The 115,343-nt window shown below is 46.0% G+C and carries 102 protein-coding genes and 4 tRNA genes (2 of these 106 cut by a window edge); 72 read left to right on the top strand and 34 right to left on the bottom strand.

Going from position 1 to position 115,343, the window contains the following annotated elements; translation table 11 throughout:
* Positions 1–1,064: the 3' portion of a hypothetical protein gene (locus tag WCY20_RS11610; RefSeq protein WP_345975308.1), read on the top strand. It extends 55 nt beyond the left edge of the window; only the last 1,064 of its 1,119 coding nucleotides appear in the window; its start codon lies off the left edge, out of view; it ends in the stop codon at positions 1,062–1,064.
* Complete coding sequence (locus tag WCY20_RS11605) at positions 1,061–5,962, top strand: hypothetical protein (protein WP_345975307.1); 4,902 nt, start codon at positions 1,061–1,063, stop codon at positions 5,960–5,962. The genes WCY20_RS11610 and WCY20_RS11605 overlap by 4 nt, the downstream gene beginning before the upstream one ends.
* 187 nt (positions 5,963–6,149) lie before the next feature.
* Here WCY20_RS11605 and WCY20_RS11600 read toward each other — a convergent pair whose 3' ends face one another.
* From WCY20_RS11600 to WCY20_RS11590, 3 genes are read right to left on the bottom strand one after another with little or no spacing between them, the layout of a single operon-like run.
* Positions 6,150–6,917, bottom strand: coding sequence for a 4-(cytidine 5'-diphospho)-2-C-methyl-D-erythritol kinase (locus WCY20_RS11600; RefSeq protein ID WP_345975305.1), 768 nt, complete (start codon positions 6,915–6,917; stop codon positions 6,150–6,152).
* Positions 6,904–7,761 (bottom strand): tRNA pseudouridine(55) synthase TruB, encoded by an 858-nt coding sequence (truB, locus tag WCY20_RS11595; RefSeq protein ID WP_345975304.1) that lies wholly within the window; start codon positions 7,759–7,761, stop codon positions 6,904–6,906. Before truB ends, WCY20_RS11600 begins: the two co-directional genes overlap by 14 nt.
* A gap of 3 nt (positions 7,762–7,764) precedes the next feature.
* A complete protein-coding gene (locus WCY20_RS11590; protein ID WP_345975302.1) occupies positions 7,765–9,813 on the bottom strand; it encodes a UvrD-helicase domain-containing protein in 2,049 nt (682 codons plus the stop codon).
* Between the two features lie 290 nt (positions 9,814–10,103).
* Between WCY20_RS11590 and WCY20_RS11585 the strand changes: the two genes are divergently transcribed.
* From WCY20_RS11585 to WCY20_RS11575, 3 genes are all read left to right on the top strand, one after another.
* Positions 10,104–11,003, top strand: coding sequence for a LysR family transcriptional regulator (locus WCY20_RS11585; RefSeq protein WP_345975300.1), 900 nt, complete (start codon positions 10,104–10,106; stop codon positions 11,001–11,003).
* Positions 11,004–11,123: 120 nt separating this feature from the next.
* The gene (locus tag WCY20_RS11580) at positions 11,124–11,888 is read left to right on the top strand and encodes a pyrroline-5-carboxylate reductase (RefSeq protein WP_345975298.1); all 765 of its coding nucleotides are present in this window, start codon (positions 11,124–11,126) and stop codon (positions 11,886–11,888) included.
* A 221-nt stretch (positions 11,889–12,109) separates the two neighbouring features.
* Positions 12,110–12,868, top strand: coding sequence for a hypothetical protein (locus tag WCY20_RS11575; protein ID WP_345975296.1), 759 nt, complete (start codon positions 12,110–12,112; stop codon positions 12,866–12,868).
* A 317-nt stretch (positions 12,869–13,185) separates the two neighbouring features.
* Here WCY20_RS11575 and WCY20_RS11570 read toward each other — a convergent pair.
* The 4 genes from WCY20_RS11570 to mraY form a co-directional block, all read right to left on the bottom strand.
* Positions 13,186–13,261 (bottom strand) — tRNA-Phe (locus WCY20_RS11570).
* 20 nt (positions 13,262–13,281) lie between these two features.
* A tRNA-Phe gene (locus tag WCY20_RS11565) sits at positions 13,282–13,357 on the bottom strand.
* A gap of 53 nt (positions 13,358–13,410) precedes the next feature.
* Positions 13,411–14,661: a UDP-N-acetylmuramoyl-L-alanine--D-glutamate ligase gene (murD, locus tag WCY20_RS11560; protein WP_345975294.1), complete on the bottom strand. Its 1,251-nt coding sequence runs from the start codon at positions 14,659–14,661 to the stop codon at positions 13,411–13,413.
* 13 nt (positions 14,662–14,674) lie between these two features.
* On the bottom strand, positions 14,675–15,736 hold the full coding sequence (mraY, locus tag WCY20_RS11555) for a phospho-N-acetylmuramoyl-pentapeptide-transferase (RefSeq protein WP_345975293.1): 1,062 nt from the start codon (positions 15,734–15,736) through the stop codon (positions 14,675–14,677).
* 135 nt (positions 15,737–15,871) lie between these two features.
* Here mraY and gpmI point away from each other — a divergent pair, with 135 nt between their 5' ends.
* The 5 genes from gpmI to accA all read left to right on the top strand — a co-directional run bounded on the left by gpmI (position 15,872) and on the right by accA (position 20,841).
* Entirely contained in the window at positions 15,872–17,347 is a 1,476-nt protein-coding gene (gene gpmI / locus WCY20_RS11550) for a 2,3-bisphosphoglycerate-independent phosphoglycerate mutase (RefSeq protein WP_345975291.1), read from the top strand.
* Positions 17,348–17,408: 61 nt separating this feature from the next.
* On the top strand, positions 17,409–18,155 hold the full coding sequence (gene fabG, locus WCY20_RS11545; RefSeq protein WP_345975289.1) for a 3-oxoacyl-ACP reductase FabG: 747 nt from the start codon (positions 17,409–17,411) through the stop codon (positions 18,153–18,155).
* A 189-nt stretch (positions 18,156–18,344) separates the two neighbouring features.
* The gene (gene acpP, locus WCY20_RS11540) at positions 18,345–18,575 is read left to right on the top strand and encodes an acyl carrier protein (protein ID WP_345975288.1); all 231 of its coding nucleotides are present in this window, start codon (positions 18,345–18,347) and stop codon (positions 18,573–18,575) included.
* 97 nt (positions 18,576–18,672) lie between these two features.
* Positions 18,673–19,890 (top strand): beta-ketoacyl-ACP synthase II, encoded by a 1,218-nt coding sequence (locus tag WCY20_RS11535; protein ID WP_345975287.1) that lies wholly within the window; start codon positions 18,673–18,675, stop codon positions 19,888–19,890.
* A 15-nt stretch (positions 19,891–19,905) separates the two neighbouring features.
* Positions 19,906–20,841, top strand: a complete 936-nt coding sequence (accA, locus tag WCY20_RS11530) for an acetyl-CoA carboxylase carboxyl transferase subunit alpha (RefSeq protein WP_345975285.1) — start codon at positions 19,906–19,908, stop codon at positions 20,839–20,841.
* Positions 20,842–20,874: 33 nt separating this feature from the next.
* On the opposite strand, the gene WCY20_RS11525 is transcribed toward accA, so the two are convergent.
* The 3 genes from WCY20_RS11525 to rpe form a co-directional block, all read right to left on the bottom strand.
* On the bottom strand, positions 20,875–21,669 hold the full coding sequence (locus WCY20_RS11525) for a 3'-5' exonuclease (RefSeq protein WP_345975284.1): 795 nt from the start codon (positions 21,667–21,669) through the stop codon (positions 20,875–20,877).
* A complete protein-coding gene (locus WCY20_RS11520) occupies positions 21,669–22,268 on the bottom strand; it encodes a phosphoribosylanthranilate isomerase (RefSeq protein ID WP_345975282.1) in 600 nt (199 codons plus the stop codon). Before WCY20_RS11520 ends, WCY20_RS11525 begins: the two co-directional genes overlap by 1 nt.
* Positions 22,269–22,357: 89 nt before the next feature.
* Complete coding sequence (rpe, locus tag WCY20_RS11515) at positions 22,358–22,999, bottom strand: ribulose-phosphate 3-epimerase (RefSeq protein WP_345975280.1); 642 nt, start codon at positions 22,997–22,999, stop codon at positions 22,358–22,360.
* A gap of 326 nt (positions 23,000–23,325) precedes the next feature.
* On the opposite strand from rpe, the gene rpmB reads away from it, so the two are divergent.
* The 3 genes from rpmB to argJ are packed head-to-tail and all read left to right on the top strand — an operon-like array spanning position 23,326 to position 25,835.
* Positions 23,326–23,514 carry a 50S ribosomal protein L28 gene (rpmB, locus tag WCY20_RS11510; RefSeq protein ID WP_345975278.1) on the top strand — a complete coding sequence of 63 codons (189 nt, stop codon included), beginning with the start codon at positions 23,326–23,328 and terminating at the stop codon, positions 23,512–23,514.
* A gap of 16 nt (positions 23,515–23,530) precedes the next feature.
* Positions 23,531–24,661 (top strand): NAD-binding protein, encoded by a 1,131-nt coding sequence (locus tag WCY20_RS11505; protein WP_345975276.1) that lies wholly within the window; start codon positions 23,531–23,533, stop codon positions 24,659–24,661.
* The gene (gene argJ, locus WCY20_RS11500; protein ID WP_345975275.1) at positions 24,654–25,835 is read left to right on the top strand and encodes a bifunctional glutamate N-acetyltransferase/amino-acid acetyltransferase ArgJ; all 1,182 of its coding nucleotides are present in this window, start codon (positions 24,654–24,656) and stop codon (positions 25,833–25,835) included. Before WCY20_RS11505 ends, argJ begins: the two co-directional genes overlap by 8 nt.
* 206 nt (positions 25,836–26,041) lie before the next feature.
* Here the strand turns inward: argJ and WCY20_RS11495 are convergent, their stop codons facing one another.
* The 5 genes from WCY20_RS11495 to WCY20_RS11475 form a co-directional block, all read right to left on the bottom strand.
* Positions 26,042–26,656: a trimeric intracellular cation channel family protein gene (locus WCY20_RS11495; RefSeq protein ID WP_345975274.1), complete on the bottom strand. Its 615-nt coding sequence runs from the start codon at positions 26,654–26,656 to the stop codon at positions 26,042–26,044.
* Positions 26,657–26,659: 3 nt separating this feature from the next.
* A complete protein-coding gene (locus tag WCY20_RS11490; RefSeq protein ID WP_345975273.1) occupies positions 26,660–27,190 on the bottom strand; it encodes a gamma carbonic anhydrase family protein in 531 nt (176 codons plus the stop codon).
* Positions 27,191–27,216: 26 nt separating this feature from the next.
* On the bottom strand, positions 27,217–29,313 hold the full coding sequence (locus WCY20_RS11485) for an RNA degradosome polyphosphate kinase (RefSeq protein WP_345975271.1): 2,097 nt from the start codon (positions 29,311–29,313) through the stop codon (positions 27,217–27,219).
* Between the two features lie 155 nt (positions 29,314–29,468).
* The gene (locus WCY20_RS11480; RefSeq protein ID WP_345975270.1) at positions 29,469–29,885 is read right to left on the bottom strand and encodes a hypothetical protein; all 417 of its coding nucleotides are present in this window, start codon (positions 29,883–29,885) and stop codon (positions 29,469–29,471) included.
* Positions 29,886–29,896: 11 nt separating this feature from the next.
* Positions 29,897–30,466 (bottom strand): DUF2202 domain-containing protein, encoded by a 570-nt coding sequence (locus WCY20_RS11475; protein ID WP_345975268.1) that lies wholly within the window; start codon positions 30,464–30,466, stop codon positions 29,897–29,899.
* 133 nt (positions 30,467–30,599) lie between these two features.
* On the opposite strand from WCY20_RS11475, the gene WCY20_RS11470 reads away from it, so the two are divergent.
* The 18 genes from WCY20_RS11470 to WCY20_RS11385 all read left to right on the top strand — a co-directional run bounded on the left by WCY20_RS11470 (position 30,600) and on the right by WCY20_RS11385 (position 47,418).
* The gene (locus tag WCY20_RS11470) at positions 30,600–31,169 is read left to right on the top strand and encodes a tetratricopeptide repeat protein (RefSeq protein WP_345975266.1); all 570 of its coding nucleotides are present in this window, start codon (positions 30,600–30,602) and stop codon (positions 31,167–31,169) included.
* The gene (locus WCY20_RS11465) at positions 31,159–31,908 is read left to right on the top strand and encodes an NYN domain-containing protein (RefSeq protein WP_345975265.1); all 750 of its coding nucleotides are present in this window, start codon (positions 31,159–31,161) and stop codon (positions 31,906–31,908) included. Before WCY20_RS11470 ends, WCY20_RS11465 begins: the two co-directional genes overlap by 11 nt.
* Positions 31,905–32,630, top strand: coding sequence for a Nif3-like dinuclear metal center hexameric protein (locus tag WCY20_RS11460; RefSeq protein WP_345975264.1), 726 nt, complete (start codon positions 31,905–31,907; stop codon positions 32,628–32,630). The genes WCY20_RS11465 and WCY20_RS11460 overlap by 4 nt, the downstream gene beginning before the upstream one ends.
* A gap of 86 nt (positions 32,631–32,716) precedes the next feature.
* A complete protein-coding gene (locus tag WCY20_RS11455) occupies positions 32,717–33,442 on the top strand; it encodes a C4-type zinc ribbon domain-containing protein (protein WP_345975262.1) in 726 nt (241 codons plus the stop codon).
* A gap of 32 nt (positions 33,443–33,474) precedes the next feature.
* Positions 33,475–34,635 carry a lipid IV(A) 3-deoxy-D-manno-octulosonic acid transferase gene (gene waaA / locus WCY20_RS11450; protein ID WP_345975260.1) on the top strand — a complete coding sequence of 387 codons (1,161 nt, stop codon included), beginning with the start codon at positions 33,475–33,477 and terminating at the stop codon, positions 34,633–34,635.
* 35 nt (positions 34,636–34,670) lie between these two features.
* Complete coding sequence (locus tag WCY20_RS11445; protein WP_345975258.1) at positions 34,671–35,609, top strand: RNA pseudouridine synthase; 939 nt, start codon at positions 34,671–34,673, stop codon at positions 35,607–35,609.
* 84 nt (positions 35,610–35,693) lie between these two features.
* Complete coding sequence (locus WCY20_RS11440) at positions 35,694–36,968, top strand: hypothetical protein (protein ID WP_345975256.1); 1,275 nt, start codon at positions 35,694–35,696, stop codon at positions 36,966–36,968.
* 359 nt (positions 36,969–37,327) lie between these two features.
* Positions 37,328–38,671: a signal recognition particle protein gene (gene ffh, locus WCY20_RS11435; protein WP_345975254.1), complete on the top strand. Its 1,344-nt coding sequence runs from the start codon at positions 37,328–37,330 to the stop codon at positions 38,669–38,671.
* Positions 38,672–38,827: 156 nt separating this feature from the next.
* A complete protein-coding gene (gene rpsP / locus WCY20_RS11430; protein WP_345975253.1) occupies positions 38,828–39,058 on the top strand; it encodes a 30S ribosomal protein S16 in 231 nt (76 codons plus the stop codon).
* A 2-nt stretch (positions 39,059–39,060) separates the two neighbouring features.
* On the top strand, positions 39,061–39,300 hold the full coding sequence (locus WCY20_RS11425; protein WP_345975251.1) for a KH domain-containing protein: 240 nt from the start codon (positions 39,061–39,063) through the stop codon (positions 39,298–39,300).
* A complete protein-coding gene (gene rimM, locus WCY20_RS11420; RefSeq protein ID WP_345975249.1) occupies positions 39,281–39,823 on the top strand; it encodes a ribosome maturation factor RimM in 543 nt (180 codons plus the stop codon). Before WCY20_RS11425 ends, rimM begins: the two co-directional genes overlap by 20 nt.
* Positions 39,824–39,832: 9 nt before the next feature.
* Complete coding sequence (gene trmD, locus WCY20_RS11415) at positions 39,833–40,534, top strand: tRNA (guanosine(37)-N1)-methyltransferase TrmD (RefSeq protein WP_345975248.1); 702 nt, start codon at positions 39,833–39,835, stop codon at positions 40,532–40,534.
* Positions 40,524–40,880 carry a 50S ribosomal protein L19 gene (gene rplS / locus WCY20_RS11410; RefSeq protein WP_345975247.1) on the top strand — a complete coding sequence of 119 codons (357 nt, stop codon included), beginning with the start codon at positions 40,524–40,526 and terminating at the stop codon, positions 40,878–40,880. The genes trmD and rplS overlap by 11 nt, the downstream gene beginning before the upstream one ends.
* A gap of 163 nt (positions 40,881–41,043) precedes the next feature.
* Positions 41,044–42,150 (top strand): M20 family metallopeptidase, encoded by a 1,107-nt coding sequence (locus WCY20_RS11405; RefSeq protein ID WP_345975246.1) that lies wholly within the window; start codon positions 41,044–41,046, stop codon positions 42,148–42,150.
* Between the two features lie 2 nt (positions 42,151–42,152).
* On the top strand, positions 42,153–43,076 hold the full coding sequence (locus WCY20_RS11400; protein WP_345975244.1) for an ATP-grasp domain-containing protein: 924 nt from the start codon (positions 42,153–42,155) through the stop codon (positions 43,074–43,076).
* A 9-nt stretch (positions 43,077–43,085) separates the two neighbouring features.
* The gene (locus tag WCY20_RS11395; protein WP_345975243.1) at positions 43,086–44,423 is read left to right on the top strand and encodes a hypothetical protein; all 1,338 of its coding nucleotides are present in this window, start codon (positions 43,086–43,088) and stop codon (positions 44,421–44,423) included.
* A 74-nt stretch (positions 44,424–44,497) separates the two neighbouring features.
* Entirely contained in the window at positions 44,498–47,089 is a 2,592-nt protein-coding gene (locus tag WCY20_RS11390) for a M14 family metallopeptidase (RefSeq protein WP_345975242.1), read from the top strand.
* Positions 47,089–47,418 (top strand): hypothetical protein, encoded by a 330-nt coding sequence (locus WCY20_RS11385; protein WP_345975240.1) that lies wholly within the window; start codon positions 47,089–47,091, stop codon positions 47,416–47,418. The genes WCY20_RS11390 and WCY20_RS11385 overlap by 1 nt, the downstream gene beginning before the upstream one ends.
* A 72-nt stretch (positions 47,419–47,490) precedes the next feature.
* On the opposite strand, the gene smpB is transcribed toward WCY20_RS11385, so the two are convergent.
* On the bottom strand, positions 47,491–47,943 hold the full coding sequence (smpB, locus tag WCY20_RS11380) for an SsrA-binding protein SmpB (RefSeq protein WP_345975238.1): 453 nt from the start codon (positions 47,941–47,943) through the stop codon (positions 47,491–47,493).
* A gap of 104 nt (positions 47,944–48,047) precedes the next feature.
* Positions 48,048–48,938, bottom strand: a complete 891-nt coding sequence (gene miaA, locus WCY20_RS11375) for a tRNA (adenosine(37)-N6)-dimethylallyltransferase MiaA (RefSeq protein ID WP_345975236.1) — start codon at positions 48,936–48,938, stop codon at positions 48,048–48,050.
* Between the two features lie 118 nt (positions 48,939–49,056).
* Between miaA and mqnP the strand changes: the two genes are divergently transcribed.
* The 7 genes from mqnP to WCY20_RS11340 all read left to right on the top strand — a co-directional run bounded on the left by mqnP (position 49,057) and on the right by WCY20_RS11340 (position 55,447).
* Positions 49,057–49,917, top strand: coding sequence for a menaquinone biosynthesis prenyltransferase MqnP (gene mqnP, locus WCY20_RS11370; RefSeq protein WP_345975235.1), 861 nt, complete (start codon positions 49,057–49,059; stop codon positions 49,915–49,917).
* 83 nt (positions 49,918–50,000) lie between these two features.
* Positions 50,001–50,077: transfer RNA gene (locus WCY20_RS11365), tRNA-Arg, on the top strand.
* 294 nt (positions 50,078–50,371) lie between these two features.
* On the top strand, positions 50,372–50,797 hold the full coding sequence (locus tag WCY20_RS11360) for a PGPGW domain-containing protein (RefSeq protein ID WP_345975233.1): 426 nt from the start codon (positions 50,372–50,374) through the stop codon (positions 50,795–50,797).
* Between the two features lie 275 nt (positions 50,798–51,072).
* A complete protein-coding gene (locus tag WCY20_RS11355; protein ID WP_345975231.1) occupies positions 51,073–51,657 on the top strand; it encodes a hypothetical protein in 585 nt (194 codons plus the stop codon).
* Between the two features lie 368 nt (positions 51,658–52,025).
* A complete protein-coding gene (locus WCY20_RS11350; RefSeq protein ID WP_345975229.1) occupies positions 52,026–54,314 on the top strand; it encodes a diguanylate cyclase in 2,289 nt (762 codons plus the stop codon).
* A 75-nt stretch (positions 54,315–54,389) separates the two neighbouring features.
* Positions 54,390–54,698: a DUF6172 family protein gene (locus WCY20_RS11345; RefSeq protein WP_345975227.1), complete on the top strand. Its 309-nt coding sequence runs from the start codon at positions 54,390–54,392 to the stop codon at positions 54,696–54,698.
* A gap of 107 nt (positions 54,699–54,805) precedes the next feature.
* Complete coding sequence (locus WCY20_RS11340) at positions 54,806–55,447, top strand: hemolysin III family protein (RefSeq protein ID WP_345975225.1); 642 nt, start codon at positions 54,806–54,808, stop codon at positions 55,445–55,447.
* Positions 55,448–55,478: 31 nt separating this feature from the next.
* On the opposite strand, the gene WCY20_RS11335 is transcribed toward WCY20_RS11340, so the two are convergent.
* Positions 55,479–55,928, bottom strand: a complete 450-nt coding sequence (locus tag WCY20_RS11335; RefSeq protein ID WP_345975223.1) for a rhodanese-like domain-containing protein — start codon at positions 55,926–55,928, stop codon at positions 55,479–55,481.
* 126 nt (positions 55,929–56,054) lie between these two features.
* Between WCY20_RS11335 and WCY20_RS11330 the strand changes: the two genes are divergently transcribed.
* Together WCY20_RS11330 and WCY20_RS11325 are read left to right on the top strand one after the other, a co-directional pair.
* Entirely contained in the window at positions 56,055–56,933 is an 879-nt protein-coding gene (locus WCY20_RS11330; protein ID WP_345975221.1) for a hypothetical protein, read from the top strand.
* 48 nt (positions 56,934–56,981) lie between these two features.
* Positions 56,982–57,944, top strand: coding sequence for an ABC transporter permease (locus tag WCY20_RS11325; protein ID WP_345975219.1), 963 nt, complete (start codon positions 56,982–56,984; stop codon positions 57,942–57,944).
* A 71-nt stretch (positions 57,945–58,015) separates the two neighbouring features.
* Here the strand turns inward: WCY20_RS11325 and nusA are convergent, their stop codons facing one another.
* The gene (nusA, locus tag WCY20_RS11320; protein WP_345975217.1) at positions 58,016–59,173 is read right to left on the bottom strand and encodes a transcription termination factor NusA; all 1,158 of its coding nucleotides are present in this window, start codon (positions 59,171–59,173) and stop codon (positions 58,016–58,018) included.
* 326 nt (positions 59,174–59,499) lie between these two features.
* On the opposite strand from nusA, the gene WCY20_RS11315 reads away from it, so the two are divergent.
* From WCY20_RS11315 to WCY20_RS11285, 7 genes are read left to right on the top strand one after another with little or no spacing between them, the layout of a single operon-like run.
* Complete coding sequence (locus tag WCY20_RS11315; RefSeq protein WP_345975215.1) at positions 59,500–59,742, top strand: HP0268 family nuclease; 243 nt, start codon at positions 59,500–59,502, stop codon at positions 59,740–59,742.
* A 15-nt stretch (positions 59,743–59,757) separates the two neighbouring features.
* A complete protein-coding gene (gene miaB / locus WCY20_RS11310) occupies positions 59,758–61,059 on the top strand; it encodes a tRNA (N6-isopentenyl adenosine(37)-C2)-methylthiotransferase MiaB (RefSeq protein WP_345975214.1) in 1,302 nt (433 codons plus the stop codon).
* The gene (locus WCY20_RS11305; protein ID WP_345975213.1) at positions 61,052–61,675 is read left to right on the top strand and encodes a lysophospholipid acyltransferase family protein; all 624 of its coding nucleotides are present in this window, start codon (positions 61,052–61,054) and stop codon (positions 61,673–61,675) included. The genes miaB and WCY20_RS11305 overlap by 8 nt, the downstream gene beginning before the upstream one ends.
* Positions 61,676–61,678: 3 nt before the next feature.
* Positions 61,679–62,524: a tyrosine-type recombinase/integrase gene (locus WCY20_RS11300; RefSeq protein ID WP_345975212.1), complete on the top strand. Its 846-nt coding sequence runs from the start codon at positions 61,679–61,681 to the stop codon at positions 62,522–62,524.
* Positions 62,511–63,284 carry a hypothetical protein gene (locus tag WCY20_RS11295; RefSeq protein WP_345975211.1) on the top strand — a complete coding sequence of 258 codons (774 nt, stop codon included), beginning with the start codon at positions 62,511–62,513 and terminating at the stop codon, positions 63,282–63,284. The genes WCY20_RS11300 and WCY20_RS11295 overlap by 14 nt, the downstream gene beginning before the upstream one ends.
* Positions 63,281–63,787, top strand: coding sequence for a hypothetical protein (locus WCY20_RS11290; RefSeq protein ID WP_345975209.1), 507 nt, complete (start codon positions 63,281–63,283; stop codon positions 63,785–63,787). The genes WCY20_RS11295 and WCY20_RS11290 overlap by 4 nt, the downstream gene beginning before the upstream one ends.
* Entirely contained in the window at positions 63,787–64,296 is a 510-nt protein-coding gene (locus tag WCY20_RS11285; protein WP_345975207.1) for a hypothetical protein, read from the top strand. Before WCY20_RS11290 ends, WCY20_RS11285 begins: the two co-directional genes overlap by 1 nt.
* Before the next feature lie 8 nt (positions 64,297–64,304).
* On the opposite strand, the gene tilS is transcribed toward WCY20_RS11285, so the two are convergent.
* Positions 64,305–65,315 carry a tRNA lysidine(34) synthetase TilS gene (gene tilS / locus WCY20_RS11280; protein WP_345975205.1) on the bottom strand — a complete coding sequence of 337 codons (1,011 nt, stop codon included), beginning with the start codon at positions 65,313–65,315 and terminating at the stop codon, positions 64,305–64,307.
* Positions 65,305–66,624 (bottom strand): 30S ribosomal protein S12 methylthiotransferase RimO, encoded by a 1,320-nt coding sequence (rimO, locus tag WCY20_RS11275; protein WP_345975204.1) that lies wholly within the window; start codon positions 66,622–66,624, stop codon positions 65,305–65,307. The genes tilS and rimO overlap by 11 nt, the downstream gene beginning before the upstream one ends.
* 167 nt (positions 66,625–66,791) lie before the next feature.
* On the opposite strand from rimO, the gene WCY20_RS11270 reads away from it, so the two are divergent.
* The 7 genes from WCY20_RS11270 (at position 66,792) to WCY20_RS11240 (ending at position 77,856) form a co-directional block, all read left to right on the top strand.
* The gene (locus WCY20_RS11270) at positions 66,792–67,958 is read left to right on the top strand and encodes an aminoacetone oxidase family FAD-binding enzyme (protein ID WP_345975202.1); all 1,167 of its coding nucleotides are present in this window, start codon (positions 66,792–66,794) and stop codon (positions 67,956–67,958) included.
* A 236-nt stretch (positions 67,959–68,194) separates the two neighbouring features.
* Positions 68,195–70,402 (top strand): hypothetical protein, encoded by a 2,208-nt coding sequence (locus WCY20_RS11265; RefSeq protein WP_345975201.1) that lies wholly within the window; start codon positions 68,195–68,197, stop codon positions 70,400–70,402.
* A 44-nt stretch (positions 70,403–70,446) separates the two neighbouring features.
* Positions 70,447–71,034: a hypothetical protein gene (locus WCY20_RS11260; protein ID WP_345975199.1), complete on the top strand. Its 588-nt coding sequence runs from the start codon at positions 70,447–70,449 to the stop codon at positions 71,032–71,034.
* Positions 71,035–71,742: 708 nt separating this feature from the next.
* Positions 71,743–75,882, top strand: coding sequence for a hypothetical protein (locus WCY20_RS11255; protein WP_345975197.1), 4,140 nt, complete (start codon positions 71,743–71,745; stop codon positions 75,880–75,882).
* Positions 75,883–75,935: 53 nt separating this feature from the next.
* Complete coding sequence (locus tag WCY20_RS11250) at positions 75,936–76,568, top strand: hypothetical protein (protein ID WP_345975195.1); 633 nt, start codon at positions 75,936–75,938, stop codon at positions 76,566–76,568.
* Positions 76,568–77,398 carry a prepilin-type N-terminal cleavage/methylation domain-containing protein gene (locus tag WCY20_RS11245; RefSeq protein ID WP_345975194.1) on the top strand — a complete coding sequence of 277 codons (831 nt, stop codon included), beginning with the start codon at positions 76,568–76,570 and terminating at the stop codon, positions 77,396–77,398. Before WCY20_RS11250 ends, WCY20_RS11245 begins: the two co-directional genes overlap by 1 nt.
* Positions 77,374–77,856, top strand: coding sequence for a type II secretion system protein (locus WCY20_RS11240; RefSeq protein WP_345975192.1), 483 nt, complete (start codon positions 77,374–77,376; stop codon positions 77,854–77,856). Before WCY20_RS11245 ends, WCY20_RS11240 begins: the two co-directional genes overlap by 25 nt.
* Before the next feature lie 175 nt (positions 77,857–78,031).
* Here WCY20_RS11240 and raiA read toward each other — a convergent pair whose 3' ends face one another.
* Both raiA and recG read right to left on the bottom strand, forming a co-directional pair.
* The gene (gene raiA, locus WCY20_RS11235) at positions 78,032–78,565 is read right to left on the bottom strand and encodes a ribosome-associated translation inhibitor RaiA (RefSeq protein WP_345975190.1); all 534 of its coding nucleotides are present in this window, start codon (positions 78,563–78,565) and stop codon (positions 78,032–78,034) included.
* 107 nt (positions 78,566–78,672) lie between these two features.
* Positions 78,673–80,469, bottom strand: coding sequence for an ATP-dependent DNA helicase RecG (gene recG, locus WCY20_RS11230; RefSeq protein WP_345975189.1), 1,797 nt, complete (start codon positions 80,467–80,469; stop codon positions 78,673–78,675).
* Between the two features lie 202 nt (positions 80,470–80,671).
* Between recG and bamD the strand changes: the two genes are divergently transcribed.
* Positions 80,672–81,418, top strand: a complete 747-nt coding sequence (gene bamD / locus WCY20_RS11225) for an outer membrane protein assembly factor BamD (protein ID WP_345975188.1) — start codon at positions 80,672–80,674, stop codon at positions 81,416–81,418.
* Between the two features lie 142 nt (positions 81,419–81,560).
* Positions 81,561–83,981: an endopeptidase La gene (lon, locus tag WCY20_RS11220; RefSeq protein ID WP_345978262.1), complete on the top strand. Its 2,421-nt coding sequence runs from the start codon at positions 81,561–81,563 to the stop codon at positions 83,979–83,981.
* 325 nt (positions 83,982–84,306) lie between these two features.
* Here lon and WCY20_RS11215 read toward each other — a convergent pair whose 3' ends face one another.
* From WCY20_RS11215 to WCY20_RS11190, 6 genes are all read right to left on the bottom strand, one after another.
* Complete coding sequence (locus tag WCY20_RS11215; protein ID WP_345975187.1) at positions 84,307–84,681, bottom strand: response regulator; 375 nt, start codon at positions 84,679–84,681, stop codon at positions 84,307–84,309.
* A gap of 13 nt (positions 84,682–84,694) precedes the next feature.
* Positions 84,695–87,925: a nitrate- and nitrite sensing domain-containing protein gene (locus WCY20_RS11210; protein ID WP_345975186.1), complete on the bottom strand. Its 3,231-nt coding sequence runs from the start codon at positions 87,923–87,925 to the stop codon at positions 84,695–84,697.
* A 15-nt stretch (positions 87,926–87,940) separates the two neighbouring features.
* Positions 87,941–89,626 (bottom strand): Hpt domain-containing protein, encoded by a 1,686-nt coding sequence (locus tag WCY20_RS11205; protein ID WP_345975184.1) that lies wholly within the window; start codon positions 89,624–89,626, stop codon positions 87,941–87,943.
* A gap of 9 nt (positions 89,627–89,635) precedes the next feature.
* Positions 89,636–90,049, bottom strand: a complete 414-nt coding sequence (locus tag WCY20_RS11200; protein WP_345975182.1) for a PAS domain-containing protein — start codon at positions 90,047–90,049, stop codon at positions 89,636–89,638.
* A gap of 84 nt (positions 90,050–90,133) precedes the next feature.
* A complete protein-coding gene (gene uvrC, locus WCY20_RS11195; protein ID WP_345975180.1) occupies positions 90,134–91,930 on the bottom strand; it encodes an excinuclease ABC subunit UvrC in 1,797 nt (598 codons plus the stop codon).
* Positions 91,914–92,357 (bottom strand): hypothetical protein, encoded by a 444-nt coding sequence (locus tag WCY20_RS11190; RefSeq protein ID WP_345975178.1) that lies wholly within the window; start codon positions 92,355–92,357, stop codon positions 91,914–91,916. Before WCY20_RS11190 ends, uvrC begins: the two co-directional genes overlap by 17 nt.
* Positions 92,358–92,467: 110 nt before the next feature.
* Between WCY20_RS11190 and nadB the strand changes: the two genes are divergently transcribed.
* The 11 genes from nadB (at position 92,468) to WCY20_RS11135 (ending at position 105,523) form a co-directional block, all read left to right on the top strand.
* Positions 92,468–93,907 carry an L-aspartate oxidase gene (nadB, locus tag WCY20_RS11185; RefSeq protein ID WP_345978260.1) on the top strand — a complete coding sequence of 480 codons (1,440 nt, stop codon included), beginning with the start codon at positions 92,468–92,470 and terminating at the stop codon, positions 93,905–93,907.
* A 42-nt stretch (positions 93,908–93,949) separates the two neighbouring features.
* A complete protein-coding gene (gene nhaD / locus WCY20_RS11180; RefSeq protein ID WP_345975176.1) occupies positions 93,950–95,257 on the top strand; it encodes a sodium:proton antiporter NhaD in 1,308 nt (435 codons plus the stop codon).
* 123 nt (positions 95,258–95,380) lie between these two features.
* A complete protein-coding gene (gene guaA, locus WCY20_RS11175; RefSeq protein WP_345975174.1) occupies positions 95,381–96,919 on the top strand; it encodes a glutamine-hydrolyzing GMP synthase in 1,539 nt (512 codons plus the stop codon).
* Positions 96,920–97,133: 214 nt separating this feature from the next.
* Complete coding sequence (locus WCY20_RS11170) at positions 97,134–97,790, top strand: uroporphyrinogen-III synthase (protein WP_345975172.1); 657 nt, start codon at positions 97,134–97,136, stop codon at positions 97,788–97,790.
* Between the two features lie 338 nt (positions 97,791–98,128).
* On the top strand, positions 98,129–99,394 hold the full coding sequence (gene purD / locus WCY20_RS11165; protein ID WP_345975170.1) for a phosphoribosylamine--glycine ligase: 1,266 nt from the start codon (positions 98,129–98,131) through the stop codon (positions 99,392–99,394).
* A gap of 9 nt (positions 99,395–99,403) precedes the next feature.
* On the top strand, positions 99,404–99,856 hold the full coding sequence (locus WCY20_RS11160; RefSeq protein WP_345975169.1) for an RDD family protein: 453 nt from the start codon (positions 99,404–99,406) through the stop codon (positions 99,854–99,856).
* Entirely contained in the window at positions 99,816–102,023 is a 2,208-nt protein-coding gene (gene lptD / locus WCY20_RS11155) for an LPS assembly protein LptD (RefSeq protein ID WP_345975168.1), read from the top strand. The genes WCY20_RS11160 and lptD overlap by 41 nt, the downstream gene beginning before the upstream one ends.
* Before the next feature lie 9 nt (positions 102,024–102,032).
* On the top strand, positions 102,033–102,683 hold the full coding sequence (locus WCY20_RS11150) for a phosphoribosyltransferase (RefSeq protein WP_345975166.1): 651 nt from the start codon (positions 102,033–102,035) through the stop codon (positions 102,681–102,683).
* A gap of 1 nt (position 102,684) precedes the next feature.
* Complete coding sequence (locus WCY20_RS11145) at positions 102,685–104,859, top strand: polyribonucleotide nucleotidyltransferase (RefSeq protein WP_345975165.1); 2,175 nt, start codon at positions 102,685–102,687, stop codon at positions 104,857–104,859.
* A gap of 212 nt (positions 104,860–105,071) precedes the next feature.
* Complete coding sequence (locus WCY20_RS11140; RefSeq protein ID WP_345975163.1) at positions 105,072–105,386, top strand: F0F1 ATP synthase subunit C; 315 nt, start codon at positions 105,072–105,074, stop codon at positions 105,384–105,386.
* A 52-nt stretch (positions 105,387–105,438) separates the two neighbouring features.
* Positions 105,439–105,523: transfer RNA gene (locus WCY20_RS11135), tRNA-Leu, on the top strand.
* A 288-nt stretch (positions 105,524–105,811) separates the two neighbouring features.
* Here WCY20_RS11135 and WCY20_RS11130 read toward each other — a convergent pair.
* The 3 genes from WCY20_RS11130 to WCY20_RS11120 form a co-directional block, all read right to left on the bottom strand.
* The gene (locus WCY20_RS11130; protein ID WP_345975161.1) at positions 105,812–106,717 is read right to left on the bottom strand and encodes a uroporphyrinogen-III synthase; all 906 of its coding nucleotides are present in this window, start codon (positions 106,715–106,717) and stop codon (positions 105,812–105,814) included.
* Between the two features lie 108 nt (positions 106,718–106,825).
* Positions 106,826–107,101, bottom strand: a complete 276-nt coding sequence (locus WCY20_RS11125) for a hypothetical protein (protein WP_345975160.1) — start codon at positions 107,099–107,101, stop codon at positions 106,826–106,828.
* Positions 107,101–108,885, bottom strand: a complete 1,785-nt coding sequence (locus WCY20_RS11120; protein WP_345975159.1) for a DNA polymerase III subunit gamma/tau — start codon at positions 108,883–108,885, stop codon at positions 107,101–107,103. The genes WCY20_RS11125 and WCY20_RS11120 overlap by 1 nt, the downstream gene beginning before the upstream one ends.
* Before the next feature lie 560 nt (positions 108,886–109,445).
* On the opposite strand from WCY20_RS11120, the gene WCY20_RS11115 reads away from it, so the two are divergent.
* Positions 109,446–110,219 (top strand): hypothetical protein, encoded by a 774-nt coding sequence (locus WCY20_RS11115; RefSeq protein ID WP_345975157.1) that lies wholly within the window; start codon positions 109,446–109,448, stop codon positions 110,217–110,219.
* 16 nt (positions 110,220–110,235) lie between these two features.
* Here the strand turns inward: WCY20_RS11115 and murI are convergent, their stop codons facing one another.
* Entirely contained in the window at positions 110,236–110,991 is a 756-nt protein-coding gene (gene murI / locus WCY20_RS11110) for a glutamate racemase (RefSeq protein WP_345975156.1), read from the bottom strand.
* Between the two features lie 101 nt (positions 110,992–111,092).
* Positions 111,093–112,412 (bottom strand): transcription termination factor Rho, encoded by a 1,320-nt coding sequence (rho, locus tag WCY20_RS11105; protein ID WP_345975154.1) that lies wholly within the window; start codon positions 112,410–112,412, stop codon positions 111,093–111,095.
* A gap of 211 nt (positions 112,413–112,623) precedes the next feature.
* Here rho and WCY20_RS11100 point away from each other — a divergent pair, with 211 nt between their 5' ends.
* The 4 genes from WCY20_RS11100 to WCY20_RS11085 form a co-directional block, all read left to right on the top strand.
* Positions 112,624–113,829 (top strand): glucose-6-phosphate isomerase, encoded by a 1,206-nt coding sequence (locus WCY20_RS11100; RefSeq protein WP_345975153.1) that lies wholly within the window; start codon positions 112,624–112,626, stop codon positions 113,827–113,829.
* Complete coding sequence (gene gmhA, locus WCY20_RS11095; RefSeq protein WP_345975151.1) at positions 113,830–114,414, top strand: D-sedoheptulose 7-phosphate isomerase; 585 nt, start codon at positions 113,830–113,832, stop codon at positions 114,412–114,414. It begins immediately after the preceding gene.
* Positions 114,415–114,504: 90 nt separating this feature from the next.
* Positions 114,505–115,014 carry a D-glycero-beta-D-manno-heptose 1,7-bisphosphate 7-phosphatase gene (gene gmhB, locus WCY20_RS11090; protein ID WP_345975150.1) on the top strand — a complete coding sequence of 170 codons (510 nt, stop codon included), beginning with the start codon at positions 114,505–114,507 and terminating at the stop codon, positions 115,012–115,014.
* On the top strand, positions 115,011–115,343 hold the 5' portion of the coding sequence (locus WCY20_RS11085; protein ID WP_345975149.1) for an asparaginase domain-containing protein. Its footprint extends 150 nt past the window's final position; the window shows 333 of its 483 coding nt (coding positions 1–333); the start codon lies at positions 115,011–115,013; the stop codon falls past the right edge of the window. The genes gmhB and WCY20_RS11085 overlap by 4 nt, the downstream gene beginning before the upstream one ends.

The following is a 115,343-nucleotide window of genomic DNA, read 5'->3' as shown; positions in this document are numbered from 1 at the left end:
GTAGCTCTGACAAAGAAATACTTCAAGTTGATACTAATCTTACAGCATACTCAGATGATACGGTAGAGTTACATGCCAGTGGGTCAAAGGCTTATAGTTGGAGCCAGTTAAGCGGGACTTCCGTCATCCTTGTGAATGCAAATACAAGCACGGCTAGTTTTATAGCTCCGGGTGTTACGACACAAGAGAGTTTAGTCTTTGAGCTTGAAGCGGTTACGGCACAGTTGGAGACGACGAATATTACAGTTAAAAAGCAGGTTCATGTTACGGTGCTTCCTAAGGTTGTAGAAGTGAATGAGGCTGATACGACCTCGCCAGAGGTGGAACAAGGGGCTACTCCTAGCCTGAAATCTCTCAAACTCACGGTAGAAAAAAACTCACTCAACGTAGATGAAAACACAACACTCAAAGTCATAGCTACCTACCAAGACAACACCACAAAAGATGTAACAGAAGAAGTTGAGTGGAACCTCTCCGACACAAACGCAGCACAAATCACTCAAAGATCTTTACATGCCATGAAAGATACAAACATAATCCTCCAAGCAAAACTAAACACAGTAACTTCAAACTCTCTTGCTTTAGAGATTTACAAAGAGATAAACGGACACAAGCTTCCGCCTGAACCGGATGAAACCATAAACAACTCTACACTTCTTGGAATAGACTCAAACAACAACGGGGTGAGAGATGATGTAGAGCGATGGATATTTGCAGAGTACGATCACCCGATAGTACAAGCGGTTGCTATGCAGAATGCCAGAGCCTTTCAGATAATACTTGTGGATCCTTCTAAGGCGAGGGAGACTGATAAATTGATGGAAAATCAAACGGATTGTCAATCTTACTATATGCATCAAGATTCAAAAAAACTTATTCCAAGAGGAAAAAGTCTTTATAAAGAGTCAAGACCACTCATTTTAAATACAAGAGAGCGCAATCGTGCCTATTATGAATATAATCAAGCATTAAGCGGAGGAGTATATCCAGGTAGAGATAGAAATACTCATAAAACTAGATGTGATTTTAACGAAACGAAGATTCTTCAGGGGGAATGGGAATGAAAAAGCATCTCCTTGTTTTTATTTTTTGTTTTTTTGGCATAAGCTCTCTTCATGCCAAAGCAGATATCTATCTTGCTACGGGAGTTTTAACAGATAAAAAAGATACAGATGAAGCTCGCGATTTACTAGAAGAAGACCTAAAAGCCTCCAATCCCGAAATCTACAGTAGCGAGCCTTTTAAATCGGCCTACAACACTAGCCGCGGTTTCTGGGATTTTATCGAAGGCGCGTCACAGCTTTTCGAGCAGAACGGTTGGAGTAAGTATTGGCTCTCGTTTCTTTCCGATGCCGATAAGGCTTTAGCCGATTATTATATCGATTATTTTACAGGACTTAGCAGTACTCACTCTAACGACCTGACAGAGCAGATCAGTAACTATAAAAAAAGTATCAATGCCGGAAACCAAGTCATCGTCATTGCCCACTCGCAGGGTAATTTCTTTACAAACGAAGCGTATGATACACTGAGCGAGTGTCAAAAAAAGTCATTTTACATGCTAGGAACCGCGAACCCTGCCGATCATGTGAGCGGTATGAGTGATGGGAGAGGAGCTTTGGCAACATTAGATAATGATCCAATAACATTCGTACCATCGAGCATGAGCCAAAATATAATAAATAGTGATAAATTTATTATTGAGGGCTATAGTTTTAAACTTCCAACATATCACTATTTTGATTATTACCGCTATAGCAATGTGGTTACACAAGACAAAATAGCATCCTTTCCAGAGTATGCGATGAATTATTTTAATACTGTTTATCCGCCAGTAGAACGCAAAGAGTACCCAATAGACATTCAACTTTCATGGCAAAGCAGTGATATACAGTTGCAACTCTCATCAGAGCTGGGCCAAAAAGAGAGAAGAGTAGGATGTGCTGCTGACAGTCGTTATTATGTAGAGTCTATTGATGATGTCGCAGAAGGCACTTACGGTATTTATGTCAACCATAGTGGAAAGGTAGATGAAGAAAACCTTCCCCAATCTGTTCGTTTGGCAGTAAAAACACCGAATGATGCATTGACTATCGATGTCGACATATCGACAAGCGATTTGTTAGATCTGGGCCATATAGCCGATATAGAAGTCAAAGCAAACAGCATGATAAGTGTTTTAGCAAATGAAGACGTTAATAGAAGCGGATTACAATTAATAACTAGTCATTTTAAAAACATTATTCCTATAGGAAGCGATTCGACGGACGAAGTTGTTTCCAGTAGTGGAGGTGGTCAACATCAAACTGTAGGAGTGGGAGGCTGTTGGGTTTCTGATCAATTAAGTTATGAAGAAGGTTTAGAAATATGTTACCCGGAAGCTTCGACAGGTGACGGTGGAGTGGTGACGAATCAAACTGAAAATAATTCAGATGATCATGATAGTCTGGTTTTTGACGTGAAATCGAAGCTAAATACCGCGAATATGGGCCCCATCGGCGGAGCCAATGTCTCCATAATTGATGTGACAAATGGTGCCATACTTCATGAAACCAGTACTACCCTTGGAAGCTCGCTTGGCTCAACAGGTGTCATCTTGCTTTCACAAGAGATATTGAATACGCTTGAGGATGACAGATATTATCTTGTAAATGTTATGGGTGGTGTAGATGTGGACACGGATGATGACGGTGTTATAGACATAAGACCGACTGTGAAAACAGGTGATTTGCATGGTCTGTATAAAGGAAGTTTTTTAAAAACCAGTCACTTTAAGATCAACATACTGACCGAAATTGCGTACCAGGTTACAAAGGAACTCTTTGCAAATGACAATGATAGCTCAATCATAAGTTCCCGACTTGATGAGGTCGCAAAAAAACTGCTGATCTCTAGTTCTGATGAAATTGGGTATACCGACCTTATCAATTGGATGCCCCGATATGATAAGAGAATGCTAAGAAAGAGTTATTCTGAGTATTATGAACCTGTTGCGCAAAAAATCTATCATGGTCAAGATATCTATGCAGATGCGTATAAAATCGTATACGAATCTATTTTGCTGCAATATGTCGTTTCTGTAGGCGAAGATAGCATCTTGCGTGATTTTGGCTTGAAACTTGATGTTGGTTTGCCTGAGGGAGAAGCTCGCTTCAGTTTAAGCGGAGATGGCAGTGAGTTGTTTGAGATAAACTCAACGGGTTTTGTGGGATTTAAAGATGGAGCAGCAATAGATTTTGAACGACAAAAGGTATACGACTTAACACTTTGTGTAAATTCACAAGAGTATACATCAGAATCAAAATTTATGGTTGTTGTTGAAAATGTACTCGACGCACCTGAAGCCGAAAGTGTTGAAGTCGTTGTCGACGATAATATAAGTGCCGGTTCTCTCGTCGCATTCTTAAAGATGGGCACACCTGGAGACGCCCCAATCAGCAAAGTCGTTCTGGATGATAACACAACGTTTAGGATTGATTTAGATGGCATGGTATATCTTAGGGATGGTGTGGAGTTAAATTACTTCTCAAAAAATTTATACCAGTTAAGTGCTATAGCAACCAATGCTCATGGCAGTAGCTTGCCAATCAATATTGCAGTAAAACTTAAAAGGACGCCGACCGTCGATTCCTTGGACCTAACCTTGCTCGACGGTTTGGTCGGGGGTACAAAGATAGGCCGGTTGAAAATTAAAGAAAACGGCACTCAAATTGCCACTATTGCGCTTAGCGGCCTCGGAAGCGAAGACTTCAATATCACCAAAGAAGGTGCGCTGTTCGTAGCAAATGATACCCTGCTAAATGCGAGTGAACAAGCGTTTTACGATCTTAGCATTGTAGTCAACGGAGAGAGTTTGGCATTGTTGGAGATAGAAGTGCAAGATCGCATCGTCGCGACACTTGATACTGTAGACAATGCGGTAGAGTTGGCAATCGACAAAAACAGCAGTGTCGCCTATGTGGCTGATAACAACTATTATGGTGCCGCTATTGTCGACTTTTCACAAAAAGACAAACTCTCTTTTGTCGGCAGAACATCTGGTAACTATGGGCGAGTTTCCGGTATTGCCATCAATGAAGCCGGCTCAAATCTTGTAGTAGGAAGCTATAAGAAAATGGAACTTTTTGATACGGAGCCCTCCGTATCACCTCTTTATCTGGATACTTACAGCATAGAGAATTATTTTAATTTTATAGAAATACTACCGTTGAAAAACATGGTGTTTGTCGGTACCTATGACTATATCGATATCCTAAAAATTGAAGACAATGGGACATTGGGTTCATTGTATGAGGTTTATACACAGAACAGGCGGGGTGTCGTTGTTTCATCGGATGAAAAGTATATGTTCGTTTCTGGTAATTACGAAAATATTGATATTTATGACATCGGTGATCTTTCCATTATAAATATAACCAGTACGATACTAGCACCTTATGATGCGAAAATGACACTATCGAAGGACAATCGCTATTTATTCGTAACGGGTCACACGCCAGAAGGACAATCGCTTTTGAAGTTGTACAATCTTCAAGATATAATGCGACCTGAACTGATTTCGAGTCTTATACTTCCTGAGCCGATAACAACTCTTTCTTATGGTAATAACTACCTCTATCTTGGCGGATCACAACTGCATGTTGTCGATGTTGCCGATGTCACGGCCTTGCAACTGCTAGGTTCGATAGCGGTTCCTGGCGGCATCAAAGATGTAGCATTGTTGGGGAATACTGATCAAGCTATAGTAGCATCCGGAAACTCCGGAATTCACCTTGTCAATGTTGGTGGGTTTGAGCATCAGGAAAAAGTACCTGGCATATTGCCGTTCAAAGCAACTGTAGAAGCAGATGCGTCCATTAATACCGTCGTCGGGCAGGTCGAAGTCGTATATAGCGGCAGCGGAATCACCGGCTTTTCATTGGCAGGCGAGGGCGCAGAGAAGTTTAGTATAGACAGTGCGGGTACTGTTCGTACCGTGTCATCGCTGTTCTCCGGCCCGGCTTTGTACCAACTGCAGATAAATGTTTCTAACACTATTGGCACGCGGGAGGTAAACGCTACCATTAGTGTTCACAGTGTGCCGGTAATCGCAGACTTTAAAGGTTCGATTAACAGCATGAGCAGTGCTGGCACGGTAGTAGGTAGTTTAGACCTTGGCGTTGATGATGCTAACAGTATAGAGGCTATCTCTCTGAATGGTGATGGTGCTGAATATTTTCAGGTGAACAAAAGTGGAGAGATCACTTTCTCCGGAGGGATTGAACTGCATCACTTTAGTACACCAACATTTTCACTTAGCGTCGATGCCTCAAATCGATACGGACAATCAGAGACGGCTACAGTTATAGTAAACGTGAGTGTTCTTGTCTCTGAGATAGAGTTGTTTGAAGATCCTCAAAGAGAGATCACGAGTATTAAGTTTTCAGAGGATGGGGCTTATGCAGACATTGAGATGCATAAACGATATGAATCTTTACCTCAATATGTTACACGCGTCAACATTCAAGACTTCTTCGCACTTTCAACAATGAGTCAAGAAAGTATTGAAGATGCGACACAAGTCGTTGAGTTTCCAGCTAATATAAAAGAATTGATATTTGATGAAGACAATAAGAGTATGTACTATGGTGGTGGTGACTCGGCGGGACTCATAATTAATGATGTTAATCGAAACGAGCTTGCTTCGTATAATGATTCCAATTATGAAGATGGAGAGAGTTACTTCAGTATCAATCATATGCAACTGCTATCAGATAACAGCTCTTTATTGTTTGGCGGAGACTATTTGCTTGGTCTGTTGAGTATTTCTGCAGATAGAAGAGAGATTATATTAGGAGAGAAGATATTGAGGAGTCCTGTGACAACATTTGCACAGATTCCTAACAGCTCTTTCATGTTGGTAGGGAGTAAAAACATATTGCAAGTAGTGGACTTTACCGGTTTGACAGCAATGCAACAGTAAAAATAGTCAAAGACGGGAGGAGTGTTCAGTTACCAATATTAATCCAGATCCTTTTGTCTTGAACTTTCAAATATACAGACTGTTCGCTTTATAGACTAAGTATATAAGTTACGGAACTTATTTTCTTTGCTTCCCTATTTTAATGTGAGAGTATAGATAGAGATATAGAGCAAAAATAGTGTAGTTTCTACTCCACCGCAAAAAAGCTGCTGCCACTGCCGGAGAAGTACCATCCCTCTTTACGGTGCTGTTCAAGTTTGGGGTAGAGAAGGAGTGCCGGTTCGAAGAGGTCGTTTGCCTCGGTCGGCGTCATCTGTTTCAATACTTCGAGCGAAGGCATTTCGGCAAATCTGTACTGCTTGTCAATGCTCAGTTCTTTGTAGAAGTGTTCACGAAAGGCCTGATAGACCTTTGGTGTCGATATCTCGATCTTCGGCGTAACGGTCTTAATATGCAACGGCGGTTCATCGAAGGGTTTGACGATCTCGCCGATGCCGGAGACGTTGGCACTTTGGTAGCCGTAGACAAAGAAAGGAACATCGGCGCCGACTTTGGACCCTATAGCAGCCAGTTCGTCGCGGCTGAGTCCCAGGTGAAGCACTTCGTTGCACATCAGCAGGTAGGTGGCAGCATCGGAGCTGCCGCCGCCGAGTCCGGCGAAGGAGGGTATCTTCTTCTCGACCTTTATGGCATGGCTCTGCATAAGACGTTTCAGACTCTCCGACCTGGTGGCTTCCAAAAGGGCTTTAAAGGCTTTATATATGGTGTTTTGTGAGGTCTCACAGTTAAAGTCGCCATCGATGACGAAGTCCTCGTTATCTTTCGGTGCAAAGGTGAGGGTGTCGTAGAGGTCGTTTACCAGAACAAAACGCGAGAGGATCTCGTGGTAGTCACCGCGTTTTCCGGTGACCTTTAAAAAGATGTTGACTTTGGCATAGGCTTTATAACTCTTCATGCAGACTCACTCTGTTTAAAAGGTAGTGGACACCCTCATCGTCGAACTCAAAGATAGAGATACTGTCGCCATTGTCGACCCAGTATGTCCCGTTTTCAGTCACTTCAAAATCTTCTCGGTGAAGCTTCTGTCCCAAGAGTATAGTACTATTCTCTTTGGTGTAGACGTTTTGTGGCATATTGAGACATTTTTTGATGTCGAGCGCCTTTTCGTGCTCATAGTGGAACTGTCCCTCATGTAGGCGCTCCAAGGCGGAGAGAATGCCGCCGGGTACCTCAAGCCGCTCAGCAATCAGGCGTCCAAGAGAGCGTATATAGGTCCCTTCCGAGACGGTCGCTTCAAACGTGACGAAGGGGTGGCAGTAGTGCAGCAGCTTCGTCTTATATATCGTGGAGTGGATGGTGTTGAGTTTGACCTCCTTGCCCTCACGGGCGAGGTCATAGGCACGTCTGCCGTCGATCTTCTTGGCGCTGAAGATCGGCGGGTGGTACTCCAGCCCGCCTTCTAGCGATTTGACGGCCTCGTTGACCTTCTGCTCATCCAGCGGTTCGATCATGTCGATCTTTGAGACGGCCTCGATATCCAGCGTGTCGGAGTGTGCCCCCAGCCAGAGGGTCGCACGGTAGCTTTTGGGTGTTTTGTCCAGAAAACGGAAGAGGGAGGTGTATTTGCCGAAGGCGACGATCAGGATCCCTTTGGCAAAGGGGTCCAGTGTCCCTGAAAAACCGGCTTTGGCCGCATTGTATTTCCATTTGAGCTGGGAAAGGAATTTGTTCGAACCGACGCCTGAGGGCTTGTACGCCACAAAGAGGCGGTCGATATTGTCGCGTTTGAGTTTGGCCATTTTTTAGAGGCGCTCCACAAACGAGGCGAGAATATCGCGCTGGGTTCCGCCGAAGTTGATCTTGAGTTTGAACTCGCGCCCCGCCTTGGAGACACCGAGCACGCGTCCCGGACCGAAGATCTTGTGGCGGACGAGGTCGCCCTTTTTGAAAGCGGTGTTCTGTTCGACTTTGAGCGAACCTTCACACAGACCTGCTTCGGTCAGAAAACGGCTTTTGTTCAGGTCCGTACGGCGCCCTTTGTAGAAGCGGCTGTTGACATGTGAGAGGGTCAGCGTGTCTTTGGCACGGGTAAAGGCGACATAGCCAAGGCGGCGCTCCTCTTCGGTGTCGCTGCCGTCGCCGATCAGCGGCAGGAACCCCTCTTCGAGACCGATGATGAAGAGGTGCTCGAACTCGAGTCCTTTGGAGGCATGGATACTCATGATGTAGATGCTCTCGCCCTCGACTTCGTCCTGATCGCTCTGAAGTGTAAGCTCGTTCAGGAACTCGTCGAGCGTCGCCTCGGGAGACTGCTTGATGAAGTCGCGGAAGAGGCCGTAAAACTCATCCATATTGGCGACACGTTCAGTCTCGTCCGGCATGTTCTTATAGATATCCTTGAGTCTGAAACGATCTTCGAGGGCATCGATGAAATCGTAGGTCGAATGTTCGGCGATCATGACGACTTCGTCTATATCTTCGGCGAATTTTTTGAGCGTCTGGGTATTCTTCTTTTTGACCAATGCTTCGAGCTCTGCGATAGAACTGTTCTTGATAAAGTCGTACATCGAAACCTGTTGGGCTATTGCTGCCAACTCCACCTTCTCGACGCTGGCCTTGCCGAGGCCGCGTTTAGGCTTGTTGATAATGCGCTTCATCGAAAAGTTGTCATGCGGGTTGGTGACGAGACGAAGATAGGAGATCAGGTCCTTGACCTCGGCGCGATCGTAAAACCGCAGGCCACCTACCAGTTTATAAGGGATCCCGGCACGGTTAAGCCCCTCTTCGAGTGAACGTGAAAGGGCATTGACACGATAGAGTACGGCGATCTCTCGGGGTGCGACCCCTTTGTTGATAAGTGCTGCGATCTTGGCTGCGATCTTGCGCGCTTCCTCGTTCTCATCATTGGAGCTCAATGTAACAACAGCGTCGCCGCCTTCCCGGGTCGGGATCAGCTTCTTGCCAAGACGGGAGCGGTTATGCTGGATCAGCTCGTTAGCAACCTCCAAGATGGCAGCACGTGAACGGTAGTTGTGCTCAAGTTTGACAACGGTGGTGTTTTCAAAATCCTCGTGAAACTCCAGGATATTGCGAACATGTGCCCCGCGCCAGCCATAGATACTCTGGTCGTCATCGCCGACGACACAGAGGTTGTCATGTGTCATACAAAGCTTCTGAAGCAGGCGGAACTGCAGTTCGTTGGTGTCCTGATACTCATCGATCATGATGTACTGGTACTGTTCGCTGGTACGTTGTGCAAGCTCTTCATTTTCATCTAGAAGCCGGTAGGTGAGTGCGAGCAGATCATCAAAATCGACAAGGTTGTTCTCTAAAAGATAAGCCTCATACTCTTCATAGATCTTGGCGATCTGTTTGTAGTTCTTGAGTTCAGCCTGTGCATAGGCCTGCTCAGGTGTGATCAGAGAGTTTTTGTACCGGGAAATCTCGCTGGCAATAAGCGGTAAAGGCAATTCGGCGTTGATCTTTTTCAAAATCCGTTTTTTGTCATCCGTATCGATCACGACAAAATTGTTCAGACGCCCCAAAAGATGGATATTGAATTTTAAAAAGAGAAGACCGAATTTGTGGAAGGTACACAGCAGCGGCGGATATGAAGTCGGATTGATCATGGCAAATGCACGTTCCTGCATCTCTTTAGCCGCTTTATTGGTAAATGTCAGCGTCAGTGTATTATTGGGAGCGATACCGACGATATCTAAAAGATAGGCTAGACGGGAGGTAATAGTTTTGGTTTTACCGCTTCCTGCCCCCGCCAGGATAAGCAGGGGGCCGTCAATCTGTTTGACAGCCGAACTTTGAGATTCGTTTAAATTGTTGAAAATTTTATCCATAGAGTCTGTAATCTTTTAGCGTAGATATTTAATTATATCCAAATAGATTTAAATAATGTATAGAGAGGGCATATTGCTTTATTGAACACCTTTTAAAACCAGATTCGTACAGGAAGTGGCACATCACAGTTATATGATGTTTTCTACGGATTATTTATATAAATCATATTATTGAATTATAGTAAAAATATCACATTAATAAGAAGAGGTTATTCTTTTTATGTCTATTTATTTATAATACTACGTTATAATGTTTAAAATTTAGATTATCTTATATAAAAGGAGAGCTTATGTTAAAAGATTTTGCCAAACTCCACACGTTTTTGACGGTTATCAAGGAGAAGAGTTTTTCAAAAGCTTCTGCTAAGCTTGGTATCTCTCAGCCTGCAGTTACGCAGCAGATCAAATTTATCGAAGAATATCTCGATACGAAGATCGTTGAGCGTAAAAAAAACGGTATCAAATTGACGAAAGAGGGTGAAGACCTTTACCGTATTGCAGTCCGCCTTGAAAAAGCGATCAACTCAAGTGAAAAAGAGTTATTGAAGATCATCAATAAGGAGTTTACTTTTGTCATAGGCTCATCATATGCGATCGGCAATTACATCATGCCTCGCTACCTTGGTGAGATCAAAGAGAAGATAAACAACGAAGTTTATATGAATGTTGGGATGTCCGAAGAGCTTATTGACGCGATCGAAGACAAAAAGATCGATATCGCTCTGATCGAATCACCGGTATTCAAAGATGGCATTATTTATCGCGAATGGATGGAAGATGAACTCGTCGTCTTCTCAAACCAGCCGATCCCTAAACAGCTTCGCCGTGAAGATATGTATAATTTTGACTGGATCTGCCGCGATGAGAAGTCGCATACCCGCCGTTTGACTTCAGAGACTTTTGAGGAGATCGGAGTGGAGTGCGCAAGCTTCAACGTTATCGGTGTTGTACAGAGCCCGACAGCGATCAAAGAGTCCGTTATGCGCTCGCCGAAAGATGCTGCGCGTCCTGTCGTCTCTGTCATCTCCCGCCATGTCATCCAGGATGAGGTGGCAAACGGGACACTGTTTGAAGCCCGCATCAAAGGACACAAGATCGAGCGCAAGCTCTATATCGCTTACGGCAAAGAGCGCAAACATGATGCCTTTGTCGACAACGTCGTCAATTACCTTCTTTCACTGAAAGTTTAATTTCAGTTCAGCTTCAACAGACAGGGGTGAACCTTCTGGTTCGCTTCACTCTCTTTTAGAATCACAGCTTACGACTTTTCAAACTCTGTGTTAAAATACGTAAAACATAAAAGATGACAGATGAAAACTACAATCACATTTATCGGTAACGGCAACATGGCACTCTCTATAGCCCAGGGCTTGAAAGATCAGTATACCATCGAGGTGGTTGGCCGTAATATGGCAAAATTGGAGGCCTTTGAAGAGGCGCTCGGCTGTTCGATAGAGAAATCGTTTCTTAACAACTTCGATATCGAGGGAAAGACGGTGCTCCTGTGCGTCAAGCCGTATAACCTGGTCGAAGTCGGCCAGCAGCTTAGAGGCAGGGCAAAGGTGCTCTACTCTGTGCTGGCCGGAACGACACTGGCCGCGCTCGCAAACCATATCAAGACGGAAGCGGTGGTGCGCGCCATGCCAAATCTTGCCGCAACAGTACAGCGTTCCATGACGACGCTGACCGGCGATGCAGACTACCAAGAGGATGCCGAGGTGCTTTTCGGCGCAATCGGTACGACGCGCTGGCTCTCAAGTGAAAAAGAGATCGATATCGCCACCGGGCTGGCCGGTTCAGGTCCCGCCTATCTGGCTCTCATCGCCGAAGCACTGACCGACGGGGCGGTTAAGCAGGGGCTCAAACGTGACGACGCGATGGCGATCATGCGTGGGTTATTCGGCGGTTTCGGTGAACTGATACAGGATGTTCATCCGGCTCTCTTGAAAGACGGTGTGATGAGTCCCGGCGGCACGACGGCAGCAGGGTACGGTGCGTTGGAAGACGGCAATGTCAGAGCGGCCTGTATGGATGCTATTGAAAGGGCATACAAAAAGGCGGTAGAACTGTCCTAACCAAAGAAGCTCTCTCTGTACTTTGAATCAGATGCCGAGCCTTTTCTCTGTGGCCATCTTCTATATATCCGGTATAGACCATCTCTCCCCGTTTTCATCATATATCCGGTCCTGGGATTCTTGCAAGAAACGCTCTTCTCACTTTTTAAAACCTTGCTCATCCTCTTTTACATGTTCCCCGACAGTGTGAAGATATATAAAAGTCCTTGGATGATGGTGTCATGGAAATGACCTTGAAAATCAACAGCAATACAGGCCATAAACTTCCTACCAGCTTTCCGTCACGCCGGGCATTTCTGCATGTTAAAGTGACAGATGGTTCAGGCAAGGTCGTTTTTGAATCCGGAAAGGTCAATGCAGACGGAAGTATTGTCGGTGCCGATTCCGATGCCGACCGTACAGTATTTGAACCGCATTACGATCTTATCACCTCGGAAGAGCAGGTACAGATTTATGAAATGGTCATGGGCAACAACCTTGGTGAAGTGACTTATACTCTTCTGCGCGGTATGACCTACAAGAAAGACAACCGTATCCTGCCGAAAGGCTTCGATAAAACCACCGCACCAAGTGACTTTCGTGTTGTCGGAAGTGCCTATGATGATGTTGATTTTATCGGTGGCAGCGATACCGTTACCTACCGCATCGGCGGTCTGGCCGGCGGTACCTATACGGCAGATACGCAACTGCTCTATCAGACGCTTGGCTACGCCTTTGCACAGGATCTTTTTGCTGACAGCTCCGCAGAGGCGGCATCATTCAAATCAATGTTCGATGCATCCCAGATCAAAACATCTCAGATCGCTTCGTCATCGCTCTCCATCACCGGCACAGGCGGAAGCACACCGCCGCCGGCAGCTGCTGCATGCAGTGACGGTATCGACAATGACGGTGACGGATTGGTAGATATGAGCGATCCGGGATGTAAAGATGTATCGGACAATGATGAGTTCAACAAGGGGAGAAAAAACAGATGTTAGCAGATGGTTGAGAACAGGTCTTTGCAACCTGTATCTCTCCAAACGGCTATTTTCGCACCGTCACGGGTGTTTCATTTTCGTTTCACTATGCGCGTTTAACTGCTCTGCTTTCGACTTCTTAAACTTTTTAATCAGCGCTCTACCGTTTTCTTTCTAGATGTAATCATGTACGATTTGTTGAAGGTGTCTTTGGGTGCAGTTGTCAATATTTTCCAAGCGGTGTACGTTGTGTATGGAGTTGACTTGTGTCACGGCAGCTAAAATCAGGTTGGTTCGTCTATTTTGAAATGTTTGTCAAGGTATAAGTGTTTGGGAAGTGGTGGCTTATCTCGGAATCGAACCAAGGACACAACGATTTTCAGTCGTTTGCTCTACCAACTGAGCTAATAAGCCAAAAAGAAGTTCTTAATACGTGGTGGCTCATCTCGGAATCGAACCAAGGACACAACGATTTTCAGTCGTTTGCTCTACCAACTGAGCTAATGAGCCATCTCTATCTTATCAAGAGGCCGAATTATATCGACGCTACCTTGAAGTTTAGCTTAGTTTTCACCTAAGTTGCGCACGGCTTCTTTAAATCGCTCGCCGCGAACAGCGTAAGATGGAAATTGGTCAAGACTTGCAGCCGCTGGAGAGAGGAGGGCGACACTCTTTGCATCATGGTATTTTGCAATATCTTCAACCGCTTGTTCAATAGTCGAACTGGATGTGAATCTTATCTCAAACTCTGTCGCGAGAAGGTTGAGGCGCTCTTCATTCGTTCCAAGCGTGTAGATCTCGACATCATAGTTTTTGAGCGCTTCGAAAAGCGGGTGGAGGTCAACCCCCTTGTCATCGCCGCCGAGGATCAGATGGATGTGCCGGTCTTTGTAGCGCTCCAGTGCGGCCAGTGTGGCATCGATGTTGGTGGCCTTGGTGTCGTTGACCCAGAGGCGCCCGTAAAAGTCGTGAAGCTCCTCTTGACGGTGAGGATCAAGCATAAAGGCATTGATCTTGTCGTAGTCCACCGTGTCATAAAGTACTTTTTCCACACCCATAGCGATGATGGCATCGAGCAGAAAGGCGCCTTTGAACTTCACCTTGGCAGGGTCTATACCAAAATAGGCTGCCAGCTCTTCGGCATTTTCATAGGTTATCAAAAAAGCGTCTGTCTCTACCGCTGAAAATTCTTTGGGAACGATGGCAACTTCACCTTCTCGCATACTGGAGAGCGGTTTGAGTTTCGCGTTGACATACTCTTCGTAGCTGCCGTGCCATGAGAGATGATCGGGAGCGACCGGCAGAAGCAGGTAGATGTCGGGCTTTGCTTCATTGGTGTAGTGGAGGGTAAAGGAACTTGTCTCCAGGATCCAGATGGGGGCATGACCATCAAGGTCAGCCAGTGGTGTACCGATATTACCGCCGGATTGTGAGCCTTTTTCCGCAAGCTGGTGTTGCAGCATCTGTGTTGTCGTCGTCTTGCCGTTGGTGCCGCTGATCCAGATGGTAAAGGGTTGCTGATTTAGCCTTAACGGCGAGGAGCTGCCTAAAAAAAGGTCATATTCGCTCAGAAGGTTTTTCGCCTGTCGGATAAGCGGGTGTTTTGGCGGCATTCCCGGCGAAGGGACCTCCAGGTAAGAGTAGTTCGGATTGAATGCATGGCTTGGGTGCAGCCTGTTGCCGTTTTCGTCTTTAAAGGGTTTGGTTACTTTGTCGTCATAAAAATCGGCAGGTCCGTAATGTTTGGCAATGGCCTTGGTTGTGATACCATAGCCAAAAAGGGTAAGGTTGATATGTTCTTGGCCTCGTTTCACTGTCGTGTTCATCCTAACGAAATTTCAATGTGATCAGTGCCAGCATGTTGGAGAGCATGGCTATGATCCAAAAACGGACAATGATCTTGTTCTCCGCCCACTGCTTCATCTCAAAGTGGTGGTGGATCGGTGCCATTAGAAAGACCCGTTTTTTTCGCAGCTTGTAGCTGCCAACCTGCAGGATGACTGAGATGGTCTCGACCACAAAGATGAAGCCGATCAAAAGGAGTAGGAACTCGCTTTTCGAGATAACCCCCATATAACCGATAAATGCGCCCAGTGTCAGTGAACCGCTGTCGCCCATAAAGACGGCGGCAGGGTGGCAGTTGAACCATAGAAAACCGACAAGGGCACCGATCAGGGCACTGGCGATGATAGCGACTTCGCCGACGGGGAAGTTCGGCAGAAGAAGGTAGTCGCTGATGACTGCATTCCCGGTAATATAGACCAGTACAGCCAGGGTCAAGAGTGCAAAGATCGAAGGAACAGTTGCCAGCCCATCCAACCCGTCGGTAAGGTTGACGGCATTGGAAGCACCCACCATGATCACAGCCCAGAAGAAGATAGAGTAGTACCCCATATCAAAAAGAGGAGCCTTGACAAAAGGGACATAGAGGTCGGTGTTCATATTGGAAAAGTTGCACAGAAAAAGAGCGACGATCCCCGCCGCAATGAATTGGAACAGGAGTTTCATTCTGGCACTGAGACCGGCAAGATTGGCGTTTTGTTTTATTTTTGAGTAATCATCCTGAAAACCGATCAAGGAGAAAAAAAGCAGCGTCAAAAGACCCCCGACAGCATAGGCGTCAAAAAGCTTTATGCTCATCAATGAGGCGATGATAGTTGCCATGACAAATACGATCCCGCCCATTGTCGGGGTCTTTGCCTTGGCTTGATGGGTGTCGGGCGCCCAGTCGTTAATGGGCTGAACACTGGAAGTCTTCTGCGCCCATCGAATGAAACGCGGCATAAAAAACATCGTCAAAACAAGTGCAATAAAAAAGGCAAATCCTGCACGAACAGTGATGTACTGAAAAAGATTGATATTGAAAAGTTCGTAAAACCAATAGAGCATCGATAGTCCATAATGTGAGCAGTTAAAAGTGTTTCCGGAAGAAGCTTGCTTTTGTAGAGTGCTCTAAAATAATAATCAAGGTAAAAGCGATATTCTAATATAATGAGTGCACATTTTACCTTTAAAGGAGCGAGTTTGGCTAAAAAAGCGATACTTGTTATTACAGATGGTATAGGCTACTCTGCAAAAACGGAGGCTAATGCCTTCTATAACGCACGCAAACCGACGTATGATAAGCTTTTTAAAGAAGCACCGCACTCCCTGATCGACACCTTTGGTCTGAGCGTCGGACTTCCTGAAGGGCAGATGGGTAATTCTGAGGTAGGTCACATGAGTATCGGTGCAGGCCGCGTACTCTATCAGGATCTTGTCAAAATATCATTGGCGATCCAGGAAGAGACCATAGCGGCAAATCCGGTCTTCAAAGAGCTGTTGGGAAAATCAGAGACTCTGCACCTGATAGGGCTGATGAGTGATGGCGGTGTTCATTCGCACATCGACCATCTGATCGGTTTAGCCGAGATCGCAGCAAAAGCCGATAAAACAGTATGGCTGCACCTTTTGAGCGATGGACGTGATGTCTCGCCTACATCTGCGCAGCTCTATCTGCATCAGCTTGAAGCGCATTTAAGTGATAAGATAAAGATCGCGACACTGGGCGGACGTTTTTACGGTATGGACAGGGATAACCGCTGGGAACGTGTCCAAAAAGCGTATGACGCTATTGTTAATGCCGTGCCGAAAACAGACAATACGCCAAGTGATTACATCGACAACTCGTATGGAAAGAAAGAACTTGACGAATTTATCGTTCCGACTGCTTTTGACGGGTACACGGGGATGAACGAAGGGGATGCCGTGTTGACCTTCAATTTTCGAAGTGACCGTATGCGTGAGTTGGTAACAGCACTTGGTGCGGATACGTTTGAGCATTTCAAGCGAAAAGAGATTAAAGTCAATCTCGCAACGATCACCGAATATGACAAAAGTTTTACCTATCCGGTCCTTTTCAAAAAAGAGGTGCCGGTCAACACCCTCTCCGAGGTAATCTCGAAAGCAGGCCTGCGCCAGCTTCATACGGCTGAAACAGAGAAATATGCCCATGTCACTTTCTTTTTCAACGGCGGGATCGATGAGCCGTACCTGAATGAGACGCGCGTGCTGATTCCCAGCCCGGATGTCAGGACCTATGATATGCAGCCGGAGATGAGTGCCCCGGAGGTTGGTGACGCAGTGTTGAATGCGATGGACGAAGACTATGATTTTATTGTCGTGAACTTTGCCAACGGCGATATGGTCGGTCACACCGGAGATTTCGATGCGGCAGTCAAAGCTGTCGAGACGGTTGACCATGAGCTTGGCCGCATCCTTGAGAAGGCACAGGCGAAAGAGTATGCATTTGTGCTGACATCAGATCATGGCAACTGTGAAGAGATGCGTGATGATGCAGGGAATGTCCTGACCAATCACACGGTCGGAAAAGTGTGGTGTTTTGTGGTGGCCGACGGTGTTGAGAAAGTCGAGTCGGGTGCACTTAACAATATCGCGCCGACGGTTCTGAAACTGATGGGTCTTGAAAAACCTGCCGAGATGGATCATGCACTAATCTAGTGTCAGTACTTTTTGCCTATAATGTCAGATTATAAAACTATGAAATAGATAAAGGAAGCAGATGAGATTTAGCGGGAAAAATGTTTTAGTTACCGGTTCAAGCCGTGGTATCGGTGCCGAGATTGCCAAGGTGCTTGGCAGCTACGGTCTTAAAGTGTGGGTACACTACCGCAGCGGTGCCGAGGCGGCCGAGGCGGTAAAAGCCGAGATCATTGCCAATGGCGGTGATGCTGAAGTGATCGGCTTTGATGTGAGCGATGAGACTGCATTTGTAGACGGGATCAAAACCATTGTCTCAACGGACGGCGAGTTCTCGTACCTCGTAAACAATGCGGGTATTACCAATGATAAGTTGGCGCTTCGTATGAAAACAGAAGATTTCATGTCTGTGATCAATGCTAACCTGACGTCCGCATTTGTCGGTTGCCGCGAGTCGATGAAAGTGATGCGTAAAAAGAAGTTCGGCTCCGTAGTCAACATCGCTTCGATTGTAGGTGAGACCGGAAATGCAGGCCAGACAAACTACGCTGCTTCCAAAGGCGGTGTGATTGCGATGACAAAATCATTTGCTATTGAAGCGGCAAGCAGCGGCATCCGTTACAACACGATCACTCCGGGTTTTATCGCAACGGATATGACAGATGAACTCAGCGACGAGATCAAAGACGGCTTTACGGCGAAGATCCCGATGGGACGTTTCGGTGACGCGAAAGAGGTGGCGGAAGCGGCGGCTTTCTTGCTTTCCGATCATGCTTCGTATATCACGGGTGAGACGCTCAAGGTCAATGGCGGGATGAACATGGCCTAAGCGGCCATCCCTGATTACGTTTTTTTATTTTCAGCCCTGCATTAAGGTTTTGGAAACAGCCCGAAGGCATCTTTTTATTCAATGCTTTTCTCTGAGGCGCGAAGAGTCCAAAATCCCCTCAAAATTCACTTATTACTTAAGTTTATTGTGCTATACTTCTTCGAATTTTTTTTATATGTAGGAGCTATAATGGCACTTTTAGATGACATCAAAGAAGTAGTTGTTGAACAACTAAGCGTTAACCCGGATGAGGTTAAAGAAGACTCAAAGTTCGTAGAAGATCTTGGTGCCGACAGCCTCGATGTTGTAGAACTGGTAATGGCTCTTGAAGAGAAGTTTGATATCGAGATCCCTGATGATGAAGCAGAGAAGATTCAGACGGTTCAAGACGTTCTAAACTACGTAGAAAGCAAAGCATAAGTAGAAGGCTTCGGCCTTTTACCAGAATCATAAATATGTCTTTAGATGATGGCTTGTAAAAGCTACTATTTAAGAACATTTGTCATAGGAGATCAATGTGAAAAGAGTTGTTGTAACAGGTATCGGTATGATCAATGCTGTTGGTCATGATAAAGAGAGCGCTTTTAAAGCTATTTGTGACGGTGTCTGTGGCATCGATACAATCACATTGTTTGATGCCTCTAATCAGTCTGCACAGATTGCAGCAGAAGTAAAAGATTTTGACCCAACAACTGTAATGGATCCAAAAGAGGTAAAAAAAGCGGACCGTTTTATCCAGCTTGGTCTGAAAGCGGCGCAGGAAGCGATGCAAGATGCTGCCTTTGGCGACGGTATCGATATGGACCGTTTCGGTATTGCAGCGGCTTCAGGTATCGGTGGCCTTCCGTCTATCGAGAAAAACTCGATTATCTACAATGAGCGCGGACCGCGCCGTATCTCTCCGTTCTTCATTCCGGGTGCACTGGTCAATATGCTGGGTGGATTCGTGACGATCGATCATAACCTGAGAGGGCCTAACCTTTCGGCTGTAACCGCATGTGCCGCAGGTACGCATGCCATCTCCGAAGCAGCAAAGACTATTCTGTGCAATGGGGCAGACCGAATGCTTGTTGTTGCAGCGGAATCAGCGATCACCGGTGTCGGAATCGGCGGTTTTGCTTCAATGAAAGCGCTTTCAACAAACAATGAAGAGCCTAAAACAGCTTCACGTCCATTTGATGCTAACCGTAATGGTTTCGTTATGGGTGAGGGCGCAGGCGCGCTTGTACTTGAAGAGTATGAAGCAGCCGTAGCCCGTGGTGCCACTATCTATGCCGAACTGGTCGGGTTTGGCGAGAGCGGTGACGCTAACCATATTACGACACCAAGCCTTGATGGCCCGCTTCGTGCCATGAAAGCTGCTTACAAAATGGCCGGTGAGCCAAAAGTTGATTATGTCAATGCTCACGGTACATCAACACCGGTCAATGACAAGAACGAAACAGCCGCAGTCAAAGAACTTTTCGGCGGCAAGGAGAACTGCCCTCCGATGTCCTCGACCAAAGGTCAGACAGGCCACTGCCTTGGTGCTGCGGGCGGTATTGAAGCGGTAGTTTCTATTATGGCGATGCGTGACGGTATTATTCCGCCAACGATCAACTATGAGACGCCGGATGAAAACTGTGATCTAGATATCGTTCCGAACGAGGCGCGTAAAGCAGAACTAAACTGTGTAATGAGTAACTCATTTGGATTTGGCGGCACTAACGGTGTTGTTATTTTCAAAAAGATATAAGCAAGGACTTTAGTTTTGGCTACATACCTCGACTTTGAACAGAAGATCAAGCAGATCCAGGAAGATATCATCTCAGCAGAAGTACGTCATGACAAACACGCTGCCGAGATCCTTCAAAATGATCTTGACAAAGAGGTAGCCAAGACCTACAAAAACCTCTCGCCTTATCAAGAACTTCAACTGGCGCGTCATGCTGATCGTCCTTATGCACTTGACTATATCAATCTTTTGATGCACGACAAAGTTGAGCTTCATGGTGATCGTCACTTTGCAGATGATGCAGCTATTGTTTGTTATATGGGCTATATCGGTGATCAGCGTACGATTGTAATCGGTGAACAAAAAGGTCGCGGTACAAAGAACAAGCTCAAACGCAACTTTGGTATGCCAAATCCTGAAGGTTACCGCAAAGCACTTCGTGTTGCCAAACTGGCTGAAAAATTCAATATTCCGTTGTTGATGCTGATTGATACCCCGGGTGCTTATCCGGGCTTGGGTGCTGAAGAGCGTAACCAGTCAGAAGCGATTGCCCGCAATCTTCTCGAACTGGCACAGTTAAACACGATTACCGTCTCGGTCGTTATCGGCGAAGGCGGTTCTGGCGGTGCCCTAGCTATCGGTGTGGCAGACAAGCTGGCGATGATGCGCTACTCTGTCTTCTCTGTCATCTCCCCGGAAGGGTGTTCGGCGATTTTATGGAATGACCCGAGCAAGGTAGAAGCGGCGACTAAAGCGCTTAAAATTACCAGTTCAGATCTAAAAGAGCTGGATCTTATCGATGATATTATCGATGAACCGCTTATCGGTGCCCACCGAAACAAAGAGGGTGCAGCTGATGCCATCGGTGACTACTTCCTCAAATGCGTTAACGAACTCAGTGCTTTAAGCTCTGAAGAGCGTATGGAGAAACGTTACAGCCGTCTAACAGGCATGGGTGCTTACGCTGAGTAAGCACTTCCGAGACATCTAACAAGCCCTTACCTTTCAGCTCTCTTCTTTATTCTCTTCTTTTTGCATCGGATCAAATTTAGGACGTTTAAACCGCTTTGCCTGTTTGGAAAAGTGTATTAACTCCTCCACTGTTGTGACCTCGTCAGGCAGCAGTTTTAAGGATTTCAAAAAGAGGTTTGTTGTCGTTATCGCATCTGAGAGTGCACGATGGTGCGTCGCACTGTGGTGAAGCTGAAGGGACTCGTTGAGATAGTTGAGCCCGTAGCGGTATGAAGAGAAGGTCCTCTCAGCGAGATCGATACTGCAGAGATGACGGTTAAGCATCGGCTGCATATTGTACCGTTCAAACATCGCAGAAATAAAGCCGTAGTCAAATTTTACATCATGAGCGATAAAGATATCAGTGCCGATAAAGGTTCTGAACTCATTGAGAACACGCTGTATTGAAGGGGCTTCTTTCGTCTCCTCCAGACTGATACCCGTTAGATCTGTGATATGCCTGGAGATCTCATTGCACTGCACCAGACTTTCATACTGACCGACGATCTTGCCATTTCGGACTTTGACAGCACCGATCTCGATTATCTGGTGTTTTTGCGGTTTTGAGCCATTGGTCTCGATATCGACAATACAGAAGGTTGCGTTCTCTATGGGGAGGGTGTTGGTCTTAAAGTAGTAGCGGTTGTCTTTAGTAATGATCTCCAGACCTTGTGCCGGTACCATCAGAAGCTCAAGCTCAAGAGGCTCTTCTAAAAAGGGGCGAAGCTCTGTGATATCTGCTCCTTTCGAGGCCAACTTTAGGGTCGTTTTATGATCAAACGGGCGCATCAGGTGGCGCTCTTTTTTGCATTGGCGATAAAGGTTCTTACCTTTTCAGGGTCTTTTACCCCTTTTTCCTTTTCCACGCTTGAGCTGACATCGACGCCGTAAAAACCGTATTGAAGGGTCTCATGGACATTTTCCGGACTCAAGCCGCCGGCCAGGATGATATGACGGTTGTCCTTGCCTTTAAACCAATCAAGGTTGAGGCGTTTGCCCATACCGCCGTAGGCTTCACAATAGGCATCAACGAGACGGTATCTGCCATCAAGTTCTGCGATGTCATCTTCGCTCTTTGCCCGGGTGACCATGATATAGGGTACTCTCAGCTCATCAAGGGTCTCTTGCGGTGCCTCAAAATGGATCTGTGCGAGAGTTATGCCGCTTTGCTGGCTTATGGCATTGATCGTATCGGCATCTTCATTGACAAAAAGACCGACTTTTTCGACAAACGGAGGGAGTCTCTCAATGATATTTTTTGCGTCTTGTGGGCTTATGTATCGGGGTGATTGCGGGTAGAAAACAAAGCCGAGTGCATCTGCACCGGCTTCGACTGCCATTATGGCATCGTGATAGCTGGTGATACCGCATATCTTTACTTTATACACTTATAGCTCCTTTGAAAGCGACAAGGTGCCGTAATCAAACTCTTCCCATAAAAGCGCTGATGACCACAGAGAAGAGATGAAATCATGACTTAGATATGCAGGTTGGAAATTGCAGTTTCATATGAGTCATGTTTAAAAACATAAGAACCGGCCACACAGACATCGACGCCTGCTTCCTTGAGCATAGCAATGTTTTTATCACTGACGCCGCCGTCGATCTCGATAAGACAATCGGGATTGATCATGTCGCGAAGTGCTTTAAGGCGTTTGATCTTTTCAACCACCGTCGGAATAAAACTTTGTCCGCCAAATCCAGGATTGACACTCATGACCAAGACCATGTCCACATCATTGAGCAAGTATTCTACTGCTTCTGCAGGGGTATGCGGATTCAAAACAATGGCAGGTTTGATACCAAGGGAACGGATGTATTGCACAAGACGGTGCGGGTTTTTCTCCTCTTCAATATGGAAAGAGATATAACCTGGCTTAAGCGGTGCGAATAGATCGACAAAGAAGGTGTTGTTCTCCACCATCAGGTGGATATCCAGCGGTTTTGTTGCGGCTTTGGCGATTGCTGATACGACAACAGGGCCTATGGTAAGGTTGGGAACGAAATGGCCATCCATCACATCAACATGGACAAGATCACAACCGGCATCGCAGATGGCTTTGACATCACGCTCGAGATTGCCGAAATCGGCAGAGAGTACACTTGGTGCTACTAACATTACTACTACTTTGTTTTTTGTAATTTTACCGAAATAAGCTTATGCGAGTTAGGATTGTTAATGCATTTGATCTGGGGTGCTCTGTTGAAACGTAATCCTCGTATCACTTCGCATCAATAGGCCTGGCATTCACGCAGTGCAGCAAAGGGGATTGTTTCTGTCGCAAAGCTTGTAAAATTTCGCGTTTTCAGGTTTTGCTTTAGGCATTCCTATGCTATAATTGCACTATAACCAAAACAATAAGTTGAACCATCAGATTTGTTAAGCTCATTTTTTGTTTTTCAAAGATATAATGCGCAACTTAAAAAATACGCAAGGAATTACCTATGGCAAGAAAATGTGCAATCAGTGGTAAAGGCCCAATGAGCGGAAACAATGTATCTCACGCGAAAAACAGAACTAAACGTCGTTTTTTGCCAAACCTTAGAACAGTACGCGTAACACTAGAAGACGGTACTACTAAAAAGATCAAGATTTCTGCAAAAGAGCTTCGCACATTGAAAAAGAACTCGTAACCGATAAGGTTATATTTTGAACCTGATTACCAGGCTTCGAAACTTTCTACACTGGGAGGCATCTCCCAAACCCGAACCATCCATTTTACCTAATTTTTACGTCAACCTTCACGCATTTCGTCTACCGATAATCTTCACTGTCATGACTATGTTGATTGGAACAATCGGCTATATTGTCATTGATGATTTTACCATTATGGATGCGATCTATCAGACGGGAATTACCTTTACGACTGTCGGGTTCGGAGAGATAGCGCCTATTTCGCACGGGGGGCGCATCTTTACGATCACCCTTATCATCGCGGGATTTGCCGTCTTCTCCATGGCAGTGGGTATTATGGTTTCGGAGTTAAATCGGGGGCATCTAAGAAATACGTTGAAGGAGCGCAGTATGTTGTATAAGATCGCGCGGCTTAAAAAACATTTTGTCGTCTGTTATCATAACGACTATACAATCGAGGTGACACAGCAACTGCGTGCCAACCATATTCCTTTTGTCGTGGTCGATCCGCGAGACGATATGGAACAGATAGCTGAGAAGTATAAATATCCCTATTATATTCAGGAAGAGCCGCATACAGAACGCTCGATGCTGATGTCACATCTGAGCTCTGCGGAGGGGCTGATCACACTTTCGGGTTCTATCGCGGACAATATCGCGATCATCGCTTCGGTACGTCTCTTCGAAAAAGAGCACTTTATACCGAAACCCTATAATGTGATCTCGTCGGCTGAAACGCAAAGTGATGTGGACAAACTTAAAAAACTGGGAGCAGATACGGTTGTCTCTGCAACCAAACTGACCGCGCAGCGTATTACGGCTATGGCCGCACGACCGGACATGGAAAACCTACTTGAAGAGTTTCTCTACAAAAGTGATACGCCGCTGGATATGGAAGAGGTCTATGTTCCGAAATACAGCTGGATAGTTCTGCGCAAACTCAAAGAGACCCATCTGCGTCAGATCGCCAATGTCTCGGTCGTCGGTATGACGAAGAAAGACGGCAAGTTTGTACCGATGCCCGACGGCAACAAACTGGTGACAAGCGAATCAAAACTGTTGGTTATCGGAACGCAGAGAGGGATCAACATTACTAAAGGTATTGTTCAAAAACGTCAAAAACCTGAGGAGTTAAAATATGTATAAGATCACAAGTAACAGTGAAGGCGTCTGTGCTCCTCTGGGGTTCTATGCCGACGGTATTGCGGCAGGCCTGAAAAAAGAGGGCGCAAAAGATATGGCGTTTGTCTACAGTGACGAGGTATGTGCACTGGCGTCCGTGATGACGACCAACAAGATGGCTGCGGCGCCGATTCACCATGCCAAAGGTGTGAAGCAGACCAACTTCGTAATGATCAATTCCAAAAATGCCAACGCGATGACCGGTAAAGCCGGCCTGGCGGATATAGAGGAGATCCTTGAAAGCGTTAAAAAAACAAAAAGCGGTCTTGTCAATCCGCTGATGAGTTCGACCGGGGTGATTGGTGTCCGTCTGCCGAAAGAGAAGATCATTGCCGGTGCAGAGAAGTTCGATCTGAGTGTCAAAAATCCTCATGCGGCAGCAGAGGCGATCATGACCACAGACCGTTTCTCAAAAGAGATTGCAGTCGACGTTGAACTAGAAGATGGCAAAATCTTTACGATAGGTGCCATGGCCAAGGGGGCAGGGATGATCAACCCTGCAATGGCGACAATGCTCTGCTATATCACGACCGATGCCCAGATCAGCTACATCAAGATGCAGGAAATCCTGGAACGTGTCAATGCCAAGACCTTCAATGCGGCGAGTGTAGATGGCGATACGTCGACCAATGACACTGTGTTTCTGATGGCAAATTCGCGCGCTGTCTGTTACGATGAAGAGGCTTTTGAAGAGGCGCTCTTTATGGTGATGGACTTTTTGGCGAAAGAACTGGTTCGTGACGGGGAAGGGGCAACAAAGCTTGTGACCTATCATGTGACCGGTGCATATAGTAATACGGAAGCAGAAAAGGTTGCCAAAGCACTCAGCAACTCGCTGCTGATCAAAACAGCACTTTTCGGCGAAGACCCGAACTGGGGCCGAATCGCGATGTCGGTGGGCGCCAGCGGCGCTCTCTGTGAAGAGGAGAAGCTCACGATCGCCTATGAAGATGTTCTGCTGTTTAAACAGGGGGAGAACCTCTTCAATGACGAGGTCGAGGCAAAGGCTGCAGAGATCATGAGGCGGGATGCGTTTACCATCAATGTCGATCTTGGCATCGGCGGCGGAAGCTTCAGGGCTTATGGCTGTGATCTTGGCAACGAATACGTCAAAATAAACGCCGACTACCGTACTTAAAAGTTCCAGCTTCGGCGCATCTTGCGCAAAAGTTTAGCTCTCGGCGTACAGCAGTGCGCAGTCGGCTAAACATTTTGCACAATCTACACCAAATCTGAAACTTTTACAAGTTCAGACTTTTGAAAGATGCGCTGCGCTATCTTTCTTAACACTTAACACTTAACACTTAACACTTAACACTTAACACTTAACACTTAACACTTAACTTACTGTGCACTGATCTTCGGCAGCTGCCACTTCTGTCTGTAGGCGACAAGGCGCAGTACGATACTGCCCAGACCGACAAGCATGACGGCCAGATCGCTCATCAGACCAATAGCGTTCAGCCCGGCAAGCATGATGCCGACGATCAATGCGATTGAGCCGTAAAAATCGCTTACCAGTACGGATGGTACCTGGTTGATCATAACATCACGCGTCACGCCACCGCCTACCGCCGTCAGGAAGCTCAGGATGATGACACCGAAGACATTGTAGTCAGCATCAATGGCGAGCAGCGCTCCGGTGATGCTGAAGGCGATCAAACCAATCGTATCGCTGACGACAAAAAGCCATTTGTGTTCGATCTTGTCGGCACGCAAAGACTGAAAAGCAAAGGCAATGATAATCGTGATAAGGAGCGTTGCAGCAGGGTAGTATTCGCTGAAAGCAAAGGGGGTACGGTGAAGCAGGACATCACGGAGAATGCCTCCTCCGAGAGCCGTCAGCGATGCTGCGATGACGATGCCCAAAAGATCGAGTCTGTTTCGTACACCGACCAAAAAACCGCTAAGGCTGAATGCGATGATGCCTATGATATCGGTGAAGAGAAAAACATCCATTGCTTAAATATCTAGATACTCTCTTGAAAAGGCGACATAGCGTTTGGCAGAGGCATAGAGCTCTTCGACCTCTTCATCGCTCAGTGTGCGTACCGCTTTTGCAGGACTGCCCATAATAAGCGAACGGGGAGGAAAGACCTTGTTCTTCGTCACCAGTGCACCGGCACCGACGATAGACTCTTTACCGATCACAGCACCGTCAAGAATAGTTGCACTCATCCCGATCAGACAGGCGTCTTCTATCGTACAGCCGTGCAGCATGACCCTGTGGCCGATGGTGACATCTGAGCCGATGACAGTCGGATTGCCGTCACTCATGTCCTCTTTTTTATAGTGGGTCACATGGATCATGCTTAGATCCTGAATATTGGTCCGGTCGCCTATTCTGATGTAGTGGACATCGCCGCGAACGACACAGCCGAACCAGATCGAACACTCTTTTCCCATCGTGACATTGCCGACGACATCGGCTGAAGGCGCGACCCAGCTGTCTGATCCGAGTGCAGGCGTCCACTCTTTAAACTTGTAAATCATTGCGGTTCCTTTTTCGGTTTTCGGGGTCAGCTCTCTTTTAAGAGCCGTGCAGCCAACTTTTGTACATAGTTGGGCGTCTCTTTTTTGAGTGCTCGGTAGACTTTGTTTGTATGACTCTCGAAGAGCTTTTGGTTATTGATGACCTTGCTGGAATCATTTTTAACCTTTTGGTAGCTGCCGTCACTATGAAGCTCGTGGGCAAGCACGTTGTCCGATATCTGCAGCTGTAGAATATTGAGCAGTTTGTCGGCGCTTGCCTGATCGGCTATACCGCTCAGCAGTTCGATGCGGCGGACAAGATTACGCGGCATCCAGTCGGCGCTTGAGATATAGAGCTGCGGCGAAGAGTGTTTAAAGTAAAAAACACGGGCATGTTCAAGATATTTTCCGATGATCGAGATTACCCGGATATTGTCACTTACACCCGGCACTCCCGGTTTAAGACAGCAGATTCCCCGTACGATAAGATCGATCTTCGTGCCGGCCTGAGACGCCTTGTAGAGCCCGCGGATGACATCGTCGTCGACAAGCGAATTGACTTTGGCGATAATATGGCCTTCACTTCCTTTTTTGGCTTCGTTCTGGATCATTGAGAGGATCTTGGGTTTGATCTGTGTCGGTGACATATAGAGCTTGTTGAGTTTTCCTTTTTTGCTGAATCCGGTCAAAAAGTGAAAAAATCGGGTCAGGTCGTTGGTAATCTCTTCATTACAGGTGATATAGGAGGTGTCGGTGTAGATCTTGGCGGTTTGCGGGTTGTAGTTACCGGTTGCAAGGTGGGCGTACTGTTTGAGTTTGCCGTCGGCACGTCGGGTGATCAGCGTCGCTTTGGCGTGGACTTTGAAGCCGGGAATACCGTAGATGACATGCGCACCGGCATTTTCGAGCGCTTTGGCCCAGATAAGGTTGTTCTCTTCATCAAAACGGGCTTTGAGCTCCACCATAGTGGTGACCTGTTTGCCCGATTCCGCTGCCTGCATCAGCGCGTTGACGATAGGGGAGTTCGTGCCGGAGCGATAAAGCGTCATCTTGATGGAGACAACATCAGGATCCTTTGATGCCGTCTGGATCAGTTTGACAACCGGTTCAAAACTCTCATAGGGGTGATACATCAGGGTGTCCTGTTTATCAATAATGCTGAAGATATTCTCTGTGGTGTCGAATGGCGGCAAAAGACGGGGCTTGAACGGCGCAACGGTAAGGTGTGCGAAGTCTTTGTTTCCCACAATCTGCCAGAGACTGCCCAGGTTTAGCGTGCTGGAAAAACGGTAGATATCGTCCTTGAAGATATTGGTGTGGCGGTTAAAGAAGTTGAGCAGGTCGGGATTTGTCTCATGGCTGAGCTCCAGACGCACAAGCTCCCCTTTTTTACGTAGGCGAAGTCCCTCTTCGAGGATCTCCATAAAGTCATCTGCCTCCTCCTCTTCAATTTCGATGTCGGCATTGCGCGTCACACGGAAGGTGATATGGTTTTGCAGTTTGTACCCCGGAAAGAGGTCACTGATATGTTCGGAGACAACACTTTCAATAGGTACGTAGATACCGTTTTCCAGCTCGACAAAACGCGGCAATACCCGCGGTATACGTACGATGCCGTTGCGCTCTATCTGTTCATTGTCAAGGTCTGTGAGGTTGACGATGAGACCAAAACTCAGGTTGTTGAGGTGGGGAAAAGGGTGGGTCGCATCGACGGCGATCGGTACGATAACCGGGTAGATCTGTTCCGTAAAATAGCGGTTGAGCTGATGCTTATGCTGCGGACTGACCTGGTCATAGGATTTGACGAAGATTCCCTCTTTTTCGAGTTTTTTCAGGATCTCTGTAAGGGTATACTCGACCACCTGTAGCTCTTGATGCAGATATTTACGGATCTCGCGCAACTGCTGAAGTGGGGTCAGACGATCGGCTCCCGAGACCATTACTCCGGCGGTAAAGAGCTTTTTGAGCCCGGCAACACGGATCATATAAAATTCGTCGAGATTGGTACCATAGATGGCCAAAAATTTCAGGCGTTCAAGCAGAGGCTGGGTCTCATCCTGTGCCTGTTTCAGGACACGGGTATTGAATTGAAGCCATGACAGTTCACGGTTGTTATAAAATTTCGGGTCTTTTAGATTGATCATAGTGTGCTCATTGTTTGTATATCAGTTTTCGTGATTATAGCATAAGCGTCCAAGATACTGTTTTCAGGGGTTTTATGGGTGTCTGATAAATTGTGGATGTGTACGAAGGTACGGTAGCAGTGCCGATACAACATCGCCTGTAGTGTAAAAGAGTATTATGATTTTTTTCGGCCGGCTTTGTAGTCGATTTTCCACCCTGAAGAAGATAATGAGAAGTAAAGCTTTTTCGGACGGCAGTCCTCTTCGTAATGGAGTGTGATACGGTCCGAACCCTTTGATTCAAAGCGTATCACTTCGGTCCGGTGCTCTCTCGCCTCTTGTGCCAGATCGGCCCCGACGAATCTCTCCACCTCTTTTAGTGCGGTGTTGTTCTCTGCGCTCTCTCTGAGAAGCTTTTTGAAATCATCATCTCTGAAGGCACGTTTGAAGCCCAAAGACTCCAATGTGAGCTGATAGGACTCTTTTGTCATAAGCGCAGAGATCGTTTGAAGATCCCCTTTTTTCAGCGCATTGTAGTAGGTGCGCAGAGACGCTTTGAGTGTCTCTTTGACATGCTCATTGACGGCTGACATCCTGTCTTCCTCTATTCCGCTCTCGCAATAGCTGTTTCAAAGGCATCCAGGTGGTTAAGACTTCCCTCTTTCAGACTTTCGTAGACCGAGACGACATCAGATGGCATTCCCTCGGCAGCATCATCAAGGTCATCGATGTCGGTGACTTCGATCAGACGGCCGACTTTGAGTGCTTCAAGGTGTGACTCCTGTCCGAGTTCGATACACTGGTTATAGAGCTCCTGCATTGCCAGCAGTTCGAACTGTCCGACATAGTCCTCTTCGAGCGACAGGTTGACGCTTGAGGTATCGATGCCGTAGCGTTCACACAGTACCTGGGCCGAAAGGATATGCTCCTGCTCCGAGAGCTGAATGTTGGCAAATGTCGACTCGTCCGGATAGAGTTTGCCCAGAGTAATATAGACATCTCTGGCCACTTTCTCCTCCTGGAAGATGAAGAAGAGGGTGTCTTTTTGCTCCTCAGTCAACACGGTCACCTGACTGCTTTTGCCACGGCCTGCAGCCAATAACGTCGATGTGCTTGCCACGGCACCCAGACCCAAGAGTTTGATGAAGTTCCTTCGATTGTTCGTTGTTTTCATATTTACCACCTTTATATATTAATTTAATGTGGCCGAAGTATAGAATAAAAGTGTTAGTAGAGTGTTAAGAAGCTCTGAAACAAAAGCATTGTTAACCGTTGGCTTAGTATACTTTTGACGTAAAAGGACAAGAATGACAATAATGCAGATTATTTTACTGGCGGCGACCGCTTTTTTCGCCTACAAGGTCTATGAACATATGCAGGGTCTGCAGGATACAGACGCAAATGAGCACTCCATGCTTGAACAGATCGATATCGATGCGCTTGTCGATGAAGCGGACAAGGCCTATGATGCAGGGCGTCTGCTTGAAGCAAGAGAGCTGCTTCAAAAAGCCTATGCACATGACAGCTCCATTCCTGAACTGGCCAACCGCCTGGGGTTTGTCCTGAGCGCCATGGGAAATCATGATGAAGCGCTAAAGCTCTATAATGAGTCGCTTCGTTTAAGAGAAGAGGACGTGACCCATTTGGCAATTGCCTCGCAACTCCGTGCATTGGGGCGTCTTGATGAGTCGCAAGACCATTACAGACGTGCGATAGAACTTGATGCGAACTACGAGGTGACCTATTTCAATTATGCCAACCTTCTGGTGGAGATGGGCGAGTTTGACCAGGCCAAAGCGATGTATCAGAAGGCGCTGGAGATCGCACCGGATCTGGAGGCAGCTAAAGAGGAACTGGAGAAGCTCGATGGACGATAAGAGCCAATCACGCCTTGCGGTGCTGATCGATGCCGACAACGCGCAATCCTCCATCATCGCCGGGCTGCTTGACGAGATCGCCCAGTACGGTGTTGCGAGTGTCAAGCGGATCTACGGCGACTGGACGGACACCCGGCTGAAGGGGTGGAAAACGACCCTGCTTGAACACGGCATCAACCCGGTGCAGCAGTTTGCCTACACCACGGGAAAGAATGCGACCGATTCGGCGCTGATCATCGATGCGATGGACCTGCTCTACAGCGAGAAACTTGACGGTTACTGCATCGTTTCGAGTGACAGCGACTTTACAAGGCTGGCCAGCCGTATTCGCGAAGCGGGGCTAAAAGTGTACGGTTTCGGTGAGAAGAAGACACCCAAGGCATTTGTCAGTGCCTGCGACAAGTTTATCTATACCGAGATACTGCGCGAGACCGATGAAGCGAGTGAAACCAGAGAGAAAAAAACACCGTCGAAATCACAAAAGATCGATCTCAAAGTGCTTAATATGCTTCGCCATGCAGTAGAAGATACGACCGATGAAGCGGGCTGGTCCCATCTCGGTTCCGTGGGACAGAACATATTGAACAAATCCCCCGATTTCGATCCGAGGAACTACGGTTTCAAGAAGCTGCGCGATCTGATAGAGAACACGAAGCTTTTCGAGTTTAAAGAGGTTGATCCGCTTTCACGGACACAGACGGTTCGTGTACGGCTTAAACGAAAGAGGAGCTACGAATGACAGTCGGCGAAATATACAAGGTCCTGGATGCACTCTCTCCTTTTGCACTGCAGGCCTCCTGGGACAACTCCGGCCTCATCGTCGGCAGCATGGATCAGGAGGTCTCCAAGATAGTGCTCAGCATCGATATCGACGAAGCGCTTCTGGAGAGCGTGGAGGAGGGGAGCCTGATCATCACCCACCACCCGTTGATTTTCAGCGGGATCAAGACGATGGATTACGCGACCTACCCGAGCAAACTGCTCGTGAAGATGATCGAGAAAAAGATCGCCAATATCGCGATGCATACCAATTTTGATCAGACGCACCTTAATGCCTATGTCGCCGAGAAAGTCCTGGGCAAAAAGATAGCGGAACAAAATGAGTATCTGATCTATTTTGATCTTGAGCGCTCTTTCGAGGATTTTGCAGCCGATGTTGTTCAGGCCTTCGGTCTTACCCATCCGAAGAGTGTTGTCGCACATGATAGAGTGATCAGACGGGTGGCACTCTGCACCGGTTCCGGCGCCTCTTTGATGCGCGAGATCGAGGCGGACTGTTTCCTGACCGGCGATATCAAGTATCATGATGCGATGGAGGCAAAAGTGCTGGGTCTGAATATGATCGACATCGGCCACTTTGAGAGCGAACGCTATTTTGGCGAGATATTGCAGAAAGATTTGAAAAATTTAGGATTAACGGTTATAATTTCATCATCAAAAAACCCATTTACCTATTTGTAGATGCCCAGTGCCCAAATTAAGGGCACTCTTACCTAGCCCATGCAGAGCCCGCAATAGCGTCCTTGCAACATTTTTAAGGAAAAAGATTGAATAAGCACCTAGAACAACTGATTGAACTTTCTAAGATCGATAAAGAGATCGATGCCTTTGAACCACAGATCGAAGCAGCTAATATCAAGTATGAAGCAGCTCTTGCCAAAAAAGAGAACATCGCAACTGAGATCGCGACACTTGATGAAGAGATCAAAGCAGAACAGGTCAAAAAGCAAAAGAATGAACTTCATATTGCAGAGCTTTCCGCCAAACTGGAAGAGAACAGCAAAAAAAGCGGTGATGTCAAGACTGAACGTGAGATGAAATCACTGCAGCTTGAAGAAGAGATCGCCAAAGAGCAGGTCTCATTTGCCAACGAAGAGATCGAGCGTTTAGAAAAAGTGGTGGAAAATAAACAAGGCAAGATCGCTGAACTGCAAGGGCAGATGGAAGAGATCGATGCGAACCTCTCGAGTGTAAAAGAAGAGGTCGATGCCAAGTTGGCTGAGATCAACACGGAACGCCAAAAAGTCTTTGAAGCAAAAGAGAAACTGGTTTCCCAGATGAACCAGAAAGGTCTTTCGTTTTATCAGAAGATCCGTCGATGGGCTAAAAACACCACCGCGGTTGAAGTGAAAAACCAGGCATGTATGGGCTGTTACATGGTCATCAATGACAAAGTCTATGCCGAGGTTATCAAAGGCGAAGAGATCACGACCTGCCCTCACTGCGGCCGTATTCTTTATATAGAACCGTCTACTGAGGCAGCTGAAGCGTAATTAGCACTTCGTTGTACAAGGAGTGTAGTGTGATGATGAAGCCATTTACACTTCTTTATTTCCTTATTGCGACACTTCTTTATCTAATCGCACTGCCTTTTTTACTCCTCTTATCATTTAAAACAAAATACAGAGAATCGCTTCCGGCACGTTTTTTTTTAAAAGAAAATCCACGTTTCAAAAAAAAAGATATCTGGTTCCATGTCTGCTCTTTGGGCGAAGCAAGAGCACTGAAGCCTGTTTTAGAGAAGTTGCAAGAGCGGGAGATCAGTATTTCGACCATTACGCATACGGGTCATGCTGAAGCCCTTAAATATGAGGCTGAGGTGCGGTATCTGCCCTTTGAAAGTCTGCTTCCCTTTTGGGTCGGAAAACACAAGATGCTGGTCGTCCTGGAGGCGGAGTTCTGGTATCTGCTCTTTGCAGTTGCCCGCGCGAAAGGGGCTAAAGTTGTCTTGCTGAATGCCAGGATGACGGAGCGGAGCTTTCCGAAATACCGTAAGCTGGATTGGTTTTACCGGCGTCTGTTTGCGCGTACGGACAAGATTTTCTGTCAAAGCGAGGCGGACAAAAAACGTTTTGAGCTGCTGGGTGCCAGAAACATCGAGGTGGTTGGAAACATAAAATTGGCGCAAAAGATCACCGCAACAAAACGTTACGAAAAACCTTCTTCCGAGATTATTGTTGCTGCAAGCACCCATGAGGGCGAAGAGCGCGCGATTGTTGAGGCCTATCTGAACTACAGCGAAGAGCACCGCTCAAAACTGATTGTCGTCCCCCGTCATCCGGAACGTTTCGAACGCGTTTACGGACTGCTTTTAGCAATGAAGAAGGATGATCAGACACTGTCGCGCTGGAGCGAAAAAGAGGATTTCGAAGCCGATATCATCCTGGTCGATGCGATGGGTGAGTTGAACAATGTCTATGCCATCAGCGATGTCGCTGTTTTAGGGGGTGCGTTCAGGGCCGATGTAGGCGGACACAATCCACTGGAACCTGCCCGTTTCGGGTGCAAGATCATTACGGGAAAACATGCTTTTATGCAGCAGGAACTTTTCAAGTATGTGCACAATGTGCAAGAGGTCGAACCAACGGAGATATTGAAGGCCCTGCACAAAGCAAGATCGATGGACGCCTCCTTTATGGATGAAAAGATCGATTTAGAGAGTATAATTAACTATTTAAACCAATAAAACTTCGTAAAAATATGACGAGATGAAGGCAGATTATGAATAACAGTAAAAAAAGTATTGCAAGCCAGCAACGTGCAAAAAACAAAAAAGAGGAAGGCAAAGCCAAGGTAAGGGCCAAAGCTTTTGCAAAAGCAGACAGCAAGCGTTCCAAAAAGGCGCCTGTCAGCAAAAAGAGCAGTGAAAAGATGGGTGATGAGTTTGTACAGGAGAGTGCAGCCAGAGCAGTAAAAAGCAGTGAGAAGATGGAAAAGGCGTATAAGCTTTTAGCGCTGCAAGAGTCCATCTCCAACTCCCAGGCAAAGGCGCTTATTGATCGCGGTCTGGTCTATGTCGGCAATAAAAAGGTGATGGTAGCACGCGGAGAACTGCCGTTGAAGTCAACATTCAAGGTCTCCGAGGTTGCCAAAGTCGTACCTATCTACGAAGATGATGATCTTATCGTGGTCAATAAACCGGCGTTTCTTAATGCAGATGAAGTTGAGCATCAGTTTCCGGGAGCAAAGCTGCTGCATCGTCTTGACCGCGAGACAAGCGGAGTCCTGATCCTGGTCAAAAATGAGGAGTTCCGCCATAAAGCTATCAGTGAATTCAAGAAACATAATGTTTATAAAGAGTATACGGCCTGGGTTGAGGGGATGTTTACCGAGCCCGAGGTGATCGACAAGGCGATATTGACGGAAAAACGTCACAACAAAGCCTATTCCAAGATCTCGCCAAAGGGGAAACCGGCCCACACCGAGGTGACACCTATGGAGGTCGTAGGTAAATACTCCAAGGTCAAAGTAGTGATCCAGGAGGGGCGTACGCATCAGATCCGTGTCCATCTGCGTTCGATCGGGTATCCAATTGTCGGCGATGAACTTTATGGTGCCAAGCGAAGCACGCGCGTGATGCTGCATGCAAAAAAAGTGGTACTGCTCGGCAAGACTTTTGTTGCCGATGAACCGAAGATCTTTGCCCACTACTCTTCATGATTTTACGGCACCTTTCCAGTATTAAGCTGGTTGAAATAAGTGTATGTTAAGATTAAAAATCAATAACTCATAGTGGATGTGATCATGCGATTTCTGTTTGTACTCTTTGCTCTGTTACTTTCGGTACAGCTTTATGCCCAAAAAACGTTACAAGAGATAAGAGTAGAAGAGAATATCTTTATTCTGAAAATTGTCGTTTTTGTTGTATTGTTCCTGATCGCGATGCCGTTCATCCTTCGTATATTGAGGGTCAAGGCATCGTTGCAAGGGGAAAACGGTAGTTTCCCTGTTCAGCACAAGCCAAAAAAAGCAAAGGTGTCGTCGAAAGTCGATAGCGTTCAAAAAGAGGCTTCAACGGGTGACGATCCACTGGATCAGGCTTTGGAAACCCTGTTCAATGAACATCATGTCTCACCAGAAGAACGTGAACGCTGCATGCCTCTCTACCAAGGGTACATAGAACTGAAATCGGGCAAGCTCGAGGTCAAGACAGGCTCTTTTGATTTTAATACGGTTTTAGAGGCAGTAACTGCTAAGTTGCATGCCCTCGAAGAAGAGCGTAATTTCGAGGTCGTATTTGATATAAATGCCAACGTGCCTGCTCAACTTATCGGTGATGCAGATCGAATAACAGATATGCTTTTCTTTGTCCTCCAAAGTGTTGTTCTGAAAAGCAGTTCTTATGTCATAGAGATGCGTATTAAACGGTTAAACCTCGGTGATGAATCGGTTCATTTAGAGTTCCATATTCCGTATGCACGGCATAATTATCAAGAAGAGAATCTCGATATCTTCACCCCTTTTATCAATGAGACCCCGCCATTCGGACTGGAACTTTATCTGGCAAGAGAGTATGCCCGTTTGATGCAGGGCGATATTACCTTCGAACTTTATAATCATAACGACAGTATGTTCGTGATCAACTTGAAGCTGCATATGCTCAATCCAAGCGAAATGAGATATCACCGTCTTCCTTCCAAAACCATGATTGAACACAGCATCCTGATTGTGGATGATCACAAAGAGTCTGCTCTGGCTGAAAAAAACATGTTTGCCTATTTTAAAAATGAGGTTGATGTCCTCTCATCGAAAGAGCTTTTCGGTGCGCTGGAGATGCTCGATGACTACGATTTGGTGGTGATACAAGAGCGTTATTACTCGCATAACCTGGTCAAAAAGCTGCAAGAGATCAAGTCGTCAAGGGAAATTAAAGTGGTCTCGCTAAATAAAAACCAAGAATTCAGACACACTATCGAAGAGACACTTGATATATTGGATGCGGAGATCCATAAACCGGTCACTATCCAGAAAGTTTATGACCTTCTGGTCCTTCTCTATCAAGAGAAATCCGAATTCTAGACTCTATTTTTGACTTTGCACAGGTGAGCCGGAATACCGTGTCAAAACAATCTGTTGTCAATGGAGGGAAAACAAGGTGGATTGTAACGCATCTAAGCCCTTATAACGAATCCTGGAAGTTTTCTTATCTGCAGCAGTGAGATACCTGAAATGGTATTGATCCCTATATGTTTGCATTGCAAGAGTGTATCACGAATATTGCTCCCTCCATATTGATCCGAAACAGAACGGTATCGTTGTTGCAAAAGGCCTTAAGTTTTATTGAAAGCAACAGTAAAGTATGTTTTGGATATAATCCGCTACTTTTTCTAGCAGCATTCTTAATGTTGAACTGAATAATAAAAAAAAGGAGAGATCGCGTGTTTGAAACATTGACCGATTCGTTTACATCAGCTATTAAGAAAATCCGTTTTCATGATGATGAAAAGGCACTTAAAAAAGCCCTTGACGAGCTTAAAAAGTCACTGTTGAAAGCCGACGTACACCACAGTGTCGTACGTTCTCTCATCGCTGAGGTCGAACATAAGACCAAAATGGCCGGAATCGGAAAAGACCAGTTCCTTTCTGCAATGCAAGAGAGCCTTAATGCTATTTTGGATGTCAAGGGTAACCGCGGTTTTGTCTTCGCGCCAAACCCGCCGACTGTCATCCTGATGACAGGTCTGCAGGGTTCCGGTAAGACAACAACGACCGGGAAGCTTGCCACCTATCTTAAAGAGCAGAAAAAGAAAAAAGTACTGATTATCGCGGCCGACCTTCAGCGTCTGGCTGCCGTAGAGCAGCTACGTCAGATTACGCAAAAAATCGAGGTCGATCTTTTTGAAGATGAGCAGGGTGAACCGGTCTCTGTCGTTAAAGCCGGTCTTGAAAAAGCGCGTGCCAGTCTCTATGATGTCGTGTTGATCGATACTGCGGGTCGTCTTGCTATCGACGAGGCGTTGATGGGTGAGCTTAAGGCGGTCAGAGATGTGGCCAACCCTGCAGAGATCTTCTATGTCGCCGACTCGATGACAGGTCAGGATGCCGTACGTACTGCGACAAGCTTTAAAGAGCAGATCGGTATTGACGGGGTTATTCTGAGCAAGTATGACGGTGACTCGAAAGGCGGTGTTGCTCTGGGGATCGCTTCACAGGTCGAGGTGCCGCTGCGTTTTATCGGTAGCGGTGAGAAAATGGAAGACCTTGAGGTCTTCCTGCCTGAGCGTATCGTCAACCGTCTTATGGGCTTCGGTGATATCGAAGGACTGGCGGAAAGAACAGCCAACGTCATTGATGAGAAGAAAGCCAAAGAGCTCTCCAAAAAGATCAAAAAAGGGAAGTTCAATTTCAACGACTTTTTGGAGCAGATGGAGTCGATGAAAAAGATGGGTTCGATGAAGTCGATCATGGGGATGATACCGGGTATGGGTGATGTCTCCAAAGCGTTAAAAGACTTTGATATGGAGAACTCGAAAGAGATCCGCCAGATCAAAGCGATGGTCTCCTCTATGACCCCGAAAGAACGTGAAGACCCTGACCTTCTCAACAACAGCCGTAAAATGCGTATCGCTGCGGGTTGCGGTATGAGCCAGATGGAGGTCAACCGTGTTTTGAAACAGTTTAAAAATGCGGCGAAGATGGCGAAACGTTTTTCCGGTAAAAAAGGGATGCAGGACCTTCAGGCCATGATGGGGCAGATGAAAGGCGGCGGATTCCCGCGTTAAACGTTGAAGAACGCAGATCGTGTCTTCTTCGGAAGCCACTCTTTTGCGTTTAACGGCAAGACTGATGATATGTAGGGTATCATCAGTCTTGCCGTTGGGCAAAATTAAACATATACAGCATGTTGAAATAGGACATGCGCAGAGAAGGACAAAATTATGGCAACAGTTATCAGACTGACTCGTATGGGTCGTAAGAAACAGCCGTTTTACCGTATCGCGGTAACAGATTCACGTAAACGTCGTGACGGTGGATGGATCGAACTTATCGGTCACTACAACCCGATGAACGATGAAAAGACACTTGTGGTAGACAATGAGCGTCTTGACTACTGGTTAAGCGTCGGCGCCAAGATGAGCGATCGCGTTAAAAAGATTACTGGTAAGTAGTCATGGTTACTGATTTCGTCGCACAATTCGCCAGGATGATCGCCAACTACCCTGAGGATATTCAGGTTGAGGCACATGAAGGTGATGACATGATTGAAATCATTTTACATGCAAACCAGGCTGATGTAGGTAAACTCATCGGCAAAGAGGGCAAGATGATTGGTGCGATCAAAACGCTTATCTCCGGCTGCAAAGCCAAAGACGGTAAGGGTTACCGGATCAATGTCGAAGCCATTGACTAAAGATCTTCTTCATATTGCTACGCTGGGCCGGACTGTCGGTCTGCACGGTGATATGAAGTTTCATGACAAAAGTGATTTTCCCGAACAATTTGTGGCCGGGGCAACCTTCTACACAAAAGATGGGAAAACACTGACTATCCATAGCATCAATGAAGATCGGGGCCTGATTCGTATAGAGGGTTTCGAAAGCATGGAAAGTGCCAAGAAACTGACCAATACCAAACTTTACACGACAATGCAAGCAACACGTGAGCAGTGTGAACTTGAAGAAGGTCAGCACTTCTGGTTCGATATCGTAGGCTGTGAAGTCTATGAAGCGGACCGACGTCTTGGTGTCGTGAAAGAGATCGAGCGCATAGGGATAACCGATTACTTGAGCATCAAAACAGACGATGCTCTTGTTGATGCGGGTGAGAGTAAAAATTTTCTGGTCCCGTACCATGAACCGTTTATTCTCAAGACAGATATCGAGGCCAAACGCATTGACGTGTCGGGTGCTGTCGATATTTTGTCTGCCTCATAGGGAATTGCTTTGCGTTTTACCTATGTCACACTCTTTCAAAACCTGATAGAGGGGTATTTTCAGGATTCAATACTCAAAAGAGCGATGGATAAAGCGCTTTTTGACGTTGATTTTGTCAACCCGCGTGACTATACAGCCAACAAACACCTGAAAGTCGATGATACGGCAACAGGTGGCGGGGCCGGTATGGTGATGACACCCCAGCCGCTTTTTGATGCGCTTAAGGCACTGAAAGAAGAGGGTGATGTGCATATCATCTTTACCACTCCCGTGGGCAAACCGTTTAGACAAAACGATGCTAAACGGCTGGCTAAAAAAAGTCGTATCGCCTTTGTAAGTGGTCGTTATGAAGGGATAGATGAACGTGTTATCGAGACATTTGCGGATGAGCTCTTTAGCATCGGTGATTATGTTTTGACAGGCGGTGAGTTGCCGTCACTTGTGATGAGCGACGCGATCGCCCGCAATATTGAGGGTGTCCTTGGCAATATCGAATCTCTCGATACAGAGAGCTTCGAAACGCCACTTTTGGAAGCACCATCATTTTCAAAACCAGCTTTATATGAAGGAAGTGCGGTTCCATCAGAATATATAAAGGGAAATCACAGTAAAATTGCCGCACTGAAATTTGCCATGTCTGAAGCTAAAACCAAGTTCTTCAGGCCTGAGCAGCTATTAAAGCACAAAAAAAGGACATCTTATGAGAAATAAGTACATCGAAAATTTCGAAAATGCGCAAGTAGCTTCGAAAAATATTCCTGACTTCCGTGCTGGTGATACTGTACGTCTTGCTGTTACTATTAAAGAAGGTGAGAAAACTCGTATTCAAAACTACGAGGGTGTATGTATTGCTAAACGTGGTCAAGGGACTGGTCAAACGATCACAGTACGTAAAATCGGTGCCAACGCAGTCGGTATCGAGCGTATCTTCCCAATCTACTCTGACTCTATCAACGAGATCACAGTAATTCGCCGCGGTCGTGTACGTCGTGCGAAACTTTTCTACCTTCGCGATCTTGCTGGTAAAAAAGCACGTATCAAAGAATTACGCAAGTAATTTATCATTAACTGCCTTCGGGCAGTTAACTTTCTCCCCGTTTATTTTTTAATCACTCTTTTCTCCCTTTCTTTTATCCCAACTTAGTATAATTGTCCATATTTACTGTTATTGATTTGTAATAAGTTTCTAATACAGTTTCTATTTTCAAAGAAGGAAAACTGTGGACTATCTGGCCGATCTTAAAAAAGTTATTGAAATCAACTCTTTTACCAAGAATAAAAGCGGTGTCGATAAGGTCGGCACTGTTTTTGATGCGTGGCTCAGTGAACTTGGTTTTGAAATTAAACAGTATCAGCGGGAACTTATCGGCGAACATCGTCTTTATCGTTCGCCTTATAAAGGGGGCAAAAGACTTCTATTGCTCGGGCATCTCGATACCGTTTTCCCCGAGGGTAAGTTCGAGGGCTTCAGCGAGGATGCCGAATGGGTCTACGGTCCGGGCGTCTGTGATATGAAGGGCGGTAATATCGTTGCCCTCGAGGCATTGCGTCAGCTCAGAGAAGAGGGGATGGCGATCACCAATGTCGATGTTCTTTTTGTGAGCGACGAGGAGACCGGCAGCGATGATTCCAAACTCCTTACGGCGCAGTTGGCCCCGGAATATGATTATTGTCTGGTCTATGAGGCAGCCGGTCCAAACGGCGAAGTGGTAACGGGACGCAAGGGTGTCGGTACCTTCTTTATCGATATAACAGGTGTGGCCAAACACGCGGGCAATTTTTATGCCGATGGGGTTGACGCCAATCTCGAAGCCGCCTGTAAACTGCAGCGGCTTGTTGCATTGACGGACTTGAAGAAAGGAACGACAGTCAATGTTGGCAAGATAGAAGGGGGAATCGGTGCGAATACTATCTCGCCTCATGCACATCTCACGTTTGAATTGCGCTACAAGACAACAGATGAGCGTGACCGTGTGTTAAAGGCCATCGATGAGATAGCCAAGACTTCGTATATAGAAGGTACAAAAAACGTACTGAGTGGCGGCATACAGCGTGACGTGATGATGAGCTCGAAAAGTTCATTCGATTTTGTTGATGATCTTGAGCGGATAACGGGTCATAAACTGCCGACAGAAGAGCGTGGCGGGGTCAGTGACGCCAATATCGTCAGTTCCTGCGGCGTTATTACGCTTGATGGACTGGGCCCCTTCGGTGACGGCGACCATACGGTGCATGAACGTGCCAACAAGCAGAGTTTTGTAGAACGTATTGCGCTTTCAAAACAGTTGATAGGCTATTTTATTGAAAACCTGGGGTTTAAGGAGTAGGGATGTTAGTTTCTGATAGTTTGGAATGCGATCGCAAGGTCGGTATATGGATGTATCAAAACAGCGGCGGACCGGAGATCGAGCAGAAGTTAATCTTAAAACTGTTGGAGCGCGGTATCAATTCGGTTACAGGACTAGATCTGCGTTTTGCCGAAGGCTCCAAAGAGGGAATCCACTGCAAAGGTCTTGATATGACGGCACTTGACGCTTTCTTTTCCTACAATGCCGGTGAGCAGACCGTTGCACAGGTCTATATGTACCAGGTGCTCAGCGAGTTTATTCCGACACTCAACAATTTTAGGTCTTTTGCTATCGCCGAAGACAAGTTCCAATCAAACATGATGCTAGCAAAGGCCGGTGTCCGGACGCCTGATTTCTACCTCTGCCATAAAGAGGATATGAACGGGATGGTTGACCAATATGACGAATGGGGAAAAATGGTCTATAAGCCGATCGACGGCTGGGGCGGTAACGGTATGGCCCTGATCGAAAACCGCGTAACACTCGATACGCTGCTTCCGTTTATCAATAAAAGCGATGCCCGTAATGTTTATGTGGAACGTTTCATCAAAAATGACTATTCAGATTTTCGGGTTGATATTGTTGACGGTGAGTTTGTCGCTTGCTACGGACGTAAGGCGGGCGGTCGAGACTGGCGAACAAATATCACATCCGGCGGCAGTGTCATCTTGCGTGAGGCCAATGATGAGATTGTCGAACTGGCAAAACGTGCAACGAAGGCGATCGGCTTGGAAATTGCCGGTGTGGATATCCTGTACGATGAAGAAAAAGAGGAATATGTGGTCCTTGAGGTCAACGGGATTCCTGCTTTCGCAACACCGGAACAAGAGGCAATGGGGCTCGATTTTAACGATAAAAAGATCGATCTGATCGTCAATATGATCGATCGAATCACAAAAAAATAAGGATGATTAATGGGAAATAAAAAATTACCGAAACTCGGTTTGCTCTATATGGATTATGTACTGCGCTTTTTTGACAAAAGCAACTTTAAAGGGTGGCCGGATAAGATAGAGATAGTGACCTACCACTGGAAAAATGATAAAACGCGCTTTATCAATGAGGTCCGTCGTAAAAACATCGATGTTTTGGTCGGTAATATCCCGGCGACAGCCTATGAGACATTCAGAGAGATCGCAAAAGCATTGCCGCATGTCCGTTTTATCCCGTCGTTAGAGACGCAGTTTCCGAACAAATCAAAAGAGAACGTGACACTCTTTTGTGAGAAATATGATATTCAGGCACCGAAAACAGGGATCTTCTATGATAAAGATGAGGGGTACGACTATCTTAAAAAGGCAAAATACCCGCAGATCATCAAACGTTCGTATGGCCCCTCAAACTACGGGGGGTATTTTGTACACAAAGCAGACTCTTATGCTGAGGCGAAAGCACTTTTAGATGAGAAAAAATACAACCCGATCTACACGCAAGATGCGATCCCTCTAAAATACAGCGGGGACATCCGCGTTATGCTGATCGGGCATAAACCGGTTTGTGCTTTCTGGCGTTTTTCGGGAGAGGGGCAGTGGATTACGAACACCTCTCAGGGCGGGTCAATGAGTTACGAAAACGTACCGATGAACGCACTTGAATTAGCGGTTAAAGCTTCCAAAGCGGCTAAAGCGGAATATTGGGCATGTGATATTGCTATTGATGAAAATACCGATGAACCGTATATTTTAGAGTGTGCAACAGCATTTGCAGCCTTTCCTTACATCCGTGACTGGATCTGTCAATACATCATGTGGGACCTAAGCGGGGGAACATTCAGAATGCCGCATGTACCGCTTTTCTCATGGGAAGAGTTGGGCAAAATGGACTCGTCCGTGCTGCGTACCCTGCGTCACCTCTATTTCGCCAAGTATGAACCGTCTGCTGACGGGGCGTACTGGTTGGCCGACAAAGGCAATTTTGACATGGAACGTACTGATGAGTCGGTTGAGAGTGATATCCCGGACTCAATTGCGCCACTGAAAGAGGAGAAACTGCCAACGGTCGTTAAGGAGGCTTTCGAAAAAAGTGAAGAGAGCACATCGACAGTGCAGGGTGACGGAAAAGTTGAATTCAAAGACGTAACATTGACCGAACTGATGTCGCTCTACTCCATGGAAGAGGAGACGGCGTTGGAGATCAAAAAACTGATCGACGATGAAAAGGTCAGCAACTTTGAAGAGCTTGAAGAGTATGATTACATCACGAAAGAGCAGTCCAGTATCTGGTCAAAACTGTTCGCCAAATTACCTTTTTAGAGGTACCCTTTATTGAGAGATGGCATCAAGTTGCTATTTCTCTCATCTCTCACTTATATCATCTAAGGAACGTCGTGCGCCAACAGTATATCTCTTATCAGGAATGTGTCGATTTTTTTCTTTCTGCCCAAGCGTCTCATCCCGATCTTTTTAAAGTAACCACCATAGGCAAGACCTGGGAAGAGCGTGATATGATCGCTGTGACTATCTCGAAAGGGATGGAAGATGCCGACAGTAAGCCGGCCCTCTTTTATACCGGGAGTATTCACGCGCGTGAGTGGATCGGTATAGAGTTGGCTGTGAAGTATGCCCACCACTTATTGGAGCATATCGAGTTTGATCCGCAGCTGAACCAGTTGCTGGAACGCGCCACTTTCTACGTGGTGCCGTGTGCGAACCCGGACGGATTTGAGTACTCACGCAACCACTTCTCATTTTGGCGCAAGAACCGTCGCCACAATGCGGACGGGACGTTCGGAGTAGACCTTAACCGCAATTTCTCTATCGGTTACGCGCCAAGCAAAAACACTTCGTCAAATGTCTATTCCGGACCCCAGCCTTTTTCAGAACCTGAGACAGCCGCACTCAGAGATTTTGTGCTGGCGCATCCGAACATTACGATCGCACTTGATTACCACTCTCAGGGGAATGTCTTTTTCCCGGCACATAACTTCATTCACGAAGATGCCATTGATGCGACGGATCTGAACACGCTCTCTGCCAATATGGCCGAAGAGATCAGAAAAGTATCGGGGCGTGAATACGGCGTGCATATGGGTAAACCGCCGACCCATCTCATCTCAGGCAGCGGGCGCGAGTTTTATTATTCGCAGGGAGCCCTGGCGCTGACGGTCGAAGTGGGTTCACGCAATATCTCCGATTATCAGGAGAACATGCTCGAGCACATCAATGAGAACATCGCAGCTCTGACCTATGCGCTTTCGGAAGTGCCCAATTATGACAAGACGAAAAGTCTGCCCAGAGTCGGTAATTTTATCGCCACATCGGTCGGCAGCAGGGACGTGGAACTCAGTTGGGATTACCCGGAAGATGAGAAGGTCTATTTTGAGATCTACCGTTCCAAAAAACTAAAAGGGTACACTCAGTCATCAAACCGCGTCGGTACGACCCTCTCGCACAGTTTTGTGGACAGACAGCTTGAATCAGCGACGAACTACCACTACTTTATCCGTGCCGTTTGCAAAGTCCGTCATATCAAGTCGGCATTCGCCCCGGTTCTGGGTGTCCGTACCGATCCAGAAACAACGATGTTTTCGAAGATACTCTATCCGCTCAGAAGCGAGATCGGTTATGTGGGGGAGAAGACAACGAAAAACAAAGAGCATTTCGGCGAGAACTCACTGTTCGTCGGTATTTCGGAATACAAGGGTGAGTGTTACGGTATAAGCAGCTTCTCGCTGGAGAGCGTACCTGAAAACGCACTGATCAAAAGTGCGCAGATCTCGTATTATCCGATGAACCGTGTTTCCGTACATGTCGAGAAATTCGGCGAATGGCGTGTGGGACTGGTCGATGAACGTACCATTGATAATCTGGCCAGTTTTGATGAGGTCAAAAATGCCAAAGTCCTGGGCTATATCGGCATGGCGACCAAATCATCCCAGCTTTCACAAGGGGTCTGGCGGACCTATCGTTTCAATAAGCAGGAACGAAACGTATTGCAGGATGCGCTTAAACGGCGCAAGGCGGTCTTTCGTATGGAGGGACCGACAAAACTGCCGATAGACAGAGCTTCGCAGATGATGCAGTGGGATATCGGTTACGGACCGCACAGCGGCGGTTTGACATTTCGTCCTAAACTTGAGGTTACCTATACCCTCCAGGAAGCGAAGTTGGAACTCTACTCGCAACAGGAATATACGATCACGGAACAGGAGGTCAAAGAGTCCAGCCTTGTGGCGGGATTCGATCAAAACGGCAGCCGTATATACGGCTGCATCGAGTTTGATATGACACAGATACTGGATATGCAAAATACGATCGTCTCCGATGCCTATCTTGAACTTGATGCAAGGCAGATCAATGCCAATGCAAGTATCCGCTATCACATCGAGATGGTTAAGATGGGCGATGGGGAGAAGAGCTTTAAAAAGATGAGAGAACGCGAGGTGATCGAACGTGTCGGTTATGAAGTCAGCGTGGCCGATCTGCGTCAGGACAAGGCGCAGCGTTTTGTTTTCGACACGCTTTCCATCCAGGAGATGGTCGATACGATCCAAGCCAATGAGAAGATCCTCTTTGTGATCAAAGCCTCCTCGTCGAAGTCTTTTGCCAAATCGGAATCTGTGAACTGGCTCGATGCCAAACGGGAGTGCCGGCCGCGTCTAATTCTTGATTACATTAAAAAACGCCGTTACGGTATCGAAAAGGCGACGAATCTGAGAGCAAGTGTCGAGAACGGAATGATCCGCCTGGACTGGGATAACCCGGTTGACGAGGCGTTTAAAGGGGTGATCGTGGTCAAGAACCCGTTCCACGTCCCTTCATCAGCCTATGATGGTCAAAAACTCTACGGTGGGCCTGACAACTATACCTATGATAATTTCGGTGATCTGGATGTGGGTAAATATTATGCAGTCTTTGCTTATGATGAGGTGCCGCACATCTCAGAACCGGCCGTACTCGCCTATAACATAGAGAACTGATGCTTAACACGATTTTTACACTTTCGGCATTGGTTTTTGTTGTTGCGATGGTGGTACAGATTCTGGCGACGCAGGCGTTTTTTAATCGTTTGAATTCGGCGCACCATGATCTTTACGAACAGATGGGACGGCCGCGATGGAAAATCCAGGTAGGCGACGACTCTTTCCGTAATGCCGTCAAGTTTATCCGTTCGCGCCGTTTTGAAGAACTTAATGATGATGAACTCAAACGGATCTACAAGATGATCAAAGCATCGGACTGGACCGCAATAGCCGTCGGTATCGCTGCGGTCGGGATTACGCTGCTTCAGGCGATAAAGGGCGTTTAAGCGTTATAGGAACTTGCCCACCTTCCTGCGCTGGCCGCTTTGGCACTGAAGTTGCCGCTTCGCGGCAAATTGCTAGAACTCTTTCATCGCTCTATCAATATCGCGTTTCATATCTTTCTCTTTGAGGTCCTGGCGCTTGTCGTGGAGCTTTTTACCCTTGGCGATCCCGATCTGGACTTTGACGATGTTTTTGTCGTTGTAGTACATACTTAGCGGCACGATAGTCATGCCGTCGCGGCTGACAGCCTGTGCGAGTTTATTGATCTGTTTTTTGTGCAGCAGCAGTTTTCGCGGTCCGCGCTCTTCATGGCGGTAGTAGTGATGGGTGGTCTCGAGCAGACCGATATGGGCATTATAGAGAACCGCTTCGCCGTTGTCGATGCGGATGAAGCTGTCTTTGAGGTTGACACGTCCGGCACGGATCGCTTTGATCTCGCTCCCTTTCAGTACAATACCGGCTTCAAGCTTCTCTTCAATATGATAATCATGATACGCTTTTTTGTTTTTAGCAATGGTCTCGCCCAAAGATATTCCTTCACTTTTTGTAGCCGTATCATACAGCAAAGATACTAAACAATTTATGGGTAGCTTTAAAAAACTATGCAGCTTTTTAGGCAGGCAGACTGATTTTAAAATACTTCGGCGATCAGCTGAGGCAGGGCACTCAGGCTTGCCGAAACCGCCTCTTCAAACTGTGTCCTGTTAAACGTCTGCTGCCGTTTTGCCAGCTGCGCGGTGTGGGTGATGATGTTCTCTATCATCGCCTCTTTCGTGCACTCGCCATCGAGGTAGGCCAACACCTCTATGATGCCGATCGCCTTCATCGCATTGTGGTTACGGCCGTACTTGTGCTCCAGTATCGCCACTTCGTCGATAAGACCCGATGCCGCCATCTTGTAAGTACGTTTGACGATACGTTCGCGCAGCAGGGCGCGTTCAACGTCGATATTAAAGATATCGAGTTGTTCAATGACCGGTTTGGGAGGATGGGCGTTGAACCACGCTGTAGGGCCCATACCGCTCTCAAGGACAAGCAGGAGCATCTTCTCTATACGATAGGCGTCAGTGGCTTCTATGGCCTTCATATACTCTGGATCTCTCTCTTGCAGATAAGCATAGGCACGGGGCAGATCGAGCAGCATCCTGGCTGTATGCGCTTTGGTCGCTTCGGAGTACTCCGGAAGCTGTGACAGACCCGATGTCAGGCTTTTAAGGTAAAAACTGGTGCCACCGACGATAATAAGGTTCTTGCCGTCATGCAGGGCTTTTTGATAGGCTTTTTTGTAGAGCTGTATAAAGGTTGCTACACTGAAATGGGTATCGAGATAGATCTCGTTGATACCGAAGTGTTTTACCTTCGCCAACTCATGAGCAGATGGTTTGGCGGAGGCAATATCGATCTCTTTATAGATGCTGAGTGAGTCGATGGAGAGGATGTAGGCGTTGTGCTGCAAGGCCATCTCAATGGCAAGGTCACTTTTACCTGAAGCTGTCGGGCCGATGATCGCGATCTGTTTCATGTTGGAAGTATAACAGATGTCGAGACAAGAAAACGACAGCCTCTTTTACGGTAAAATTACGGGACTTTAAATGGATCATACATTCAAATGATCAAACAAGATGCTCAAAGGAAGAGAAGTGCAACGAATGATACAGCGGCTTAAATATTTCAACGAGTTGGTGATGTTCCAACACTCTATCTTCTCCCTGCCCTTTATCTTTATTGCGATGATCGTATCAGCCAAGGGGTGGTTCGGTTTCGGGCTGCTCTTCCTGGGCGTTCTGGCCGCGATCAGTGCGCGAAATTTTGCGATGGGGCTGAACCGTTATGCCGACAGGGCGTTTGATGCCAAGAACCCGAGAACGCAAAACCGTCCGAGCGTGGACGGGCGCCTGGATGCAGGCTCGATCATGCTCTTCACGGTTGTCAATGCACTGATCTTCATAGTTGTTGCCTACATGATCAATGACCTGGCCTTTTACCTGAGTGTTCCGATGCTTATTGTCCTGGGTTCCTACTCCTATTTTAAACGTTTCAGCTCCATGGCGCACATCGTGCTGGGTCTCTCTCTCGCACTGGCACCGATCGCCGGTTCGATCGCTGTCGAAGCGGCCGTACCGCAATGGACAATACTACTGAGCCTGGGTGTGCTATTCTGGGTGGCCGGCTTTGACCTGCTCTACTCATTGCAGGATATCGACTTTGACGTCAAGCACGGGCTGCACTCCATCCCCTCGGTCTACGGTGCCGAAACGACGATGCAGATCTCGGCGGCCTTTCATGTGATCACGATTCTTTTCTGGTCCATGTTTGTCTGGATTGCAGAACTGGGGAGCTTTGCCTGGGCAGCGGTCCTTTTGAGCGCAGTGATGCTCGGTTATGAACATTACCTGGTCCGAAAAGATTTCACCAAGATCGACCGCGCTTTTTTTACGATCAACGGGTACCTCGGTATCGTCTTCCTGGCCCTCATAATTATTGATAGGATATCCTTCTAAACGCGGTTAAATAAAAGCTGCTGAATCTTAGAATATTTTAAGAATAAAATGCTATAATTTCGGCCTCTTAATAGAGATGGTGTGCGCTCGTAGCTCAGCTGGATAGAGCACTGGTTTGCGGTACCAGCGGTCGGGCGTTCGAATCGCTCCGGGCGCACCATTTACCTCCAAGATTATTTTCCCACACAATTTATTCTTAGCAATGTTAAATAATTTTCTTAGTATTCAGCAAATATGCAATTTGTTATACCGATCTTGATTTAGCTACTGTAAGCTATTTCATAAAGTATAGAAAATAGAGTCCAAAACAGTATCTTCCAGCGGTGCTGTTGTCTCTTAATACCCTTCGCCTATTCAACTAATAAGTGTTACAATTTATAAGCCTGTATCCTAGATAAACATTGCGATTGCAGTTTTGATATGACAGAAGTTCTGATTGAAGGTGATAAGAAAGATGTTAGATAGTCTGATTCAATGGATTGCTGAACATCATGTGCTGCTGACCGGTATAGGTTTTGCTTCAACGGTGCTCTTTATCGTCACTCTTTTCTTTCTGCCTTGGCTTGTAGCACAGATCCCTTCTGACTACTTTTCCCACAAGCGGCGGGAACCGCCGCAATGGAAAGAACTGCACCCTCTCTTTCGTTATATTATCCTGATCTTAAAAAATATCATAGGCTTGATCCTTCTGATGGCAGGTTTTGCCATGCTGTTACTGCCGGGACAGGGCTGGCTGACCATTTTACTGGGGCTAATGCTGATGGATTATCCAGGCAAGTTCCAGTTGGAACGCAAGATCGTCAGTCAACCGAAGTTGTTGCGATTGATTAATTGGTTGCGCGTCAAACAGCACCAACCGCCGTTATTATTCGAATCTTAAATGGTTATCCTTCGTACAGAGACCTAGGCGATAGAGCTGCTCCTGACGTACGGTAGGTCTTCATATATATTGTGTCCAAATATTGGGCTGCGGTTCTCTTTCTCTATCCCCCTGACGCTATCTGTTTGAGATGCACCGGTATAGGTTAAATTGCTGCCTTATGGTCAGCTTGATATAGAACTTCGAGTCCAGATCCAGTAAATAAAGTTTTTTTTCTTTCTCCTTGTTGAAAGAAACTTGTTGTAAAATATTTGTATACATCAAAAGGAGTGAATATGAAACGTTGGATGAAACAAGCCGTTTTATTGGCAATCGCAGTGATTGGAGCTGCCAGTTTTTCAGGTTGCGGCACATCAAGTGTAGCAATACCGCAGAATTTGACGGGTAAGGTTTACACGCAGGTAACGATGTGGGAAGAGAAAGGGAAAATCTCGAGCGTCAACTATTCGATTGGTAGAAAGATACCGGTCAATACGGAAGTGAAGATACTTTCAATGTCATCTAAAGAAATTGTTTTTGAAGAAGCGGCTTATCCGGGTGTCAAGATCAGTTTGATCAATATTGAAAAATATTCTCAGATGGGAACAGCAGAACTTGCTGCACAAAACTTTGGCGCTGAAAAAGTAGATCTTTCAAAATTTACAAAAGATGAACAGACCTTTATCAAAAATTTTAACGGCGTTTATAAAGCCGGGATCACAAAAGAGGCGCTGCTCGTTGCCCGTGGATATCCATCAAAACATGCAACGCCAACATTACAATATGATACATGGAAATATTGGCGAAACAAATGGGTGACCAAAAATGTCGGGTTTGAGAACAATAAAGTCACAACATTTAACGGCGAGCCGCTTAAGTAGGGCCTTGTTCAATATGGTGTCGACAGTAACTATTGTATCTGTCGGTGCTTTATCTTCTTCTATTAAGCACAACTTCCGTGTACTCGCAACGACAGTGGCGCTGCAATATAAGATCCTGAAATCGCAGCAAAGAAAACTTTAGTGCACCGACGCTTTTTTGGACGCTTATCAGTGCTTTTTTTGCCGGATAATCGTGTATGAAAATAAATTTGTGTATGCAACTACAACCGTAATGCGGCCTGATCATCGTGCCGTATCTTTGCGCAAAAAGGTATATCTCACTTCTGTGCACTTAGAGATCAGTATAGGTGTATTTAGATGATATCTGCTATTATCTAAAGAGTTGAATAGTACAAAAGGTCTTTCTTTTGAAATCGTTTTTTTTGGTGATATCCGTATTATTGTTGACACCATTGCTGTTGCAAGCCGAAAAGCTGGAGAAAGTCTCATTACAGCTTCAATGGCTTGATCAGTTTCAGTTCGCGGGATATTATATCGCCAAAGAGAAAGGTTTTTATGAAGAGGTCGGACTTGACGTCGAGTTATTGGCATTTAACGATACGCTTAGTCCGGTTGATGCCGTAGTCAGTCAAAAAGCGACGTATGGTATCGGCAGATCGTCTTTGATCATCGACAAAAGCAAGGGCAAAGATATTGTGCTTATGGCGTCTATCTTCCAGTCTTCTCCCGTGGTGCTGCTGGCTACCAAAGAGTCCAATATTACAACGATAAAAGATTTCGCCGGTAAACGGATCATGATGACGACGGATGCTGCGTCAGAGGTGGCTATGCAGGCCATGGCATATCGAAACGGTGTTTCGATAGACAATATGATCCTACAAAAACACTCTTTTGATGTTGATGACCTGATCAATAAAAAAACCGATCTGATGGCTTCATACCTGTCAAATGAACCGTTTCTGCTCCAAGAGAAAAAGGTAGAGTACACCATCTTCGATCCCAAAGACTCCGGGTTTGATTTTTATAGCGATATTCTCTTTACAACAGAAAATGAAGTTAGAGATCATCGCCAAAGAGCATTGGATTTCAGAAGCGCATCCTTAAAGGGGTGGGCATATGCTTTTGATCATATTGATGAGACTGTAGCCCTAATATTAGAAAAATACAATACGCAACATAAATCCAGAGAGGCCCTGACTTTCGAGGCAAATACATTAAAAAGACTGGCGTACTACGATGGTGCCGAGATCGGCCAAATAGACCTGCGCAAGATAGAAAAGATCTATGATTTTTATAATGTTATGGGCCTGCTTGGACATAAAATCGATTTTGATACATTTGTTTTGCATGAGGAAAGTGGTAAAAGAGCCCTTTTATTGACCGATGAAGAGAAAAAATATCTGAAGGGTAAAAAAGTGATCAGCGTCTGTGTCGATCCCAACTGGATGCCCTTTGAAGAGATCAAAAAGGGCAAGTATATCGGAATGAGCGCCGATTATATGCGGATCATCGAATCCAAAATAAAAACACCTATCAGGCTGGTGCCCACTAAAAGCTGGAACGAATCGATCGCTTATGTCAAAGCCCGCAAGTGCGATATTCTTTCTCTTGTGATGGAGACGCCGGAGCGCAAAAAGTACTTGAACTTTACACCACCCTATCTGATCGTCCCGCTTGTCATAGCGACAACGACGGACAAGTTCTTTATAACGGACCTCGAAGAGGTGTCGGGTGAAAAGGTCGGCGTCGTGAAAGGCTATGCATTGGCGCAGGTGCTTAAGACAAAGTACCCGTCTATCCAGCTGGTCGAGGTTGAAAATATTGAAGATGGTCTCAAAGCGGTGGCCCACGGGGAGTTATTCGGTTTTATCGATAACCTGACAACCATAGGATACCAGATGCAAAAAGAGTATATCGGTACCCTTAAGATCGCAGGACGTATCGACCAAAACTGGGAACTTGGTATCGGTGTGCGAAATGATGACCCGATGTTGCTCGAGATCTTGAATAAAGCCATCGGCAGTATTGATGATAAAACAAAACAGACGGTTCTGAACCAGTGGATGAGCATTCGCTATGACCGGGGGTTTGATTATACGCTATTATGGAAGATACTGGGTATCGTCGGGGTGATTCTGTTATTGATAGCCTATCGGTATCGCATCATCAAAGAACACAATAATAAGCTCTTGGCACTCAACAGGGAGTTGGAAACACTCTCAATAACGGATACGCTGACAAAACTCTACAACAGGCGTTATTTGGATACTAGAATGCAGGAAGCTATTGATCTTTTTCGGCGATATCAAACACCCTTTTCCCTTGTTCTGATGGATATTGATAATTTTAAAGATATAAATGATACGCACGGTCATGCCAAGGGTGACGTTGTTTTACAGAAGATAGCGGAAATCTTATCTTTACACTCAAGATCAAATGACATTGTCGGAAGGTGGGGTGGTGAAGAGTTTTTGATTATATGTCCTCTCAGTACGATAGAGAACGCTCGGCATTTGGCTGAAAAAATGTGTGAGGCGATTGAAAATGAAAAATTTGATCCGGGTATTTCTGTGACGGCAAGTTTTGGCGTAACCGCGTTTACCGAGAATGACACGGGAGACTCTATTATTGCTAAAGTCGATCAAGCACTCTACCGGGCAAAGGCGGAGGGGAAAAACAGAGTTTCCGTTTCCTGACAAGAGGATATTGTCAATGAAAAACATCTGCAGAAAGTGAAAGTTCCTGTACAATTAGAAAAAAAAAGGCAAACATTGAAAAAAATATTTCATCTGCAGCAAGAGAATAAAAATCCGGACCGTCTGCTTGAGTCAATAAAGCACGAGATCCGTAAATACCTTAAACGCGAACGCGGTAAAAAATTGCCAGAGAAGGCTGTTTTCTGGGATTTTGATTGTCGGTTTGGTCAAAACAGCGAAGAGGCGCATGGGGTATTGGCATCTGAGATCATTACGGCCCTGGACAAAGCGCATACCGACAAGTGGGAACAATGCTATGTTGAGATCATCGCCAGGGCAGCGTACAAAGCAGAGGTGGAAACGGACGAATCGGAAAAGGTGTAAGGTTATCGACCTGTTTTACAGCATCGGTATAATACTGAGGATTGAGCATTGTCTTATTTATAATGTTCTATCATAATTAGAAGAGAAAATCAGAACGAAGTATTACCTTGGACAAAAAAGCGAATGAGTTTTCCATTGTTGAAGAGATATGGCACGCCATAACGCATGGCGTCGGTCTGCTTCTGAGCATAGCCGGTTTGGCAATATTGGTAGCCTATGCAGCCTTGCAGGGTACAGCTCTGGTCGTCACGAGTAGCGCTATCTTCGGTGCTACCCTGATAATCATGTACGGTTCATCCACACTTTATCATGCCATCACCCATGCGAAAGCTAAACGGCTGTTTCAGCAGTTCGACCATGCGTCCATCTACTTTTTAATCGCAGGTTCCTACACACCTATTTCGCTGATCACATTAGGGGGAATGTTGGGGTGGACTATTTTCGCCATCAATTGGACGACGGCGATTTTTGGTATCTATCTGAAATTTGCCTATCAAGACCGTTTTGAAAAACTTTCCCTGATCCTCTACCTGATCATGGGTTGGCTTATTGTGGTCGCTGCAAAACCGCTGATAGCTGCTATGGACAACGGCGGCCTCTGGCTGCTTGTCGCAGGCGGGCTCTCTTATACTTTTGGTATTATCTTCTATATCAAGGATAATAAGCTCTATTATCACGCGATATGGCACCTTTTTGTATTAGCCGGAAGTATCTTCCATTTCTTTATGGTGCTGATCTATATTATATAAAGGACTTTCAAAACGCTCAAACCGGAATCGTCTAAGCCAACGATATCTCACCCAGGTAACTGTGGATGGTATTGCCTTTTTGAAGCCACTTCAAGATACCGCCGTCTAAATTTTTTACATTGGTGAAACCCATTTTCTGCAGCTGCAGAGCAGCGAGCGATCCCCGGGCACCTTTCAGACAATAGGTCACGATCTGCACATCCTGCCCAAACTGTTTGGCGACCTTTTCAATGGCAAGAAACTCAAGTTTGCCTCGCGGAATCGTTAAAACGGTATGCGCATTGATATAGCCAGATGCAAACTCTTCGGGTTCCCTTACATCCAGCAAGATGATATCTTTCGCAAGAACATAGAGATCTTCCGGTTGGATCTGTTCAATATTCTTATTCGCCTCATCTATCAAACTTTTTAAATGTTCCGAGAGAAAGACTTCATCACACTGTTTTGCATACTGTTCCAGTTTACTGTGGAGGTTTTTCATTGATCATCCTTATTTTTGATAATGATGATACTCTATTTGGTTGAAAAGAGTACTAAAACAGAGCATTCCTATGCATTCTTTTATCGTCCGCTTTTAAAAGCCTGCTCGACTCTGTTACAATAGTGCATGATAAAAAAATCACTCGTCACAATAATGCTCTTGCTTGTCGTCATACTGTCGCTTTCAGAATCTTTTGACGTCAAAAGTTCCGAACAGCTGGATGCGGCCTTCAAGCGTTCTTTGGTTACCTTTGCAGTGGCTAGGGGTCTAAACGGTCTGGTCTCAGTTGTTCAGGGTACAGAAGTCAGCCTGACGCCTGCCGGGGTGGGCGTCAATTTTGCTGTGGGTGAGATCGTCGATCCTATCAATGATATGGTGGAGCGTTTTTCCTGGGTGATGTTGATGAGCTCTGTCTCGCTGGGTGCACAGGAGGTCATGCTGCATCTGGGGAAAATGCCGCTTTTCAAAGCAATGTTCGCACTTTGTGTACTGCTTTTTTTGTTCCTGTACTGGCAGCCGCGATTTCGGGTAGGCAAATGGTATGATTGGAGTCTGAAAGCTTTACTGCTCTTAACTGTTTTGCGTTTTAGTGTTCCTCTTCTGGTGATGATTAATACCTTTGTCTACGAGCAGGTTTTAGCGGAGAAATATCAGCGTTCGAGTGAAGTGGTTTTCGAAACCTCTGAAGAGATGAAAGGAGTGATCGAAGAGGCAAAGTCGGATCAGCAGCGCACGAAAGAGAAAGCGTCACAAGCGCCCTGGTATACCTTGGACTCTTTGAACATCAATAAGCAGTATGAAGCGTACAAAGAGCGGCTGGAAGCGATGACGGATCGTTTCATTGATAAGTTCAATACGGCGATGGATAGTATCATATCGCTGATCACCATCTTTATCGTCAACAGTATTGTCATCCCTTTGATCGTCTTATGGCTCTTTGTTTACGGTATGGGCAGCATCATCAGACGCGATTTTCAGTTACAGGAGCCGGACCAGCCGTTTTGATTCATTCACATCGCGTTATAATTGCCTATCTGATAAGAAAAGATTTATATGAAGACAGGTCTGATTAAACTACGTTATATCATCTTGATGCTGCTGTTGATCTCACTGATCTCTTTCATGGCCATTCATGCCGCACCGAACAGCTTTTTTGGAGCAGGGGAGCTGAACCCCAATATGACCGAAGAGGCCATTGCCCAGCTGAAAGCGGTTTACGGGCTGGACAAACCGCTTCACCAGCAGTACATCGACTGGGTTGTCAACCTTGCCCATCTTAATTTTGGTATTTCGTTCGTTACCGGGGCTGATGTAAGCAGCGAAATAGCAAAACGGTTGCCGATCACCCTTCTTATAAATATCGTCTCTCTCTTTCTGGTCCTGGTGATCTCTATCTATCTGGGTATCAAAGCGGCACTGGGTCATGGATCGTGGCTAGACTCTGGCATCCGACAGCTTTCACTGATCTCTTTTGCGATGCCGTCGTTTTATTTGGCACTGCTGCTGATGCTTTTCTTCAGTGTTGAGCTAGAACTCCTGCCGATCGCAGGCCTGCACTCGGTCGAACCGAAAGAGGGAATTGCCTATTATAGCGATATGGCGCGGCACCTTATTTTGCCGATCGGGGTGATGGTCTTCGTGAGTCTGGGCAGCATGATTGTCTATATCAGGTCGTTGACGCTGGAGATACTCAAGAGTGACTATTACTATTTTGCCCGTTCCCGCGGTCTGGCGGAGAGTCTACTTTTACGCCGCTATATTTTACGCAATCTCCTACCGCCGGTCGTAACGCTGCTCGGGCTTTCGCTTCCGGGGCTCATCGGCGGTAGTGTTATCCTGGAGACTATCTTTAGTATCGAAGGAATGGGACAGCTCTTTTACCTGAGTGCGCTGAGCCGTGATTATCCGGTGATCATGGGAATCCTGATAATTACTGCTTTTTTAACGCTTCTGGGCAATATGATGGCGGATATGTTGCTTTTGAAATTGAACCCGTATGCGAAACGGGAACGTTAGAAGTGTTGAGGGGAAAATATTTGACAGGGTTTTGAGACCTTGTCAATATTTATAATAGCACTTAGTAATGTTTAACCGAAAAGTGCTTCGAGTGAAGAGATGTCTTCTTTTTTCTCTTCAGGTTTGCCGGTCTCCTCAGCTGTCGCACCGCCGGCCTGTTCAACAAGCTCGATAGTATAACCCGTCAGCATAGAGGCAAGGCGGATATTGATACCGCTTTTACCGATCGCTTTGGATTTCTGGTCCGACGGCAGCGTTACGATGGCTTTAGGCGGGTTCTCTTCATCACCAGGCGTGCCTTCGATGACAACAGAGCTGATGATCGCCGGACTCATCACGCGTGCAATAAAAAGTTCCGGGACGCTTGTGTATTCGATACAGTCGATGTTCTCGCCCATGAGCTCTTCACTGACAGCATTGATACGGACCCCTTTGACCCCTACAGTCGCACCGACAGGATCGACCTGCGGGTGCATAGAGATAAGTGCGACTTTTGCGCGTTCTCCGGGGATACGGGCACATTTTTCGATCACCACGACTTCATCAGCGATCTCAGGCACCTCAAGGGCTAGAAGACCTTCAAGGAATTTAGGCGAGGTGCGGGAGAGCTCGATCTGGATACCGTTGACCTTGTCAATGTTTACACGGCGAACAACAGCTTTGATAACATCGCCTACTTTAAAGACTTCGCCTTTGATACGGCTTTTCATCGGGAGTATCGCGCGTACTTCATCCATCTCGATATAGGTGTTGTTTTTATCATCCACACGGGTGACGCGACCATTGACGATGGTACCGATCTTCTCTTTGTACTTATTGTAGAGCTCATCTTCGACAAGACGCTGTACATGGTACTCGATCTCGCGATAAAGCGTCATTGCCGCAGTACGGCCGTGGCTTTCAATATCATGTTCGATCTGGAACTCATCGCCTACATCAACATCAGGATCGACCTCTTCACGTGCACGTGAAAGCGAGATGTACCCCTGATTGACATCGCCGTCTTCTGTATAAAGATGGTCATCATCTTCATCATCCACGACAGTGATAGTCTGATAGACACGAATGCTTTTTGTCTTTTCATCGATCTCTGCATCGTAGGTAAAATCCGGGTTGATCAGACGTTGTGCTGTTTTGATAAAAGCACTTTTAAGGGCACCTTTGACACTCTCTGGGCTTAACCCCTTTTCATGGGCGAGTGCATCAATGATATCTAATACATTTTCCATAATATATGCTCCGTTATTCTCAAGACTGTTGTTCCAAAAAAAGATGTTTTGTGATTCATTTCCAGGAAGAGTAAAAGTATAGCATAATTTGGTCTCTGTATCATTAATGGCGTTTATAAAACAGCAGAAAAAACTATTGTCGGCGGTAAAAATAAAATCAAAATAGCGAAAATATTGCAAATTTGTTTATGTTATAAAATGTCCATAAAACAGGGAAATAGGCATAGTTTTTATCTGCTAATAAAAATCCCCCCGGATATTTATGCCAAAATTAACTCTTTGGGGGTTATAATGCAGTAATTATAAAACTGCAGCAAAGGACTCAGATGGAGCTTAAAATCGCACGTACGGATGTTACGTCAAAACCAAAAAAGATTGATGTGAAAAAGATAGAGGATATGGTCAAAAAAGAGGGGACGGTCATTCTCTATTTTGATCGTGACAACTCACATAAAGACCTTCTCTCTCTTCAGGACCATTTTGAAAATGAGGGTAAAAGCTTTTATATGCGCGAGGTGCGTTACGGCCTTGCAGACAATGAATATATGTACGAAGTACACATCTTATAAGGTGTATTTGGTTTAATGTCAAAAAAGCTGTTTATTGAGACCCTTGGCTGTCAGATGAATGTTCGCGACAGCGAGCATATGATAGCCGAGTTGAATGCCAAAGAAGGGTATGAACTTACACAGGATTCTACCGAGGCTGATCTCATCATCATCAATACCTGTTCGGTCCGTGAACGTCCTGTCCATAAACTCTTCTCAGAACTCGGTGCTTTCAACAAAAAGAAAAAAGAGGGTGCAAAGATCGGTGTGGCCGGTTGTACCGCATCGCATCTCGGAAAAGATATCATCAAGCGCGCCCCTTATGTCAACTTTGTACTGGGTGCACGCAACGTCTCCAAGATCGGTGAAGTGGTTAACAAAGACAAAGCGGTCGAGACCGATATCAACTATGACGAGTCCGATTTCGCTTTTAAAGATTTCCGTTCTTCCCCTTTTAAAGCCTTTATCAATATCTCTATCGGATGTGACAAAAGCTGTACCTTCTGCATCGTACCGAAGACACGCGGTGATGAGATCTCTATTCCGGCCGACCTGATCGTCAAAGAGGCGCAAAAAGCTGTTAAAAGTGGTGCCAAAGAGATCTTTTTACTGGGTCAGAATGTCAACAATTACGGCCGCCGTTTTTCAGGCGAACACGAGAAGATCAACTTTACCGAGCTGCTGCGCCGTGTCAGTGCCGTCTATGGCGTGGAACGTATTCGTTTTACGTCGCCGCATCCGCTGCACATGGATGATGAGTTTATCGAAGAATTTGCATCCAACCCCAAGATCTGCAAGTCTATGCATGTACCGCTTCAGAGTGGCTCGACCGAGTTGCTCAAAGCGATGAAACGCGGTTACTCTCAGGAATGGTTTTTAAACCGTACGGGCAAACTTAGGGAGATGGTGCCCGATGTTAGTATCAGTACCGATATTATCGTCGGTTTCCCGGGCGAGAGCGACGCAGATTTTGATGCGACGATGAAGGTCGTACGTGAGGTGGAGTTTGAACAGATATTCAGCTTTATCTATTCACCCCGTCCGTTGACGGAAGCGGCGGAGTATACCAACGTGGTCGATCCTGAAGTCGCTTCGGAACGTCTGAAACAGCTGCAGACCTTTCAGGATACGATCCTTGACAAGATCATGCAGCGCCAGATCGGTAAGATCTATGACGTCTATTTTGAAGAGCTGCGTGCCGACGGCTACGTAGCCGGACGCAGCAGTAACAACTTCCTGGTCAAGGTAAAAGGTTCGGAAGAGCTGCTTGGCAAGATTGCCGATGTGAAGATAACCAAAGCTGCCAGAATGCACCTTGAAGGTGAGTTGCTTGCGTAAGCGTCTGCTTCGCTCACTGGCACTCTTTTTTCTACCGCCCGTCGGGGCACTTTTCATACGCCTTTTCTACTACAGTTCAAAACGATATTTTCATCTGCCCGAGGACGTTCCGCAAGAACCCATTATCGTCGCCTGCTGGCACGGAGACCTCTTTTATCTGCCTTACCTCTATCTGAAGTTGCGCGATAAGCCTAATGCCAATGTTGTGATCAGTGAACATTTTGACGGGCAGATCATTGCAAAGATCACCCGCTATTTCAGAATAGGCACCATTCACGGCTCTACGACGCGCGGCGGTGCCAAAGTCTTGATCGCGGCAATGAAGTCGCTTAAAAACGGTATCGATATCGGAATCACACCGGATGGCCCCAAAGGGCCGCGCCATGAAGTTGCTGACGGCATTGTTGTGATGGCGCAGAAGACAAATGCCAAGATCATTACTTTGTCGTGCGTCCCAAAGAGTTACTGGCAGTTTAAGAGTTGGGACCGTTTTACCATTCCCAAGCCGTTTACGCGTCTGGATTTTTATGCTTCTGAAGCCCTGGACGTCAGCGGCATGGAGCTGGAAGAGGCAAAAACGCTGATCAAAGAAAAACTGCTTATACACGACTATTAAGCCATGAAACAGAGCCTTGATCATTACCGGAAAGCGTTTTTGATCTACCTTGATAAATTTCGGGGCTACTCCGATCTTACGCTAAAAAGTTATGACGAATCGCTCAAAGAGGCCTTCTCTTTTTTGGAAGTCGAAGAGCAGGGGAGTCACACCACTTTCAATCTTATGCCTTATCGTCTCCATATCGCTCATCTTAAGGCCAAGACCATCTCCAAAAAGGTCTCTGCGATGCGCAGTTTTTGCAGTTACCTTAACGATCAGGGCGAGAAGGTCTCGCTCAAAGCGGATGAGAGTATCAAGGTGCCGGCTTCACTTCCCAAACCGATCAACGATACCCATATTCAAGAGGCCCTTTCACAGGCGCCGCTGAATGAGAAGCTGGTCGTCATACTGCTGTACACACTGGGACTCCGTATTTCAGAACTTGTCTCTCTAGAGTTGAAAGAGATCTCAAGCAAGTGGGTACGCGTAACGGGGAAGGGGCAAAAAAGCCGTGACATACCACTGCTTTCTTCGACCCATGCACTGATGCAGGCCTATATCGATGAAATGCGGCCGCGGCGCTTCCTCTTTGAGTCCGAACAAGGTCAATTAAGTGAAAATAGTCTAAGATATCTGGTAACAAAGTGTTTCAAACGCATTGGGCTTAAAGTCACGCCCCACCAATTGCGCCACTCCTATGCGACGGCACTGCTGAACAACAATGCGCGGATTGCTGATGTAAGTGAACTCTTGGGACATGCCTCGATGGCAACAACACAGATCTATACTAAACTCGGAAGCAGTTTGAAAATGCAAAACTATCTAAAAGCACACCCTTTGTGTCAGGATGATGATGAAAACTCTTGAATCTCTTTTGCCGAAGCTTTTTATTACGCTGACACCTTCAGAGGAGGGGGTAAAGCTGTACGCCGAACTCCGTAAAAATGCAAAGATGATCAAACGGTTTGAGGAGCAGACGGTTAAAAGCGTTGAGAGTCTGGAAAAAAAGCTCAGACAGCTTGAACGTGAAAGCGCTGTCAGCTATATCGCTTTGTTGGAGACAGAAGCAGCCCAGGGACTATTGAGCGATTGCAATCGGATGGAAGTGGCCGATCCGAGCCATTTTGAGAAGATTTGTGTTGACGACAAGTGGGGCATCTATATGGATAAGGACGCGCTGTTTGAACGCCAACGTGACTATAAAAATATCGGACTTGACTTTATCTTCTCGCCGTTTTCCCTTTTATACAACGTTTATCAGCAAAGCATGCAGAAAGATGATGGTCTCTACCTTCTTTTGGGTGAGGGGTTTATAGTCGGCAGTGTCGTTAAAAACGGCGCCTTGCTTTACGGGACATTGATAAAGATGCAGAAGCCTCTCTCTTTGCATGAAGAGAACGCGATTCTTGATGACTATGTGCATACGATGCAATCGATTGTGAAGGATTTTTATGAGGCAAAAGCAGATGGGGCAATGTTCATCGAGAAGATTCACATGGCGGATGCATTGGACTTCGATGTACGTCTGGAAAACAGACTTGAAGAGGAGCTGTTTGTCGAAGTAGAAAAGCGCAGTGTAGAGCTGCCTCATGAACTTGCCGTGTTAGGCGAAATGGAGCTCACTTGAAACATAGTTTTATAGCGCCCCGCCGTAAAAAAATCATTGGTGCAGAGCTCAAGTGGCTCTTTGCGGCATTCCTGCTTCTTCTGCTGGTCATGTCGGGCAGTTTTATCTTTTTACATTATGCGATTGAACGCTATGAGCAAGAGCTGACTACCCTGGAGGTAAGAAAACAGAAACTTGACGGTGAGAAAAAAATGGTCATCGCAGAAATCGCGAGACTGCAGAAGTTGGATAAACTGCGTGAAAAGATCAGTACTAAAAACAGACTTCAGAAAGAGAATGTCAAAAATTTCTTCGACCTAGTGCCAGGCGGTGTAACCTTGGAGCTGGCAGAGTTCCGTGACAACACGCTTCGGCTCAAAGGCTTTACGCAAAACAAAGAGCAGTTCAACACCTCTTTTCAACTTTTATTGGCATCACGCTTTAGCCGCAGTACCACAACGTTTACAAAACTCAAAGACGGCAGCTACCGTTTTAACAATATTTCGATCATGGAGGAGGAGTAGTGAGCAAGGGTACCTCTTTCGGATTTACCGTGCTGCTTTTTCTGCTTTTGAGCGGTGTGGTGCTTTTTGGATTTTTTGTCTTTACCCCCAAGATCAAAGCCTATCGTGCGTTATCTATCGGGATAGAGCAGACGGCTGAAGATGTTAAGAGCCTGGAAAAAGAGTTCGACAAAGAGTACGGCAGGCTCCAAGCTCTTCAGGAGAAAGAGAAGAAGATAGATATTGCATTGCACAAATCTTTTGATCAAAAAGGTTTGGAAGGGTATCTGCAGCACTACTTTTCAGCATTGACGCTTACCGGCATAAGCAGTACAAAAAGCAATAAGCTTCAGGTGGATACACTTGATGTCCGCGCCAAGATCGCTTCGCCTGCAGAATATTACCGCTTTATCGACGCTTTGAATGAGTTTGATTGGGTGGGCGAGGTTGTGGGAGCGTTGCAATTCAAGGGAGAAGCCGATGGCATTGCCACCCATTTTACTTTGCAGGTTTATACAAAGGCACCGTAACCTGACTCTTATGCCAGTCCTGCCTTGATCTTTAGCAATGCCGCCACGGCCTCAAACATCTCTTCATTTTCAAAAAGATAGGGACGAAGTTTTTTGGGTACGCCGAGCAGCCGGCACTGCTCTTTAAACCTCTTAGACATGCCGCGTGTCGTATAGGGTGCGATAAAACAGTAGTCCGTATGAAAACTGACAACAAAGCGTCTGCCGACAACATGCTCATCTTCACTCTTCAGGCTTTCTTTGTCGCCTTGACGCATCAAAAAACCGTGCTCTTTTAAAATACGGTCGATCTTGATGACGGCGCTGCGTCGGGATGCGGGGCGTCTGAACATGTGAAGTTCCCTGATTGTCGTTACTTCTATATTCTGTTCAAGCCGCTCATCGAGATCTTCGTTGAGGTAGGCAAAGCTCTTTTTGATGCCGCTGCCGTACTTTTCAAGCAGAGGTGCCGCAATGTTATGGCGAAAGAAATTGCGTTTGTACTTCTCATCACGGTTGCTCTCGTCTTCAAAATAGGGGATGCTGTTGTCACGCAAAAAAGTTTTCAGCTCGGCTTTGGATGTCTCTAAAAGCGGGCGTACTAGTTTGTAGCCGTCTCGTTGCTCAATGCTCTGCATCCCGAGAAGCTCGTAAAGACCGGCTCCTTTGCTCAACTGCATCAAGAGCCACTCCAGACGGTCATCGAGCTGATGTGCGGTAAGGAGGTTGGTGGAGCCGTGTTCTTTGATCACTGTTTCAAAAAAGTCGTAACGGGCATGACGCGCATTGGCTTCGAAGTTTTGTTCTGATAATCTGGTCGTTAAGATAAAACACTCTTTTCCGAACTTATCTGCCAGCGTTTGGGCATAGGCCGTTTCCTCGGAAGACTGCTCACGGGTCTGATAGTTGACAATCGCGATGTCAAAAGGGATGTTTTCGCGCAGAAGCAGAAAAAAGAGGGCAGTGGAGTCTACACCGCCTGAAAAGGCAAGAAGGTTTTTACCATCCCGGAGTAAGGAGAGGGGCTCTTTACTCAGCATGCCCGATGACGGTAGCTGTCAGCGTTGTTCCGACGATATCGGTCACTTTTGCTCTGTAGATGACACCGAACTCCAGCTCTTCATCGATCTCTTTGTCGTTGACATAGATCTCGCCGTCGATATCGGGTGCCCAGATCAATTTGCGGGCTGAGAGCAGGAATTCATGTTCTTCGCTTTCGCCGTCGATAACGATCTCTATCGTCTTGCCGATCTCCGCCATAAGCGAGAGCGTCTCTGCCTCAGCGGCGATCTCGCCTAGGATTTCGGCACGTTCATCGATCACTTCCTGGGGGAGTTTGTCGGCTGCGGTGAATGCCGAAGTCCCCTCTTCATCAGAGTAGCCGAAGACATTGGCGCGGTCAAATCCGAACTCCCTGACAAAGTCGCAAAGCTCGTCAAACATCGCCTGCGTTTCGCCCGGATGGCCGACGATAAAGGTCGTTCGGACAAAAGCGTCCGGCAGCGATCGCATAAAGTTGAGCTGTTCAAGTGTCTTCTCTTTGCCGAAACCGCGTTTCATCATGCGCAGCATATCGTCGTTGATATGCTGGATCGGCATGTCGAAGTAGTTGTGAAAAAGCTTGGAGTCTGCAATAGCCTGCAGCAGTTTCATGCTGGTGGTACTCGGGTAGAGGTAGAGGATGCGCGCACTCTTGACACCGTCGATCAGCTCAATGCGTTTGATGAGATGGATCAGACCGTCTTTGACGTTCTGGTCTCTCAAAAATGAGCTTGAATCCTGCGAGATAAAGCTGAAGTCATAATAGCCTTTGGCAACGAGCCCCTCGACCTCTCTGGCGATACTGTCAAGGTCGCGGGAGTGCAGTTTGCCTTTAAAAGAGGGAATGGCACAAAATGAGCAAGCCTGGTTGCACCCTTCGGAGATTTTAACGTAGGCGTGGTAGCTTGAACCCGTTACCACACGTTCTTCGCCGTCAATGAGGTAGACCGCGTCACTGAAACGGCTCTGCTTCTCAGCCAGCAGTTCATCGATCTTGGCATAATCGCCCACCCCGGTAAAGATGTCGACCTCGGTCAGCTCCTTGGAAAGCTCTTCTTTGTAGCGCTCGCTCATACAGCCCGCCATGACCAGAACAGACTCCTCTTTACGACCTGCATCAAGGTTCAGCATGGTGTTGATGGATTCTGACTTGGCGGCATCGATAAAGCCGCAGGTGTTGACGATAATGACATCGGCATCAGCGGCATCATCGGTCAGCTCATAGGCTTTCAGACGCCCAAGCATCACCTCGGTATCGACAAGATTTTTGTTGCATCCGAGAGAGACGATGTGTAGTTTGTTACTCATATGTACCCTTGTTTTAGTGGTGGAATTATAACATAGTTAAGGGGGAAGATTTTCAGTCTAATAATGTAAATATATAGTGTAATGATATTTTTATTTTCATGCCCAATCCGGCAAAACGCGCTTTGTCACTTATGCTATGATTTCAAGACGATACGAACAGGACAGATGTGAGAAAAGAAGAGATTATCAATGATGTAATGATATTGGGCGCGGGTGCAAGCGGGATGATGTGTGCCGCACAACTTAACGAACTGAGCGATCTGAAGGTGCTGGTGGTCGAAGGCAATGAAAAAGCGGCCAAAAAGCTCAAGATATCCGGCGGCGGCAAGTGCAATATCACGAATGTCTCTGTGACGCCGCACAACTATCTGGGCGATGAAGAGCTTATCGAGTCCATCTTCTCGCAGTTTTCCAAAGACGATCTGCTGCTATGGTTGGAGAAGAGGGGCCTGACTCCTGTTATCCGAAAAGAGCAGTACTATTTTTGCCCTAAAAGCTCCGATGAAATCATCTCGATCCTGGCACGAGCAAGTCGGAAATCCAGGTATGTGTTTAATCAAAAGATACACTCGCTAGTCAAGTCCGACTGTTTTGAACTTGTAACAGATCAAGGTCGTTTCAAAGCAAAGAATGTCGTGATAGCGACCGGGGCAAAAAGTTTCGCCGCCCTGGGTGCCAGCGAGATCGGTTTGGAACTGGCCCGCCATTTCGGGCACGCCGTCAAACCTTTTGTTCCGGCTCTGGCCGGATTGACTCTGCAGGCCGGAGAGTTCTGGATGAAAGAGCTCAGCGGTATCAGCTTTCCTGCTGAGGTCTCTGTGGATGACAAGATATTGCGCGAGGATATGCTGTTGACCCACCGCGGCCTGAGCGGTCCGGTTATACTGAGTGCTTCGCTCTATTGGTCCAGAGGCGAGATCAGCATTAATTTTCTCCCCGGGTCGACTCTTCGCGAACTGATGCACAACAACAGAAAACTGCTCTCCACAGCGCTGCCTCTGCCAAAACGTTTTACGCAGGCGTTACTGGATGCGGCGGCTATAAAAGAGAAGCCCTGCAACAGCTATAAAGAAGATGAGCTGAAAACGCTTGAACACTTGTTTCACTACTACACTTTTGCACCGGCAGGCACTTATGGATTTTCGAAAGCCGAGGTGTGCAAGGGCGGTATACGAACCGATAATATCAATAGCTGGACCTTGGAGAGCAATCTGGTTGAAGGGTTGTACTTTGCCGGCGAAGTGCTCGATGTCACGGGAGAGCTCGGCGGCTACAACTTCCAGTGGGCCTTCAGTTCAGCCGTTGCCGTGGCAAAAAATATTACAGGAATATAGGGCTTCTCAGTCTGTCTTGAAAAGCAATTATTAACAAAATTACATCTATTTGAAGATAATTTAGAAAGTTTTATAATATTTAAGAATAGTTAAATTCGAAGGGTGTATAATGGTCCAAAAGTGTGTCAATTCTTAAGAGTGATTCTGTGTAAATATTTTACACGGTCCATGATGGAAGAGTTGATCAAACTACTTGAGTACAAAATATAAATTTTGCACTTCACAAGGGTGAATAAATGAAAATGAAATTTGGACTAAAACAGACAGCTAGTTTCCTGATGCTTACAGCTTTGATGGGAATGCTATCTGGATGTGGGGATGCACAATCGAATGATCCCCTGAAAACTAGCGGTGTCGTACTGAGTAACAGCTCTTTGAGCTTTGACAGCACAAGTTTGAGTGTCAGTGGTACAGTAACTACCAAGTACACACTCGAAGGTAATGCAGAAGTCACTAATATAGTGCCGAAGGTTGATGGATGTACTATCCAATCGTATACCATTGGGACGAACAATACAATATCTTATACAGATAACAGCGATGTACAATCCGGTGTTACTATCGGTTTCACAGAACCTTGTACATCAACTTCTTTGACATTGACAGCGGACGAGATAAATGATCAAAACATCACGTGGCCATTTAAGGCAACGACATCAATTCAAGCATCGCTTCCTGTAGCGGATGTTTCTCCAATTGCAGCGATTACTGTAGATATTGCATCGCACAATATCACGCTGAACTCGGAGCAGAGAGAGATCGTATTGCAGGTGCGTAACAGTAATTTTGTTCCTATCTCTGAAGGAACTATCGGTGTACGTTATCCGTCTGCTTTAAATGCCGGTATTATGAACCCTATAGAAGAGGTTGCAGTTGTAAACGGAGAAGCAAAATTCGTCTATACTGCACCTTCAGATATCAGCAACCTGAATGGTACCAGTTATGATTTTGTGTTTTTTGATACGTTGAACCCACTGACAAGTACAAGTGTTACATTCACATTTAACCCTGATCCGACACAAGTCATTCAAACAGAATATCTTATCACTTCATCAATAGATGATGAAAATGTGACAATGGATCTCAATAAAACGCGTGTGCTCAGCTTTTTTCTAAAAGATAAAGATGGTAACGTCGTTTCTGACGATGCTATATCAGCCATGTCGATTACGCTGCTGAACTCGCAAATTGCGGATTTGATCGACTCTGACGGTACGGTACAAGACACAACGATTGCAAAAACTACAAACAACGTGACAGTATCGCTTTTGAGTTTTAACAAATCAGGTTTATTGCCTATCGAGGTTAGTTTCAGTTTTACCGACGTTAATGGCGTCGCCCAGACAGTGAGCAAGTTATTTTCTGTTGTCATTCTTTCGGGGCCGCCAACTGCATTCAGTATGAGTTATGCGGGCACAGGCCAAGACGCTGATAATGCAAAATTCATTGAGCATATCGTGATCTCTGCCGTCGATGAATATGGTAACAAAGTCAATAGGGGATCGACAATTTCTGCGGGGGTTATCACCGGTTATGCCAGAGATGAAACATATGAATTAAATAGCTCAAGTGTTGTCGGAAACCAATATGCTGTCAGTCTGACACCGATCATCGACCATGCTCCGGTGGGTATCGCAACCATTGAGAATGCAGGCAGCGGAGCTCAACTGACTGCTGCGAATATTGCCAACACGACAATTGATCTGGCGAATGATAAATTGACTACTTTCCGAAGTGATTTGTATGATTATCCGTTCCACGCTTCAGGTAAATGGGATATGTCATCTGTGGCTGGAAGCACGATAGATCTGCTGGATGAATATGCAACGACGATGCCGACTGAAGCAAATATGGGTTATGTCATCGGGCACAACTACCGTCAAGAGGTCTGTTCGCAGACAGGTGCAAAGGCGACAGCTTATGTTTCATCAGGAGATGGTACCTATAAACTGGACGCTAACGGAAATGCTGTTATAGATGTCTATTATGACTATTATCTTGTTGCCAAGACAGTTGCCATCTATGCAAATGTCGTAACACATGTGAATGGCGGTTCGGTAGGTGATGTTCGTGGCGGTGAGACAATGGTACATACTCTTCGCGGACACGGGCTTGAATATACTGATACCTTTAACATTCCGGAGGGTGCTGTAGCTATGCCAATCAACTTTTCAGGTATTAGTGTGGTCGATACACCGGTATTCTTAAGAAACTCCAGGTTTGTCTACACGCTGAAATTTACTGGAGATGCAGCGGAAAGTGCAACACCGAGAGTTGTTTCTTATCAATTGGGACTGGGTGCAAACGGCGGATACAGAATGTATAACTGTGATTACGACGGGTCGACGTTTGTGACAGTTTATGTTGATGACCCAGTTCCAGGAAATGACAAGGGTGGAACAGTCACTATGGAAGTCAAAAACGTAATTTGGGGTGAATTCTAATTCGCTTCCGACTGCAATAAATAGATTGAATATAAAGGGAAAAAATGAAAAAAGTATTAGGATCAGTTTTACTTCTGACAAGTGTATATGCAACAGCAGGTGAGAACTATTTTCAAACAGCATGGGATGCTAAAGGCCTGATCGCACTTGAGGGTGCTTTTGGTACAGCGCAGACAAAATTGACAGAGTCAAGTCCAAGTGGTGGTGATCATGTTATTTTAAATGAGAACGGCACTTCGTTTGGCGGCGGTCTTAAGCTCGGCGGCGAATCCGAGGACTATCGTTTCTTTTTATCGGCACGTTATCATGATGTCGAAGATTATGACTACGTATCAACTGTCGGTCTTGAGATGCAGTATCTTATCCGCGCAGGTGAGCATTTTAACATCTTTTTAGGTCTCAATGGCGGTCTCATGAGTGCTCAGACAACGATAGGTGAAACGGAATACACTACAAATAACCCGTATGCCGGTGCCGATGTCGGTGTAAACATTGATATTGTCGACAATTTCGGTGTTGAACTTGGTATACGGGCCAACAAATCACTGGGCGACCAGAATGAAATCGGAACGGTAGACTATCTTGCAGAAGGCTATGCCTCTTTAGTGTTCAAATTTACCGGTGCTTACTAAACCCACATTATACTTACGACGTGTTACCGATTCTGGTAACACGTTACATTCTTCGCATATATAATCAAATCACTAAAATCAGGTGTGTACAAATCTTGCAACATATAAATTATGTATAATTTAGCCACTATTAAAATGTGAGCGACTTGGACTATAATCTAGTACGCGTATTTTAATACGCAGTAAGTGATGAGAAATCTTTTTGATTTGGTTAATGAACCGCAGCACGTCACTTGTCTATCAGTCATGGAAGCACGCCTCTAAGAGAACTCAGATCAAATATAATTTAACCACACTTTAATATTAGCTTTAATACACTTGTAATTATGGCATCTTTTCTTTGTTTAAGAATGGAAAAGATTTTAAGATCGGTTGACATACCGATGGGTGCAGTAGCATAATTTTCGGGACTATAATAATCATTTACCGAGCCCTGTATTGTGCTGCACTGAAAATCCTGAGGAGGATTAAATGAAAATTTTTAATAAATTACCGCGGCTAATTGTCACTTTTAGTTTGCTAATGATGTTTACTGTATCTGGATGGGGGGCAACCGTAACCGTACATGATAATGCGAATGATCTTTGCTATGAAAATCACATCAGCAGTGGACTGTTATGTATTGACCTCGGTATTTGTTCAGGTGGTATCGGCTGTATCAATGCATATCCGTTAAAAAATATCGGTGATGGTACGCTTGTCGACGTTATGGCTATTTACAATGAAGATGGGATAGGTGGTACCTTCAGTAATGACTGCGGTGTGAACCCTTCGGGCTCATGTCAGGCTGCAAGTGACATAGATCTTGGGCCTATCGGTCTTTTCGGACAGGCAACAACGTTTAATATTGATAACGATATGCTTGTCGGTGACAACAGCAACCAGATATGGACAAAGAACTTTTTGTCAGCTAGCTGTTTTGGAGGCGATATTCTCTATGCGACCTATATGAAAAACGGTGAAATGTATCGTGGCAAAGTCAATCCATGTGTCGATGTGGAAGAGAGCAATCCGAGGCCATTCACGAAAGTGAACGGGGACACAAACATCTACGGCGATCTCGATGTTATCGGAAACCAATCGCTATGTTATCAGGGATACGGATCAACGTGTATTGATCCTGGTAACGGCGCAAATAACAATTCAGTCTATCAAAAACATATCAACCTTGATCCTGACGCGGCAGCCAACGGGTATGTCAACTCAACATCTGCCGATCTGGTCTTAGGCGAAGATGATGTTGTTGTGGAGGCATGGCTCTATTGGATTGGGCGTATATACACTAATAATGATACAGAAAGAGCGAAAAAGAGTAGTGCCAATACCGTGCGTTTGAAAACACCCGACTCAAACGGCTACATTACGATTAATGCCGAAGTAAACAAATTTAATTGGATGATCGAAGGAGATTACTTTGATTATGGCGGTGCTGCTGACGTAACAGAACATGTTCAAAACGGCGGGACGTACTGGGTAGCCGATCTGCAGGCAACAGAGATGTATAATCAAGGCTCGGGCTGGGCATTGGCTGTTATTATCAAAGACACAACCTCACAAATCCGTACGATGAAAAACATTGCTTTGTATGATGGGTTTGAAGGTATCTATAATGAAAGTAATGAGTACCCGGACAGCGTCAGTTCTACACTGGATAGATTCAGAACGCCTAAAACAGGTACAGTCAATGCCAACCTCATTATTTTTGGCGGAGAAAGCGACAGAAGTCTGGATGATACCGTCACACTAACCAATAAAGCAGGTACACCGGTAGCCCTGCAAGATACATTGGCAGACACCAATAATGTACTCAATGGTACCGTTTCCAAAAACGGCGCTAATGTTACAACACGTAATCCGAATTTTGCAAACACTTTGGGTGTCGATATCGACTACATAGACGTCAGCAGTGTCATCGGCAATGACCAGTCAGAAACGACCATCACAGTAACGTCCAAAGATGACAGGGTTTTTGTCTCGATGTACGGTTTTGCAACCGATCTGTATGTTCCCCGCCTCTGCTATGATTACGCTTATTCTCAGTACGACCGATTTTTTACAGATGTGTATGATCCTTTGGAAGGACCGATCCTTCGGGGAAATGTGGTTAGCGGCGAACCGGTTGAAATACGGATTTCGGTACGCAATACAGAAGAGTCTGATTTTGATGCGACCAATGTACACTTTAGCGTGATAGATATGGATAATACACAAATCTCGTACCAACCGGAGACCGTATCGGTCACCAATCCAGGCGATTTTGCTCCGACCCCTGTTCCGGATGCCTCGTTTGACGTCGTTGGCAGCTCACCGAACATAACGGATATATTGGGTATCCCGGTAGGTGATATCGGCAGTACAGAAGAGTTCTTTGTCTATTACTCCGTTGATACCAAAACCAGCAGCTTGGATACACCGCTGGACATGAAAGTCGATTACTCCGTGACGTTCCCGTTCCCGACAGGTGATGTCGTCGTTGACTTCAGCAGTATTATTGATCAAAACATGCCTATATGTTCCGGCAGCAACTTTGTATATACGCCGGAATGGTCTGTTTTCAATATCGAAGAGCGTGCAATCTCGGGTACCGGCAAGTATAACCTCTATACGCAGGTCGCTAAACGGCCGTTCGATTTTGACCTTGTTGCGTATGACCCTGAAAATATTCACACAATGAAAGGCGTTAATACCATTGTCGCTCTTGAACTCATTGACGCTAAACCTTATCATGATGTGAATGCATCATGTCAAGATCCCAAGTCAGCCATTACGCCTAGAGTTTGGGTTATAGCTGGAGACGGGTCACTAACACCGCCTGCCAAAACAGAGGTCGACATTGCAGAGGCGATAGCAACTGGTATGACGACCGCGTCATTGGATGAGTTTTATGGCGTTGCTCGAGAGAATACAGCCTTTAGGATCTCTTTTAACGTTGTAAGGGAGGGTGAGGACCTTGTCCAGTGGGAACATGCACCCAACGGCAATTTTTACATCACAAACTTTACAGATCTTGTACAGGACTATCACACATGTAAACAGCCTGTTGTCATGCCAAACGGGAATGAAACATCACTGGTTCCTGTCGCCTGTCAAAATGCGGGACAGGGTAACGGTATAACAGGGCAGGAGATGGCCATATGTAATGAGTGTCTGTATGGGTACCGCACCTTAAGTGTCTGTTCCCGCGATAATTTTTCAATTCGTCCGGAAGCGTTCAAAGTAGAGATCTTCGACAATGCCCAATCTGTAAATAATGGCGATCCGACGACACTTGTTCCAAACCCTGGCAATATTGCGGCGGGTTATAACTACCGTTATGATCTGACCGCTGTTTCGCATAGCGATGAAAACCCTGTTCTAGGGTATACCAATACTTTTGTTGCGGCGCCTGACGAAAACCGTAGTCTCATGTACAAATGGGACCCTATTACAGCAGCAATTGCATGTAATGACACAACGGCTAAATATGTCTACGGGCATTTAGTAGACGGTATAGCGCTTAATCAGCAAAACAAAAGTGACAATGTCGGCCGGTATGATCTGGCGATGATAGATAAAGCATGGACAGTCGTCGACCAGGCGCCAGAACATCATACAGGCAGTTATTATTACCTTGGTAATGACTGTGTTGTTGATAGTGCCGATGTCCCATCGACCGGTCTATCACCATATACTGATCCAGTAGGATGCTCTATATCAAGTACACACACTAATGTTGATCTATCCAAAGAGTATGCTGATTACAACATCACCGTTCATCCGTTCAAATTTGACCTGGATCTTGTTTCGTTTTACAGGGGTGTACAAAACACGGTCGTTAACAATAACTCATTCGTTTATATGAATACCCTGACTCAAGATGCCAATATGTCAGCACGTTATGATGGCTTTATTAAAGCCAGAGGCGCTGATGATTTAGACCTAAGTAACTTTGTAGCAGACTGTTATGCACAATCGATTGACTTGGATGTCGAAACGTCACCGTTACCTGCAACACCGATATTTAGATACAGATTATTCGAGCGTGATAATGTTCCCGTTGTTATCAGAGATACCAATGGAACCAGTGGAGGATTGCCTGAATTAAATGTAATCAGTGTCCCAGCAACAAGCTTTCGCGGTACGACAGACGGAAAAGCCGATGTGACGCTGCATCTTAATTTCGACAGGTTTGGTAATACGCCTGTTAACCCTATCGGAATCACATATGGTGATTTAAATGTATCGTGTACGACGGCAGCAAATTGTCAAAGTTATGCAAATATGACGGCTATTCATGAACCAGAAGGGACTAAAACAGTTGATGCAACGGTTATCTATCTCTACGGACGTGTGAACGCCCCGAGAAAACGTGTGATGTGTGCAAGCAGTACAGCAGCGTGTACAGGTGATATGACATTTTACTATGAATTTTATGCAGACGAAACATTGACGGCGCAAGAAAAAGCATGGATCACTGCATTGCTGCCGAGCAACAAAAGACAACGCAGCCTTGACAGTGTAAATTGGTATCGAAATGCTGAACACAACATCTCAGATGGTGCCGTTACCGCAACAACGCAATCCGCGGCGATTGCATCAGGTGCCTTTACAACAAGTCGCGGCGAAACAGACAGCCCTTTTACCTACAACGCCGGCAGCGGGTTCCCGTATAAAGACACGGTCACGGTCACGTCTCCTACCGGTGTGCAGCAATGGCTTATCTATGATCCGTACAATGCAAATCCCACTCAGATGAGCGGTGAAATTGAATATTACGGACCAGGTGCATGGACATCCGGCGGCAGTAATGAGACCCACACCAACATAACCGAGGGTAAGAAAAAAATCAACCGGAGAATTAGATGGTAGTCCCGGCTCATTATAAATGGTCTAGCGCTTCTTTAAGGCGAAGCGCTTTTACTATGATTGAACTAATCTTTGCCATTGTCGTGATCGCTGTCGCACTTTTGAGTGTGCCGTTGATGATAGAAACAAATAACAGAGCATTGGAACGAAGTCTTGCACAGGAAGCAGTGTTTTTAGCCTCTTCTGTCTTGTCGGTAGCGACAACAGAAGCCTGGGATACGATGTCGATTGTCGATACAGGAGAAAGCGACGTTTATGTGGCATCCAAGATTCTGGATGTCAATGATGCAGATTCAGGATCACCTTATGCCCGCGCAACAATAAACGGTGAAATCAGCAATATCCGTATCGGCGGTCTGCGTGAAGATAGACACCGTCAGTTCTTTGACTACAATTCAAGCAAGGCAGCAAGCGAACAGCCGAAACCGGTAGGAGATGCCGGTTTCACCGTCGCCATAGACAACTCTGTCGCTGCAATTACCGGGTACAAATCTGCTTATACCGTGAGCGGAAGACGTATTTATGTCGATGATGCAACAGATATCTTTACAACGCCGGCTGCCGGTCTTGGTGTCAGTAATCTAAAGATGACTGAGGTTACGATATCTGATGATAATGGTGCTGTGGCAAGACTGCGCGCCTATACTGCTAATATCGGCGAAGCCGATTATGCCAAGAGGATATTCTGATGCGTAAAGGGTTTACTCTGCTTGAACTGGTTTTTGTCATTGTGGTCATGGGGATTATGGCTAAATTCGGCGTTGAATTGCTTTATAAGACCTATGAAAACTATATCTCGAGTAACACATTCAACAGATTGGAAAATGAGAGTGAGATGACGGTTAAACAGATAGCCAACCGTCTGCAGTACCGAATAAAAGACTCGACAATAGCGCGGACTGCTGTCGGGGGTACTGCGGTGCCGATAGGCAGTATCAGCGGAAACGAAAAAGTGTTAGAGTGGATAGGTATAGATATCGATGGATGGAGAAGTTCCGGCGCCCCTCTATGGAGCGGCTTTGTTGATTTGCGTGCCTCGACCGCGGGGCAGCTTTTTTCACCCGGCGGCGGTGCGGCTGGTAGCGGTGCGCTCTTCTTTATCGGTTCGGATGTGGACCTGACATCGAATTTCGGCTGGGGAGGAGGCGCAATAGGTGATCAAAGCGCATCGATGCACCCCGTTAGTATTACAGCGGGTACTGTAGGCGGTCAGGACGGTAGTATTATCACACCGGTCGGTGGTGATTTTTCAGATGCGGCCGGCGGTGTCTACGAGTTTTATCAATTTTCAAAGACGGCGTATGCGGTCAGTTTGGAGGGAAGTGACCTTGTACTATACAGCGGTTATCAGCCCTGGAATGGAGAAGGTATGGCCAATGGCAGGGTGCTGATGGAAAATGTAAAATCATTTCAATTTGCATCTGTCGGTGATACTATAATTGTACAGGTTTGTCTTACGGACAACAATGCTGCGGGACTAGGGGAGTATTCATTATGCAAAGAAAAAGTCGTTTTCTAAAAGAGAGAAATGGATTTGCCATGATAACGGCAATTTTTTTCATGGTCATTATGGCAACACTCCTGCTGTCTATGCTGGGTTCATCCGCTGAGACGGCCGAACGTACGACGAAGACTTATGTCAACGAACAGGCGCAACTGCTTGCAAAAAGCGCTACAGAATATGCGATCTTAAGAGTTTCTGGAGTAGATCGGGGTGCAACCAATACCAACTGCTTGCCAGGTTTTACCGCACAATATCCTAACGCTGCAGACCCAATGTATGACATTACCGTAACAATCAACTATTTTGGATTCGGGGATGGGTGTGCACCATTGTTTACGGCTGGCACAGTAGGAACGATTCAAACGGCGGAGTCATTAGGTACGATGCTGATCGATGTATATGTTCAAGATAACCCAAATCTGGGGTTAGACGAACCGGTACGCTATCATCGCCGTACAATGCAAAAACTCTAAAAGTTTCAGCTGCGGCACGATTTGCATTTCAGTTCACCACTCTACGCACACTCGTGCGCTATCGGGATCACTTAAACACAACTCGCACCACTTCTGAAGCTTTTAACGGAGTACGAACTTTTAAAGATGCGCTGTGCCATCTTTCTTAGCACTTAGCACTTAGCACTTAGCACTCTTAATACAGCCCGTAACGCCCATCACTGCGTTTGTAAAGAACGCGTGTTTTACCATCCATATCATTAAAGATCTCAAACTGTTTATTGCTCTCTTTGAGTTCCTCCAGAACCTCCCCGGTCTCTCTAGGCTTGTGGATATCGAGGTCATGCGGGACGATCTCATCTTCGAAACGCTCCGACGCGTTGATCACATTCGTATTGGAAGACTCTTTTTTGGCTTCATTGATACTTTCATTGTGATGGTCGTTTAACTTGTCGTTTAGCCGGCGCATCGCTTTTTGCGCGCGGTCGGTAGCCAGATCGGCTGCAGCATAAAGATCGTCATCGCGTTGTTTGATGATAATGGTGTTTTTACCGGCAACGTTGATGGTGTATTCAAGAGAAACCCCGCGGTTACGTTCCTGCTTAGCTACAACAACACTGGCAGAGATAATGTCTAAATTGTATTTTTCCATGGAAAGCAATGAAGCATTTATGTAGTCTTTAATCGGCTCGGTAAGTTCGATCTGTCGTCCTGTAAGTGATACATTCATATGTTTTCCTTTTTCTAATTTGGAACTATTATAACACAGTGATGAAGAACGTGGTATAGAAAGAAGAATCAAGATAATGATTCCCCGTAATGCTCTTGAAGCGTTGATCACACCTTATCGGGATTAAGATACTTTATGACTTTTTTTACGATTGCTTCATCTTCACCCATGTCTACCCATCGAAATTTGTCGCCGCTCTGTATTTTGCCAGCAAGAAGATCGCCGCTCTTTCGAAATTTTAGATCAAGTGCGGCAATATCGAAGCCGTTATCGGTATTGACAAAGGCATCGAGCCGTTCGCTTTTGGCTTGATTGGTGTAGAGATAGCAGTAGCCTGTGAGGCCATTACGGCTGACACGGCCGCGGAGCTGATGCAAGGTGGAGAGTCCGAGCCTTTCTGCTCCTACGATAATGATAGTCGTCAATCTCGGCAGCGAGATACCGACTTCGACAACGGTGGTGGCAAGCAGGATATTGCCCTGTTCTCTGAACTTGAGCAGCACCTCTTCTTTGTTCCTGTCTTTGCCGTGAGTGACATAAACCTCTTTGAACCTTTTTTCCCAGTAGCCGCGGGCTTCTTCGATGCTCTGATAGTCGAGCGCTTCACTCTGTTCGACCAGAGGATAGATGATGAGGACCTGATGTCTTTTTCCCAATTCATCTTCGATCTTTTTTAAGAGATCTGTAAAATCGTTTTTACGGATGACGGAGGTGGTGATCTCCTTTTCGAAAGGGGTCTGAGTGATGAGGCTCACATCGATATGCGCCGAGTCGATCATTGCCTGAGTCCGGGGGATGGGCGTAGCAGAGAATTGCAGGAAGTGGGGGCGTCTGTCATGGCTGCTAATGAGATTTTCTAGCAGTTTTCGCTGTCCCGTACCAAAGCGGTGCTGTTCATCGATCATGATAAGGCCGCTCTCAGGCAGTTCCCTGTAAAGCAGGGCATGCGTGCCGATAATGAAATTGTATTGAGACAAGTCAAGGGATTTTTTTGTGCTGTTTTGTACGAGAACACTGTTGAGGTTCGGAAGATGTTTTTGCGCCTCTTCAAAAAGCTGGTTGGCCAAAATGGTCGTCGGCGCCATCAAAATGGCACGATGCGGCTGTGCAATGAGTGCCGAAGCGAGGATGACCATGGTCTTCCCCGCGCCGACATCACCGACGATCATACGTTTTGCCGCAACATCCTCTTTGAGGTCGTTTTCTACTGCTTCGATTGCGGCGGTCTGCTCGTGTGTCAATGTAAAAGGGAGTGTTGCTGCCCAATCTCTCCACTCTCCCTCAAGTTTATAAAGAGAGGGAAAGTAACGTCTCTTTTTACCCAGCACTTTCATATAATCATACAGCTCCGCAAATTTCAGGGCCTGGAGCTGTCTTGGAGAGAGCCTGTCACCTTGCTCCTGGTTAGGGAAATGGATACTAAGAAGAATATCAATGACGGCGTCCGGCAACCCTTCCGCTTTCAGGTTGTCACGGTTTATGTACCGTTCTATCAGGCGCCGCATCACATCGGTTCTCAGGACTGTTTTGTATTTGGGAACGATGGTGCCGACATGGTCGATTTTTAGGGGGTGCATCATTTGGCAATGACCACTGTTGCAGCTGATCTTCCCGTAAAAAAAGCTCTGTTCACCGATGACAAAATGGCGAAGCATATAAGGTTTGGGCTGAAAAAGCACCGCTTCAATGCGGTGGTTGAAATTATGGGCAAAGAGGGTGATGAGCGTGCGTTTCGGCGAATGCGATACCTGTTCGACAGTCGCATCGATCACCTGCATCTTGTCGACCTGCATCTTTGCTGCGATGCGTTTGTCCTCATATGAGACCGGCGCAATCGTCGAGAGCGCGGTGATGCTATGTACGCCAAGACGTTTGAATCTGTCCAGATCTTTTTGCTCAATCAACGATAGAGGCCTTTTTTTATTTTTAGTATAACGCCAAATCATTGAATAATGCGATTATCTGACAAAAGTATCCATGATTAATAACAACTTCGATAAAATAGGCTTTTTAATAACATGACTATCGTACATTATCTCATTCCTGTCTGTTACCGGAATATCGGAGTATGTGTGATGACAAATACCTAAATAATATTGAGAGCAAATGAAACACATTTTTTTACTGGCAGCCTTTCTTCTTTTTGTGACAGGCTGTAGCAAAGATATCGAAGAGTATAACAAACCGGCAGCTTACTGGTATAAGCGTATGATCGAATCGGTTTCTGCGGGCAATCTTGATAAAGCGGACAACTACTACAGCTCTCTGCAGAGCGAACATATCGGGTCGCCCCTCCTGCCAGAAGCGACGATGATCATGGCACAGTCGCATCTGCAGTATGAAGAGTATCTTTTGGCTGAGCATTTCTTAAACGAATACATCAAGCGATATGCGACGCCAAGTGAACTCGAATACAGTGAATACCTTAAGATCAAAGCAAAGTATATGGCACTGCCGAACCCGCGCCGTGATCAAGGTCTGATCAATGAAGCGATCACGGCAGGAAACCATTTCAAAATGAAGTACCCACACTCTATCTATTATCCTGTTGTCGACACCATGGTGACACGGTTGATCCTGGCACGTGCTGCGCTCAATGAAAGTATTGCGCTGCTTTATGAACGCCTTGACAAACCGATGGGTGCAGAACATTATCATAATGTGCGCAAAGAGGAGTGGATCGATTGGAACGAGGTCGAAAAAGCGGACGTTGCCTGGTACAAAGAGATCTTTGAAGGTGACGGGACAGAGAGTTGGTATGCTTTTATAATTCCGGATACCCAAAGTGTTGTTTCGCGCAACAGTCAAGGTCAGGTCAAAACGTCGGATGAAGGCAGCAGTGGGAAAGAATAAATTGTGTATTATCGTGCTGTTGAGCCTGGTTACATAACTTTTTGATTTGCCGTGAAGCTTAAATATTTCAACCAATAACATTTGTTTACCCATTGGCTAACCTTAATGTTTATAATACTACCCATATATTTCAGGAGCAATGATGCAATTAGACAATTATGATAATTTTCCAACAGACCTGCCCGTTATAGCAGAAGATGATATATTTTTATACCCTTTTATGATCTCACCGCTATTTTTGAGTGATGATAAAAATATCGCAGCAGCAACCGAAGCGATTGAAAATGATTCACTGATCATTGTCTGTCCTACCAAAGACAGCCATGAAGGCGAACGTGATTTTGAAGCGATCTATGATGCGGGGGTGATCGGTTCGATTATGCGTAAAGTGGCACTTCCTGACGGACGTGTCAAAGTGCTTTTTCAAGGTCTGGCGCGTGGTCGTGTCGTCAAGCCGTTAACGACTGAACCGATACTACATGCTACAGTGGATACGATAGAACCTTCCGAAGTCAATGAACTTAAAATGGATGCCATCATCGAGGTGGTACGTGAAAAGGTACGCACACTGTCTCAGGTCAGCGGTTACTTTCCGCCTGATCTTCTTCGTACGATCGAAGAGAACCATGAACACAACCGTATAGCCGACCTTATCTGCAGCACGATAAAGATGAAAAAAGATGAGGCCTACAAGCTCTTTATCGAAGCCGACATCGAGAAACGTTTTTTGATGCTGATCGACATCCTGGTCTCCGAGATCGAAGCGAATAAGCTGCAAAAAGAGATCCGGAGCAAAGTCCAAAGCCGTATTGAAAAGGTCAATAAAGAGTATTTTTTAAAAGAACAGCTTAAACAGATCCAAAAAGAGCTAGGCACCGATAATCAGCGTGAAGAGGAGATCGAGGAGTATCGTAAAAAGCTTGAAGCTAAAAAAACAAAAATGGGAGAAGAGGCCTATAAGGAGATCAGCAAACAGCTTGAACGCTTTGCCCGTATGCATCCCGACTCTGCCGACGCTGGGATGATCCAAAGCTATCTTGAGTGGGTGTTGGAGATTCCTTTCGGTGATTTCGCCAAGAAAAAACTCGATATTACCAAAGTCGAAGAGCAGCTCAACAAAGACCACTTTTCGCTGAAGAAGCCAAAAGAGAGGATAGCTGAATATTTTTCCGTGAAAGAACTTTTGGAGCTGCGCGGTAAGAAAAACAAAGAGAGCGGCGGTGCAATCCTCTGTTTTGCAGGCCCTCCGGGTGTGGGTAAGACCTCTTTGGCGAATTCGATTGCTACGGCACTGAAACGTCCTCTCGTCAGAATAGCATTGGGCGGCTTGGAAGATGTCAATGAGCTTCGCGGCCACCGCCGCACCTATATCGGTGCAATGCCGGGCCGTATCGTTCAGGGGCTGATCGACGCCAAGAAGATGAACCCCATCATCGTTTTGGATGAGATCGACAAGGTAGGACGCTCTCAGCGAGGCGATCCGACCGCTGTTCTGCTTGAGATCCTCGATCCTGAACAAAACAGCGCATTCAGAGACTACTATACCAACTTCAATATTGACCTGAGCAATGTGATCTTCATCGCTACGGCCAACGATGTAGGGCGTATTCCTGCACCGCTACGTGACCGTATGGAGTTTATCGGTGTAAGCTCATACACGCCGCAGGAGAAGTATGAGATAGCTAAACGCTATCTTCTGCCTCAGGAGCTGAAGAAACATGGGCTTAAAGCCTCTGAACTCACTATCTCAAAGCCGGCACTTAAAGAGATCATTGCCAGCTACACCCGCGAAGCGGGTGTGCGTAACCTTCGCCGCCGTATAGCCGATGTGACACGTAAAGCGGCTAAGATGATCTTGGAAGATCCGGAAAAGAGCAAGATCACGGTATCACTCAAAAACATCAAGCAGTTTCTTGAGAAGACGGTCTTTGAGATCGACAAAACGGATAATATTGACAGAGTCGGTGTCGCCAACGGATTGGCGTGGACGGCAGTCGGCGGCGATGTCCTTAAGATCGAGAGTATCCGCATCAAAGGGAAGGGGACTTTCCAGCTGACAGGAAGTCTTGGCGACGTGATGAAAGAGTCAGCACGTATTGCGATGAGTGTCGTGAAGACGCTGATCGATACGAAAAAGCTCATAGTCAGTCCGGATCAAGTCCCTGTGACGCCAAAAGAGCTGGAAGAGAAGATCACTATTGATCCAAGCGAGGTGTACAAACGCTATGATCTTCATATCCACGTACCGGACGGTGCGACGCCTAAAGACGGACCGAGTGCGGGTATAGCGATGTGTACAACGATCGCTTCGATATTAAGCGGGAAAAAGATCCGTTCCGACTTTGCGATGACGGGAGAAGTTTCGCTGACGGGTATTGTCATGCCGATTGGCGGGCTGAAAGAGAAACTGATCGCGGCACATAAGGCTGGTATGAAAGAGGTGCTGATACCGCAGAAAAACTATGAACGTGATCTCGATGACATTCCTGACGAGGTTAAAGAGGCACTCGTTATCACGCCGGTCTCTCGCATTGAAGAGGTTTTGGAGAAGATGCTGGTTTAAAGTTCCAGCTTCGGCACACCTTGCACCGAACTGCGGCAGGTCCGACACACACTAGCCTGACTCACCATTTAGTTGTTTACTGGAGTGAGCTGTTTGCTCTTCTTCGCTTTCGGCCTCAGTTTGGCAGAATCTGCTCCAAATCTGAAACTCTAACAGGTCAGTTTAATTTCAGGTGAGCTGGGTCTGCCCCCTTGGGTATCGCTACCTTTTCATAATCGCTTCACGCTTCACGCTTCACTTTGTCATAACAGAGGCAAGAGCTTGAATATAATATAAGGGTTGATTGGGAGGAGTTGATTTGCAGCACAATGCTGCAAGGAAGAGATTACAGAATGACTTCGGAGATCTTCTGTGCGACATCAGCTGCACGAACAGGTTTCATCAAGAAACCGTTCGCACCTGCCTCAAGCGCTTCATTTTTCTTTGTTTCATCAGTTGTTAAAACGATGATAGGAAGCTGATTAAGATTCTCATCTGCACGAACGACTTTAAGCATCTCAATACCACCCATGACAGGCATGATGATGTCAAGTAGGATAATATCAATATCATTGCGCTCTTTCAGTGCATTGATCGCATCGGCTCCGTTTCTTGCTTCGACGACCTCTGCAACATTTCCTGTTTTCATTAACATTGACTTTAGAAGCTTCAAGTTGATCATATCGTCATCGACTGCTAATACTTTTAAATTTTGTGCCATAGTTTATTTCCTTTTATTTTGTATATTTTTCTACGATTAGACGTAATAGATCTTTATTGACAAGATTGTTGATGATCTCGTCCGCAATTTCATTATGCTCAGTATTTTCCTGGGCTGCTGGATCGACCATCATGACGATAGCTGTTTTATTAGGCAGTCCGTCGACAGTCTCTTTCAACACGGCATAGTCAATATCTGCCATCTCTTTATCGATCAGTACCATGCGAGGGTTTTTCGCTTTAATATCGTTTAATAGTACGTTGAAAGACGCAGAAGTGATATAGTCGCATTTCAATTCGTCAAGCAGCATTGAGAACAGTTTTGTTTCGATAGGACTTTTTTTGGCAAGCAGAATATCGAGTGCTTGGACCTCTTTTTCTGCTACCGGTTCTTCAGGACTTTGAACTGCTTCAGCCACTTCAACAACTTTAGCTACTTCTTTTTCGCTCTCTTGAACTTCTTGAGCTACTTCTTCTCTACTCTCTGGACCTTGCTCAAGATCAGCAAGATCAATGATCTTATCTGAGAGGAAATGGTTGAGCAGAGAGGTTAACTCGGTACGTACCAGAGGTTTGGTCGTATACTCATCCATACCTGCTTCAAGGAAACGTTCACGGTCGCCTTTGAGCGCGTTTGCTGTCAAGGCGATGATCGGAATATGCGGAACGTTGAAGTCCTCTTCATAATCAAGGATCTCTTGTGTTGCTTCGACACCGTCTAGTACCGGCATCTGAATATCCATGAAGATAACATCAAAGTTGCCGTTTTTGCGTTTTTCGAAGGCTTCAAGACCGTTATTGGCCAACGTGATATCAAGACCGAGATCTTCCAATGTGCGGCGGATCAGTTTTTGGTTGATGATATTGTCTTCAGCAACCAGTGCTTTTGCTTTGAATTTTGACGTTTCCGCATCAAATTTTTTGTGACGGATCTTCTGAGCTTTTTTGTTGTTGAAGGACTCCAGATCGAAGGACTCAAGAATTGATTTGATCTTAGTCCCGTTCATAGGCTCGTACATGACTTTAAAAATATCCAGACCCATCGAGTCGATTTTCTTCATGTAATATGATTTGGTAATCAGAATAAGCTCTTCTTGCGTCTTGGCAAATTCCGCTAAATTATCCTCACTGGTGTAATCATAGTCTACAAAAAGCATGTCATAATTGATCTGACGTTCAAGCTTCTGAAGTTCCGTGATATCTTTAAATGTTGTATAGCTCACACCGTAAAAGTCAAGATACTGTTTAAGATAGGTCTCTTGACGTTTAGCTTTGGTGTCAGATTCAAGGATCAATGCATTGATATAACTGAACGTACCGCTCACTGATTCATTTAGTGTTTCGATCTCTTCAAATTCAAGTTCAAAGAAGAAGGTAGTACCATGGCCTGGTTCACTCTCAAGGTCAAGTTTACCGCCCATAAGTTCAACAAAACGGCTGGAAATGGTTAGACCGAGACCGGTACCGCCATATTTACGTGACGTTGAAATATCTGCCTGGCCAAATGCTTCAAAGATATTCGCTTTTTGCTCTGCGGTTACACCGATACCACTGTCTTCTACAGAGAATCGGATACGCGTGCGGTTTGGCTCATCGATAGGAACTTTACGGATATCCACATTAACAGAACCGCCGCTGCTCGTAAATTTGACCGCATTGGAGAGAAGGTTGATAATGATCTCTTTAAGTTTGGTCGGGTCACCTTTGATAGGGCGCTCAAGTTCAGGATCGACAAAACAGCCGAGGTCAATATGTTTCTCAGAAGCACGGACCCCGTAGACTTCAACCGCAGAATCAAACTCTTCAATAGGATTGAATACGATCTCTTCGATTTCGAGTTTATTACTTTCGATTTTGGAAAGGTCAAGAATGTTATTGATAATCTCAAGAAGGTTTTCAGAACTTTTTTCGATAATGTCGATAAATTCACGCTGTTCTTCTTGAAGATCAGTGTCTTTTAACAGCTCCGTAAATCCGACGATACCGTTAAGCGGTGTACGGATCTCATGGGACATATTAGCAAGGAACATTGATTTGGCTTCAGAAGCCTCTTTTGCATTTTCTGTCTCTTGTTTTGTCTGCTCAATAACACTTTCAAGAAGCGCGTAGGCCTGTGCTGTACCATCTGCTGTATCAAGATTGATTTTATGAGCAAGGTCCGTATCTTCTTCAGCCGTATCTTCTGCAACACGGTTAAGGACCGACTCAAGATTTTTGATGTTACGCGCGATATCATTGGAAAGAACAATGGCCAGGAATGCAAGAAGAATGGAGGCAACCCAAATCGCAACTGCAATGGCAAGAACCTGTATCGCATTCTCTTGAACAACGTTAGAACGTGCTCCCATTGCATCAATTAGGACCTTCTCAGCTTCAGAGAGAAGGTTTGTCTTCTCTGATAACATGGTGAACCAGATACCTGATTCGGTAGAGTAGAGACCGTCATTGACGGCTTGCATGATCTCGGCACGTTCCGTCGTGATATCTTCAAAAAGTTCAGCATTGTCTTCATCATTAAAGATAGCGGCAAGTTCTGCTTTGACAGCCGGGTCCAGTACCCCTTCGTAATTGATCGAGTCAGCTTTACCGATCAGGGTAATCCAGATATTAAGTTCTTCGGCATCAAATCGGGTAGCACGGGCAAGGGCGTAACTGATGAAGTCACGCTCGTCCCCCGTGTAGTGTTTTGCATCAAGAATATTGATATAGGCACTTGCAAGCGAAGCGATATCAGGATCCACTTCGAAGGCCCCGATGGTTCTCAGCTCTTGTAGTACTTCCTTTTCAGCAGCACCGTAGATTGTGTCGTAGATGTCTCCAAACTCAAGGTCACCGGCATCGATCTCTGCACGTTTTTCAGCAATAACACGAAAACGTTCATCAATATTTTTTTGACTTTCACAGGCAGCACACGCAGTTTTGCCGCTGTGATCATGCAAAAGTTTATTCTGAGCAAGGTGCTTGTCAAACGCGGCAAGTTTCTCATCAACAATGTTGCGCTGTGCATTCAATGATTTTTTCGTTGTCTCTGACTGGTTACCCAGATACATGACGGTCATACCGCGTTCACGTGAAAGGTTACGGATCAGGTCATTTAAAAAGAGATTCTCATCCAGTTTTGCTTGCAAGACTTTTGCCGCCTGGTAACTTCCATATGCGTTATATACATAATAACTTGCTAGCGCGAAGAGAATCAGAATAGGAAATAGACTGATCAGACGCAGTCTGTTTTTAAGTGCTATCATAGTTTTTAGCTCCTGTTAAAGTTGGTTTATAAAGCCGTAAAATTCTTTCATAACGGCTTTTGCTTGGATTTTGTCCGTGCTGCTGATCAGCTTCAGAAGAGTGTCTGAGATGTCTTTGATACGGAGATTGTCGCTCACCCCTTTGAGTTGGGTCGCATACCCTTTCCAGCGCATAGCATCATCAGCTTCGACTGCTTCGGTAAGTTTGTTCTTCATCTCGTTTGCTTCAATAATATAGTCGTCAATCAGTGCTGTGACAAGATCAGTGCTCAGTCCGATTTCTGCTGCAGCTCTTTTGATGTCAAAAGTGAGGAGAGGTGCAGTCTCTTTCGCTTCGGTCTGAGGTTCAAAATCCTGAATATCTGAGATGACTTCATCTTCATTGTCCATAAATATAAGAGGTTCATCGGTATCCTTCTGTATCAATCCGAAGTCATAGATGTCAGACGTTTGATCTTGTTCAGGTTCAACTATAGAAGGCTCTGCAATGTGTTCCTGGATGACCGGGGCCTGATCTTCCTGCGGTTCAAGCTCCGGAAGGTCCAACGTTGGAAAAATCTCTTCTTCAACATTCGGCTCGTTAAATTTAGGGGTTAGATCATATAACTCTTCTTCCTCTTCTTGCTTATCAAGCTCAAATTTGACCTCTTCTATATCTTTGCCTTCGAGTTTGGCAATAGTGAGATAGAATTTTTTCAGATTAGCCTCGCACTCTTTGGCATCTGCAGATTCATTGACATTTCTAAGAACTTCAAACGAGTCCTCGATACGAAGGTTGGCTGCGACCCCTTTGAGTTTGTGCGAAAGAACTTTGATCGTATCAAAATCTTCATTTTTAATAGCATTGAAAAGCTGTTCTTTAAATTCATGCGCCTGTTTGATGAAATCGCCAATAAACTCTTCAATGAGATCAACCGGAAGACCAAGCTCATCTGCTGCGATCTGTGGGTCATAGAGATAATCATCGCTAAATTCAAGATCCTTCAGGTACTCCTTGTCTTCCTCACTGAGTTGGGCTCCCAGCATCGGTGTGCTCTTCTCTTCTTTAAGATTGTCCAAAACGGATTTCGGCAATGGCGGCAATTCAGGTTCCGGTTCAGCAAACAACTCCTCTTCATCATCGAAAAAGATATCGAATTCTTCGTCATCAGGTGTTTTAGACGGGGCGAACGGCATAACGGTCTCTTCTTCAACAATCGGCTCTTCTTTGATGAAAAGATCTTCATCCAGGGTTAAAGGCGGTTGTTCTACTGGTGGTTCCGCTTCGATAACAGGCTGTGCTGCAGCTTTTGGCATCTCTTGTGGTGTATTAAAAGATTTTGCCTCGAGGTCAATAGGCGGTGGTGTCGGTGCCGGTCTTTCCGAAGCATCAAGCTGATAGTTTTGTACATTTTTGAGTTTAATCAGATACGCCTCTTCATCAGGGGCTTTCGTTAAATGCAGTTTTGTGATGTCTATTGTTGCAGAGAAAGCGTTGCTTTTACCTGCAATGATGACCTTGGCCTCTTCAGACTCTGCATGAAGGATAAAATCAATCCAGGGAAAATTGGTGAAATTGTGAATATATCCTGGTTTTTTAACAAAAAGTTCGGCGACATCTTTATGTTCATGAAGAAGATCTTCGAACCGGCTGTATCCGAGGAGCTTTAAGCTCTCATCATCTATTCCTACGAACTCTTTATTGTGATCATATATTAGCACATACGCTCCTTACTTCTCTTTTTCTAACATTGTTTTATAGGTCTTTATGATCTCATCGATATTTTTACGACTGGCAGGTTTGCGAGCGGCGATATAACCAGTGATATTGCCTTCGTCATCGTGGACGGGAGAGATTTCTGTCTCAACCCAGTAGTAAAGTCCGTCTTTACGCAAATTTTTTACGATCCCATGCCATGACTGACCGCCTTTGATCGTCTCCCACATCTGGGCAAAGGCTGCTTTCGGCATATCGGGATGACGAATGATGTTATGGGGTTGGCCTTTGAGTTCATCTGCTGTATAACCGGCGATCTCGCAGAATTTACGATTGGCAAATGTAATGACACCTTTGGTGTCCGTTTCACTGATAATTACACGTCCTTCAAAGAGATATTCTTCATCAATAGGTTCAGGTCTTTCCATTTTTTAGAAACCTTTATTTTTCTTAAATCAACCAAATATTTTGGGAGTTTCAGCAAATATATCATAATTAAAAGCAAATATAACTTATTTATATATCATCTTGATTTTTTTTGCATCACTTTGGTTCAGTATGGCTGTAATCTCTTCTTGAGTGGCATTTTTCAATGCATCGAAAGTGCCAAAATGCTGAAGAAGCTTGACCACTTTTGCCTGTGATATGCCGTGTGTATTTAAGAGCTTTGAGGCTTGGTCACGTTTGAGCTTGGTCTTTTTATGGAAGGTGATAGCATAGCGGTGCGCTTCATCCCGCAGCCGCTGCATCCACTGCAGCCGTTTATCCGAAGGTGACAGCTTAAAACTCTCCGTTATACTGTGGAGTTGATCGTGAGCGCTTCCTTTGGCCCGATGGGACTTGGCATCGATCTTCTCTTTGGAGATGGCGATAACGTCCAGGTTGACGCCGGCAGATTCCAAAAGCTCTTTGGCCAGTGTCAAAAGTGTTGTACCGCCGTCGATGAGCCATAGGTCAGGAGGCGGGTTCTCTTCAAAACCTGCGATTCGCCGTGAGAGTGTCTCCCGCATCTGTCCGTATTCATCGCGTGCTTCAAGGTGGTAGTGACGATAACCTGACTTGTCGAATCCTTCATTGTCAAAGACGATCATACCGCCAACCGTCGCTTCTCCTGCCATATGCGAGTTGTCAAAGGCCTCTATCCTGCGGGGCAACCGCTCAAGTGTGAGCAGTTCCTGAAGCTGTTTCGCGATAGTTTCAGTCGTGTTGTTTTTCTTTTGGCGCAGGAGCTCGTCTGCATTGGTCAAGGCGAGCTCGGTAAGGCGTTTCTTGTTGCCGCGCTGCGGTAGAGTGATCGTCGCTTTTTTCTCAAAAAGAAGCGAGAGGTGCTCTTCAACGAGTGCTCTTTCTTTAAAGTCATGGGCCACTAGAATCGGTGCGATAATAGGAGGTTTTTCATGGCCGTAAAACTCCAGTAAAGCACGCTCATACGCTTCATCGATATCGAATCCGCTGTTAAGGTTTATAATGTCGTGTGAAGAGGAGATAATCCTGCCCGAACGCATAAAAAGCCGTACCACTGCTGCACGTTGATTGTTGTGGCTGATGGCAAAGATGTCATAGTTCTCGGTTGAAGCGAGATCGATCTGTGAGATCAGCTCGCTTTTGGCGATCCGCTCAATGCGATCGCGAAGTGTGCCTGCCTCCTCAAAGCGCAGGTTTTCTGCATAAAAAGCCATCTTCTCTTTAAGTTTCGAAATCAAAACATTTTTGTTTTCGATATAGCGGATACCCTCTTGCACGATCGCATTGTAAACCTCCGGAGTGACTTTTTTTTCACAAGGGGCAAGGCATTGATCCATCTGGTAGTAAAGACAGGCTTTCTTGCCCTTGAGACAGCTCTTCTTCTGAACCAGCTTGCAGAGCTCGTACACAGAGTCCAGAATATCGCGCGCGCCGACGGAATAGGGGCCGAAATACGCTATATGACTGCCTTTAAGAAGTTTTCGGGTGATCTCGAATCTAGGGAAGGGCTCACTGGTGTCGATATAGATATAGGGGTAGGTCTTGTCATCGCGCAACAGAATATTGTATTTGGGTTTGAGCTGTTTGATCAGCGAGTTTTCCAGGATCAGGGCGTCGTGTTCGCTTTTGACAACGATGTAGTGCATCGATGTAGTCTCGCCGAGCATCTTGACAATACGAGGTGAAAGTTTGCTGTTTGGCCGCAGTGTCGGACTGAATAGGAAGTAGCTTTTGACCCGGTTGTAAAGGTTTTTCGCTTTACCTACATAGAGTAGCTTGCCGTTTCGGTCAAAATATTGATAGATACCGGGTGATTTGGGAAGGTTTCTAATGGTGTTTATCATGAATGCTGTTGCGTATCTTTTCAATAATATTGTGAAGTTTTGTATCGGTTACAGGGTTGTCGAAGGTACCGGCGGAACGCTCAACATATTCGGGTGCCGTCTCTTTTTTGACATCAATATTTTTTGTTACCGGTTTGTGTGAGACATAGGCGCGGATATCCTCAAACGGCAAATCCTGGCAGGTTTTTGGAGGATGAAGTTTTAAAGGCGTTTTAATTGAAGCTATTATAATATCGAACTCTTGTTTGGCGCCGGGATGATTGAGTACAAAATAGAGCACTTTGTGTTTGATGTAGGCAAACTGAACCATCGGCTGAAGATGGGGCGGCAATAGTGTTTTGATCGTATCAATACAACGCTGTTGTGTTAATTTTTTATATTGAGGTTGAGTAACAAGATGAGCGAGAACCTGAGCCGAGTTTTTCATGCAACAATTATAACAGTTGCCTTGTTAACTTTATCTGGCTGTGGCTATAAAGACGACCCATTTTATGCGCCGTCTGCACAGGAAAAATAGATGAAACGAAAGAGAAAATGATGCATTATGATGTTGTGATCATCGGCGCCGGAATTGCGGGTTTGTATACTGCAATGAATCTGCCCCGAAATAAAAAGGTACTTATTGTCAATAAGGCTCATCCCTGGGAATGCAATACCTTTTATGCCCAAGGCGGTGTGACGACGGCTAAAGACGACAGCGACATTCCTGTGCATATTAATGATACGTTGAATGCCGGTGCAGGGCTTTGCAATAAAGAGGCTGTTGAGGTGTTGAGCCAAAATTCTCAGGAAGTGATCCATGATCTTATTGCACGCGGGTTTCATTTTGATGTTAATGAGAAGGGGGAACTGCTCTATACTCAGGAAGCTGCCCATTCGCAAAAACGGATTCTGCATGCCGGCGGGGATGCAACAGGGCGTTATCTTCACCATTTTCTGCTTGAAAAGAATCCGCATCCGATGCTTGAAAATGCGATCGTTATCGATCTGCTGCTCGAAGAGGAGCAGATCTGCGGCATCGTGGTGATGCATCGGGGGGAACGAAAAGAGATCCTGGCCCGTTCCGTCGTCATTGCAAGCGGGGGTGTCGGGGCACTGTTTGAGTATCACACCAATGCCTCAAGTATCAGCGGCGAACTGCATGGTATCTGTCTGGAAAAGGGTATCGCACTTGAAAAGATGGAGATGCTGCAGTTCCACCCTACGGTCTATGTGGATAACAATACCGCACAAAAGCAGCTGCTTACCGAAGCCCTGCGCGGCGAAGGGGCCCAGATCGTGGATGATCTGGGATACCGTTTTTTATTTGATTATGACAAACGCGGCGAGATGGCACCGCGGGACATCGTAAGCCGCGCGATCTTTGATTACGCGCAGAAAACGAAAAAGCAGGTCTACCTCTCTTTTACAAGTTTTGATTACGACTACTTTAAACACCGTTTTCCCAATATCGAGAACCGTTTTTCAGCTCTGGGTTTCAACCTGCCGAAAGACAAGGTGCCCATTTCGCCCGCTTTTCACTATGCTATCGGCGGCATAAAAACAGACCTTAGAGGCCATGTACCGTCGATAAAAGGGCTTTATGCGGTCGGTGAAGTTGCGTCGACCGGTGTGCATGGCGCGAACCGTCTTGCGAGCAACTCTTTGCTTGAAGGACTGGTGTTTGCCAAACGCGCGGCGCAAGCGCTCGTCAGTGAAGAGGGCACGCATTGCAGCGGCCCTTTTGCGAAGAACACCGAATTGCTTTATATCGAGGGTGATAAAGAGAAAAAAGAGCGGCTGCGCCGTATAATGTGGGAGAAGGTTTCCATCGTGCGGACGACGCAAGGTCTGCAAGAGGCATTTGAAGCGATCGAAGAGATGCTTCATGAACCTATCGGCCGCCTGCTGAAACTTCGTCTGCTGACGGCGAAAGAGATCGTCCGTTCAGCGCTGGCGCGAAAAGAATCGGTGGGCGTTCATTACCGACAAGGGTAATCGCACCGGAGGTGTATTATCTATTCTAACTGGGAGTATTATATGCATGAAGACATGCTGAATTTATCGACAACATGGGTGGGAATCGCTGTACTGGCGGTTTTTATAATCGGATATTATTTTATCGCGACAGAGGAGAAGTACGAGATCAACAAGGCCAAACCGGCACTGTTTATCGGAACCTTCTCTTTTATGCTGATCGGTATTTACTATACCCTGAACGGGATGGACCCGACGCCGCTGCATCATGAGATGACGCTGTTGATCGAAGAGATCGCCGAGATCTTTTTCTTCCTCTTTGTCGCGATGACTTTTATCGAGACACTGATCGAACGCGGCGTGTTCGATCTGATGAAGTACAACCTCGTTTCGAAGGGGTACACGTATAAAAAGCTATTCTGGCTTACCGGCCTTCTGGCATTTTTTATCTCCCCGGTCGCAGATAACCTGACAACGGCGCTGATCCTGTCAACGGTGCTTTTTACGATTGACAAAGAGAACCATAAATTCCTGGTCCCCGGTGCGATCAACATTGTCGTTGCCGCCAATGCCGGCGGTGCCTGGAGCCCTTTCGGTGACATTACGACCTTGATGGCGTGGACAGCCCAAAAAGGCGAGTTTATCGATTTTCTCTTCCTTTTTGTCCCTTCTATAGGCGGATGGCTGTTTACGGCGTGGCTGCTTAGCAGAGCCGTACCGACGGGACAGCCGCCTTTTGATGCTACAAGCGAGGAGAAACCAAAGATGCGTGATGGCGGCATGGTCGTTGTCTGGCTGGGTGTGTTTACAATCTTTGTAGCTGTTATGGGCCATCAGTTCTTCCATTTTCCGGCAATGTGGGGCATGCTGTTCGGTCTGTCGATCCTGAAACTCTATTCGTTCCATTTGACACGCCAGCAAGCGGACTCCTTCGATATTTTTGTCAATATGAAAAAAATCGAAAATGATACGCTTCTCTTTTTCTTCGGGATCCTTTCGGCAGTCGGAGCACTGCACTATGTCGGATTCTTGAACTACATTCATGATCTTTACAGTCTGGTCGGACCGACTGCGGCCAATATCGGGGTCGGTTTCATCTCGGCAATTGTGGACAACGTCCCTGTCATGAGCGCCATTTTGAAAGCAAGTCCGGAGATGTCGCTTGACCAATGGATGCTTGTCACCCTGACGGCGGGTATCGGCGGCAGTCTGATCAGTTTCGGGTCAGCTGCCGGTGTCGGTGTTATGGGGCGTCTTCGCGGTATCTATACCTTCGGTTCGCATATGAAGTACGCCTGGACGATTTTGGCCGGTTATATTCTATCGATGGGACTCTGGTACGTTCAGTTCCAGGTCCTGGGACTTTACTAAACTCTTTCATGCAGGGCGTCTGCTCTGCAATATGCATACCCTGTACTATTTTATTTATAAAAGCCGCCTCTAATCCTCTTTAGGATATCCTGTCATACTTACTTTACTTTTAAAGGCACTGTTTTGAAACACGTCAGTATTGTCGTTTTAGATTTTGGTTCTCAGTACACACAGCTGATCGCACGTCGTATGCGTGAAGAGAAGATCTATTGTGAGATTCTTCCTTACTATACAAAGGCCGATGCTATCAAGGCAAAAAACCCACAGGGGATCATCTTAAGCGGTGGCCCTTCATCGGTTTACAGCAAAGATGCCTATGAAGTTGACCAGGAAGTTTACAATATGGGTATTCCGGTACTTGGTATCTGTTACGGTATGCAGCGCATCGCAGTCGATTTTGGCGGCTCGGTTATCCGTTCTGATCACCATGAATACGGCAAAGCCGAACTGGAGATTGTTAAACCGTCACTGCTTTTCGATGACGTCGATAACGGCACAACCGTCTGGATGAGCCATAGTGACCGCGTAGATGAACTGCCGGAAGGCTTTGAACCGATTGCGATCTCGGCTAATTCGCCGTATGCTGCCATTGCAAACGAAGATAAAAAAGTCTACGCAATGCAGTTCCACCCTGAGGTCAATCACTCGGTTGAAGGTTACTTGATGCTTCGCAACTTCGCACGCAAGATCTGTGGTGTGACTGAGAAGTGGGAGATGGGTCACTTCTTAAAAGAGCAGATCAAGATCATCCGTGAAAAAGTGGGCGACGGGAAAGTGCTTTGCGGTCTAAGCGGCGGGGTAGACTCCTCTGTTGTTGCTGCACTGCTTTATGAAGCGATCGGTGATCAGCTGGTGCCGGTCTTTGTCGACAACGGTTTGCTTCGTAAAGGTGAACGCGAGCAGGTCGAAGAGGTCTTTAAAATCAACCTGAAAGTGCCTTTGATTACGGTTGATGCTGTCGATAACTTCCTGGGCAAGCTTGCCGGTGTCAGTGACCCTGAGACAAAACGCAAGATCATCGGCCACACCTTTATCGAAGAGTTTGAAGCGGAAGCAAAAAAGCATGAAGGCATCAAGTTCTTGGCACAAGGGACACTTTACCCGGATGTTATCGAGTCAATCTCAGTCAAAGGGCCGTCCGAGGTCATCAAGTCACACCACAATGTGGGTGGTCTGCCTGATTGGATGGATTTTGAACTGATCGAGCCGTTACGTGAGCTCTTCAAAGACGAGGTCCGTAAAATGGGACTTGAACTTGGCCTCCCTTCAAGCATGATCAACCGCCATCCGTTCCCTGGACCGGGTCTTGCGATCCGTATTATGGGCGATGTAAACCGTCCCGACCTTGACCTCTTGCGCGAAGCAGATGCTATTCTTCTGGACGAGCTGAAAGCAAGCGGCTATTACACCCGTACATGGCAGGCTTTTGCCGTTCTGTTGAATGTTAAATCAGTCGGTGTCATGGGTGACAACCGAACCTATGACAATACGGTATGTGTCCGTGTTGTTGAGGCAGTCGACGGTATGACGGCGACGTTCGCACACCTGCCGCACGATCTGCTGGAACGTATCTCCCGCCGTATCATCAACGAGGTTGACGGCATCAACCGCGTAGTGTACGATATCTCATCCAAGCCTCCGGCAACGATCGAATGGGAATAAAGTAAAAAACGACGATTTCGGCGTAGGGTCCAGCCCCCCGGCTGTCTTGCACTGAAGTTCACCGTTCGGTGTACCGATGTACGCCTTCGGGATCACTTTTGCACAACCTACACAAACTCCCCATTTTTACTGCTGTGAAGGTAGAGCATAATAAACTCTGTCATTTTGGACTTGATCCGGAATCTACAATTTTTATGTCTAAATCGAGGCCACAATGACGCAAGATAGTAAAAACGCCATCTTTCTTTTTTCCACGACTTCACATCCCCATGTAACACACATCCCTATTTTAGCGACCCGTTTTTTCCAGCCGGTGATAGACTTCAGCGCATATGATGCTATTGTATTGACATCCAAACAGGCAGTCACGGCTTTGGAAAAGATCTCTTCAAACTGGAAAGTGCTGCCTGCTTTGTGTGTCGCTTCCAAGACTGCTTATGCGGTCGAAAAAGCGGGAGGGGAACTGCTTGAAAAAGGGGAAGGGTACGGCGACTCTCTGACGGATATCATTATAGACAATTACGCTTCATATCGCTGGCTGTATCCCCGTCCTGCAGTGGTCGCCTCAGATTTTAAAGAACATGTGAAACAAGCCGGTGTTCACATGGACGATATCATTGTCTATGAAACCTATTGCAATGATGCGTGCCGAGATATCGAACTTCCTGACAATGCAATACTCGTCTTCACGTCACCGTTGACGATAGCCTGTTTTATGACGCTCTTTAGCTTTAAATCCAGTTATAAAGTTGTCGTGATCGGAAAGACGACGGCAAAAGCATTGCCTGAAAACATAAAATATCATATGCCTGATCTTCCGACTGTCGATGCATCTGTCTTATTGGCTGAAAAACTCTTACAGACCTTCTAAATGGGCTTTCGATTTAGCCCCGAAAAAGCTCTGTTTTTGTATAATATTAATTAGCCTGGGTGGTGCGATTTCTCGCAATTATGAGGGTTCTACATTTTCTTTTTGTGAATGCTGTAGATGTTCTTGTGTGCGGTGGTCTCGTTTGATGGGTCAAACCAGAGAGATTGCGGCCTGATGGAACACTCACTTTGCTGTTTTTTCGGCTTTGAGAACCAAAGCTTAGTGCGGACCGGCCACTCGGACTTCTTGAAGAGTCCATTAAGGTTTTCCTGAATTTTTATTAAAATGTACAATGTCTGTTTTTATAAAAATTTTGATCGATCATATTTGGAGTTAAGATGAACATATTGGTACTAGGCAGCGGCGGACGCGAATACTCTATCGGGCGTGCCCTGAAAAAAGATGAAGCAGTTGAGAAACTCTTTTTTGCGCCAGGCAATGGCGCGACACGTGAACTGGGTGAAAATCTTAGTATCAAAGAGTATGATGCATTGGCTGATTTTGCGATCGAGAACAAGATCGATCTGACGATCGTTGGGCCGGAAGCACCGCTTGTCGACGGCGTCGTCGATATCTTTAAGGCCAAAGGGCTGACAATTTTTGGCCCGAGCAAAGAGGCAGCGCAGCTTGAGGGTTCAAAAGTCTATATGAAAAACTTTTTGGCGAAATATGACATTCCGACAGCACGTTACATTGAAACGGACAACATCGAAGCCGCCTATAAGTTTATTGAGACCTTGCCGACGCCGATTGTTGTTAAAGCGGATGGTCTGTGTGCCGGTAAAGGGGTTATCATCGCCCAGTCCCACGATGAAGCGAAAAAAACAGTCGGCGAGATGCTCAGTGGTAAAGCTTTCGGAGACGCAGGCAAGAAGGTCATCGTAGAAGAGTTTCTTGACGGTTATGAACTCTCTATGTTCGCTATCTGTGATGGGGATGATTTTATCCTGCTTCAAGCCGCCCAAGACCATAAGCGCCTTCTGGATGGTGATCAGGGACCGAATACAGGCGGGATGGGGGCGTATGCGCCGACACCGCTTGTCGATGATACCTTGTATGAGAAGGTTAAAGCGCGTATTATCCGTCCGACACTTAAAGGGATGAAAGCCGAGGGCGCACCTTTTGAGGGTGTCCTCTTTATCGGTATCATGGTGGTCAACGGTGAGCCTATTACACTGGAGTTCAATGTCCGGTTCGGTGATCCGGAGTGTGAGATTCTGATGCCGCTTCTCAAAACACCTGCTTCCGAACTCTTTTATAAAGCAGCGACAAAACAGCTTGATACACTGAATGTGGAATTTTCAGACGAGTATGCTGTCGGCGTTGTTATGGCAAGTAAAGATTACCCGTACAGTTCAACGCCGCCTGCCGAGATCGTTGTTGATGAGATCGTGCATGAAGATATTAAAGAACACACCCATATCTCTTATGCCGGTGTCAGTGAAGAAGACGGTATACTTTATGCTGACGGCGGGCGGGTACTTGTCTGCGTGGGCCTTGGTGATACGATCCGTGAAGCGCGGGATCGTGCTTACGCACTTTGCGGTCAGGTCCATTTTGCCGGTAAGAAGTTACGTACCGATATCGCCTACCAAGCACTCTAGGCTTTATCCGTGAATGATGAGGTTCAGCGTCGTCTTCTCAATGCCGGATTGGAGTTATCCAGTATACAAAAACGTGCACTCGCATTTTTTATTGACGAGCTGATCCTTGCGTTTCTGTTTTTGATCATCATCTGGGACCAGCTCTCGGCAGTGAACGACCCGGATGCGATTGTCGCTCTTATCAACACGTTTACCTTTGAGTACCTTCTTATCAAGATCATCTATCAAACGTTTTTTGTCTATCTTTACGGTGCTACGTTGGGAAAAATGGTGATGAAGATCAACATTGTCGATGCGGTGACGATGCAGAGGCCGATCTTCAGCAGTGCGCTCAACCGGGGTGTGTTCCGTATCATCAGCGAGATGATCTTCTACCTCGGCTTTATCTGGGCTTTTTATGATAAAAATAGACAGAGCTGGCATGACAAGACGGCTCGAACTTTGGTGGTCAATGCATCTTAGGTATCTGCTTCTCTTTTTTTTCCTGACACCGATACTTTATGCAGGCGATCCGGTAGAGTTCTATGCCAAAGATCTGAATATGCATGGAGATAAAGTCTATGCAGAAGGTGATGTCCTGGTCATTTATCAGGACAGCTATATCAGCGCTGAAAAAGCCAGCTATGACAAGAACAGTACGGTACTTGAACTTTTCGGAAACGTTGTGACACTCAAAGGGAGTGAATACCAGTTCATTGGCGACTATATGAAGCTCAATATTGACAGAAAAGAGCGTGAAATATCACCGTTTTATATGTTGGACAAAGAGTCAAAGGTCTGGCTCTCTTCGCAAAAATCCCAGGCGTGCGAAAATACTGTCAATATCGAAAAAGGTATTATCTCAGGATGTGAGCCCAGTAATCCGCTCTGGGAGATCTATTTCAGCAGTTCAGATTACAACAGTGAGAGCAAATGGCTCAATATCTATAATGCTCGGTTCCATTTCGGGGGGATCCCGCTGCTCTATTTTCCCTATTTCGGATACTCTCTGGACCGGTCACGCCGAAGCGGTCTGTTGATTCCCTCTTTCGGTGTTTCAGGTTCAGAGGGTCTCTATTATGAGCAGCCGCTCTACATCGTTTTGGGAGACAGTGCTGATATCGAACTTAAGCCGCAACTGCGTACCTCCCGTGGACAAGGGCTTTACGGTACCCTTCGATTTGTGGATTCCAAGGATTCCAGAGGAAGCCTTACCTTAGGGTATTTTGAAGAAAAAAATAGCTATTTTTTGGAGAATAACCTTCAAAATGACAGACATTACGGGTTCGGATTCAAGTACCAGAACAGAAGCGTTTTGCAACATTGGTTTGGACTTGATCTTGGCGGGCAATCGGGTCTATACAGCGATGTCCAATGGATGAATGATGTCGATTATCTCAATCTTTCAAGTAACGATACCATTAACTCGGTCACTTCCAACCAGGTCTATTCGCGTGTCAACCTTTTTTACAATGAAGAGAAGAACTACTATGGCGCTTATCTGAAATATTATCTTGATCTTAATCCCCAAGACGCCGATAAACGTAAAGCAACGATCCAAAAACTTCCTATTCTTCAATACCATCACTATCTTGACGCCTATTTGGATCAGCACCTCTATTACACACTCAACATGACTGCCAACAATTATGTGCGACAAGAGGGAAAAGAGGGTGAAGAACTTGAGTTGAACATCCCTGTTACTCTGCAGAGTGCTTTTCTCGATGATTATATCAACGTCGCATATAAGGCGCAGCTTTACGGCAGGCTGATCGACTTTAGAAGTGAAGCCGATGCAAGCGTGACACAAGATATTTATAAACGGGGATATTACGGACGTTTATCGCATAACGTAAACGTGGACTCCTATCTGACAAAAGGCTATGAAGAGTATTCCCATACTATGGTGTTTTCCGGAACGTACACAAAGTTCGGCAGTGATAAAAAAGGCGGTTACTATGCACTTGTAGAAAACGATTGTACGAGTGATCTTCCTTTATATCCGCAGAATTGTGAGTTCTATACCTTATCAAATATAGAAGACAATGTGAACCTTCAGTTTACACAGTATATCATTGACAACAGTGGCAGAGAGAAGATATACCATCGCCTTTCGCAACCGGTACTGCTGACGACATCCAATTCGCAAGAGGAAGGGTTAGGCGACTTCGAAAATGAGTTTAGATGGAATATAACGGATAAAATATCATTTTACGACGATACGTTTTACAGTTTTCAGCGTAATGAATGGGTGAAGACACTTAATACCCTGCGATATCAGGACAAAGCTTTTAATATAGGCTTTTCCTATCTGTATGAGAACAAAGCCTACAAAGATAAGCTCAACCCCTATACAAACTACTTGAATGCTGATGCCTCTTATCGCTATAATAAACACTATAAGTACTTTACAAAATATGCATTTGATGTGGAAAACAGTATCAAGAAGTATTCTGAGATCGGGTTTCTCTATACAAAGCGATGCTGGGATTTTGGGCTGCGTTATGTGGAGAATAACCGTCCGGTTCTCAGGCAGAACAGTATTACAGACAGTACGTTTGATAAATATATTTACTTTACGCTTATTCTCAAACCTATCGGCGGTTCGGAAGTGAGCTACAGAACCAGCGATACACTAACGAGCCAATAAGGAGTCTGCATGAGTACGAACAGAATGATATTTACAGATCGGAAGGATGCTGCAGTCAGGCTCAAGGAGCATCTTCCCCGGGATCGGATGAAGCAAGAGAAGTGGCATCTTGTCGCTGTCTCTTCCGGAGGTTTGGAGCTGATGTATTACATGAATGAACGTCTGAATTTAGCGAAGGATTTTCTCTTTTCTGCCGGTATTTATGCCCCTAAAAACAGCGAATGCGAGTTGGCCAGGGTGAGTGAACATGAAGAGATTGTGATTAATGACAGCCTGGTGAAAACATTTGACATCAAGTATGACTATATTTACGGTGAAGCTTCACGTAAGTATGAAGAGAAGATTTTGAGTTATATTTACAAATACCGCAAGGGTAAGCATTTTGAAGACATGGAAGGCAGGACCATACTGCTGGTGGATGAAGGGGCGGAAAGCGGTCTAAAGCTGATGGCAGCAATAAAAACAGTTTTAGCGATGAGACCCAAAGCCGTTTATGTCGCGGTACCGGTTTTGCCAAGCGATCTGCTTGACAGTCTGGAACCTTTGACCGACGAGATCTTTTTTATCTCAGCCCTGGATGATTATATTGATACAAAAAGTTATTATGAATCATTTGAACCTGTTACCGATGCGCAGATCGCGCAATACCTAGGAGAATAAGATGGACTATAACGTATTAATAGATTTGGATAATAAAAACGAAGAATATGCCCTGGAAAGTGTTGCCAAGCAGGCGAACGGTTCAGTATGGTTAAAAAGCGGTAAAACGGTTCTGCTGGCAACAGTGGTGATAGACGAAAATGAATTCGCCGGCGGCGAGTTTTTACCGTTGACGGTGCAGTATATTGAAAAAGCCTACGCAGCGGGTAAATTTCCGGGAGGGTATATCAAACGCGAGAGTAAGCCGAGCGATTTTGAAGCCTTGACCTCGCGAATCATCGACCGATCCCTGCGTCCGCTTTTTCCAAAAGGTTTTACCAACCCGATCCAGATCACCGTTCTAGTCTTGAGTGCGGATGAAGAGAGCGATTTACAAGCCCTCGCACTGAATGCAGCCTCAGCTGCACTTTATGTCTCTGATATTGATATTAAGACCTCGGTGACATCGTGCCGCATTGCCAGGGTCGAAGGTGAACTGATCGCCAATCCGACTATGTCCCAACTCCATGAGAGTACGCTGGATCTGTATGTTGCGGGCAGCAGAGAAGATCTGTTGATGATCGAGATGAAAGCACATGGGTCGGTGGAGACTGAACTGCTCTCAACTGCCATGGTCGATCCGATGATCGATCCGGCAATGGGCGTCGATACGGTGGATAGCTATCATGCCAACCTTGTCAGTGAAGAGGAGTTTATTGAGATCCTTTCTATGGCACAAGAGAGGCTTAATACCGCTAATAAAGCATACGAGAGTGCTTTTGACCCGTATGCGAAAGAGCCGATGACAATGGAACTGCACGAGGTGAGCGGCACACAGCAAATTGAGGCATACATTCTTGAAGAGCATGCCGAAGCGGTCAAAGAGGCAATTAAAGAGATGGCTAAAAGTGAACGCTCAAATGCCTTGCGAAAGATTCGAAATGATGTTCTGACAAAGCATGAAGAGTGGGACAAAGAACATGTCAAAATGGCATTGATCAATGTTAAAAAATCGATGGTGCGAGAACAGATCTTAAAAGAGGGTGTGCGTGCTGACGGACGTGGGTTAAATGCTATCCGCCCGATCGATATACAAACCAATATTCTGCCGTCTGCCCATGCGTCCTGCCTGTTTACCCGGGGACAGACACAGGCTCTGGTCGTTATGACGCTTGGCGGTGACAAAGATGCCCAGATGTACGAAAGTCTTACCGACACGGCTCAGAAGAGCGAACGTTTTATGGTGCACTACAACTTTCCGGGCTTTGCAGTACGTGAGGCTTCTCCGATAGGTGCGCCCAAACGCCGCGAACTCGGTCACGGCAATCTTGCCAAGCGGGCGCTGGAGTGTACGCTTGAATCGCCGGGGCATACGATCCGCCTTGTCTCCGAAATATTGGAGTCAAACGGTTCTTCTTCTATGGCGACGGTGTGCGGCGGCTATATGGCGATGCGTGCCGGCGAGATCGAACTGACCGATACGATTGCCGGGATCGCGATGGGGATGGTATCGGAAGGTTCAGAATACGCGATCCTCTCCGACATTACCGGCCTTGAAGATCATGACGGGGATCTGGACTTCAAGGTAGCCGGCTCAAAAGAGGGGATCTCTGCTCTGCAGATGGATATTAAACTCGGCGGTATCAACCTGGAAGTGCTTAAGAAAGCACTGTTTCAGGCAAAAGAGGGGCGCGGTCATATTATTGACGTTATGCTTGAAGCCGAAAAAAAGATAGAGACCAATCCAGACCTGCCGACCCATACCATCTTTCATATTGATCCAGCCCGTGTTGCCGAGATCATCGGTCAGGCAGGCAAAACAATCCGCTCGATCATAGAGAAGTTCGAAGTCGCGATCGATATCGATCGCAAAGGCGGAAAAGTCAAGGTGTCGGGTCTTAACCGTGAGGGGGTAAAAGCGGCGCGCAGACATATTGAAGAGATCGCAAACAAAAAGCGCGAGCCGTTACCGGAATATCAGGTGGGCGATATTGTCGAAGGGAAGGTGAAACGCATTGTCGATTTCGGTGCTTTTATCGAACTACCCGGTGGTGTGGATGGACTGTTGCATATCTCCAAAATCTCAGACGGCCACATTAAAAATATTACTGATGTGATCAGTATCGGTGATACCATCAATGTTGAGATCCTGGAATTTAAAGGCAATAAAATCAGTCTCGGACGTGCTGCAGTATAAAACTGCCAATGCAGTTGCCTGTTTATAGCAGATGAAATGCATTTAACGCATTAAAATCTGCGTTCTTAATATAATATTTATTTAGAGCGCACTATAATTGCGCACACAAAGTAATTAGTAGGGACATGGCTCGCATTTATGTGGTCATGGCTCACCGCTTAAGGTGGGTTACGCTAGCCGAACGGACTTTGATTTTTAAACGGAGAAATATAATGAAAAAAATCGTATTAATGATGCTAGCACTTGCTGCTACTGCATTTGCTGCTGATGCAGACGTTGCGAACCAAACTCTTAAAGCGTACTCAATGATCGCTGCAGGTGTTGGTCTTGGTCTTGCTGCACTTGGTGGTGCTATCGGTATGGGTCACACTGCTGCTGCTACTATCGCCGGTACTGCACGTAACCCAGGTCTTGGCGGTAAGCTAATGACTACAATGTTCATCGCTCTTGCAATGATCGAAGCGCAAGTTATCTATACTCTAGTTATCGCGCTTATCGCTCTTTACGCGAACCCTTACCTAGGTTAATCACCTAAGTAACCCTCAGTCAGCCTTTATGGCTGACATCTTTCTTTATAATGCGCACGTGGTGGAACGGTAGACACGCTACCTTGAGGGGGTAGTGCCTTACGGGTGTGGAGGTTCAAATCCTCTCGTGCGCACCATAATTCAACTCCAGATAAATCTTAAATATACACATAAACCCCTAAAATACGAACATCAAGTACGTTACAATAACATTTCGAACTTGAATTGGCGTTTGCAATTCATGATAAAGTCTACAAGACCATTAATGAATAAAAATATAAAATAATGGTTAATTACAAGAAGATATTATTAAAGAGCAACCGATACAACATTGATTCTGCTGAAGTCAAAAAAATCCTCGATGCCATAGAAGTATATTGAAAACGGGATAAGCATAAATATTAAGGAATTGAAAATGTAAATAATTACAAAGATTTCTTGACTGACATGGCTTTTCGTATACACGCATCTATAGAGGTCGTTTCTGCTATATATGGTGTGATTTCTTTCGGAAAATACTGTGCTGTCGTATGTCCAATTGCTATGGCTGTATAAGTGGGATCCCAATCGGCGTTTTGAAAAAAGCAGTTGATTGTTGATGGTGAAGAGAAAATGATGATTGAGTTTTTAGGGAGAACAATCTTTTGATCAAACTGTTTGCAGGTCGTTTCATAGACAATCACTTCATCGCATAAAACCCCTTTACTGTTGAGGTTATCACATAAATCGGATGCCACATCTTTTGCACGAAGGTAGAGTAGCTTTTTATCTTTCAATGGTTTTATCAACTCTTTTGCAAATTCATTTCCGTAATGGCTTTTACCTACAAATCTTAACTGGCCTTTTAATGATTTGACAGCTTTTGCAGTTTGTGGAGCCAACGCATAGACAGGTTTCTGTCTCCATTTTTCATTAAAATTTTCAATTGCAAAGACCGCATTTTTGGAGGTGAAAATCAATCCGTCATACAGGTTGAAATCAATCTCTGAAGGTATCGGTTTTGTAACGATGACAGGAAGGTTCTTAGCGTAGTCAACTTCTTTATCACTTAATACATATACATCGTATTGTTTGCTGATAAAACGCTTTATGCTTGGAGTAAGTGAGTATTGAATCTTTTTGATCCAAGACGGGTTGTGAACGATGTGGAGGTTCTTTTTTTTATCTATAATGTATTGAATGTTATGTTTTTGAAACAGGTGCGTGATGCTTACCAGTTCCATCGAGGCATCTGTTGTATGCTTTTGATCCAATATCACCATTTTTGATGGATTGTCATACTCATAATAAATAAGATTTAACGGTTTCAATAATTCGGTTATATTTGTCATAATATCGTAGTGTATTGTATTTGTGTAAACAACTGCTGATTTACAACTGATAGAGGTTGCACCATCTTTCTCTCAAACGCTGATATTGTTAAATGTCTGTTAACTGCATCACAGTGTGACGGTACGGCAGTTGTTGATAAAGGAGATGACCTTCTCTTCCGGCATCTCACACGGCTTCAAGAGGCCGCCAAGCGTCTGGGGATAATAATTAAGGCTTATGAAGTCGTTGCCGCCGAGCTCTTCGGCGTAGGCTTTGATCAGTCTGCCATTCAGGAGGGTCTCTTTGCGCAGCAGGTAACGTTTGTTTTCATAGATGACATCATAGGCACCGTCTTTGAGGTTCAAAAGACGCTTGTGAAAAGAGGAGCTGTTGAGGTACGCCACTAGACTTTGTTTTGGATGGTGATCTTGGTGGCCTCAAAGAGTTCGGTCGCTTTTTGGATCATCGGCTCGTCAAGAATAGCCTGGCCGTCAAACTCTTTGGTGGATTGATCGCTGTCGCTGCAGCCTGCAACACAGGAACCGGTACCGACCTCTGACTCTTCGGTCATCGATGAAGACTGGGGTGCATTCTGCATCGTATCTGGAACAGGCTGTTGCATCTGCTGTTGAGGCGGTGTCTGAGGTGCCGCAGTGGTTTGGGGTCCTTCTGCTTGTGGTTCTGGCGTAGGTGTGGGTTCCGGCGGTGTCGAAGGCGCTGCTTTGGAACATTTCTGTGCTTTGATCTGCGTCTCAAAACCAAAGATCTCACGAACAAACTGTTTGATCACACTGTAGCCGTGTTTGAGCTGCTTTTTGCATTCTTCGTCGGCACAGCTCTCCCAGATAAGAAGATCGTCCCGATAAGAGACAAAGCTGATCTGCTCTTTGAAGCATCGTCCGAGATCGATACTGCGGTCTTCGATTTTCTGGATAAGCTGTTTGAATAAAGCACGTTCTTTCGCATCACTGGCAACAGGCGGTTCTACAGCTTTTTCAGCCGGCATTACAGGCTCTTCTGGCGTTGCAGGGACCTCTGCTGCCGGTTCAGCCTTTTCGGCTGTTGTCGCGGCTTGTACCGGCGGAGTCTGCTGAGGTCTCGGCATCGGTGCACCGCTGCCGATCTGTGCTTCCAAAGATTCGATCATCTGGTCGATCTCTTTGACCTTCATCGCTTCGAGCATCTTAAAAAAGATCATGCTTAAGACAAAACCGCCATCCGCATTGATACTGAAAAGTGATTTGGCGTCAGAGAGGATGCGGAAGAAGCGCTCGAGCAGTAGAATGGAGTAACGGCCGTCTTGCGCATAAAGACGCTCTTTTAGGAAGGCAATAAGCTCATCAACGACCATTTCGGCTTCATACTCTTCAAGCTCTTGGATATGGGCAAGAAGTGCTTCTCTGTCGTTGTTGAAGATGGCACTAAAGATCGCTTCGATAGATTGCGGATCGACAAGGCCGAGCATGTCGGTGACGGTCTGGATATCAACATGGTTTTTCGAGTAGATAATGGCCTGATCGAGCAGGGTCAACGTGTCACGCAGGCTGCCTGAACCGCTCCGGGCAAGGATTTCCAACGCGGCATCTTCATAGGTGATATTTTCAAGCTGCAGGATATGTTGCAGATGATGGACGACATTGAGGATAGAGATACGTTTGAATCGGAAGTGCTGGGTACGGCTTAAAATGGTCGCAGGCAGTTTCAGCGGGTCGGTCGTCGCCAAGATGAACTTGACATAAGGCGGTGGCTCCTCAAGGGTCTTGAGCAACGCATTGAACGCCTCTTTGGTGAGCATATGCACTTCATCAATGATGAAGATCTTGTACTGTCCTGCAGCCGGTTTATATTTAGTGTGCTCTATAAGGTCGCGGATATCATCGATCTTGCGGCTTGAGGCGGCGTCCATCTCGATGATATCCATATGGCGACCCTCTTTCGCCATCATACAATGTTCACAGATACCGCAGGGATTGGAAGTCGGTCCCTGCTCACAGATAAGCGCTTTGGCAAAGATACGGGCGGTCGATGTCTTGCCTGAACCACGCAGACCTGAAAAGAGGTAGGCGTGTGAAAGGCGATTGGAGTCAAGCGCAAGTGAGAGAGTCTGAGAGATCGTCTCCTGGCCGATCAGTTCACTAAAACTCTCGGGACGATATTTTCGTGCTAAAACTTCAGAACTCTCTTTCACTTAAAACGCCTTACATAGAATTTAGGGCACCTCTAAAATCCCTAACTGGCTTCAGAGGGAAGAATGAGAGATGATATGGTGCAGAACTTTTCTTGAGTCATAGCCATAGCTATGAGGATAGAAAATTCTACGATGCGGCATTTAGTGCCGCCCTGCATTGCGCTTTAGCGCTTTATGTGCAAGATCGCTCTCTTTATCACTCCCGCTGAAACCAACTAGGGGTTTTAGAGATGCCCTTTATATTATTTTAACATAGCATGGCTTTCAAAGAGGGTAATCCGACAGTATGCCTACTGTATCTCTTTTCTTGATAGCTGATTCCATACCGTGTCAAAAATGCCCTTAGCATAGCTAAAGAAATTGCACCCCTTAACTTCAGGCAGAGATGCTCTGTATCCGATTAGAATATGCTTTACATAAAACGAGATGTCGTGACAGCTCCTGTCGTAGTTTTGGAGCAGCTTTCACGGTGTATATAGAGGATAAAACCTTTATTCAAAATGTCATTTTTTTCACATTTTCTTAAGGTAGACTTTTTAAGTAAAAAAAGGAGTATGAAGATGAAAATTTTTTTATTTATTATGATACTTATGACCAATCTTATATACGCATCGACCACTACGGTTCAATATGATGTCGATCTATCAGCTGTAGGCACAATCGGAAAGGCTTCGATGAGTAAAGTCCAGCAGAACGGCAATTATGTTATCACGCTTCATGCCCAGGCGATCGGCATTGCCGCAAAGATGACGAAAGAGAGAAGTGATACCTATATCTCCCAGGGCACCTTTGACGGAGACGAATTTGTTCCGGATGTCCTGGTTGTAAAACGAGAGACAAATGATAAAGTAAAATACACCGTTTACACGTTTGATCACATCAACAAGGTCGTTCAGAAAGAGAACACGCAGATCAAAAGGGTCAGCAGTAATTCTCTTGATATTAAAAGCTTGCGTATCGTCGCAACAGAAAAAGAGGAGTTCTCATTCTCCTCCAAAACAAACGAATATTATGCACGAAACGATATCGTCTCTCTGTTTTTTAACAGTCGTCACTATATGGCCTCTATGAGTGCAGGTGAAAGGAAAACGCTGCGCGCGGTAGGCATTAAAAGTGATGAGGGTGAGGTGATGGTCACTCTACCGGCCAAAGAGGTGTCAAACAATGATCTGTTCGGGGTAGCCATCGATAAAGACAATTTTGAAAACGGAAAAGGCGAACTGCTTGTCAGCCTGGATGCCGACGGGTTCCCTTCCATCGCAACCATAAACGACATTGCACTGTATGGTGATGTTGTAGGAAAAAGAATTTATACCGAACTGGCGTCTAATTAAAGGGCTTGTCCGGTCTTTATATTTCATCAGGCAGGTTAAGCCATTGACGTGCTGTACTGCGCAGTGCTTCCGGATTTTCAGAGGCAAAGAACTTTAGCTTTGGATGCGGATGCTTGTGCGTAAACTCGTAATGCGATTCAAGATGTTCCACGATCGCCTCACCGGAGTGGATCAGAATGCTTTTATTGTCGAAATAGTTTCCAATTGCCTGTGAAATAAGCGGAAAATGGGTACAGCCTAAAATAATGCCGTCCGGACAATCGAGGTTTCCGAAATAGTGGTGCATGGTGCTCTCTAGAATCTCGCCTTCAAAAAGTCCCTCTTCAATGATCGGTACAAAAAGCCCGGTTGCTTTGGCTGTTGTGTTGGTAAAGCCTTGTTGATGCAGCAGATTCTCATAGGCTTTGGAATTGACAGTTGCCTTGGTACCTAAGACAAGAATGTTGGCATTGGGGTCGGAGAGCGCATTTTTTGCGGCGATGATACCCGGTTCAACGACGCCGATAACATGGAAAGGGGCCTGTGCCTTCATCTCTTCGAGAGCATAGGCGCTGACTGTATTACAGGCGGTGATCAGCAGATCGATCTCAAAGTTTTTGAAGAACTCCAGGGCTTCGAGGGAGTAGCGGACAATAGTGTTCTTATCTTTGACTCCGTAAGGCACACGGGCTGTATCGCCAAAATAGATGATCTCTTCAAAGAGCTGGTGCTCCAAAAGTGATTTTACGACGGTCAATCCGCCTATACCACTGTCAAATACGCCGACTTTCAATGCTCTGTCCTGAAAGAGTGATAAACAACAGGTCCGGAGAGGGGCATACAAGAAGGGGTATCTTCAATCTTCTCTCTTTGTCCCTCGATCTTTGTCATTCCCTAGTTGCCTTCGTTCATCATATTTAAAAAGTCTTCGTTGGTCGGCATCTTTTTCATCTTGGTGTAGAGGAATTTAAGTGCCTCGACTTCATCTTCTTGTTTATGCAGCATTGAACGCAGAATAAAGACCTTTTGCAGGATCTCCGGTCCGATAAGCAGCTCTTCTTTACGCGTTCCGGACTTCAAGATGTCGATAGCCGGGAAGATACGGCGGTCTGAGATCTTGCGGCTTAGTACGACTTCGGAGTTTCCTGTTCCTTTGAACTCTTCAAAGATCACCTCGTCCATACGGCTGCCGGTATCAACAAGAGCCGTAGCGATGATGGTCAGCGAACCGCCGTTTTCTATATTACGCGCCGCACCGAAAAAGCGCTTCGGTTTGTGCAGGGCATTGGCATCCACCCCGCCTGAGAGTACTTTACCGCTTGACGGTGTTACCGTATTGTAGGCACGGGCCAGACGTGTGATCGAGTCGAGCAGGATGACCACATCTTTACCGATCTCGACGCGGCGCTTCGCACGTTCGATGACCATCTCAGCCACTTTTACGTGGTTTTTCGCCGGCATATCAAAGGTTGAACTGTAGACTTCACCCTTGACAGAACGTTCCATATCGGTGACCTCTTCGGGACGTTCGTCGACAAGCAGGACCATCAATTCGACTTCCGGATGGTTGGAGGTAATACCGTGAGCGATCTCTTTCATCAGCTCTGTTTTACCCGAACGAGGCGGTGCGACGATCAGCGCGCGCTGACCTTTACCGATAGGCGAGAAGAGATCCAGCATACGGCCTGTCAGTTTTTCAGGTTTGTACTCAAGTTTGAGCTGTTCCAGTGCATAAAGCGGCGTAAGGTTTTCAAACAGTGGACGTTTTTTGCTCTCGGCCGGCGGCAGGTAGTTGATCGCCTCGACTTTAAGCAGGGCATAGTAACGCTCCTGGTCTTTCGGCGGACGCACCTGACCGGTAACGACGTCACCGTTACGAAGGGCAAACTTCTTGATCTGTGTGCTTGAGACGTAGGCATCGTGAAGCGAGTCGCTGAAGGTCGTGTCAATAGAGCGTAAAAAGCCGTAACCGTCCTGCATGGTCTCCAAAATACCGGTAAAGAGGATAAACCCGCCTTGCGATGTCTGTGACTTCAATATCTCAAATATCAGATCTTGACGCTTGAGTTCATTGGGCTGCTCAACCCCAAGTTCATCTGCTGTTTTGACAAGTTCATCCAAGGTTTTGGTACGTAGATCTTCAATGGTGTGGCCGGTGACAGGAACATGCGTTCGGGAGGTTTTGTTGTTTTTTTGCTGACGGGTGTCGCTCATAATTTACCTTATGGAATTTGTGGAATTTCTTACAGAAGTTGTAAAGTTGAAGAAGTGATTTAAGGTTTTCAATGCCGTATTTTATAACAACTGAGAGTCAGATGTCAAGTTTATGTTCTTTTTTGACGCTTCAACGTAAAATACGCGTCTATTTAGCCTCACTAGAGTTTAAGTGCGATAAAATGAAATACTTTAAAAAAGAGGATGAATTATGACAAATACGTTTGAGTTCGCACCCAAGGTTAATGACAAACTGTCTGATGCTATTGCCAAAGAGCGGGAGAGCATAGGTTTTTACGATCTTTGTGATCAGGATGTAGCACCCTATCTTGAACTCGCGTCCAAGGTAGAGCAAAACAATATTGTTGTTATCGGTATCGGAGGGAGTGCTCTGGGCGCTTCGGCTGTGCATCACTTTCTCGATCTTGTCCGTTCATTCGATAAAAAACTGCATATTCTAGATACGACTGATCCATTGATCCTTGAAAGCAAGCTTAAAAGTTTTGATATGCATAACGCTTTTTACTGCCTCATCAGCAAATCGGGAACGACGATCGAGACGATCGCCGTAGCAAAATACATCGATGCGGTGGAGAGATTACAAAACGATAACTGTGTGGTCATTACGGATGAAAATTCGGCGCTTGAAAAATTTGCCGACGCCCGCGGCATCGGCCATTTTGAGATCCCGGCGAACGTCGGCGGCCGTTTTTCCGTTTTAAGCAGTGCCGGTCTGATCCCTTTGGCGCTGGTCGGGGTTGATATCACAGCTCTTTTGGAAGGGGCGGCCAAGGTGCGCAACGCTTTTTTTAATGATGAGGGGTATTGCAACAACCTGATGAAAAAGGCGACGTTTTACGCCCAACAGGCCAACACCTATAACATTAACTGCCTCTTCTCCTACTCGGAGGTCTTTCGGGAGTTTAACGCCTGGTATGTCCAGCTTTGGGGAGAGAGTCTGGGTAAAAAACAGCGCCACAGCGAACTCCATGTCGGCTTGACACCGGTAGGGCTGATCGGACCGACCGATCAGCACTCTTTTCTACAGCTGATCGTCGAAGGAAAGCGCGACAAGTCGGTGACCGTGATCAAGATCAAAGAGTTTAACAACACTATGCGTATCCCGAATAATTCGTTCGAGCATCTTGAGGCGATGGACCTGATCAACGGATTCGATTTTTCGGAACTGATCAACATGCAGGCGGACTCGATCATCGAAGCGCTCGACTCATTGGACAATATCCCGCTCGATGTGATCGAGATAGAGAGCGTCAATGCGTCAGAGATCGGTCAGCTGATCCTCTACTATGAGCTGTTGACCGCATTGGTGGCCAATATGCTTGATATCAATGCCTATGATCAGCCGGGTGTCGAGATGGGAAAAATCATTTTGAAAGAGAAGTTGAAAAGCAAGTAGATGATCGAATATATTAAAAAAGAAGTGGCGGCTTCTGCCGAGACAAAACAGAAAATATTGAATGATGAGACGTTTATCGCCAAGATAGCAGAGGTTGCCCAGGCCTGTCTGGATGTCTATCGCAGCAACAAGAAAACAATGCTGGCGGGTAACGGCGGTTCAGCGGCCGATGCACAGCATATCGCCGCTGAACTGGTCGGACGTTACGGTTTTGACCGACCTTCTATTCCTTCGCTCGCGCTGACAACCGACAGCTCCAACCTGACGGCTATCGGCAATGATTACGGTTACGACAGGGTCTTTTCGCGCCAGGTCGAAGGGATGGGGCAGGAGGGCGATCTTTTTATCGGTATCTCTACTTCAGGCAACTCGCAAAATATCATCAATGCATTTGAATCGGCGAAAGCCAAAGGGATCACGACGGTCGCCCTGACCGGACGTGACGGCGGAAAGATGGCGCAAATGGCCGACTACGCATTGATTGTACCCTCAAATACCACGCCGCGTATCCAGGAGTCCCATATCCTGATCGGACATATCCTCTGTGATATTATTGAAAAAGAGTTGTTTGGCGAGGGTGTATAAAGCGGATGAAAAGTGTGGGCTGGATGGCGTTTCTGACCTTAAAACCGGAGAATTTCCGAGCCGGGCAAGAGCATAAAGGCGCGAGGTAAGATGACCAAACGACCGGCACTTTTCCTGGACCGCGACGGTGTGATCAACGTCGAGAAGAACTATCTTCATAAGATCGAGGATTTCGAGTTCATCGACGGTATTTTTGCACTGTGTAAAAAGTATCAGGACCTCGGTTACAAGATCATTGTTGTGACAAACCAGTCGGGCATTGCGCGCGGTTATTACAATGAGAATGATTTTGAAAAATTGACGGCATGGATGATACAGGCATTCAGAGAGAAGGGCATTGTTATCGATGGTGTCTACCACTGCCCGCACCATCCGGATATCTCCGGTACATGCAGCTGCCGTAAACCGGAGCCTGGCATGCTGCTGGATGCAGCCGAAGAGCATAAAATCGACCTTGCCAACTCCATTTTGGTGGGGGATAGCGAACGCGACATTGTTGCCGCGCACCGGGTCGGAGTGAAAGAGAGCTATCTCTACTCCCAGGATGCGACGCAAAGCGAAGCAAGCAGAATCATCAGATCATTGAAAGAGTTACTATGAAGATAATGAACACGGGCGGCACGTTTAACAAACGCTATGATCCCATCAGCGGCAGACTTGAGATTCCTTTTGACAACAGCGCTGTCGAGTCGATCGTCAGCAGTTTTTCCTATGATGTAGAGGTCGCCGGCATGATCTACCGGGATTCGCTGGATATGGAACAGAACGACCGTGACCAGTTGGCAGCGATCTTGCAGGCGGATGACGAAGATGTCTTCGTCGTTGTGCACGGGACAGACACGATGGATCTGACGGCCAAGACCCTGGCCGAACATCTGCATGACAGGGTCATCGTCCTTGTCGGTGCGATGGTACCGTACTCTATTGAT

It is taken from the genome of Sulfurimonas sp. HSL3-7, assembly GCF_039645985.1.
GTDB classification, from domain to species: Bacteria; Campylobacterota; Campylobacteria; order Campylobacterales; family Sulfurimonadaceae; genus Sulfonitrofixus; species Sulfonitrofixus jiaomeiensis.
This window is presented reverse-complemented; position numbering and strand designations above follow the sequence as displayed.

Excerpts from the sequence above, each read along its gene's own strand:
- WCY20_RS11605 (WP_345975307.1), top strand. The coding sequence starts at position 1,061 with ATGAAAAAGCATCTCCTTGTTTTTATTTTTTGTTTTTTTGGCATAAGC.
- WCY20_RS11600 (WP_345975305.1), bottom strand. The coding sequence starts at position 6,917 with ATGAAGAGTTATAAAGCCTATGCCAAAGTCAACATCTTTTTAAAGGTC.
- truB (WP_345975304.1), bottom strand. The coding sequence starts at position 7,761 with ATGGCCAAACTCAAACGCGACAATATCGACCGCCTCTTTGTGGCGTAC.
- WCY20_RS11590 (WP_345975302.1), bottom strand. The coding sequence starts at position 9,813 with ATGGATAAAATTTTCAACAATTTAAACGAATCTCAAAGTTCGGCTGTC.
- WCY20_RS11585 (WP_345975300.1), top strand. The coding sequence starts at position 10,104 with ATGTTAAAAGATTTTGCCAAACTCCACACGTTTTTGACGGTTATCAAG.
- WCY20_RS11580 (WP_345975298.1), top strand. The coding sequence starts at position 11,124 with ATGAAAACTACAATCACATTTATCGGTAACGGCAACATGGCACTCTCT.
- WCY20_RS11575 (WP_345975296.1), top strand. The coding sequence starts at position 12,110 with ATGGAAATGACCTTGAAAATCAACAGCAATACAGGCCATAAACTTCCT.
- mraY (WP_345975293.1), bottom strand. The coding sequence starts at position 15,736 with ATGCTCTATTGGTTTTACGAACTTTTCAATATCAATCTTTTTCAGTAC.
- fabG (WP_345975289.1), top strand. The coding sequence starts at position 17,409 with ATGAGATTTAGCGGGAAAAATGTTTTAGTTACCGGTTCAAGCCGTGGT.
- acpP (WP_345975288.1), top strand. The coding sequence starts at position 18,345 with ATGGCACTTTTAGATGACATCAAAGAAGTAGTTGTTGAACAACTAAGC.
- WCY20_RS11525 (WP_345975284.1), bottom strand. The coding sequence starts at position 21,669 with ATGCGCCCGTTTGATCATAAAACGACCCTAAAGTTGGCCTCGAAAGGA.
- rpe (WP_345975280.1), bottom strand. The coding sequence starts at position 22,999 with ATGTTAGTAGCACCAAGTGTACTCTCTGCCGATTTCGGCAATCTCGAG.
- rpmB (WP_345975278.1), top strand. The coding sequence starts at position 23,326 with ATGGCAAGAAAATGTGCAATCAGTGGTAAAGGCCCAATGAGCGGAAAC.
- argJ (WP_345975275.1), top strand. The coding sequence starts at position 24,654 with ATGTATAAGATCACAAGTAACAGTGAAGGCGTCTGTGCTCCTCTGGGG.
- WCY20_RS11495 (WP_345975274.1), bottom strand. The coding sequence starts at position 26,656 with ATGGATGTTTTTCTCTTCACCGATATCATAGGCATCATCGCATTCAGC.
- WCY20_RS11490 (WP_345975273.1), bottom strand. The coding sequence starts at position 27,190 with ATGATTTACAAGTTTAAAGAGTGGACGCCTGCACTCGGATCAGACAGC.
- WCY20_RS11485 (WP_345975271.1), bottom strand. The coding sequence starts at position 29,313 with ATGATCAATCTAAAAGACCCGAAATTTTATAACAACCGTGAACTGTCA.
- WCY20_RS11480 (WP_345975270.1), bottom strand. The coding sequence starts at position 29,885 with ATGTCAGCCGTCAATGAGCATGTCAAAGAGACACTCAAAGCGTCTCTG.
- WCY20_RS11475 (WP_345975268.1), bottom strand. The coding sequence starts at position 30,466 with ATGAAAACAACGAACAATCGAAGGAACTTCATCAAACTCTTGGGTCTG.
- WCY20_RS11470 (WP_345975266.1), top strand. The coding sequence starts at position 30,600 with ATGACAATAATGCAGATTATTTTACTGGCGGCGACCGCTTTTTTCGCC.
- WCY20_RS11465 (WP_345975265.1), top strand. The coding sequence starts at position 31,159 with ATGGACGATAAGAGCCAATCACGCCTTGCGGTGCTGATCGATGCCGAC.
- WCY20_RS11460 (WP_345975264.1), top strand. The coding sequence starts at position 31,905 with ATGACAGTCGGCGAAATATACAAGGTCCTGGATGCACTCTCTCCTTTT.
- waaA (WP_345975260.1), top strand. The coding sequence starts at position 33,475 with ATGATGAAGCCATTTACACTTCTTTATTTCCTTATTGCGACACTTCTT.
- WCY20_RS11445 (WP_345975258.1), top strand. The coding sequence starts at position 34,671 with ATGAATAACAGTAAAAAAAGTATTGCAAGCCAGCAACGTGCAAAAAAC.
- WCY20_RS11440 (WP_345975256.1), top strand. The coding sequence starts at position 35,694 with ATGCGATTTCTGTTTGTACTCTTTGCTCTGTTACTTTCGGTACAGCTT.
- rpsP (WP_345975253.1), top strand. The coding sequence starts at position 38,828 with ATGGCAACAGTTATCAGACTGACTCGTATGGGTCGTAAGAAACAGCCG.
- WCY20_RS11425 (WP_345975251.1), top strand. The coding sequence starts at position 39,061 with ATGGTTACTGATTTCGTCGCACAATTCGCCAGGATGATCGCCAACTAC.
- rimM (WP_345975249.1), top strand. The coding sequence starts at position 39,281 with ATGTCGAAGCCATTGACTAAAGATCTTCTTCATATTGCTACGCTGGGC.
- rplS (WP_345975247.1), top strand. The coding sequence starts at position 40,524 with ATGAGAAATAAGTACATCGAAAATTTCGAAAATGCGCAAGTAGCTTCG.
- WCY20_RS11400 (WP_345975244.1), top strand. The coding sequence starts at position 42,153 with ATGTTAGTTTCTGATAGTTTGGAATGCGATCGCAAGGTCGGTATATGG.
- WCY20_RS11395 (WP_345975243.1), top strand. The coding sequence starts at position 43,086 with ATGGGAAATAAAAAATTACCGAAACTCGGTTTGCTCTATATGGATTAT.
- WCY20_RS11385 (WP_345975240.1), top strand. The coding sequence starts at position 47,089 with ATGCTTAACACGATTTTTACACTTTCGGCATTGGTTTTTGTTGTTGCG.
- miaA (WP_345975236.1), bottom strand. The coding sequence starts at position 48,938 with ATGAAACAGATCGCGATCATCGGCCCGACAGCTTCAGGTAAAAGTGAC.
- WCY20_RS11360 (WP_345975233.1), top strand. The coding sequence starts at position 50,372 with ATGTTAGATAGTCTGATTCAATGGATTGCTGAACATCATGTGCTGCTG.
- WCY20_RS11355 (WP_345975231.1), top strand. The coding sequence starts at position 51,073 with ATGAAACGTTGGATGAAACAAGCCGTTTTATTGGCAATCGCAGTGATT.
- WCY20_RS11335 (WP_345975223.1), bottom strand. The coding sequence starts at position 55,928 with ATGAAAAACCTCCACAGTAAACTGGAACAGTATGCAAAACAGTGTGAT.
- WCY20_RS11330 (WP_345975221.1), top strand. The coding sequence starts at position 56,055 with ATGATAAAAAAATCACTCGTCACAATAATGCTCTTGCTTGTCGTCATA.
- WCY20_RS11325 (WP_345975219.1), top strand. The coding sequence starts at position 56,982 with ATGAAGACAGGTCTGATTAAACTACGTTATATCATCTTGATGCTGCTG.
- nusA (WP_345975217.1), bottom strand. The coding sequence starts at position 59,173 with ATGGAAAATGTATTAGATATCATTGATGCACTCGCCCATGAAAAGGGG.
- WCY20_RS11315 (WP_345975215.1), top strand. The coding sequence starts at position 59,500 with ATGGAGCTTAAAATCGCACGTACGGATGTTACGTCAAAACCAAAAAAG.
- miaB (WP_345975214.1), top strand. The coding sequence starts at position 59,758 with ATGTCAAAAAAGCTGTTTATTGAGACCCTTGGCTGTCAGATGAATGTT.
- WCY20_RS11300 (WP_345975212.1), top strand. The coding sequence starts at position 61,679 with ATGAAACAGAGCCTTGATCATTACCGGAAAGCGTTTTTGATCTACCTT.
- WCY20_RS11295 (WP_345975211.1), top strand. The coding sequence starts at position 62,511 with ATGAAAACTCTTGAATCTCTTTTGCCGAAGCTTTTTATTACGCTGACA.
- tilS (WP_345975205.1), bottom strand. The coding sequence starts at position 65,315 with ATGCTGAGTAAAGAGCCCCTCTCCTTACTCCGGGATGGTAAAAACCTT.
- rimO (WP_345975204.1), bottom strand. The coding sequence starts at position 66,624 with ATGAGTAACAAACTACACATCGTCTCTCTCGGATGCAACAAAAATCTT.
- WCY20_RS11265 (WP_345975201.1), top strand. The coding sequence starts at position 68,195 with ATGAAAATGAAATTTGGACTAAAACAGACAGCTAGTTTCCTGATGCTT.
- WCY20_RS11260 (WP_345975199.1), top strand. The coding sequence starts at position 70,447 with ATGAAAAAAGTATTAGGATCAGTTTTACTTCTGACAAGTGTATATGCA.
- WCY20_RS11255 (WP_345975197.1), top strand. The coding sequence starts at position 71,743 with ATGGCTATTTACAATGAAGATGGGATAGGTGGTACCTTCAGTAATGAC.
- WCY20_RS11250 (WP_345975195.1), top strand. The coding sequence starts at position 75,936 with ATGATTGAACTAATCTTTGCCATTGTCGTGATCGCTGTCGCACTTTTG.
- WCY20_RS11245 (WP_345975194.1), top strand. The coding sequence starts at position 76,568 with ATGCGTAAAGGGTTTACTCTGCTTGAACTGGTTTTTGTCATTGTGGTC.
- WCY20_RS11240 (WP_345975192.1), top strand. The coding sequence starts at position 77,374 with ATGCAAAGAAAAAGTCGTTTTCTAAAAGAGAGAAATGGATTTGCCATG.
- raiA (WP_345975190.1), bottom strand. The coding sequence starts at position 78,565 with ATGAATGTATCACTTACAGGACGACAGATCGAACTTACCGAGCCGATT.
- bamD (WP_345975188.1), top strand. The coding sequence starts at position 80,672 with ATGAAACACATTTTTTTACTGGCAGCCTTTCTTCTTTTTGTGACAGGC.
- lon (WP_345978262.1), top strand. The coding sequence starts at position 81,561 with ATGCAATTAGACAATTATGATAATTTTCCAACAGACCTGCCCGTTATA.
- WCY20_RS11215 (WP_345975187.1), bottom strand. The coding sequence starts at position 84,681 with ATGGCACAAAATTTAAAAGTATTAGCAGTCGATGACGATATGATCAAC.
- WCY20_RS11210 (WP_345975186.1), bottom strand. The coding sequence starts at position 87,925 with ATGATAGCACTTAAAAACAGACTGCGTCTGATCAGTCTATTTCCTATT.
- WCY20_RS11200 (WP_345975182.1), bottom strand. The coding sequence starts at position 90,049 with ATGGAAAGACCTGAACCTATTGATGAAGAATATCTCTTTGAAGGACGT.
- uvrC (WP_345975180.1), bottom strand. The coding sequence starts at position 91,930 with ATGATAAACACCATTAGAAACCTTCCCAAATCACCCGGTATCTATCAA.
- WCY20_RS11190 (WP_345975178.1), bottom strand. The coding sequence starts at position 92,357 with ATGAAAAACTCGGCTCAGGTTCTCGCTCATCTTGTTACTCAACCTCAA.
- nadB (WP_345978260.1), top strand. The coding sequence starts at position 92,468 with ATGCATTATGATGTTGTGATCATCGGCGCCGGAATTGCGGGTTTGTAT.
- nhaD (WP_345975176.1), top strand. The coding sequence starts at position 93,950 with ATGCATGAAGACATGCTGAATTTATCGACAACATGGGTGGGAATCGCT.
- WCY20_RS11170 (WP_345975172.1), top strand. The coding sequence starts at position 97,134 with ATGACGCAAGATAGTAAAAACGCCATCTTTCTTTTTTCCACGACTTCA.
- purD (WP_345975170.1), top strand. The coding sequence starts at position 98,129 with ATGAACATATTGGTACTAGGCAGCGGCGGACGCGAATACTCTATCGGG.
- lptD (WP_345975168.1), top strand. The coding sequence starts at position 99,816 with ATGACAAGACGGCTCGAACTTTGGTGGTCAATGCATCTTAGGTATCTG.
- WCY20_RS11150 (WP_345975166.1), top strand. The coding sequence starts at position 102,033 with ATGAGTACGAACAGAATGATATTTACAGATCGGAAGGATGCTGCAGTC.
- WCY20_RS11145 (WP_345975165.1), top strand. The coding sequence starts at position 102,685 with ATGGACTATAACGTATTAATAGATTTGGATAATAAAAACGAAGAATAT.
- WCY20_RS11140 (WP_345975163.1), top strand. The coding sequence starts at position 105,072 with ATGAAAAAAATCGTATTAATGATGCTAGCACTTGCTGCTACTGCATTT.
- WCY20_RS11130 (WP_345975161.1), bottom strand. The coding sequence starts at position 106,717 with ATGACAAATATAACCGAATTATTGAAACCGTTAAATCTTATTTATTAT.
- WCY20_RS11115 (WP_345975157.1), top strand. The coding sequence starts at position 109,446 with ATGAAAATTTTTTTATTTATTATGATACTTATGACCAATCTTATATAC.
- rho (WP_345975154.1), bottom strand. The coding sequence starts at position 112,412 with ATGAGCGACACCCGTCAGCAAAAAAACAACAAAACCTCCCGAACGCAT.
- WCY20_RS11100 (WP_345975153.1), top strand. The coding sequence starts at position 112,624 with ATGACAAATACGTTTGAGTTCGCACCCAAGGTTAATGACAAACTGTCT.
- gmhA (WP_345975151.1), top strand. The coding sequence starts at position 113,830 with ATGATCGAATATATTAAAAAAGAAGTGGCGGCTTCTGCCGAGACAAAA.
- gmhB (WP_345975150.1), top strand. The coding sequence starts at position 114,505 with ATGACCAAACGACCGGCACTTTTCCTGGACCGCGACGGTGTGATCAAC.